The following is a 114539-nucleotide window of genomic DNA, read 5'->3' as shown; positions in this document are numbered from 1 at the left end:
CCGGGAGCCGTGACCGGGCCCTGGAGGACATCGAGTTCGTCGACGTCGACCGGCCCGACTCCCCCGCCGACCCGACCAATCCCGTCACCTGACGGTCTCCGCGACGACGGGCCCCATCGACCGATGAGGTCGGGCGGGGCCCGTCGTGCTGCCACCCATCGCCCTCTCACCAGCCGGAACCTTCGTGCGGTTCCGGTCGGGGCGGGCCGACCTCGTCCGGTCCGGGTGAGGCCGGCTCACCCGGACGGTAACCAGGCTCGGTCGCGGCGGACCTGGCACGCCGGCCCGCGCGCTCCGCGACACCGGGACCGGGGCAGCGTGACGGCGCGCCAATTCCCGCCATCGTGCCGAGAAGTTCACACCAGTCCGGTGGGGAGTTCGCGCCATCTCCGGTACGAAGTCCGCGCCACCCTGGTGGGAAGGGAGCGACCGATGGCCAGCATCTCGACGATCAACCGTACCGACCAGGAGATCCAGTCCGCGGTGCTGGACGAACTCGACTGGGAGCCCCGGGTCCGGCCACACGAGATCGGGGTCGCCGTCACCGAGGGCGTGGTGACGCTGACCGGGCGGGTCGACAGCTACGCGAAGAAGTGGGCGGCCGAGCGCGCCGCGCACCGGGTCATGCAGGTGCGGGCGGTGGCCAACGACCTCGCGGTGCGACTGGTGACCGGGGCCGAACGCACCGACCCGGAGATCGCCGCCGCGGTCCAGCACGCCCTGCAGTGGCAGGCGTTCGTGCCGGTCGACGCGCTCGACGTGACGGTTTCCCAGGGCTGGGTCACCCTGCACGGCGAGGTCGAGTGGGAGTACCAGCGCCGCGCCGCCGAGCAGGCCGTCGGCCAACTGACCGGCGTACGCGGGGTCAGCAACGGCATGAGCGTCCGGCCGCCGGTACGCCCGGACGGTGCCCTCCTGGCCCGGCGCATCGTCGACGCGCTGGCCCGCAACCGCGCCACCGACGCGGAACAGGTGACGGTACGCGTGCACGGCGACACGGTGCTGCTCGGCGGGCTGGTGCACTCGATGCCCGAACGCGCCGAGGTGGAACGGGTCGTCTGGTCCGCTCCCGGCATCCGCGAGGTGCAGAACCACATCGCGGTCGCCCCGGTGCTCCGCTGAGCCGACCGGAACCACCCGGGTCGGGTGAGTCGCGCTCACCCGACCCGGTCCGAGGCTGGGGGGTATGACCGATCAGCTGACCACGCCCCTACAGGTCACTGCGCGACTCCGCACACCCGTCACGGAGCACGACCACGTCCGTGGTCCGCTGAACGCACCGGTGACGATCGTCGAGTACGGCGACTTCCAGTGCCCCTTCTGCGGTCTCGCCCACGCCAACCTGACGGAGGTGCTGCGGCAGCGGGCCGACACCGTCCGGCACGTCTACCGCCACTTCCCGATCACCAACATGCACCCGTACGCCGAACGGGCCGCCGAGGCCGCCGAGGCGGCCGGACGGCGGGGTCGGTTCTGGGAGATGCACGACTGGCTCTACGAGCACCAGGACCAATTGGATCCGGTGCACCTGACGCTCGGTGTCGAGCAGCTCGGCCTGCCCGTCGACGAGGTGGAGGCGGAAATCGGACGGCACGCGCACGGCGACCGGATCCGACACGACTTCGTCGGTGCCATCCGCAGCGGGGTGGACGCCACCCCCACCCTCTTCGTCAACGACGTCCGCCACGACGGCGACTTCACCCCGCCCACCCTCCTCACCACCATCGACGCCGCCACCCCCTGACCCCCGTTGATCATGAAGTTGTTGTCGCGCCACGCCGGGCAGGGGCACAACAACTTCATGATCGACGGGGAGGGGCCTCGGGGTGGGACAGGTCAGATGAGATGGAGTTGGCGGGCGCGGCGGACGGCGTCGCGACGGCGGGTGGCGTCGAGCTTGCGGTAGATGTTGCGGACGTGGGTCTTGACCGTGTTGACGGAGACCGACAGTTCGGCGGCGATCTCCACGTTGGAGAGGATGCTCTGCAGGTAGCGCAGGATCGTCAGCTCGCGTTCGGTGAGCGGCTCGTCAAGCGGTGCCATCGCCGTGTCGGCGGTGGCCGTCCCGCCCCCCTGCCCGGCCGGCGCGTCGACGGCGCGTACCAGGTCGCTCACCAGTGACCAGTGGGCGGTGCCGGAGTCGAGGTGGGCGGCGAGCAGTTCCCGCAGTCCCGGCTCGGCCTGCCGGAACGGGCGACGGTAATCCTCCGGTGCGGCCAGGTCGAGCGCCTGCTCCAGCAGCCGGCCCGCCCGACGGTCGTCGCCCGCCCCAACGGCCAGCACCGTGGCCAGCAGCGCGGCGTCGAGGCGTACCGGCAGCGGCCAGTCGGCCGCCGCTGCGGCGGTCCAGTCCGGCAGCAGACGGTCGGCGGCACGTGGGTCACTGGCCCGCAGTTCGGTCCGGGCCGCCGCGACGGCGAGCGCCGCCGCCGCACCGGTCACCGGCCCGGACGGCCACTCGCCGGCCAGCTCCCGGGCGGTCTGCACGTCGCCCCGCGCGCTGTGCAGGTCCAGCTCGGCGGCGCGCAGCCACGAGCCCAGCTCACCGCCGCGCGTGCCCCACCCGGTGCGGGCCTCCACCAGCAGCCGGTGGCCGACGCTCGGCTCACCCTCGTCGTGGCGCAGGTACGCGCGGCACCAACCGGCCACCGCGCCGGGCACCGGTTCCCCGCCGGCCGGCGCGGCCAGCCCCAGGTGTGCCTCGGCCTCCGCCGGCTGGCTCCGGTGCAGCGCCACGACCGCCAGCGCGAGCTGCGCGTACCCGCAGTCGAGCAAGGCCGCCCAGCCCTGGCAGTGCGGCAGGGCCAACGCCGCCCGGGCCGCCTCCTCGGCGGCGCGTAGCTGTCCACGCAGCGCCGCCACCAGGGACCATCGGCTGGCGCAGACCAGCTCGGTGCGCGGACGTGCCGCCTGCCGGGCGGCCGCCAGCGCATCGGCGAAGCCCGTCGCGGCCCCGGTCAGGTCGCCCTCGTCCAACGCAAGCAGGGCGAGCGCGGTACCGGCCACAGCGCGCACGTCGGCGGCCTCTCCGGCGTGGCCCGGCGTCCCGGCCACACCGCTGCCGGCCGCCGTCGCGACGGCGGGTACGGGCTGCGGGTCGTCGGCCGGGTGGCCAGCGTCCGTGGCGAGCAGGCGGGCGGCGGCGTCGCGTACCGCCTGCGGGTCGCCGGCCAGTCGGGCGAGGGTGAGTTCGACCGCGGTGACCAGCCGACCGAACCGGGACCGGCGCGGTTGCGGCAGCCGCCGGGTGTGCCCGGTGGCCAGCCGCAGGTACGCCACGGCTGCCCCGGTGTCGCCGTCGAGCGCCCGTTCGGCGGCGCAGGCCAGCGCGAGCTCCGGGTCGCGTTCCACCGCTTCCGGCGGCGGTGACGCGGGCACCGGCCCGACGCCGGCCGGCCGCTCGTAGGGCACCAGTTCCGGCCACCGGACCACGAACAGATCGGTGGCGGCGGTCCAGTCACCGGCAGCGAGCGCGTGGCGCAACGCGTCGGCGGGTCGGCCGTTGTGGGCGTACCAACCGGCCGCCCGCAGGTGCAGGTCGTGCAACTCCACCGCGGGCAGCCGGACCAGCTCGCGGTGCAGCAGATCGGCCAGGAGCGGATGGCACCGGTACCACACCGGCCGGCTGCCGTCATGGTGGAGCAGACCGCTGTCGTCGGCGAGGGTGCGCAGGCGTTCCTCGGCGTCCGCGTCGCCGCTGAGGGCGGCGGCGAGGCCGGCGCAGACGGCGTCGACGACCACCGCGCGGCGCAGCAACTCACGGTCCGTCGGCTCCAGTCCGGCCAGCGGCTCCGCCCGCAGGTAGCCGGCGATCTCCGGCTGGTCGGCGCCGAGTTCGCTGATCCAGCGCTCCGGGTCCGGCTGGTCACGCAGGGCGAGCGCGGCGATCCGCAGCACGGCCGCCCATCCCCCGGTCCGCTGCCGCAGCCGGGCCACCGCGGCGGCCGGCACCGCCACCCCGTGCGCGGTGAGCAGATCGGCGATCTCGTCGCCGGTGAATGCCAGGTCGTCCGGGCCGATCTCGGTCAACTCCCCGGCCAGCCGCAGCCGATGCACCGCCAGCGGCGGACCGGTCCGCCCGGCCGCCACCAGCCGCAGCCGCTGCTCGCTGTGGCGAAGCAGGAACTCCAGACCGGCCAGCGCCGCCGGTTCGGTGATCCGGTGCAGGTCGTCGACGATCAGCACCAGGGGCCGTTCCCGGGTGGCCAGGGCGGCGGCAAGGATCTCCAACTCGTCCGGACGCGGTGCCCGGTCGGGCAGCGGCGCTTCCGCCGGGTCCACGACGGAGCGCAGCGCGGCACCGAGATACGACCAGAGGCGGTCCGGGTCGTCACCCGCCTCAACCGACACCCAGGCCGGCACCAGCAACTCCGGCGCAGCCTCCTGCCGCGACCGCCACCAGGTGGCCAGCAGTGTGGTCTTGCCCCAGCCGGCAGGTGCCCGGAGCAGGGTGACCGGGCGGGTCACCGCCTCGTCGAGCAACCGCGCCAGCCGGGGCCGCAGGACCATCGGTTCTCCCGGCACGGCGGGTGCCAGCCGGGAGGCCAGCAGGGGTGGGCCGCCCGGTGCACGGACCGCCGCGTCGACCCGGACGGTGCTGCGGTCATCCGGCATCCGGCCCACCCCCACGGACGCGTGCTTCCTCCCCCGGCCCTGCGGCGGGCGGTTACCCGACCCGCGACGGTTCACCCCTTCCGGGGGAACCGGGTTCACCCGGCCAGCGGCGAAGCTGGCGATGAGCTGGGCGGACGCGTCGCAGATCCCACCGGGTCACCCGGCGACACCGTCCGGTCGGGGGAACGACACGGTCGGGAGCGGGGTCGGAGGTACGAGTGGGACAGGTCGGGACAGTTGTCGCGGTGGCCGGCGCCCTCGGCGTGGCGGCGGCCAGGGCCGCGCGGACCGTCGTCACCCGGCAGCGGGCCCGGCACGCCCGAGACCCGGGACGCTGGCAGGTGGTGACGGTCGACCGGCCACCGGAGCAGGTACTGCCCACCGCGGCCTGGCCCGAGCCGCTCCGCCGCCTCGACGGCGCCGTCGAGGTCGCGGTGGCGCGCGCACCTGGCGGCCGGGGTACCGAACTCGCGGCCCGGCCACGGCCGCACGCGGCCTGGCCCGGGCTCTCCGCGCACCTGCTGGGCGACGACCCTGGCCTGCTGGTGCGACAAGCGTTGTGGCAGGTCAAGCAGCTCGCCGAGACCGGTGAGGTGCTACGCGCCGACCGGACGCCCGGCGAGCGCGGGCCGGTGGTGCCGATCGACATTCCCCGGCCGCGGACGGACGGGCCGCCACGGTGAGAGCGCTGTGCTGGACCACCGGCGGCGAGTTGGCCGTACGCCAGGTGCCCGACCCGGAGCTGCGAAACGACCACGACGTGATCGTCCGGGTGCGGCGCAGCGCCACCTGCGGTGCCGACCTGCCGCTGCTCACCGGGCAGGTGCCGGGCCTGGCCGCCGGTGACGTGCTCGGCCACGAGTTCCTCGGCGACGTGGTCGAGGTGGGCGCCGGAGTACGCCGGCACCGGGTCGGCGACCGGGTGGTGGTCTGCGCGTCGGTGGCCTGCGGTGCCTGCTGGTACTGCCGGCGAGGGTTGCCGTCCAGCTGCGACAACGGCAGCAGCGACCCGAGCGCGAGCGAGGCGGAGTGGGGTCACCCCGTGGCGGGCTGCTTCGGCCAGCCCCGGGCCGCGGGTGGCTTCGCCGGCAGCCACGCCGAGTACGTACGGGTGCCGTACGCCGACGTCGGGGCGTTTCCGGTGCCGGAGTCCGTCGGCGACGACCGGGCCCTGTTCGCCTCGGACGCCGCACCGGCCGGCTGGCTGGGCGCCGAGGGAGGCGAGGTGCGACCCGGTGACGTGGTGGCGGTGTGGGGAGCGGGTGCGGTCGGTCAGCTTGCCGCTCGGGCGGCCTGGCTGCTGGGTGCCGAGCGGGTGGTCGTCGTCGACCGGCACCCCGCGCGGCTGCTGATGGCGCGGCAGCACGTCGGCGCCGAGACCATCGACCGGCGGGGCACCGATGTCGCGGCGCAGCTGCGGGAGTTCAGCGGTGGGCGGGGACCGGACGTGTGTGTCGAGGCGGTCGGCGGTCCGGCGGGGGAACACCGGTCGCTCGCCGACCGGTTCACCGGCCGCGCCCCGGTGCCGGAAGCGGTCCGGGAGGCGGTGTACGCCTGCCGCAAGGGTGGCAGCGTCTTCGTCCTCAACGGCGGCGTCCGCCACGTCGACGCGTTCCCGGCCGGCACCGTCGTGCACAAGGGACTGACCGTGCGCGGGGGACGCCAGCACGGCCAGCGCCACATCCCGATGCTGCTGGACCGGATGGCCCGCGACGAGCTGCGTACCGAGCATCTGGCCACGCACCATTTCCCGCTGGAACAGGCCGCGGAGGGGTACGCCCTGTTCCGCGACCGGCCAGAGGAGTGCCTCCGCGCCGTGTTCACCCCGCAGTGACCGGGACCGGGCGGATCGGCGGCGACGGTGGCATGATCGCGGGATGGCTGCCCAACGTTCGTACGACGTGGTGCTGTTCGGGGCGACCGGGTTCACCGGTGGGCTCACCGCCCGCTACCTGGCCCGGCACGCGCCACCGGGACTGCGCTGGGCGATCGCCGGCCGCAATCCCGACAAGCTGGCCGCGGTCCGGGACCAGTTGACCGCGATCGACCCGGCGCTGGCCGGGTTGCCGCTGCTCACCGCCGACGTCACCGACCCGGCCTCGCTGCGTGCGGTGGCCGCCGACGCCCGGGTGGTGGCCAGCACCGTCGGCCCGTTCGTCCACCACGGTGAGCCGCTGGTGGCCGCCTGCGCCACCGCCGGCACCGACTACCTCGACATCACCGGCGAACCGGAGTTCGTCGACCGGATGTACCTGCGCCACCACGCCGAGGCGGTGCGCACGGGTGCTCGGCTGGTGCACGCCTGCGGCTTCGACTCGGTCCCGCACGACCTCGGTGTCTGGTTCACGGTCAAACAACTGCCCGCCGACACCGCCGTCACCGTGGACGGGTACGTGCGGGCGGGCGGACGGTTCTCCGCCGGCACGTACCACTCGGTACTGACCGCCTTCTCGCGTACCGGTGAGGCGTCGCGGGCGGCCCGCGAACGCCGCGCCGCCGAGCCACGCCCGACCGACCGCCGGGTCCGGGCCGTGTCGGGCCGACTGGCCCGCTCCCGGGACCTGCCGGTCTGGGCGGTACCGCTGCCGACCATCGACCCGCAGGTGGTCCGCCGCTCGGCCGTGGCCCGCCCCGAGTACGGTCCGGATTTCCGCTACCGGCACTTCGCGGCCGTGCGGCGGCTGCCGACGGTGCTGGCCGCCGGTGCGGGACTCGGAGCCGTGGTCGGGCTGGTGAAGCTGCCGCCGACCCGACGCTGGCTGCTCGGCCGGCTCGCCTCCGGGCAGGGACCGAGCGCCGAGCAGCGGGCGAAGTCGTGGTTCACGGTGCGTTTCGTCGGCGTCGGCGGTGGGCGACGCGTGGTGGCGGAGGTGGCCGGCGGCGACCCCGGCTACGACGAGACCGCGAAGATGCTCGCCGAGTCGGCGCTCTGCCTGGCCTGCGACGATCTGCCGGCCACCTCGGGTCAGCTCACGCCGGTCACCGCGATGGGCGACGCGCTGCTGCACCGCCTCACCGCGGCCGGCATCACCTTCCGGGTGCTGAAGGAGGAGCCGGCGGCTTGACCCTCGACCAGGTCGAGGGGGCAGGATCGGGCCGTGGACAGTGACCTGCGCAGCATCGGTGAGCTGGCCCGGGCCAGTGGGCTGACGGTGAGCGCGCTGCGGTTCTACGACGCCGCCGGGGTGCTGGTCCCGGCCCGGGTCGATCCGGTCACCGGGTACCGCTGGTACGCCGACGACCAGGTGGCACCGGCCCGGCTGGTGGCCGGGCTGCGCCGGATCGGCCTGCCGGTGGCCGAGATCGCCCGGGCGGTACGCGCGGAGCCCCCGGTGGTGCGCCGGCTGCTCGACGCGCACCTGGGGCGGCTGGCGGACGGACTGGCCGAGGCGCGGCGCGAGGTCGCCCGGATCCGTCGCCTGCTCGCCGACGACCAGCCCCCGCCGGCCACCCGACTCGTCCTGACCGGGTGTGCGTTGTCCGCCGCCGTGGACGCCGTCCGGTTCGCCGTCGGCACCGACCCGGCGCTGCCGGGGCTGGCCGGCGTGCTGCTCGACGTGACCGACGAGGGGATCCGGCTGGTGGCGACCGACCGGCATCGACTGGCGGTGGCGACGGCCGGCGCGACGGTGCACGGTCCGGCGGTGCGTGCGCTGCTGCCCGTGGCCGCGGTCGACCGGCTGCGCCGGCTCTCCGACGAGGCGGTCACCGGCGAGGTACGGCTGACCCTGGTCGGACGGCAGGTCGTCGCCGACGTCGCCGGGCGTCGGTTGCGGGTGACGACGCTGCCGTACGACTTTCCCGACTATCACGCCCTGCTGCCGGGAGCGACCGGCGGGCCGGCCCGGCGGGTGCCGGTGGACGCGCCGTGGCTGGTCGCCGCGCTGCGCTCGGGTGCCTCGACGGTGACCCGGGAGCACGCGGGCGGCCCGCTGCCGGTGACCGTGCTGGGGCTGGGCGGCCGGGACGCGCTACGCCTGCTCGACCCGGACGAACTGACCGACGATCCGGCCGGTCGGGCCGACGCCGAGCTGCGGGTCGGCGTCAACGGGGGGTACCTGCTCGACGCCCTGCACGCGGCGGGTGGCCCGCGCCTGGTGCTGGAACTGGATGGCCCGGTCACCCCGCTGGCCATCCGGCGGGCCGACGATCCTGCGGCCTTCTCCATCCTGATGCCGATCCGACTCTGACCGCGGCGACCCGTCCGGGTCCGGCTCGGACCGGACGTCGAAACCGCCGGTCCGGGGTGGGTCGGGTGCGGGAGGCGGGGCGATTCGGGCGCGACGGTAGCATCTGGAGGTCCACCCGAGCCCGGACGGAGGCGTACGGAGCAGCATGCTCGACATGGAGTTGATCCGGAAGGATCGCGACGCGGTGGCGGCCGCGCTGGCGAAGCGGCTGGACGCCGCCGAGGTCGACCGGGCGCTGGAGGAGATCCAGCAGCTCGACCGGGAGCGCCGCCGGCTGATCAGTGAGATCGACGGGGAACGCCAGCGCCGCAAGGCCGAGGCCCGGGCGTACGCGCAGGCGAAGCGGGCCGGTGTCGAGCCGCAGGTCACCTCCGACGACGGTCGGAAGCAGGTCGCCGAGCTGGAGGCGGAACTCGACGAGGTGCAGGCGCGGCTGCGTACCACCATGAGCGAGCTGCCCAACCTGCCCGCCGAGGACGTGGTGCCCGGCGGTAAGGAGGCCAATCGGGTGGTGAAGACCTTCGGTGCGCCACCGGCGATCGAGAAGGTCCGCGACCACGTCGAGCTGAGCCGGATGCTGGGTCTGGTCGACCACGAACGCGGCGTCAAGCTCGGCGGCTCCGGCTTCTGGATGTACACCGGCCTGGGTGCCCGGCTGGAGTGGGCGCTGATCAACTGGCTGATCGAGCGGAACATCGAGGCCGGGTACGAGTTCCTCCTGCCGCCGCACCTGCTGCTGGACAGCGCAGGTTTCGCCGCCGGCCAGTTCCCCAAGTTCTACGACGACGTCTACCACCTGGACAAGCAGTCCGCGCCGCGCGGGCAGTTCCTGCTGCCGACGGCGGAGACGGCGATCCTCGGTGCGTACCAGGACGAGATCCTGGAGACCGCGAAGCTGCCGCTGAAGGTGTTCGCGTACACCCCGTGCTACCGGCGCGAGGCGGCCGGCTCGCACTCCGACGAGCGGGGCACCGTGCGGGGCCACCAGTTCAACAAGGTGGAGATCTTCCAGTTCACCCTGCCCGAGCAGGCCGACGCCGCGCTGGAGCAGATGGTCAGCCACGCGGAGAGCCTGGTCGAGGGGTTGGGTCTGCACTACCAGCGCAGCCTGCTCGCGGCCGGCGACTCCAGCGCGTCGATGCGCAAGACCCTGGACATCGAGGTGTGGATGCCCAGCACCGGCAAGTACAAGGAGGTCTCGTCGGTCTCCTGGGGCGGTGACTACCAGGCCCGCCGGGCGGCGATCCGCTACCGCGAGCCGGGCGGCAAGCAGACCCGCTTCGTGCACACTCTCAACGGCTCCGCCCTGGCCACCAGCCGCCTCTACCCGGCCATCCTGGAGCAGTTCCAGCAGCCCGACGGCTCGGTCCTGGTCCCGGAGGCCCTCCGCGACCGCCTAAACACCGACCGCCTAACCCCCCACTGACCCACCCCACCCCCACCCCACGCCCCCTCCCCCCGCCCGCCCGCGGGCCGGCCCGCGGACCGGCCCGCGGACCCGCGTTGATCATGACGTTAGCGGCGATGTTGATCTCTAAGGCTGCCGCTAACCTCATGATCAACGCGGTTGGGAACGCGGTGGGGGTGGGGGTGGGGGCGGCGGTGGGTGGTGAGGAGGGCTAGGGCTAGGAGGGCGGCGAGGGTTGCCGCCAGGAGGGTGGGGCCGGCGGTCGCGATGGTGTCGGCGAGCCAGCGTTGGAGAGCGGTGGCGGTGGTGACCAGGGGATCGGTGAGGGCGTCGCGGTTGCCGGCGGCCAGCCGCGCCTCGTACCAGCCGTACCAGGCGACGTAGCCGCCGGCGAGCAGCAGCACCAGCCCGCTGGCCCGGGGTGCCCAGGCGCCGACGCCGCGCAGCCGGGCCACCACCTCGCCGCGCAGCAGCGCCACGCCGAGCGCGGCCACCGCGACCACCAACCCCATCCCGAGGGCGTACGCGCCGAACAGCGCCAGCCCGCGTGCCGTCGAGCCGGCCTGGAGGCTGGTCACCACGGTCGCCAGGAACGGCGCGATGGCGCAGCCCAGCGAGGCCCCATTCCGAACAGCACCATCGACGGCAACGAGCGGGTCAACCGGGGCGCCCGGGCCAGCGGGCGCAGGGTCGGCAGCCGCCGGCCGGCGAGCAGCCAGCAGCCGAGCAGCACCAGCAGCAGGCCCAGCCCCACGGTGAACCAGGGCAGCCGGGGCCGCAGCCAGTCGGCGACCGGGGCCAGCGCCAGCCCGAAGGCACCGAACACCAGGACGTACCCGAGGGTGAGCGCACCCGCGGCGGTCAGCGCCCGACCGACGGCACCCCGGGTGTCGGTGGTCCCGGCGACCAGCAGCGACAGGTACGCCGGCAGCATCGCGAAGCCGCACGGGTTGACCGCGCCGAGCATGCCCGCGGTCAGCGCGAGCAGCAGCGGCGCTTCCATCAGGTGGCCAGTGCGGTGACCCGGCGGGTGAGATCCTCACCGTCCAGCCAACCCTGGTGAATCACCCGGCCGTCCCGGTCGATGATGACGAAGGTGCTCTGCTCGACGACCTCGAAGCGTCGCCAGATCACTCCCTCCCGGTCCTCGATCTGCGGCATCGGGCCCAGTTCGAACTCGGTGACGAAGTCGGTCATCGCCTTGCGCTCACCTAGCCCCGCGACACCGATGATCGGCACGCTCTGCCGGAAGCCGGGCTCGATCTCGGCGATCGTCCACGCCTGGCTCGCGCAGGTGGCGCACCAGGGCGCCCAGAACCAGAGCACCACCGGCCGGCCGGCCAGGGTGGCGGCGTCGAAGGCCGCACCGTCCAGGGTGGTGCCGGTGAACCGCAGGGTGTCCGGCACCGGCACCTTGCTGGTCGGCCCGGTCGACGGGGACGTGGCGTCGGCCGTGGCGGACGCCGGGCCACCGGCCGGCGGGGCCGCCTCGGCGTTCGGACCGGCGCCGCATCCGGCGGTGGCCAGCACGGCGGCGAGCAGGGCGGCGGTGGCCGCCCCGGTGACCCGTCCGGTTGGTGGAACCGACCCCATCGGCGTCTCCTTCGGTTCGCTCGCCCGTCACCCGGGCAGCCACGCCGCCCGGTCGGCGGACTCAGGCCTCGGTCAGCCGCAGCGCCAACGCCGGGCAGACCTTCACCGCCTTCACCGCGCCCTCCCGCAACCAGGTCGGTACGGGGGTGGGCGGAAAGGCGGGATATCCGTTCTGGTCCAGCCGGATGAAGTCCGGCACCACGTGGGCGCAGAGGCCGTGCCCGTCACAGCGGGACCAGTCCAGGACCAGCTTCTGCGGGTCGGGATCGGGGGCGCCGGGCAGACCCATCATGCCCTTGACCCGCCGTCCGCAGCCCTCCCCGGTGGTGTGCTTCTTCAGGTCCTCGGCGAAGACCTCCATCGCCGAGAGCGCGAAGCGGGACGTGCCGTCGGGGTGGCTGCACGCGCCGCGACCCTTGACGTCGCCGGCGGCGGCCCGGACGACCTCCACCGGCGCGCTGCCGGAAACCGCCAGGTCGACGGCGCGGGCCAGGTCCGGCAGACCTCGTTTGCACGGGCCACACTGCCCGGCGGACTCGCCGGCCAGGTAACGGACCACCTGCGCCGCCTCACCGAGCGGGCAGGTGTCGTTGGCGAGCGGGACGATGATGCCGGCGCCGAGCGTGCCGCCGACCGCGGCGAGCCCCTTGCGGGAGACCTCGGCCTTCTCCGCCGCCTCCCGGGTGATCCACTTACCGTGGTAGCCGCCCATCAGGATGCCGGGACCGTCCGGCACCTCGCACAGTTCGAGGATCTCGGCCAACGGGGTACCGGCCGCGCACTCCACCACCGCGTGCCGCTTCGCCGCGCCGGTGATGCTGAGCAGCACCGTGCCGGGTTCGTCGTCGGTGCCGAGCGCCGCGTACTCGTACGGACCGAGTCGGGCGGCGATCGCCATCTGGGCGTACGTCTCGGCGTTCGACAGCAGGGTCGGCATCCCGCCGACGCCGGAGTCGCTGGAACGCTTCTTGGTGCCGGGCGGGATGTGCGGCAGCCCGTTGATCCCGTTCACAAGCGCGCCGCCCTCACCGCTGATGAACCGGTGCGGCACCGTCACGACGCTTGTCGGCGCCGGCATCCGGCGCTCGTCCAGGGCCTCCATGAGGGAGTCCCGGCCCACCAGGTCGTCGGCGACACAGAGCACGATCTCCTCGGCGTCCAACGCGAACGCGGCCAACGCGGCACCGTCGAGGATCAGGTGCGGTGCCCGGGTGAGCAGGACCTTGTCCTTCCAACTTGCCGGCTCACCCTCGGTGGCGTTGACCACCACCACGGGCGGCAGATCCTGACGTTCACAGGACTCCAGCACCGCCCGCAGCTTCCGGGCGAACGGGAAGCCGGCACCGCCCTTGCCCTTGAGCTGGACGCCCTCGGCCAGCCGCAGCAGGTTGGACGGCTCCATCGGGCTGATCGGGCCGTGCACCAACTCGTGGGCGCGCAGGTCGAGCCGGCCGAACTCGGCGAACCCCGCGGTGAGCCGGGGTTCACCCACGGCAGCGACCGGGGGAACGGTAGTCCGCATCGTCACTTGGCCTCACCCCGCAGCCCGGCCCAGTAGGCGCCGTCCACCGAGTCCGGGTCGGCCCGGCGGCGACGCCGGCTCTCCGCCGACGAGGCCCGGCGGGCGCGTCGGGAGGCCAGGTCGACAAGGGTCGGAGTGTCGTCGTCGTCGGCCACGTCGTCCGGGGCGTACCGGGCCGGCGGGCGCCAGTAGTCGGTCTCCGCCTCCGGCAGGTCGTCCTCAGCGCTGTGCCGCCCACCGCCGCTGCGTGGCGCGGCGGAGATCGGCGAGCCGGAGATGGGTGCACCGGAGATCGGGCCGGCCGAGATCGAGGCGGTCGACTCCCACCGGCGAGGGCTGTCCCAGGGCTCCTCCGGCTCGTCCTCCATCCGCTGCGGCGGTGCCGAGTACCGGCTGTCGGTCCGGGACCGGCGGGAACGGCCGTACTCCTCCTCGTCGTCGGAGTCGCGGCGACGGCGGCGCACCGGCTCCTCGTACTCCACCAGGTCCTCGTCGCGACGGGACGCACGACGGCCTACCGGCTCGCGCTCCTCCTCGCGCCGCGACCGGCGACCGGTCGGCTCCTCGTCGCGCCGCGACCGGCGGACCACCGGCTCCAGGTCCTCCTCGACCCGCGCCGAGCGCCGCCCGGTGGTCTCCAACTCCTCGTCGCGGCGGGAGGAACGCCGACTGGCCGGCTCGGCATCGCGGCGTCGGCGCGCCACCGGCTCCAGCACCTCGGTCTCGCGACGCACGACCCGCTCCAGTTCCTCCTCCTCGCGGCGCGAGGCACGCCGGACGACCGGCTCGAACTCCTCGTCGCGACGGTCCCGACCGGCTCGTACGGGCTCGCGCAGGGTGCCCGGCTCGGGGACCACCGGCACGGTGAACCGTTCCGGGTCGTTGCGTCGGATGGTGGGGCTGGCCCAGGTCCCGGAGGTGCTGTCGGCCCAGCTGGTGTCGCGACGGACCCGCTTCTCGCGACCGTCGTCGGCTTCCTCGCGCCGGCCGGTCAGGGTGCCGAGCAGGGACTTGCCCCGGGTCTCCTCGGTGGACTTGGCCCCGCTCATGACCTCGTTCAGCACAGCAGCCTGCTGTTGCTCGCGGCTGCGCCGTTGCAGGGTGACCGAGAGGCGGACCATCAGGGCGAGCACGACCAGCACCACGCAGGCGAAGTAGCTCAGACCCACCCAGGTGGCGGGCGGACGGCCGGCGAGCAGACCGTGGAAGATGGCGAACGGCCAGGAGACGTACGCCATGGAGTGCAGGGCACGCCACACCCACTTCGGGCCGACGTCGGCGAAGCGGGCCCGGATGATCCCGGTCCAGAGCACACCCACCATCAGCAGCGCGGCGATGGTGCCGAGCCCGACGTAGAGGCCCCGGCCACCGACGAACGGCACGGCGGCGTCGGTCACCCCCGCCCGACCGCTGGCGATCTTCGTGATGACGTGGAAGGCCAGCCCGGCCACGCCGAGGATGCCGGTGGCCCGGTGCGCGGACTGCAACAGCACCCGGTGCCGGATGAGCAGCACCAGCCGATCGGTGGCGAGCAGTCCCATCATCACCGTGAGGCTCAGCGCGACCAGCGCGATCACGCCGGCGAAGAACTCGGTGAAGAAGAAGCCCATCGCGTACATCTTCTGGCCCGCGCCGGTGAGCATCGTCAACGCCCACAGCGCGGCGAGCCCGGACGCGGAGAGCGCCATGATCTGGCCGCGGGACCGGACGCGGATCCCTCGACTGCTGCTGCTGGTACGTACGGCAGCTGCCTTCTCGTTCTGCGTAGCCCGGACCATCTGCTCCTCGATCGTCTCGCGGCGGCGCACCGCCGGCCGACCCTGTTCCCCATTCCAGTACGCAGCGCGGCTCCAGTCGGATCAGTGTCGTAAGAAAAAATCTCGCCGAGTTGTCGAACCGCCCCGCCACCCGGCGCGTGTAACGGCCGCACCGCCGCCCTTCCCAGCCTGCACATTGACAGGCATTGAAATGAGCTTGTAACCTTTCCGAAATTTTCAGCCCTGATTGCAAGATCCGGGCAACCGCACCGCCTTCCCGTCCCCCGGCACCCCTGGAGCACCCGATGCATCGACGTCGACTCCGCCCGGCGATCGTCGCCCTCGCCGTGATCGCCGGCCTCCTCGCCCCTGGCGTGGTGACCGCACCCCCGGCCGCCGCCGCCCCCAGTGGCGGCAAGAAGGTCATCGCCAACCTCTTCGAGTGGAACTGGCCCTCGGTCGCCAGCGAGTGCAGCAGCACCCTCGGCCCGAAGGGCTACGGCTACGTCCAGGTGTCACCACCGCAGGAGCACGTACGCGGCAACCAGTGGTGGGTTGCCTACCAGCCGGTCAGCTACCGGATCGAGTCCCGCAAGGGCACCCGCGCGCAGTTCAAGTCCATGGTCGACACCTGCCACGCGGCCGGCGTCAAGGTGATCGTCGACGCGGTCATCAACCACATGTCCGGCCAGGACAACGGCGGCACCGGCTGGGCCGGCTCGACCTACCAGCACCACGTCTACCCCGGCATCTACCAGTCACAGGACTTCCACTACTGCGGACGCAACGGCAACAACGACATCGCCAACTACAACGACCGCTACGAAGTGCAGAACTGCGAGCTGGTCAACCTCTCCGACCTGAAGACGGAGTCCGACTACGTCCGCTCCCGGCTGGCCGCGTACCTCAACGACCTGCTGTCGCTCGGGGTGGACGGCTTCCGGCTGGACGCCAGCAAGCACATGCCGGCAGCCGACATCGCCAACATCCGCAGCCGGCTCAACCGGTCGGCGTACATCGTTCAGGAGGTCATCTACGGCGCAGGCGAGCCGATCACGCCGAACGAGTACACCGGCAACGGTGACGTGCACGAGTTCCGCTACGGCAAGGACCTGGCCCGGGTGTTCCGCTCCGAGCGGTTGGCGTACCTGCGTAACTTCGGCGAGGGCTGGGGCCATCTGCCCGGCGGCGTGTCCTCCGTCTTCGTGGACAACCACGACACCCAGCGCGACGACGGCGGCGTGCTCACCTACCGCGACCGGGGCATCTACGCCCTCGCCAACGCGTTCATGCTGGCCTGGCCGTACGGCTCCCCGACGGTGATGTCGAGCTACACCTTCAGCAGCCGCGACGCCGGCCCACCCTCGGACGGCAGCAACAAGACGCGCAACACGGTCTGCTACTCCGGCTGGGAGTGCGAGCACCGCTGGCCGGTGATCGCGAACATGGTCGGCTTCCGCAACGCCACCGAGGGTTCCGGGGTCAGCAACTGGTACGACAACGGCAACAACCACATCGCCTTCAGCCGGACCGGCCGGGGCTTCATCACCATCAACGACGAGGGCTCCGCGATCAACGGCCGCTCCTACTACACCGGACTCCCGGCCGGCCGCTACTGCGACGTCATCCACGGCACCTTCACCAACGGCACCTGCTCCGGCCCGGTCATCACGGTCGACGCCAACGGCTGGTTCGCCGCCAACATCCCCGCCCACGACGCCATAGCCCTCCACCTAAACGCCCGCCTCCCCTAACCGCCCTCCCCCTCCCCCTCCCACCCCCTTCACGCGTTGATCATGAGGTTGTTGCCCCAATGCGAGATCAAAAAGGGCAATAACCTCATGGTCAACCCTCAGGGGGCGCCAGGAGGGGGAGGGACTGCGGGGTTTGCGGGTTTTTGGGGGGATTGTGGGATGGGTGGAGGTAGGGTGGACGGGTGGGGTTTTTGAGGGGTTTGGGGGTGCGGGGGCGGCGGGGGGTCGCTCTCGGGGTCGGCGTGGCGGTGCTGATGGGCGGGGCCGCGTACACCGGGTGGGCGCTGACCCCGGCACCCGGGACGACGCCGGTCGCCGGGCCCACCGCCGAAGCGGCGGTGCCGACCGCGGAGGAGCCGCCGTCGGCCGACGCCGAGCGGGTGCTGCCCGCCGCGCCGGCACCGGACGGGCTCCCGGAGATCGACTACGACCCGGCCCCCGCCGGTTTCCCCGACGACCCGGACACCCTGGACACCACACCGCTGACCCAGGGCCTGCATCCGACCCGCAAGCTCGCCGCGTACGACGCACCCGGCGGCCGGCCACTTGCGTTCCTGATGCCGACCATCAGCGAGGTGGAGCTGACCGTGCCGATCGCCCGCCGCGAGTCCGGTTGGACGGCGGTGCTGCTCCCCTCGGCCAACCGCAAACTGGCCTGGCTACCACCCGGTGGCTTCCGCACCGTCGCACTGCGCGACCAGATCGTGGTGGAACGGACCGCCTTCCGGCTCACCTGGTACCGCGACGGCACCGCCAAACAATCCTGGCAGGTCAGCCTCGGCCAACGCGGCCAGGAAACCCCGCTCGGCCGGACCTTCGTGCTGGGCCGCACTCCACCGCCGGAGTCGGTCTACGGCGGGGTGGACATCTACGCCCTCGGCTCGATCCCCGACGACCTGGACTCGGTGCCGGCCGGGCTACGCGGCGCCCACATCGGCATTCACACCTGGTACCACGACGGTGAGCTGGGCGAGCAGACCACAAACGGCTGCATCCGGTTGACCGCCAGCGGCCAGCGCCTGCTGCTGGAGAAGGTGCGCCCCGGCACCCCGGTGGTGGTCGTCGACGAACTACCGGCCCCACCCGCCACCGCCTGAGCCAGTGATCGGGGCGCCAGCATTCCCGATCATCCGCTGACCAGCAGCGGCTCACCGGCTCCACCAACATCGTCGGTGACTATCGCGCCAGCAGTTGACGCGCCACAGTCGGAGCGTGACTCATCCCACCTCGGCGTTCGTCACGAAGCGGCCGTCCGACTCGTCACGCAGGTGTGAGCATCAGAAGCAAGCGTGCGATCGTCGGGCTGCTCGCTGTGACGGCTGCGGTCGTCGGCGTGTGGGCGGCTGCCTATCCCCAGTCGTTCTATACCGATTTTCCCTGGCCGGGGCGCAGCTGGGTCTCCGCACTCGGGCCGTACAACGAGCATTTGACCCGCGACGTCGGCGCCCTCTACCTGGCGTTGCTCGTCCTCAGCGTGATGGCTTGGCGGCGACCGACGCCGTCCGCGCTGCGGATGGCCGGCGGTGCCTGGCTGATCTTCACCGCGGTGCACTTTCTCTGGCATTCCCTTCACCTGCGGGTCTACCCACCAGCAGACCAGGTCGGCAACGTGATCGCGCTGGGCGGCAACCTGGTGCTGGCCATTCTGCTGCTCCTACCGGACCGCCCGGTCGAGGCGCAACAGCATGACACCGTCTCGCCAGACCCAGCTGTCCTGACGCCCCGAGCGGCGGCGTTGACGGTGGGCCTACTGGCCAGCGACCGACGCTCGATCGTCCGATCGGATGCTCTGGCGGGGCGGGACCATCTGCGAGGATCCGAGTTTGCGCCAGAGGAACTCCAGTGACATGGCCTCGATGAAGGCGCGCTGCTCGTTGTTGGCCGCCGCGCCGTGCCCGCCCTCGACGTTCTCGTAGTACGACACGTCGACGCCGTGCTCGCGCAGCCGGGCGGTCATCTTCCGAGCGTGCCCGGGGTGCACCCGATCGTCACGGGTCGAGGTGACGAACAGGACCGGCGGGTACCGCACCTCACTCCGTACGTTGTGGTACGGCGAGTATCCCCGCAGGTATGCCCAGTCCTCCGCCATGTCCGGGTCGCCGTACTCGGCCAGCCAGGAGGCGCCGGCCAACAGTCGGTGGTAACGCCGCATGTCCAGCAGCGGGACGTTCGCGACGACGGCACCAAGGAGCGACGGATAGCGGGTGAGCATCGCCCCCATCAGCAGGCCGCCGTTGCTGCCGCCCTCGATGCCCAACATGGCCGGCGTGGTGATGCCCCTGCTCACCAGGTCGGTCGCCACGGCCGCGAAGTCCTCGAAGGCGCGGGGGCGGTCGGCTCGCAGCGCGGCCCGATGCCACTGCGGGCCGTACTCGCCGCCGCCCCGGATGTTTGCGACCACGTAGGCGCCGCCGCGGGCCAGCCAACCCCGGCCGATGATCCCGTCGTAGCCGGGAGTCAGGGACACCTCGAAGCCGCCGTACCCGTGCAGCAGCGTCGGCCCGGCGGGCGCGGCCGGATCTCCGACCACGAAGTACGGCACCCGGGTGCCGTCGGCGGAGGTGGCGAAGAACTGGCGTACCGCCAGGCCGTCGGGGTCGAAGAACGCCGGTGCCCGCTTGAGCGTCTCGACGCCGCCGCCGACCCGTCCGAGCCGCAGCGTGGCCGGCTCGAGGAACCCCTCCGAGGCGACCAGGTACGCGTCGTCCCGGTCCGGATCCGTCTCCACGACGCAACTTTCCTGGTCGACCGGCACCCCGGGCAGCGGTTCGCGCCGCCAGCCACCCTCGCCGGGGGTGAGCAGTTCCAACCGGCTGCGGACATCGGTGAGGGTGGTCAGGATGAGGTGGTTGCGGGTCCAGGTGTACCCGTTGAGCGAGGTCCGGTCGTCCGGCTCGAAAAGCACGTCGAAATCCCGGTCACCGGCCAGAAAGCCGGCGAACCGGATCGCCAGCAGCGCACCCGCCGGGTGCGCCCGGTCGCCCACCCGCCACGGCGTGCGCGGCCGGACCAGCAACCATTCCCGGTGTACGTCCCAGTCGGCGTCCTCGGGCACCGGGATCCGGGTTCGCTCCCCCGCCCCGGTCAGCAGATAGCTCTCCGACCGGTAGAAATTCACAGTGCGCGTGACGAAGTCACGCTCGAACCCGGGCGTCAGGTCACGCCAGCCGTACGCCCCGATGTCGGTGGTGGACGCCTCGAAGGCGATCTCGGCCTCGGTCAGCGGGGTGCCGCGCCGCCACCGGCGCACCACCCGGGGATACCCGGAGTCGGTAAGCGATCCCGGCCCGACGTCGGTGCCGATCCAGATGTGGTCGGCGTCGATCCAGCCGACGTCGGTCTTGGCCTCGGTGACGGTGAACCCGTCCGCCACGAAGTCCCGGTCGGCCAGGTCGTACTCGCGGACCACCACCGCGTCCGCACCACCCCGGGACAGGCTGACCAGGCAGCGCCGGTGCTGCGGCGGCAGGGTCGCCACACCACCCCAGACCCAGTTCTCGCCCTCCCGTTCGGCCAGCGCGTCCAGGTCCAGCAGGACGTCCCACTCCGGCTCCGGCCGGCGGTACTGGTCGAGCGTGGTACGCCGCCACAGCCCACGTGGATGGGCCGCGTCGCGCCACAGGTCGTAGTAGAGGCCGTCGCCGCGCCACGCCGGGTACGGAATGCGGTCGTCCGCGTCGAGCACCTGCCGGATCTCGGCCTGGCGGGCGGCGAACGCCGGGCCGCCGGTAAGCGCCGCGACGGTCTCGGCGTTGCGGTCGCAGACCCACGTCGCGGCCTCCGAGCCGTCCAGGTCCTCCAGCCAGAGGTACGGGTCATCGCTGTCATCGGTCGAGATCGCCACCCTCGAACTATCGCCGACATCCCGCGCGGCGCCGGACTTGGCTGCTGTCGACATGGCGACTCCCATGGCGACGTCACCGGCTCCCACCACGACGAGGTTTGGGACCGGGCCGTCGAGGTTCGGGACCGGGCCGTCAGGTTCAACTGTCCCGGCGAAGCGGTCGGGTCCGGATAAGGGTGACGTTCGGCCCTGGCATGGGAACGGGCTGCGGGGGTATGACCGAGACATGAGGGCGAGTTTCCGGCTCGGCCGGATCGTGGGCGTACCGGTCGGGGTCAACTGGAGTGTCCTGGTCATCTTCGCGCTGATCTGGTGGGGGCTGTCGGCCAACCTGTTCCCGCAGTCGTACCCGGACCGGTCCGTGGTCGCGTACCTGCTGGCCGGGCTGACCGCCGCGGTGGTCTTCTTCCTCGGCCTGCTCGCCCACGAGGTGTCCCACGCGGTGGTGGCCAAGCGCAACGGCCTGGGCGTGCAGGGGATCACCCTGTGGCTCTTCGGCGGCGTCGCCGAGCTGCGCGGCGAGGCCCGCTCCCCCGGTGCCGAGTTGCGCATTTCCGGGATCGGCCCGCTGGTCAGTCTGATCATCGGCGTCTTCTTCGGAGCCATCGCGACGCTGCTCGCCCTGGCCGGGGTGCAGGGGTTGCTGCTGGGCGTGATGGCCTGGCTCGGCGGCATCAACCTGCTGCTGGCGGTGTTCAACATCCTGCCGGCGGCACCGCTGGACGGCGGGCGGCTGCTGCGGGCGGCGGTGTGGAAGGCCACCGGCGACCGGACCCGCGCCACGGTGGTGGCGGCCCGGGCCGGCTGGATTCTCGGCCTGGCGCTGATCGGGTTCGGGCTGTGGCGGTTCCTCACCGGTGCCGGCGTCGGCGGGTTGTGGCTGGCGCTTATCGGCTGGTTCCTGATCGGGGCGGCGACCATGGAGGAGCGGCAGGCCAGGGTGGGCGACGCGCTGCGCGGCATCCGGGTCGCCGACGTGATGACCCCGCAGCCGCAGACCGCCTCGGGTGAGTTGACGGTGGCCGACTTCGTGGACAACTACCTCTTCGCGTACCGGCACACGGCGCTGCCGCTGACCGAGGACGACCGGCCCGTCGGGCTGGTCACCCTCGACCGGGTCCGCGGCGTGCCGTCCGACGAGCGGGGCAGCACCACGCTGGCGGCGGTGGCCTGCCGCGCCGACGACCTGGTGCTGGCCTCCCCCGACGAGCCGCTGACCGACCTGCTGCCCCGGCTCAGCGACTGCGCCGACGGCCGGGCGCTTGTGGTCACCGAGGGCCGCCTGGTCGGCATCGTCTCGCCGAGCGACATCAGCCGCGCCGTGCAGCGCAGCAGCATGCGCGACCAGCTCACCACCGGCCGCTGACCGCCGACTGCGCTGCCTCAGTCGAGGTGGTCGGCCGGGGCGGTCTGCAACAGCCAGGCCAACGGCATGCGGGCCTGCTCGACGTACCGCCCTTCGCCGCCGAGTTCGTGCAACGTGACAGTCTGCGCGCTGTCCCGGTCCACGACCCAGTACCGGGGGATGCCCGCCGAGGCGTACTCACGCACCTTCGTGACCGAGTCCATCGCCTCGGAGCCGGGTGACACGATTTCGATTACGAGCGCGACGTCCGCCACCGCCGACCACACGCCACGCCGGGGAGGCTTGCGCCAGACGCTCAGGTCCGGAATCCGGCCACCGTTTCCGTCCGGCCCGGGGATGCGTACGCCGACCGCCTGGAGCACCTGTTCCGCAGGCCAGCCCGCCATGATCAGCCAGGCGAACAGTCGGCTCGCGATCGTCGCGTGCTCCGAGTCGGGCGGCGGCATGACCGACAGGACCCCCTCGGGGCTGGTCTCGTAACGATGACCGTTCGCGTCGGCGGCGTTCATCGCCGCCACGTCGTCGAGCGTCACGACGGCGGGCATGTGCATGCCGACAGCCTCAGCGCTCATGGGCTCATCCTAGTTCGATGTCCGGGCACATCCACCGGGCCGCGCCGCGCCCCGTCGGTCTGCCGGATCCTCGTCAACGGGGAAACAGGTGGTCGAGTTCCCAAGTGCGGAACGTCCCCTCGGGGTCGAGGCGATTGACCAGCGCGGCGAAGTCGGACCAGCGGGGATAGGTCTCGGCGATCGTCCCGGTCGGCATCGTGAAGACCTTGCCCCAGTGCGGCCGAGGAGCGAACGGAGCCAGCGCCCGCTCGACCTCGGCGACCACCGGCAGTACCGCCGTCGGGTCGGCGATCCAGGTGAAGTGGACTGCGAGGCTGTCGCGCTCGTACTGCGGGCTGAGCCACAGCTCGTCGGCGGCGATGGTGCGCAGCTCGCTGGTCTGCGCGACCGGGGCGATCAGGTGCGCCACCTCGTCCAGCGCGGCGAGCGCCTCGCCGGCCACCGCGCGGGGCAGGTGGTACTCGGACTGCAACTCGTCGCCGTTGCTGGGGGTGAAGCCGAGCCGGAAATGCGGCAGCCGCTCGTGCCAGGGGCCGGGCACGCCGAGCTGCTCGGTGCAGTTGATCACCGGCATGCCGGGCACCGGGTGCCAGGGCCGGTCGGCCGCCGTGGTGCCGAGCCAGTCCGCCGGGGGCGCGGGCTGGTCCGCGAGCTGCTTGCGCCAGACCTGGGTGCCGCGGGTGGAGCGCCAGTCGGTGAAGACACTGACGCTGTACGCCGAGGCGAGCGCCTCGTCCAGCGCCTCGCGGGGCAGGTCGAGGCGGACGTACTGGCGTACCTCGAAGGTCGGCACCACGTCGAGGGTGAGCCGGGTGACGATGCCCAGCGCGCCGAGGGAGACCACCATCCCGGTGAACTCAGGGTCGGTACGGTCCACGGTGAGCAGGTCACCGGCGGCGGTGACCAGTTCCAGGCCGGCGACGGCGGTGGCCAGGTTGCCGACGGTCTCGCCGGAGCCGTGGGTGCCGGTGGCGACCGCGCCGGCCACCGAGATGTGCGGCAGCGAGGCGAGGTTGGACAGCGCGTACCCCCGCTCGTGCAGCCAGGTGGCCAGGTCGCCGTAGCGCAGCGCGGCCGGTACGTGCACCACCCGCCGCTGCTCGTCCAGGTGCGGGGTGGCCGGCAGTCCGGCCAGCGTGACCAGGTCTCCGGTGGTGTCGCCGAGTCGGTTGAACGAGTGTCCGCTGCCCACCGCCCGGATCCGGTCGCTGCCGGCGACCAGCTCCCGCAGCTCGTCGATCGAGGACGGCCGGTGGTACGCCCGGGCCGCGTACTCGACGTTGCCGGCCCAGTTGCGGTGCGTCGACACTCCCGACCCCCTCTCCACGCCGGCGGTTACCGTCGGCTCCGTCGGGGAACCCTACGCCGATGAGCAGCTACCGTGATCCCGCCCCTCGCGGCGACGTGTATCCCTCCGAGGAGGAGATCGACCCGGCCGGCAGTGGCGTGTACCCCGCCAGCGGTCCCACCGGCACCGTCGACGGCTCCTCGGTCACCTGGTCCGATGTCGGGCCGTCGGCGAGCCAGCCGGACCCGCAGCCCAGCCCCGCCCCGGAGCCGGTGCCGGCACCACCGCCAACCCCCGGCCCGCCACCCCGGGTCGAGGCCGGCGCCCGGTCGATCGTGACCCGGCACATGGACGGTTCGGTCCAGGTGGTCACCGACTTCGACGGCGACGGCGTGGCGGACCAGGTGCAGTTCGACCTCGACGGCGACGGGCTCCCTGACGTCACCTACCTCGACCGCGACCGGGACGGCCAGCTCGACACCGTGCTGCGCGACGAACACCGGGTCTGACGCGCCCGCCGCCCGGCTTGCCCGGCCCGACGCCCGGCTTGCCCGCCCCGCCGGTCCGGCCCGGCCTGCCCGGTCGCGGGCGGCATCTGGGCGAGATCGACTCCGATTGCGGCATGCCGGTGTCTCCGGGGCCGCTGACACCCCGGCTTGCCGCAATCGGAGCCGCCCGCGCCGGACGGAGCCGCCCGCGCCGGACGGAGCCGCCCGCGCCGCGCCGCGCGGGAGTCGCACCACGTCGGCCGGTCAGAGCTGGCGCATCACCTCGGCCGCGACCAGGTCGAGGTGGTCCAGGTCGGTCAGGTCGAGCACCTGGAGGTAGAGGCGCTGGCTGCCGATCTCCGCGTACCGGCCGATGGTGTCGATGACCTCGGCGGGCGTGCCGGCGAGACCGTTGACGCGCAGCTCGTCCGGGTCGCGGCCGATCGCCGCGGCCCGCCGCGCCACCTCGGCGTCGTCCTTGCCGCAGCAGAGCACCAGCGCGTTGGACCAGGTCAGCTGCGCCGGGTCGCGGCCGATGTCGGCGCAGGCGGCGCGGACCCGCTCGAACTGGGCCACCGTCTCGTCGATCGAGACGAACGGCAGGTTGAACTCGTCGGCGTAACGGGCGGCGAGCCGCGGCGTACGCTTCGCGCCCTTGCCACCGAGCAGGATCGGCGGATGCGGGCGCTGGACCGGCTTGGGCAGCGCGGGCGAGTCGCTTACCTGGTAGTGCCGGCCGGTGAAGTCGAACGTCTCGCCCGACGGGGTGCGCCACAGGCCGGTGATCACCGCGAGTTGCTCGTCCAGCCGGTCGAACCGCTCCCCCAGCGGCGGAAACGGAATCCCGTACGCCTGGTGCTCGGCGTCGTACCAGCCGGTGCCGATGCCCAGCTCGACCCGTCCGCCGCTCATCTGGTCGACCTGGGCGACGGTGATCGCGAGCGGGCCGGGGAGCCGGAACGTCGCGGCGCTCATCAGCGTGCCGAGCCGAATGGACCGGGTGTCCCGGGCCAGCCCGGCCAGCGTCGTCCAGGCGTCGGTGGGGCCGGGCTCGCCGCTGACCGATCCCATCTTCAGGTAGTGGTCCGAGCGGAAGAAGGCGCCGAAGCCGGTCTCCTCGGCACGTCGGGCCACGGCGAGCAGGTCGTCGTAGCTGGCACCCTGCTGGGGTTCGGTGAAGATCCGCAGTTCCATGGGTCGAGCATAGAAAGCCGCCGGCTGTGGCGCTCGGGGACGCTCACCGGTCACTTTCGGAATCAGGGTCGGAAATCTTTGCAGGTATTGCAGACAGCGGCAAGGACCTGAATCCCGTTGCACCATGTTGTGAAAGATAGGTTCCCAACTATCGATGCTCCTGTTACGGTCACGCAACCACCGCAACTTCTTGCATTACTTGCAGGAACCTTCGCTGTCACCGACGTCTGCCTGACCGTCCCCCGAGGAGGGCACCGTGCGTATCCCCCGTCCCCGCGCCGCGATCCCCGCGGCCCTGACCGCGTTGCTGGTCGCGGTCGGTCTCGCCACCGTCACCGCCGGCACCGGGCCCGCCAGCGCGGCCGACGTACGCGCCAACGGCGACGCGATCGTCCACCTGTTCCAATGGCGGTGGAACTCCGTCGCCGACGAGTGCGAATCCACCCTCGGCCCCGACGGTTGGGGTGGCGTGCAGGTCTCCCCGCCGCAGGAGCACGTGGTGCTGCCCAGCGCCGAGGGCGCCACCTACCCGTGGTGGCAGGACTACCAGCCGGTGTCGTACCGGCTCGATCAGACCCGGCGAGGCACGAAGGCCGAGTTCGTCGACATGGTCCAGCGCTGCCGCGCCCAGGGCGTGAAAATCTATGTGGACATGGTGCTCAACCACATGAGCGGCACCGGTTCGGCCGGCAGCGGCCCGGGCAGCGCGGGCACCGTCTACAGCAAGTACAGCTATCCGAACCTGTTCGACGACGGCTCGGGCGACAGCTACGGCTACGCCGATTTCGGGCCCTGCTACCGGCGGATCAGCAACTGGGGCAACAAGCAGGAGGTACAGGACTGCGAACTGCTCGACCTGGCCGACCTCAACACCGCCGACCCCGAGGTACGACGGAAGGTCGCCAAGTACATGAACGCGGTGATCGACCTCGGAGTGGCCGGGTTCCGGGTGGACGCCGCCAAGCACGTACAGGAGGCGCACCTGGCCGACATCATCAGTCGGCTACGGGACGTGCCCGGCTTCGGCGGCCGGCCGGACCTCTTCCACGAGGTGTACGGCGACGGAACCATCCCCTACACGGCGTACGCCCCGTACGGCGGAGTGACCAACTTCGACTACCAGCGGGCCGTCTCCTCGGCGTTCCGCGACGGCAACATCGCCCAGCTGGGCAACCTGCCCAACTACGGCGGGCTGACCGCGCAGCAGGCGGTCGTGTTCATCGACAACCACGACACGCAGCGGGAGAACCCGACGCTGACGTACAAGAGCGGTGCCCGCTACTACCTGGCGGACACGTTCATGATGGCCCATCCCTACGGCCGACCCCAGCTGATGTCGAGCTACGCGTACGGATCGGTGCACGGGCAGGGCCCGCCCAGCAGTTCCGACGGCACCACCCTGGCCACCGACTGCGCCAGCAGTGCGTGGATCTGTGAGCACCGCGACCCGGGGGTGGCCGGCATGCCGGGCTTCCGTAACGCGGTTGCCGGCACCGGCATCGGGTCGGTCACCACCGACGGCAACGGCCGGCTGGCGTTCGGTCGGGGCAACCGGGGGTACGCCGCCTTCAACGCCACCGGCAACACCTGGAACCGCAGTTTCGTCACCTCGCTGCCGGACGGCCGCTACTGCAACGTCGGCCGGGGCGCCTACGACCGGTCGACCGGGGCGTGCCCGGGTGGCGCGGTCACCGTCACCGGCGGCAGCTTCACCGCCGCCATCCCCGCCGACCAGGCGGTGGCCCTGCACGTCGAGGCCCGCCTCGACAGCGTCACCCCGACCCCGACCCCGACCCCTACCGCGACGCCGACCACCACGCCGACGCCGACCGCGAGCCCGTCCCAGCCAACCGGGTCGACCCGGTTCACCGCGACCGTCTCCACCGACCCGGGTCAGGAGGTGTACGTCGTCGGTTCGATACCGCAGCTCGGCTCCTGGAACCCGAGCAACGGGGTGAAGCTGTCCACCACGTCGGGCAGCTACCCGACCTGGACCGGGTCGGTGGACATTCCGACCGGCAGCGCGTTCGAGTGGAAGCTGGTCAAGGTCGGCAACGGCACGACGCAGTGGGAGAACGACCCCAACCGCACCGGCACCGGCGGCACCGCCGTCACCGCCACCTGGAACCAGCCGGCGAGCGATCCCCCCGGCGACGCCACGGTCTCCGTACGGGTCACCGCCGGCACCACGTACGGCCAACAGGTTTACCTGGTCGGCGACCTGACCGCACTCGGTGGCTGGGATCCGGCCCGAGGGATCCGGCTGTCACCGACGGAGTACCCGGTCTGGACCGGTACGGTGCGCCTGCCCGCCGGCACCACGTTCTCCTACAAGTACGTCAAGCGCACCGATTCCGGCCAGGTGGTGTGGGAGTCGGGCGCGAACCGTACCGCCACCGCCTCCGGTTCGCCGACGCTCACCGACACCTGGCGCTGACCCACCGGGCGCTGACCGTACACACCGTGCGGCCCCTCCCGATCCCCCGATCGGGTGGGGCCGCCCCCGTCCCACGGTGCGTCGACATGCCGGCCTCCACCCGTCTCGGACGCCGGCATGTCGACGGTCAGGGCGTCGCGCGTCGGATGGTCAGATAGCTGAGGCCGGCGAGCACCAGGGTGAGCAGCGCCGGCCAGCCGACCAGCAGGGCCCAGCCCGGCTGGTCGGCGAACCAGCCACCGATCGCCGACCACCAGCCCTGCCAGGTGGCGAGCACGACGAGCCCACCGATCCCGGCCAACGCGACGGTGCTCAGCATCAGCAGGCCGTTGACGCCCCAGCGCTTGAAGACCAGGGCGATCGCGATGCCGATGAAGCCGAGCAGCAGGAACGGGATCGCGAAGCCGAGGAACCGCAGCACCGGATGATCGACCAGGGGGAAGGGCACGCCGAAGAAGCGCATGTTGACGCCCCAGCCATCGGTGGCCTCCTCGATCACGGCCAGCAGGTAGAGCACCGCGCCGTAGCTGACCGCCTGTCCGGCGAAGTGGAGCACGTTGCCGAGGTAGAAGCTGCGTCGTGAGACGCCCAACCCGAGCGCGAACGGGAACTCCTGGGTGATCGCGTTGATGCTGGCGACGATCATCACGACGTAGATGCTCATCAGCCCACCGGTGGTCGGCTCGAAGTCGTCGGCCTCGTTCATCGCGCTGAACAGCGCCAGGTTGATGGAAAAACTGAGCGCGAGGATCCCCCAGGGCCAGCCGACCACACTGCGCCAGCCGACGAACTGCAGGCGGGCCACGGTCAGGGCGCGGTTCATCGGACGGCCTCCTTGTCTGCCGCGGCGGCGCTGCCGGCACCGGCCGCGTGCCCGTTGTTCGAGGTGGTCAGGCGAACGACGATGTCCTGCAGCGAGGACGCTTCGAGGCCGAGGCCCAGGGACCGGGCACGGTCGTACGCGGCCGGGCCGAAGTCGCCGCGTACGGTGGCCCGGGCCGTGCCGCCGAGCGACGCCCGGTGCAGTTCGGTGCCGGTACGGGAGAACTCGTCCACCGCCGCGACCGGGCCGGAGACGGTGACCACCTGACCCCGCAGCGCCTCTGCCTCGACGTCGAGCAGGAGCCGGCCCTGGTCGATCAGCAGGACGTGCTCGATCAGGTCGCTGACCTCGTCGATGAGGTGGGTCGACAGCACGATGGTGCGGGGATGTTCGGTGTAGTCGGCCAGCAGGTGGTCGTAGAAGAGCTGCCGGGATACTGCGTCCAGGCCCAGGTAGGGCTCGTCGAAGAAGGTAAGCGGGGCACGCGAGGCGAGCCCGACGACGATGCCGAGCGCGGAGAGCATGCCGCGGGAGAGTTTGCGGACGTTGCGTCCGCGCGGCAACTGGAACACGTCGGCCAGCCGCTGCGCGAACTCCTCGTCCCAGCCCGGATACACCAGGCGGGCCGCCCGCAGGACGTGCGTGACCCGCAGGTGCGACGGGTAGGTCTGGCTCTCCTTGATGAAGGAGATCCGGGAGAGCACCTGTTCGTTCTCGTACGGGTGCTGCCCGAAGACGCTTATCTCACCGCTGGTGGCGAAGTTCTGCGCGGTGAGGATCTGCATCAGGGTGGTCTTGCCGGCCCCGTTGCGCCCCAGCAGGCCGTGGATCCGATGCTCGGCTAGCGAGAAGCTGACCCCGTCCAGGGCGGTGACTCCCCGGTACCGCTTGGTCAGATCCCTGACGGTGACGACCGCGCTCATCGGCCCGCCTCCCAGGTGTCGATCATGTTCTTGAGTTCGGCCGGTTCGATGCCGAGCTTGCGCGCCTCGGTGAGCAACGGCCGGACGTACTGTCGGGCGAACTCGTCGCGGCGCCGGCCGCGGAGCTTCGCTCGGGCGCCGGGAGAGACGAACATGCCGATTCCTCGCTTCTTGTAGAGAGTTCCGTCGTCGACCAGCTTGTTGACCCCCTTGGCGGCGGTTGCGGGGTTGATCCGGTGGAAGGCGGCCAGCTCGTTCGTCGAGGGCACCTGGCCCTCCTCCGCGAGGGTCCCGTCCAGGATCGAGTTCTCCAGCAGTTCCGCGATCTGGAGGAAGATCGGCCGTCCGTCCTCCATCACGTGCACCATCCCCAGTCGGCACGCTGGTTGACTGGTTCATTACTCATGTAACTAACCATGCAACCAGGGTGGCGCCGTTGTCAAGGGGATGGCGGGCGACGGCCCGGTCCGGGAGTCACGCCGGACCGGGCCGTCGTACCGGGGTTCAGCCGTACGGCGGGCGGGCATACGCGGCCCGCAGCGCGGCCAGCCCGGTCACCTTCGGGCTGAGGGTGCCCCAGCCGGAGTTGAAGTAGTTCGTCCGGGCGATCAGCGGGCCACGCTCGGCGTTGAGCCGGGCGATGGCCGGCGGCACGGTGGCGATCCAGGCCGCCTGGTCGGGGATCTCGATGACCCGTACGCCCCACTCGGCGATGAGCACCGGACGGGACAACGCCACCGGGCCGAGATCGGCCACCGCCCAGTCCTTGGTACGCCGGAACCGCTCCAGCGCGGTGTGGCTGGGACTTGTCGCGTAGACGTTCCACTGGAGGTAGTCGAGCCGGGTCATCAGCGCCTCGGGGTGGGTACGCCGGAAGCAGTCCCGGTTGAAGCCACCGAGCCCGACCGAGAAGGTGCTGCCCCGGGGCAGCCCCTTGGCCCTGAACCAGTTGACGATGTACGTCACGGCCTGCACCGCCCGGGCGTCGGACTCGGCCCAGGTGTACGCCTTGCCGGCCTCCGTGGTGCCGAACTCGTGATCGGTGTCCAGCTCGGAGGCGAGCTGGATGTTCACCCCGAAACCCATCGTCCGGTACTGCGACAGCGCCCGGGCGAACAACCCGTCGCACTGCCCGGCGAGGACCTGGCCGTAGCCGTACGCCTTCGGCCAGACCGCGCCGGGTCGCTGCTGGATGGTCATCGCCGGCGCCGGCACCGTGTACCTCACCCCATCCACGGTGAAGGTCTGCGGCCCGGTGTCGGGCGCGCCGTAGTGCTTCAGTTCGAGCACCATGTTGAGCTGCACTCCGGCCCGACCCAGCGTGATCAGCCAGGGGCGCTGATAGCCGGGAAGGACGTAGGCGTCGGCGAAGCTGCGGTACTGGGTCAGCGACCGGAAGTTGCCGCCGGTCATGTCGGCCGTCGGGTCGGCGCCGCCGGAGAGGTAGTAACCACCAAGCACGGGCGGCAGCACGGTGTAGGCGACGCTGGCGCTGGCGGTCCGGCTGGCGGAGTCCCGCACGGTGACGGTGACCCTCGGCATCACGCCACCGCCCGGAAGACAGCAACCGCGCCGTTGTCGGAGACCCGGGACCAGGTGCGCCCCGAGTCGTCGGCGACGGTGACGGTGAGCGGATCGATCACCGCGGTCACCGAGACGGGGGCGCTACGGTTGCCCTGCGCGTCGGCGACCGTGACCGTCACGGTCAGCCGCTGGTGGTCCGCGTCGCCGTAGTTGACGGTCAGCAGCATCTGCTCGCCGGGTGAGTAGGTGGTGGGGTTCATCGAGGCGTTGGCGGTGGGAGCGGCCATGGCGGCTCCTTCCTGGCTTGGTCGCCGTGACCAGCGGTGCAGCACCGTCGGTGCGGCTGGTCTACGGCGGCGGGCCGGAGCCGGGTGGCGCGGCGGCGCACCCGGCGGGATCCGTACTGGCGGCCGGGCGGGACGTCACGGTTCCCGCCGGGGCCTGAGGATCGGATGTGGCCCGCCATCCGCAGCCTCTCTACCTGCTACAACAGTGCGTCGGGGCAGGTCCCACCGTCCTGTCCGTTTCCGGACAAATAGACCATTATGGAGGCGACACGTGAAGTATCTGATGTTGATCTACGGCAACGAGGAGATCTGGGGCAGCCTGCCGGACGGCGATCTGACCACCCTGATCGAGAAGGTCAACGCCTTCAACGAGTCGTTGCGGGCCTCCGGCGAGCTGGTCGACGTGCAGGGGCTGGTGTCGCGGCCCCGGTCGGTGCGGATCACCACCGACACTCCGGTTGTCACGGACGGGCCGTACCTGGAGGCCAAGGAGTACGTCGGCTCGTACTTCGTGGTCGACGTCGACGACGAGCAGCGGGCGCTGGAGATCGCCCGTGACTATCCGGGTCTGCGGTTCGGCACCGCTGGCGGCGGCATCGAGATCTGGCCGCTGATGACCGGCGACGGAGCGGACCACTGAGCCTCGATGCGGCCACCGTCGACCTGCTGCGCCGGCTCGCGCCACAGTTGCTGGCCGCGCTCGTCCGTCGGTACGGCGACTTCGGTCGGGCCGAGGACGCCGTGCAGGAGGCACTGGTCGCCGCCGTCGAGAAGTGGCCGCTCGACGGCGTTCCCGAGCAGCCGTCGGGCTGGCTGCACACCGTCGCCGCCCGCCGCTACGTCGACCTGGTACGCACCGAGGCCGCCCGCACCCGCCGCGAGCGTACGGCGCTGGAGCGCACCCCACGCGACGCGCTGGTCGCCCCACCGCCCGACGCCGAGACACCCCGGGACGACCTGCTGGAATTGTTCCTGCTCTGCTGCCACCCGGCGCTGCCCGCGCCCGCGCAGCTGGCACTGACCCTGCGTGCGGTGGGTGGGCTCACCACCGCCGAGGTAGCCGCCGCCTTCCTGGTGTCGGAGCGGACCATGGGGCAACGGATCTCCCGGGCCAAACTGCGGCTACGGGAGGCGGGCGCCCGGTTCGCACCGCCGCCGACGGCGGCACCGGAGGCACGGCTGGCCGTCGTACGCCAGGTGCTGTACCTGATGTTCAACGAGGGATACAGCGCCAGCAGCGGCCCCCAGCTGCGTCGCGCCGACCTGACCGGGCAGGCCCTGCGGCTGACTCGCCGACTGCACGAGCAACTGCCCGGCGACGGGGAGACGGCCGGCCTGCTCGCGCTGATGTTGCTCACCGAGGCCCGAGCGGCGGCCCGGGTCGGCCCGGACGGCGAACTGGTGCCACTGGCGGAGCAGGACCGTGGGCGGTGGGACCGGACGGCGATCGACGAGGGTCGCGCACTTGTCGAACGCAGCCTGGCCGCCTCACCAGCCGGGCCGTACCGGATCCAGGCCGCCATCGCGGCGGTGCACGCCGAGGCGCCGAGCACCGAGGCCACCGACTGGCCCCAGGTGCTCGCCCTGTACGAGTTGCTGGAGCAGATCGCGCCCAACCCGGTGGTCACCCTGAACCGGGCAGTGGCGGTGGGCATGGTTCACGGGCCGGGTGCCGCGCTGGCCCTGTTGTCCGAGGTGGAGTCGGGGCCGCTGGCCGGGCACCACCGACTGCACGCCGTCCGCGCCCACCTGCTGGAACGCGCCGACGATCGGGCCGCCGCCGCCGCGCAGTGGCGGGCAGCGGCGCAGCATGCCGGCAGCGATCCCGAACGGCGGTACCTGCTGCGCCGCGCCGCCGCCGCGAGCGACCCAAGCCAGCGCCTGTGTGAGCCAGGTCACTTTCGGATCCGGTAGAAACGAGCCGTCCGGCTCCGATCCACCGGCGGATCGGCACCCACGGTGGGTGCCGACAAATCCGGGAGGAACGGACATGACGAAGGTGACCGCCCAACTGTCGGTGTCGCTGGACGGCTACTACGCCGGCCCACAGCACGACGGCGACGGCGACTGGCTGCGGTCGGCGGAGAGCCACGGGTTCTTCCGGGTGACCCGGTGGGCCACCGAAGCGATGGCGTGGCGCGAGCGGCAGGGCTTCGCCGGCGGCCGGCACGACGCCGACTCCGAGATCATCGCCGAGTCGTTCGCCGCGGCCGGGGCGTACGTGATGGGACGCCGGATGGCCGACGGCGGCGAGGTGCCGTGGGGCGACGAACCACCGTTCCGCGCTCCGGTCTTCGTGGTGACCCACCGGCCCCGCCCGACGCTGCACCGTCGGGGCGGCACCAGCTTCACCTACGTCACCGACGGGCTGGCCAGCGCGGTGGCACAGGCCCGAGCCGCAGCCGGTGGCAAGAACGTCGCGGTGGCCGGCGGCGGCAGCCTGGTCCGGCAGGTGCTGCGGGCCGGGCTGCTCGACGAGTTGGAGTTGCACGTGGTTCCGGTCGTCCTCGGTGCCGGGCTACGGCTCTTCGACGATCTGGGGCTCGACGATTTCGAGGCGATCGAGCTCATCCCCGACCGGGTGGTCCCCGGCCCGCAGGTCACGCACGTCCGGTACACGGTGCGCGGCCGCGCACCGCTGGTCCTCGACGACCGTGGCAGGGGCACCGACACCCCTGGCGGGACCACCGGAGAGCGCGCCCGGCCCTAGAGTGACGGCACACATGTCGATCTAGGAGGGCGCGGTGTCCAAGCCGCCACCCGTCGTCGGCTCCCCTGTACCCGGGGAACCGGACGAGCTACCCGTCGCAGCCGGTCCCGAGGCTGCCGCGCCACCGGCTGCGACGGCCCCCCGTCTGCTGGTCATGCCACCGGCAGACGGGCTGACACCCATCGTCTGGCCCGGACCGGCCGACCAGCCCGCCTGGGCGATTCCGGTCAGCGTCCCGCCCGGCACCCAGGGCTACGCCATCTTCCTGCCCCTGGTGCCGGAGGACGTTCGCCCGGCCGGTCCGACGCCACCGACGCAACGCACGGCCGCGCAGCCGGTGGGGCTCGTTGCCACCGGACCTACCGACACCCGGGCCGGCGCGGCCACGGAACAGCCCACGACACCAGCCACCACCACGACGGCCGACGGCCCGGCCAGCAGCCCACCAACCGGCGACGCGGCCAGCAGTTCCCCAGCCGGCGGCCCGCCGGCGAGCGGCCCACCAGCCGCCGCGACGCCAGCGGTCACGCCCACGGCGGGCAGCCCGACGGCGGGTGGGCCGGTGGCGGGTGGGCCGGTGGCGGGTGGGCCGGTGGCCCCGGCGGGTCCGCCGGTTCCGCAGTCGGTGCCACCCGGCTATTCGCGGCCGGGTCCGCCGTACCCGTTCCGGCCGGCGCCGCCACAGCCGTCGTTCTTCGACCGGGTGTGGCCGGGACCGGCGCCGACCCGCAACCGGGCAACGCCCCTGGCCATCCTGGCCGGGGCGCTCGGTGTGGCCACGCTCGTACCGTTGGGTCGCACCGGCATCGGCTGGCTCCTCGGCTACCTGGTGCTCAGCACCGGCGTCGCCGTCGCGGTGCGGCACCACATCGCCGGACTCCCCCGGCCCGAGCGTTGGGTGCGGGCCGGCTGGGCCGCGGCTGCCCTGGCGCTGCTCGCGGTCCTCGGCTTCCGCAACGCCTGGTGGCTTGTCACGTTCTGCGTGTTGGGCGCGCTGGCCTGCACGGCACTCGCGATCGTCGGTGGACGACGTATCCGGTCGATCCTGTTCAGCCTGGTGGCCACCCCGATCGCGGCGCTACGCGGACTGCCGTGGGTGCGTGCCCACGTCCGGGCACCCGACGACTCCGGGACCGCCCGTCGGGTCGTCGGTTCGGTCGCCGCCACCGTGGCGGTGCTGGTCGTGTTCGGGGCGCTGCTCTCCTCCGCCGACGCCGCCTTCTCCCAGGTACTCGGCGCCCTCATTCCGGAGATCAGCGTGGGCGGCGTGTTCCGGTGGCTGTTCCTGGCCGCCGTCGGCGCCCTGATCACCGTGGCCGCCGTCTACACGATCGCCGCTCCGCCTCAGCTGTCCTCGGTGGACCGGCCGACCTCGCGCAGCATCGGGCTCGTCGAGTGGGCTCCGCCGATCGCCACTTTGACCACGCTGTTCGGCGGCTTCGTCGCCGTGCAGTTCACAGTCCTCTTCGGAGGGCAACGGCACGTGCTCGAAACCACCGGACTCAGCTACGCCGAGTACGCCCGCAGCGGCTTCTGGCAACTGGTCGCGGTGACCCTGCTGGCCCTGGCGGTGCTCGGCGGGGTGACCAGGTGGGCACGTCGGGACCGACCGCTGGACCGGGTCCTGCTGAGAATCCTGCTCGGCCTGCTCAGTGCGCTGAGCGTGGTCATCGTGGTGTCGGCGTTGTCCCGGATGTACACCTACCAGAAGGTCTACAGCTTCACCGGCGAGCGGATCTTCGTGATGGCGTTCGAACTGCTGCTCGGTGCCGTGTTCCTGATGATCCTGGTGGCCGGCGTACGCTGGCGCGGCGGCTGGATTCCGCGACTGACCGCAGCTCTCGCGGTGGTGATGCTGCTGAGCCTGGCCGCGCTGAACCCGGAGGACTACGCGGCCCGCCGCAATGTCGCGCGGTACGAGCAGACCGGCCGGATCGACGCCTGGTATCTGCGGGCGCTCTCCGCGGACGCCACTCCCGCCCTGTCCACCCTGCCCGATCCGGTCCGCCGGTGCACGCTCAGCTGGATCGCCGACGACCTGGCCGAGCCGGACCCGTGGCACGCCTGGAACCTCGGTCGGCAACGGGCCCGGGAGGTGCTCGACCGGCTGGGGCCCGACGCCATCGGCAATCAGCGCGACTGCCGCCGCGCCGACCAGTTCGACCTGCCGAAGAACCGGACACCGCGCTGACCGCCCGGAAGCCGACCCGCTCGGGTCGGCTTCCGGCCGTCAGAGGGCGGCGAGGAAGGCGAGCACCTCGGACCATCCGTCCCGGCGGGCGGCGGCGTCACCCGCCCGGGTGCCGCCGTGGGTCTGCACGCCGGTGCGCCCGTGGTGCACCGTCTTCGACGGCAGGTACGGGAACGTACCCACGCCGTGACCGGCGTCCGGGTAGAGCAGCACACGGTGGGGTGGGCCACCGAGGGCCAGCAGCAGCTCGGCGGCGTAGGTCGGCGCGTCCCAGAGCTGGTCGTCCTCACCGGCGACGGCCAGTACCGGTCCGTCGATCCGGTCGACAGGCATCCGGCCGGTCGGCACGGGTCGGCCACGGTAGGTCCAGCCGGGCGCTCCCGAGTACGGGTAACCGGGATGGACGACGCTGCTCGGTGCGTAGACGACGACGGCGCGGACCAGGTCGGGGCGCTGCTGTGCCAGCAGCAACGCGGCTTCGGTGCCGCGTGAGTAGCCCGTCACCACCACCTCGCCACCGGAGTACGGGGCGAGCAGTTCGGCGGCGGTGACGAAGTACTCCAGCGGGATGTCGTGCAGGCTGTCCGGAAGTCCGGAAGCTCCGAAGTAGCCCAGGCACAGCACCGGATGCCCCCGGGAGGCTAGCAACGGCGCGTCGTACAGCCCGCCGACGCCGCCCTCCGAGCCGCCGAACCACAGCACCCCGCGTCGTCGCGGCACCTCCGGTGGCGGGAGGACGAGCAACCCGCGAACGCCGTCCGCCTCCGTGGTCAGCTCGGTGAACGAGACCTCGCCCGCCGTCCAGTCCCGCCGCACGGTGACGGCGGCCGGCTCGCGCCCGCCGCTCACGGCCGACAGCCGGACCGCGAAGTCACGGCGCAGGTGTGGCCACACCGGCGCGAAGGAGGAGGCGTCGCCGTCCAGCGGATCCATCGACCAGAACAGGCCCATCGGGTCGACACCCGAGTAGGAGCCGGCCACGGGTGCATCCTGTGACACGTCCACGACACCGTTGGCGTCGGCGACGAACGTCGCCTCCGCCCGCCACCTGTGCCCCGAGTGGTCCTGGGCCTCGGCGGCGACCACCACCCGCTCCCGCGCGGCCAGGCCGTGCACGCGCACCCGGACCGGCTGGTCGACGAGGGCGACGGCCGGCGCCACGTCCAGGCGCAGGCGCGGCGCCCCGCCCCTGCCCCGGTCACCGACGAGAAGGGTCGCGACCAGCAGCCCCACCATGGCGGCGGGCAGGATCCTGGACGTCCTCGAACGCGGCATCGATGACACCGTATCCCCGGCGGTCCACCCACCCGACCCGCCGAGGTACGCCGGTCGGGGCCGACCGGCGTACCGTCCCGGTGCCTCAGAGGTCGTAGCCGCCGGAGACCTCGATGTTCTGCGCGGTGATCCAGCCACCCGTGTCGTCGAGCAGGGCGGCGATGACTTTGCCGATGTCGTCGGGCTCGCCGATGCGGCCGAGGGCGGTCTTGGCGGCGAGCGCCGGGATCACCTCCGGGTACGCCTCGAAGGCCACCACCCCGGCCGCGTCGGAGATCCGGGTACGCGTCGGACCCGGCGAGACGGCGTTGACCCGGATGTCGCGGGAGGCCAGTTCCTTGGCCAGGTAGCGGGTCAGCACGTTCAGGCCGCCCTTCATCGTGGCGTACGCGGAGTAGCCGGCGTCGACCAGACCGGTGGGGGACGCCGAGTTGCTGCTGACGTTGACGATGGCGCCACCGTCGGCGAGCAGCGGCAGCAGCGCCTGGGTGAGGAAGTACGGCCCCTTGAGCAGTACCCGCATGAACCTGTCGAAGAGTTCCTCGCTGGTGTCCTCGAACATCGCCATCCCACCGAAGCCGGCGTTGTTGACCAGATGGTCGAAGGTGTCCCGCTGCCAGGTGTCGCGCAGCACGGTGACGACCCGCTCGCGGAAGGCCGGGAAGGTCTCGCTGCGACCGACGTCCAGCCGGAGCGCGACAGCGGTGCCGCCCTCCTTCTCGATGGCCGTCACCGTGTCCTGCGCACCGACCTGGTTGCCGCTGTAGGTCAGGATCACGCCCTACCGCAACTTCCAGGCCGTCACCGCGATGAGCCCCATCCAGTTCCAGAAGCAGATCCGGCTCCAGCAGGCCCGGCTGCTGCTGGCGGCCCACCCCGACGACGTCACAGGTGTCGGATACCGGGTGGGGTACGAGAGCCCGTCACAGTTCAGCCGCGAGTACCGCCGCCTGTTCGGCGCGCCACCGAGCCAGGACGCCGCCCGCCTGCGGCACCCCGCGCCCACCGTGCCGTAGCCGCTCGTCCGCTCGGCACCGGCCGGTCACGACGTGCCCTCGTCGGTGAGGATCGCCTGGAGGCGGGCTCGGCACTCGGCGACGAACGCCGGGTAGCTGTGCTGGTAGTACGGGATACCGCTGGCGGCCACGGCGATCGCCCAGGCGCGGGCACGTAGCCAGGTCGAGTCGTCGACGTCGACGGTGTTTCGGTACGCGTGGCGCGCCTCGGGCGGCAGGTCCCACACCGGGGCGTGCTCGGCATCGGGCAGGCCGACCGACAGGCCACCGAAGTCGATTACCGCGTGCAGCCTGCCGTGTCGTACCAGGAGGTTCGTGGGCCGGAGATCGCCGTGCAGCCACACCTGCGGTCCGGACGGCTCGGGCAGGGCCAGCGCCGTCTGCCACAGCCGTTCCAGCGTCTCGACGTCGACCTCGGTGCCGAGGATGCCACGGCAGTCGGCGAGGGCGCCGCCGACCCACTCCGCGCAGGCCCGCAGTTCTCCCCCGCGGTACCAGCTCAGGTCGCCCGTTCGGGTCGCACCCATGAGGTCCACCCCGTGCAGCTCCCGTACCACGGCCGCCAGGTCGGTGCCGAACGCCGCCCAGTCCGAGACGGTCTCCGGCCCGGCCTCGTCGCCGTCGATCCACCGGTAGACCGACCAGGGCAGCGGGAATGAGCTGCCGGGTACGCCGGTGTGCAGCGGCTCCGGGATCCGGCAGGCGAGCAGGGGCGCCAGCCGGGGCAGCCATCGCTGTTCCTTGCGCAGCGACGGTGCCTTGTCGGCGGTACGCGGAAGTCGGACGAGCAGGTCCTCGCCGAGCCGGTACATGGTGTTGTCGGTGCCCGCGCCAGCCCGGGACAGCGGCAGGTGTGCCCACTGTGGGCACTGCTCCGCCACCAACGATCTGACGACGCTCTCGTCGACCGGAATCTCACCCTGGTGCAGTGTCACGCCGAGATCCTTGCGCCGGGCACGCGGGTGAGCCACCCAATTCTTCGCCTACCGAGGCGGTGAAGGGGATCACGCGGTGGAGCTGTCACAGCGGCCGGGCTGGCGGCATCTGATGTGCGGTAGCGACCGCGCCGGAGCCGGCACCCGTCCCGCCGGTGTAGGCAAGCCGATTGTGACCTTGACCGGCACCCGGAACAGTGGCAGCAAGCATCGACTACCACCGATTGGAGTGGCCCATGTCTCTCCGCCTCCGTCTCCGTCACCTTGCCGCCGGCTTAGCCGTGGTGCTGGCCGCGGCGCTGTCGATCCCCGGCGCACCAGCCACGGCCGCCACCGCCGACCGCTTCGGATTCGCGTACGTCGACGACCCGACGGTGCCGGTCTGGACGCCGCTGCCCGCGGCCTACCAGTTCGGCAGCTGGGCGCCGGGTCCAACGGCCACCGGTGGCAAGGTCGCCCCCGGCCGGTTCCTGGTGAGGTTTCCGGCCATCGGCCTGGGTTCGCGCGGCAACGCACACGTCACCGCCGTGGCGAAGGACGGCCGCTTCTGCCAGCTCGTGCGGTGGGGCAGTTCGGGCGCCGACGAGATCGTCGACGTGCAGTGCTTCCGGCCCGGCGGCACCCCGACCGACACCCCGTTCACGGTGTTGTGGACGGTGAGCTCCGGCATCCTGCCGGCGGGCGTCGGCACGTACTCCTCGGCGCAGGTGTTGTCCAACTTCCTCGCCCAGTCGTACAACTCGACAGGTGCGCCCGTCACCGTCGCCCACGTCGCGGTGGGCATCTACGACGTGCGCTTTCGGGCGGTCGGCGCGCCGCCCGGCGTGCTGTCCGGGAACGTCCAGGTGACCGCCCAGCAGCCGAACGCACAACCACGCCGGTGCAAGATCCTCCGCTGGGGTGCGGCCGGCCCGGACGCGGTGGTCTACGTCGCCTGCCACAATCCGGTCACCGGCACGCTGATGGACAGCGACTTCACCGTGTCGTTCCATCGGGAGCGCTCGGTCTACGCGTCGTTCGGCCCGCCGAAGCACTTCGGATACCTCGCGTCGCCGTTCGCCGGCCCGACGAACTACTCGTACCCGCTCGGTGTCGGCGCCAACGGCTTCGGTCCGACCGGCCCCGGCACCTTCGTCGTCAAGTTCCCGGCCCTGCACGAGAAGAGCACCACCGCGCAGGTGACCGCGATCGGCGACGACCCCTCGTACTGCACCATCCAGGAGCTGTGGGCGCAGTTCGGCAGCGATGCGGTGCTGCCGGTCGCCTGCTTCAGCAACGCCGGCCGTCCGCAGGACGTCGCGTTCAGCTCGACCTTCTCGTCGAGCGCCTGAGATCGGCGGTCCCCGCCCAGGCGCCACCTGGGCGGGGACCGACGCAGGTGCACGGCGCGGCGTCTCAGGACCCGGCCGGCTGCTCGGCGGGCAGGTCACCGGCGGCCGCGCGCAGCGCGGCGATGCTCGCGGCCACCGCGGGATGGCCACCCGCACCCTGCCGGTAGGCGATCCGGGTACGCCGTCGGATGCTGAGGGGGACGAGGACCACCCCGGCGGGCGGCCGTTCGACCGCCAGTTGGGGCACCAGTCCGACGCCCTGACCGGCGGCCACCAGGGCGAGCACGGCGGTGAAGTCGTCCGCGTGATGCCGCACGGTCGGGCGGAAGCCGGCCAGCTCACCGGCGTGCAGGGTCACCGAGTGGCAGAGCGTGCCCGGGCTGCCCACGATCCAGTCCGCGTCGCGTACCGAGCGCATCGGGTCACCGGTGAGATTCCGGCTCGCCCCGACGGCCAGGAACACCGTCTCGTCCAGCAGTGGCACCGAGTCCAGGGCCGGATCCGGCTCGACGGGCACGATGTCGTAGTCGTGCACGAGGGCCACGTCGAGGCGGCGGTCGCGCAGCGCGTCGGGCACGGCGACCGGGTCCAACTCGGTGACCATCAGGTCGAGCGCGGGATGGTCGCGGCCGAGCGCGACCAGGGCGGGCAGCAGCAGCGTACGCACGGCACTGGGGTACGCGCCGATGCGTACCGTGCCGGTGAGCCCGCCCCGCGCGGCGGCGAGGGTCGCGTCGGCCGCCTCCAGCGCGGCGAGGACGACCTCAGCGTGCCTGACCAGCGCCTCCCCGGTGGGGGTCAGGGTGACCCGTCGGCCGGCCCGTTCCAGGAGCGCGACGCCGGCCTCGCGTTGCAGCGCGGCGAGTTGCTGGGAGACGGCGGACGGCGTGTAGGTGTGCGCCTCGGCCACGGCGGCGATGGTGCCGAGGTGGGACAGATCCCGCAGCAGCCGCAGACGGCGGACATCAAGCATCAGTTCAGCTTACGTATCTGGCGAGTAATCGGAACTGGTGCTTCACCTTCTGCTGTCGGAGGCTGGCAGCATGACACCTGCCGGGCTCTACGTACCCATGGTCACGCCGTTCGACGAGAGCGGTGCCGTCGCCCTCGACGCGCTGAGCACCCTCGCCCACGAGGTGCTGGTAGCCGGCGCGGTCGGGCTGGTCGCCCTCGGCACCACCGCCGAGCCGCACGCCCTCAGCGCCGTCGAGCAGCGGACCGTCGTCGACGCGATCGCCGCGGTGTGCCGGGAACACCGGGCCGCTCTGCTGGTCGGTGCGCACACCGCGGCGGAGTTGCGCGCCCTCGCCGAACGACCCGAGGTCACGGCGGCACTCTGCCTGGTCCCGCCGTTTCTCCGCCCCGGCGAGGAGGCGGTACTCGCGCACTACGCCCGGTTGGCCGAGGACTCTCCCGTGCCGCTGGTCGCGTACCACGTTCCGTACCGCACCGGGCAGCAGCTTGGCGTCGGCACGCTGCGCCGCCTCGCCGGGCTGCCCGGCCTGGTGGGCGTCAAGCACGCGGTCGGCGGCATCGACGCCGACACCATCGCCCTCCTGGCCGACCCACCGTCCGACTTCGCGGTGCTGTGCGGCGAGGACGCGTACGTCTCGCCGCTGCTCGCCCTCGGCGCGGCCGGCGGCATCCTCGCCTCCGCGCACCTCGCCACCGCCGACTACGCCGACCTGGTCGCGGCCTGGCGGTCCGGCGACGTCGCCCGGGCCCGGCCGCTCGGCCACCGGCTCGCCGCCCTCTCGGCCGCGCTGTTCGCCGAACCCAACCCCGCCGTTGTCAAGGCGGTGCTGCACGCTCAGGGACGGATCCCGACGCCGCTCGTCCGACCTCCGCTGCTGCCCGCCACGTCGACGGCCACCGCCCGGGCGCTGTCCTGTCTGACCGAGGTGCCGGCGGTGCTGGCATGACCGGCACGGAAACGGCGGCCCGACATCCGCCGGAAAATCTTCCCGGCGGCATGTCGAAAAGCCGGGTCGGGCTCCGTCCTTGCTCCGAACGCGGCCACAATGGCCCGTACCTGACAAGGAGTATTCGATGGCCAAGTACCTGCTGCTCAAGCACTACCGTGGCGGCCCGAAGCCGCTGACCGACGTGCCGATGGACCAGTGGACGCCCGAGGAGATCTCGGCCCACGTGCAGTACATGCGGGACTTCGCCGCCCGGCTCGAAGGCACCGGCGAGTTCGTCGACGCCCAGGCGCTCTCCCCGGAGGGAACGTTCGTCCGCTACGACGGCGAGGGGCGACCGCCGGTCACCGACGGCCCGTTCGCGGAGACCAAGGATCTGATCGCCGGCTGGATGGTGATCGACGTCGAGACCTACGAGCGGGCGCTGGAGCTGGCCGGCGAGTTGTCCGCGGCGCCGGGTACCGGCGGGAAGCCGCTGCACGAGTGGCTCGAGGTACGGCCGTTCCTGGCCGAGCCGCCGACCATCTCGGAGTGACACACGGTGGAGGAGGCCGTAGTACGGACCCTTACTCCCGCCGTGATCGGCATCCTCGTCCGTCGCGGAGCTGACTTCGCGGCGGCCGAGGATGCCGTGCAGGACGCGCTGGTCGAGGCCGTACGGGTGTGGCCGACCGACCCGCCGCGCGACCCCAAGGGGTGGCTGGTCGCCGTGTCCTGGCGGAAGTTCCTCGACGCGGCTCGCGCGGACGGCTCCCGGCGGCGGCGCGAGGCGCTGGTGGAGGTCGAGCCCGCGCCCGGCCCGGGCGAACCGGTGGACGACACGCTCGCGCTGTACTTCCTGTGCGCGCATCCGTCGTTGACCCCGACCTCGGCGGTGGCGCTGACGCTGCGGGCGGTGGGTGGCCTGACCACCCGGCAGATCGCCCAGGCCTACCTGGTGCCGGAGACGACCATGGCGCAGCGGATCAGCCGGGCCAAGCGGACCGTCACCGGAGTCCGGTTCAACCAGCCCGGTGACGTCACCACCGTGCTGCGCGTGCTCTACCTGGTCTTCAACGAGGGCTATTCCGGCGATGTCGACCTCGCCGCGGAGGCGATCCGGCTCACCCGCCAACTGGCGGCCAGGATCCGGCACGAGGAGGTGGCGGGCCTGCTCGCGCTCATGCTGCTCCATCACGCCCGTCGTGCGGCTCGGACCACCGCCGGCGGCCGGCTGGTGCCGCTGGCCGAACAGGACCGCAGCCGCTGGGACACCCGCCTCATCGCCGAGGGCGTGCAGGTGCTCCAGAACGCTCTGGCCCGCGACCGCCTGGGCGAATTCCAGGCGCAGGCCGCCATCGCCGCGCTGCACGCCGACGCCCGCACCGCCGAGGAGACGGATTGGGTGCAGATCGTCGAGTGGTACGACGAACTGGTGCGCCTCACCGACAGCCCGGTGGCCCGTCTCAACCGGGCCGTCGCGGTCGGCGAGGCCGACGGGCCACGGGCCGGCCTGGCCGCCCTGGCGGGTCTCGACCCCGCCCTGCCCCGGCACCGCGCTGTCGCCGCCTACCTGCGAGAGCGGGACGGTGACCTGGCGACCGCGGCGCGACTCTACGCCGAAGCCGCCCGATCGGCGCCCAGCCTGCCGGAATGTGAACATCTCACGCGACAGGCCGCCCGGCTCAACGCGGAACTGCGTCGTTGACCGCTCGGCCGCCGGAGACGGCCGTTGCGGCCGCATCATCTTGGAGGAGACCCAGCATGACGATCCAGCGGTTGGACAACGTCCTCATCGTTGTCGACGATCTTGACAGTGTCGTCTCGTTCTTCGTCGAACTCGGTATGGAGTTGGAGGGCAGGGCACCGATCGAGGGACGTTGGGTGGAGCGCGTCATCGGAGTCGACGACGTCCGGCAGGACGTCGCAATGCTCCGAACGCCCGACGGCCACGGCCGCATCGAACTGGCGAAGTTCCACACGCCGAAGGCGATCAGCCCCGAGCCACCGAACGCACCGGCGAACACCTTGGGCATCCGGCGCATCATGTTCGCGGTCGACGACATCGAGGACGTCGTTGCCCGCCTGCGCGCCCACGGGGCCGAGCTGGTCGGCGAGCTGGCGCAGTACGAGGACAGCTACCGGCTCTGCTACGTGCGCGGCCCCGAGGGCATCGTCGTCGGCCTGGCTCAACAGCTCGGCTGAAGGCCGTCGACCGTTCGCCGGTGTTTCCCCTGCTCGGGCCAGCCGGCGGCGGCCCGTCGGAGGCCCGCCGGCGAGGCGACCGCCTCAGGGCAGCGGTACGACGTAGGAGTCGACGCGGGCGATCAGCCCGTCGCGGAAGGTGAACAGGTCGTTGAAGGCGAACCGGAACGGCCCGTGCTCGACGCTGACCCCGCGCCCCTCGCCGGTGGTGATGACCACCGGACCGTCCTCGTGCACACGCTGGATGTCGAGTTCCGGGCTGCCGGTGAACGCCGGATTCTCGATCTCACTGTCGAACTCGGCCTTGCCTCGGGTGGTCCGGTGGCCGTGGATGATCCATTCGACGTCGTCGGTGAGGGTGGCGAGTATGCGCCGGTGGTCGCTCGTCCGGAAACCTTCGAGGTAGTCCGCCACGAGGTCGCGCTGGGTCTGCTGCGTCATGATGTGCTCCGTTCTTGCCTGGATGATGTGCTCTGTCCTTGGGCTGCATCGGGATGTTGCAGGTGTGCCGCCAGCGCCTCGAGGATCGAGGCGAGCCCTTCCGCCGCCTGGGTCGTGCGAAGCTCAGCGGGAAGCCGGCGTTGGTGCACGGTCAGATCGGTGCCGCCGGCAGCGAGGCGGAGACTGACGGTTGTCCGCAGCCCGGTCAGCGGCTCGTCGAACACGAGCTCGTGCGGTGCGGTGACGCTCACGTAGACGAAGCGGAGCCGACGGGTGGCGCCGTCCGGCGCGCGGGTGTCGAGCGCGAACTCCCCGCCGGGACGCAGGTCCACGATCACGGACTCGGGCGGCACGACGGCATGCGAACCGCCCCAGAATGCTGCGATGCCGGTCGGTGAGGTGAAGGCGACCCAGATGCGATCGGGCTCGGCCGGAAGGCGGCGGCTGGCGATCAGTTCGTCGCCGCGAAGCTGCGATCTGGCGGTCATCGGACCGCCTCCTCGTCGACGAGGTGCCGCTCCAGGGCGTCGAGCCGGTCGTCCCAGACCCGGCGTTGGTCGGCGATCCAGGTGCCGAGCAACGACAGCTGATCGGCCCTCAACCGGCAGGGACGTCTCGTGCCCTCTCTCCGCTGCTCGATGAGGCCGCACCGCCGCAGCACCCCGACGTGGTGCGAGATCGCCTGTGGGGTCAGGTCGAAGGGCGCAGCCAGCTCCCCCACCGTGGCGTCACCGCGCGCAAGTCGGGTCACCAGGGCACGCCGGACAGGGTCACCGAGCGCGGCGAAGGCGGAATCGAGCTCTGGCGTTGGTGCCAGCGAGGTGGGCATGGCCTCACACTAACACAAACAGTCATTTGCAAAAGCGTAGGTTTGCCTTTACTGCCGGCCGAGCCACTCCCCTGCCGGTCAGGACCGGGCGGCGACTGCGGGTGCACCCTCCAGGCCGACGTTCGGAACGGGCTTCGTATCGTCGTACGGTCAGGTTCGGCCGGTCGGTGCGTGGCCGGCTGGTCGGTGCGTGGCCGGCTGGTCGGTGCGTGGCCGGTCGGACGGACATCGTCCCGGCGGAGTGAGATGGATGGTCGAGCGGGAGATCCTGACGGGCGGCGGCGTCAACCAGGTCGTTCGGATCGGCGACACGGTGCGTCGCCCTACCGGACCCTGGTCCGCCCGGGTCCACGAACTACTGCGGCAGCTCGCCGCCCAGCGCTTCACAGCGGCACCCCGGGTACGTGACACGAGCGAGGCCGGCTTCGAGATCCTCGATTTCCTACCGGGCGAGGTGTCGAACTATCCGCCCACCGCCGCGGCGGCCTCGGCCGAGGCGTTGGAGAGTGCGGCCGTGCTGCTGCGGGCGTACCACGACGCGACGGCCGAGTACGCGCAGCGCGCGCCCCGCGACGGCTGGCAGGTGACGGCGACCGAACCGGTCGAGGTCATCTGTCACGGTGACTACGCGCCACACAACTGCGTGCTCGACGGCAACCGCGTCGTGGGCATCATCGACTTCGACCACGCCCAGCCCGGGCCCCGGATCTGGGATGTCGCCTACGCGGCCTACCGATGGGTGCCGATGACCGCGCCGGAGAACACGGACGGCTTCGGAACCACCGAGGAACAGGCCGCCCGGCTCCGGACGTTCTGCGACCGCTACGGGCTGGCCGACAGCGCCCGAGCCGGCCTGGTCGACGTCACCGTCGCCCGGCTGCACGCACTTGTCGGCTTCATGCACGCCCAGGCGGCCGCCGGCAACACCGCCTTCGCCGGCCATCTCGCGCACGGACACCACATCCAGTACCTCAACGACGCGGAGTACGTACGCGCGAACCGGGCGGTCTTCGAACGCGCTCTGCACCACTGAACCGGCCGGGACTGGCGTTACCGCCATCCTGACGGCCGGTGCCGGCGGTGCTGTCGACCGCTGACAGCGCTCCGCCGCAGGGACACATAGAGTGGGTACGAATCGTCCGCCTTGGGAGGCCGTTGTGGATCTGCTGTTGTCGGCTCGGCCGGGGCTGGGGTGCACCGTGGTCGAGGTGAGTGGTGATCTCGACATGGCGACCTCCCCGCAGCTGCGCGACAGCCTGCAGCAGCTGATCGACGCCGGCGACCGGCAGGTGGTGGTGGACCTGGGCGGAGTGGGGTTCATGGACTCCAGCGCACTGGGCACGCTGGTGGTGATGTTCAAGGCGTTGCGCGATGTCGGCGGCCGGCTCTGCCTGGCGTCGGTGCAGCCCGGGGTACGCCGCGTCCTGAGTATCACGTCGGTGGACCGGGTGGTCGACATCTACGACGACGTACCGGGCGCGGAAGCGACATGCCGTCCTCGGACGGCGTGACCCGGCGGGCAGTGGTCAGTCGGTGAGCGCCGCGCTGGCGCGCTCCACGTCCGCGCCCGCGCTGGCACGGCGGCCTCGTTGATGCCCGCCGTACCAGTCGAGGATCAGCAGGGTCGCGTCATCGGCCAGGCTGGGCCCGGCCACCTCAAGCACGGCGTCGGCCAACGCCCGGACAGCCTCGCGCGGGTGCAGATCACCGATCGACCGCAACACAGCCGGCAGGTCCAAGCCGGCAGCGTTGCGCTCCAGCATGCCGTCGGTGACCACGACCAGGCGATCGCCTGGTTGCAGCGTGATCTCCTCGTGGCGGTACTCGGCCTCGGCGAACATGCCCAGCGGGAAGTTCCCCGGCAGCGACACGGGCTGCGCGTCACCGGCACGGACGAGCAGCGGCGGGACATGCCCGGCGTTGAGCAGCGCGCACACTCCGGTGCGTAGGTACAGGCGGCCAAGAACCGCGGTGACATAGCTGCCACGTGCCCCTGCGTGTTCGGCTACGGCGGCGTTCGCGGCGTCGGCCTGCTCGACCAATCCCGCGCTACGGCGGCGGGTGTTGCGCAGGCTGCCCACGCCCAGGGTGGCGGTCAGCGCGCTGGCCACCCCGTGGCCCATCGCGTCGGTGACGCTGAAGTGCAGCACGTCGCGGCCCAGGCTGTAGTCGAAGGTGTCCCCGCCGATGCTGGCAGCCGGTTCCAACCACCCGGACAGGGTGAACGCACTCGCCTCACACGTGAACGAACCCGGCAGCAGGCGGCGTTGGATCTCGGCGGACAGCGTGAACGGGGTCGTGCGTTGCCCCCACTCGAACAGGTCGGTGTGTCGCCGGTTCGCGATCACCACGAATGCCAACGCGTGCGCCGTGCGGACGATCTCCCTGAGCGCCTGCGCGGCCGGCTCCGCGGGTAACGCCATCTCCAGCAGGCCAATCGCCTCACCGCGGTCGGTCACCGGCGCGAGCACCGTCCAGCCATCGGACCGCTTGGTCACCTGCACCTTCTGCGTACGCAACGCCTGCTCCGCGGGGCCTCCATCGAACGGCAGCACGGTGGCGGCCTCGTCGCCGTGGCGGCGGGTCCCGCCCGTGCCGTGAAGCGGCACGTAAGCCAGCCGAACCAACGCCCGACCGCTGAGATCGGCAATCAGGAACGAGACCGCCGAAGCGCCGAGCGCCTCGCCGACCTCACGGGTGACCGCCTCGACGGCTTCCACCGGCGAGGCGTCCTCGGCCGCGTCCAACAAGCCGGCCAGAACTCGCCCCTGACTGCTCTCCACCCCTGAAGTCTACGAACAGCCCCGACGTACCCAGTTCGTCCTACACCGGCTGCGCCACAGGGAACAGCGCCGCGTCCGTGCGGACGCGGCGCTGTCTTCTTGCGATCAGCTAGCTGATCTTCTTGCGGTAGATCGCCGTCGCGGCGACGTAGGCGACCACGAGTAGGCCGACACACCAGGCGAGGGCGATCCAGATGTCGTTGCCGACGGGTTGCTGCGCGAAGAGCGCGCGGAGAGTGTTCACGATGGACGTCACCGGCTGGTTCTCGGCGAACCAGGCAACCGGGCCGGGCATCGAGTCGGTGGGGACGAACGCCGAGCTGATGAAGGGCAGGAAGATCAGCGGGTAGCTGAAGCCGCTGGCGCCGTCGATGGTCTTGGCGGACAGGCCCGCCATCACGGCGAGCCAGCTGAGGGCGAGGGTGAACAGGATCAGGATGCCGACGGCGGCGAGCCAGTCGGCCACCGACGCGCCGGTACGGAACCCCATGATCAGCGCGACGCCGATGACGAGCACGATCGAGGCCAGGTTGGCGACGAGTGAGGTCAGGACATGCGCCCAGAGCACGGAGGGCCGCGAGATCGGCATCGACTGGAAGCGCTCGAAGATGCCGCCCTGCATATCCAGGAACAGGCGGTACGCCGTGTAGGCGATGCCGGATGCGATCGTGATGAGCAGGATGCCCGGGAGCATGTAGTTGATGTACGACTCGTCGGATCCGGTGTTGATGGCTCCGCCCAGCACGTACACGAAGAGCAGCAGCAGCGCGATCGGGGTGATCGCTGTGGTGATGATGGTGTCCGGGCTGCGGAGGATGTGGCGCAGGGAGCGGCCGGTGAGGGTTCCGGTGTCGCTGAGGACGTGGGCAGTCATCGGGATTCCTCTCCCGCGGGCACGGCCGTCTCGTCGGTGGTGTCACTGGTGTCACCGACGAGGGCGAGGAAGACGTCTTCAAGGGTCGGCTGCTTCTCGACGTACTCGACCTTGGCGGACGGGAGGAGCTGCCTCAGCTCGGCGAGGGTGCCGTGCTGGATGATCGTGCCTTTGTGCAGGATCGCGATTCGGTCGGCGAGCTGCTCGGCCTCGTCGAGGTACTGAGTGGTCAGCAGGATGGTGGTGCCATCCTTGGCGAGTTGCTTCACCGTCTGCCAGACCTCGATGCGGGCCTGCGGGTCGAGGCCGGTGGTCGGCTCGTCGAGGAATACGACCGGCGGGTTGCCGACCAGACTCATCGCGATGTCCAGCCGCCGACGCATGCCGCCCGAGTACGTCGCCGCCCGGCGGTTCGCGGCATCGGTGAGCGAGAAGCGGGCGAGCAGGTCGTCGGCGATCGCCCCCGGGTTCTTCAGGTGGCGGAGCTTCGCGATCAGGACCAGATTCTCCCGACCGGTGAGCACTCCGTCGACCGCGGCGAACTGGCCGGTCAGGCTGATCGACCTGCGTACGTCGGCCGGAGCCGAGGAGACGTCGAAGCCGTGGACGGTCGCGCTGCCGCCGTTCGCCTTCAGCAACGTCGACAGAATCCGCACCAGCGTGGTCTTTCCGGCGCCGTTCGAGCCGAGCAGCGCAAAGATGGTCCCGGCCGCCACGTCGAAGTCGACGCCCCGCAGTACGTGCAGGTCCTGGTAGGACTTCGTCATGGCCCGCACCCTGATCGCGGGTTCGCGCATCCTGGTGGTCATGCGCTCTCCTCCTTTCTGTTGTTGTCCTCGGCGGCGTCGATCGTTTTCCGGAGCCGCTCGCGCTCCTTGTCGATCCACTGCCTACCGCCGTACGCCTGCAGGAAGGTCTCGGCGAACTCGACCGGATCGTCGCCGGCGATTGCGCGGACCGGCGTTCCGTCAGCGACCGCCCGCTCCCAGAGGTCGACGAGGTCGCCGAGCATCGTGGTGAGCGTGTCGCCGTCGAGGATTCCGCCGCGGTACATGACGTACCGGTGCAGAGCCTTGGCCGCGCCGCGGTAGGGCTCCGGCAGGGCCTCGACCCGGGCCATGAGCTGCTTGTACTGCTTCTTCTGCTCCAGCGATCCGACGATCGTCTCGATCCACTTCGCGGCCATGCTCATACTCCCTGGTCGTGTTGGTTGCCGTTGTGCCGGAGTTGCTCGATGCGATCGGCGAGGACGCTCCACGTCCTCCAGAACTCGGCCAGTTGGTCCCGCCCCTTCGCGTTGAGCGAATACACCTTCCGCGGGGGCCCTTTCTCGGAGGGCACCTTCGCCACGTCCACGAACCCCCGTTGCTCCACGCGGACGAGCAGCGCGTAGATGGTGCCTTCCGCGATGTCCGAGAATCCGCGGTCACGCAGCCACGCGGTGATCTCGTAGCCGTACGCGGACTCGCGGGCCAGGATCGCCAGGACGATGCCTTCGAGGGTGCCCTTCAGCATCTCCGTCATCTGGTTGCCCATGCCATCATCTCCTCAGTACCCAGCGACGCTGACTACTGGTAGACAGTAGCGCTAAGTACCGGTAGATAGCAACACTGAATACCGAAAGGTGCGGCACCGCGCCCAGTGATCACGGGGGTCAGCGGAGACGGGAGACCTTCTCGGTCTGCGCCGACCTAATGATCAACGCGGACGGGCGGGCGCGGACGGCAGCAGCGTCCGGATGGCCGGTCTCCTCCAGCAGCACCAGCGCCTCCGCCCAGCATTCCCGGGCAGCCTCGACCTGGTCACAGGCGTACCGGGCGTCACCGAGCCCGACCAGAGTCTCCGCCTCGCCACCCCGGTCCCCGATCTCCCGGAACAGCCGCAGGGCCCGCTCGTGGCAGACGATCGCCTCGTGGTGCGCGCCGGCCGCCGCCTCGGCGCAGCCGGCCGTACGCCAGTTGGTGGCCGCCCCATGCCGGTTGCCGATCTCCTGGTTGATCTCCAGCGTCTGCCGGCACAGCTCACGGGCCCGGTCGTGTTCGCCGAGCCGGATCCGGACCCAGGCGATGTTGTTCATGGCACGGGCCTGACCGGCCAGATGCCCGGCCAGCCGATACAGCTCCAGCGAGCGCAGGTCGTATCCGAGGGCTTCCCGGTCCCGGCCCTGCTGCTCCAGCACCCGGGCAATGTTCACATGGGTCTGCGCCTGGTTTGCCCGGTCCCCGACGGCCACGAACAGCTCCAGGGCGTGCGCCAGGTGTCGCTGAGCCTCGTCCGGACGGTCCAGTTGGGTAAGTGCCCGCCCCAGGTTGCGGTGCAGGTGCGCCTGGGCAACCCGGTCGGCCAGCCGGACCGCCGACGGCAACGCGGCACCCTGTACGGCCACCTGGTCGTGCCAGAGCGCTCGCAGGTTGACGTAGCTGGTCAGGCTCCAGGCGAGTTCCCAGGCGTGCCGGTCCCAGCCGTCCCGCGCCGCCAGGTTGACCGCGGCCAGCAGTACCCGGTGTTCGGCCACCAGCCAGCGCATCGCCGCCGCGCCGTCGGTCAGCGCTGTCGGGATCACCCCGGGCTCCGGGTCGGCCAGGAGAATCGGATCCCGGTGCGGATACAGCAGCCGGTCCGCGGCGTACGCGGTGTGCAGGCAGTAGTCGAGCAGGCGCTGGGTTGCGGCCCGCCGGCTCACCACCGGCTCCTCGGCCTCGGCCTGCTCGGCGGCGTACGCCCGGAGCAAGTCATGCAGCACGTATCTCCCGGGAGCGTGCTCGGTGACCAAGTTGGCGCGGGCCAGGACGGCCAGCAGGCGCCGGACGGCGGGCATCGGGCTGCCGGCCAGGCTCGCCACAGCCGCCACCTCCAACTCCGGGCCAGGATGCAGCCCGATGAGCCGGAACAGCTCGGCGGCGGCCGGGGCGAGCGCCCGGTACGACCAGGAGAAGACGGCCCGGACGTCCGCCGCCGGGTCACCACCATCGAAGGGATCGAGGCGGGCGCCGGCCCCGGCCAACTCGTTGGCCAGGTGGGTGAGGGTGATCGACCGGTTCACCACCACTCGTGCCGAGGCTATGGCGAGCGCGAGGGGCAGTCGGGCACAGCGCGCGATGATCTCCTCTGCGGCCACCGGCTCCGCCCGAACCCGCGCCTGCCCCAGCCGCTGAACCAGGAACCACAGTGATTCCGCGTCAGTGAAAAGATCGACGGTGAGCGGCCGGGCGCCCTCGATGGCAATCAGACCGCCGAGCTGTCCACGACTGGTCACCACGGTGACGCAGCCCGGCGCCCCGGGCAGGAGCGGACGTACCTGCTCGGGGTCGCGGGCGTTGTCAAGCAACACCAGCATCCGTCGGCCGGCGACCAGGCTGCGGTAGAGGGCGGTCTGCGCCGCCAGGCCGATCGGGATGCGCTGGGGTGCGACTCCCAGGGCCGTCAAAAATCCGCGGACCACCTCGGCGGGTTCCACAACCGAACCGACCGGATCGAAGCCGCGCAGGTTCACGTACAGCTGCCCATCGGGGAACCGGTCGACGGCCCGGTGTGCCCAGTGCAGCACGAGGGTGCTCTTGCCGACGCCAGGAGTGCCGGCCACCACCACCAAGAGGGCCGCCGCCGACCCACCCGGCCCCGCGACCGTCCCGGGCGCTCCCGTCCCCGTCGCCTCCCGGCTGACATCCTGCCCAGCGAGCATGGCGTCCAGCTCGGCGAGCTGCGCGACCCGACCGGTGAAGCCGAGCGGCGGAGCCGGCAGCTGGCGGGGCGGCGAGTGCCCTGCCACGGCGACGAACTCCGGGGGTGAGGCTTTCGGCGCTGCAGCCGTAACCGCCGCCGCAGCCGGGATGACATGCGACACGGTTGCGGTCCCGAGAGCCGGATCCGCGGTCAGGATCTGATGGTAGGTCCGCCGCAGCGGCACCGACGGATCGGTGCCCAACTCCTCGGCGAGCCGGGTACGGATCAGCTGGTAGTGCCGCAGTGCCTCGGCCTGCCGTCCCGCGCCGTACAGGGCGCGCATCAACTGGCCAGCGATCCGCTCGTCGAGGGGATGCGCCGTGGCTCTGGCGGTCAGCTCTCCGAGCAGATCGGCGTGCCGGCCGACAGCCAACTGCAGATCGACCAGGTTCAACTCGGCGGCGTGGCGGTCAGCGATCAGGGCCGTCCGGACCGTGTCGAGCCAGGCGTTCTCCAGGGCGTCGAAGGGTTCCCCTCGCCACAGCGACAGCGCCCGGGTCAGCAGGGCCGCCGGGTCGTCTCCGGGCCGGGTCGGCCCGGCCTCGGGCGGACCAGCCTGCTCGGACCGGTGCCCAGCCACGGTGGCCGCACGGGCCTGCCCGATCAGATGACGAAACAGGTGCAGGTCGACCAGGGTGGAATCGACCCGGAGCAGGTAGCCGCCGGCCCGGCGGACGATCTCCACCTGCTCGGCCGGCGCCAACACCTGACGCAGGCGGGAGAGGTACGCGGCGAGGGCGTTGCGGGCCCGCTGTGGCTGCCGCTCTCCCCAGACCCGGTCGAGCAGCCGCTCGGCAGGGACCACCCGGTTCACGTCGACCAGCAGGGCCGCCAGAACGCACCGCTGCCGGGCGTGCCCCAGGTCGAGGTTTCGGCCGCCGACCCGCACCGCCATCTCACCGAGGACCAGCAGCTCGACCTGATTCTCCGGAGGAGACGGACCGGCCGGATCCGCGCCGGGTGGAATCCGCGCCGTGTCCATCTCTGCAGCATCCCCCGCGCCATCCGGCTGAGCAGCCCATTTAACGACTGTCGAATCTTCTCCGAAGGTCCACCCGGCACAGTCCGGAGCGACGGCACAAGCCAGTCACCTCGATCCATACGAAATGAGGAGCCATGAACACGAAGCAAGCTCGAGCCGGTCTCCGCGTGGCGGCACTGATCGCCGCCCTGACGTTCGGTGCGGCCGCCCAGCTCGTCGCGACCGCCCCGGCCGTCGCGGTCAGTGGCCTGATCCGGACCACCCACGTGAGCACCGCGACGAATTCGCAGTCGCCGAAGTTCCGGGCCGCCGAGTGTCCGAACGGGATGCGGGTGATCGGCGGCGGCGCCCGGGTTAGCGGCCCGGCGGCGGGGTCGATCCGGCTGAGCCACCTACAGCCGATCAGCGGCCCCGGCCAGACCGACCGGTACGAGGTTTGGGCGGACGAACCGCCGGGCGGGATCAGCGGCAACTGGGCACTGGAGGGGTACGCCATCTGCGCCCCCGCGGCCTCGGTGCCCGGATACAACATCGTCCCGCAGGCCTCCGACTACTCCTCGGTCTCGCCTCGGAGCACCGCCGCAGGCTGCTCGGGCAGCCAGCGGGTGATCGGCAGCGGGGCGAGCATCGCCGGTGGCGGATTCGGCAGCGTCGGCCTGCAGATGTCCCGAGCCTCCGGTCCCCTCGACATCGCCCGGGCCGCTGCCGCCGAGGACGGCTCCTACTCGGGCAACTGGCAGGTCACCGCGTACGCCATCTGCGCCAACCCGGTGGGGGCGGCGGCCGAGGGATCGGTGCAGACCGGGGTCAGCTCGGCCAGTCACACCTGCCCCGGAACCGAGCAGGTGCACTCGGTGGGCGGCGCCACGGGAGCCGGCTCAGCTGGTCAGACCTTCCTGAACTCCCTCTACCCGGACGTTGACCTCAGGGCGGTCCGCCTCTCGCTGACCGGCGTGCCCAGCGACGGTCTGGCCATCCAGGCGATCTGCGCCTGAGCCGACGGCCACGCTGTTACCTCGGCCGGTGCAGACGACCGGCCGCACAGTAAGAGGCCAAGGGCCGCAGGTGGCATCCGCCACCTGCGGCCTGTCGCCGTCCGGCTGGCGTCTTGCCGGACGTACCACCATGCGAACCGACAAGCGACTATCGCCGGTGGCCGTTCCCGCTGGGAACGGGCCGGCCAGCCCAATGAAGCGGGACTCCAGACGTGGCCCTAGAAGCGGTAGGAGTCGCGCCGATGGCGGATCGAGTGGATCTCCACGACGCGTTGGCCTCGTTGATCCGGTAGATGATCCGGTACGTGCCGCGACGGGCGGAGCGGAAGCCGTCGAAGGGCTCGTCGGTGAGCTGCTTCCACTCAGGTTGGCCGGGCCAAGGGCGTCAGGCCGATGGTCCTCGAGCGACCACCGTCAGGACGCCGCGAGCAGTCGAATCTCGCAGCGGACGCCGCTGGCCTTGGCGAGCCGACCATCACCGGTCACGAGTGGGCAGGCCATCAACTCCGCCGCCGCGACGTAAGCCGCGTCGTACGCCGTGGCATTGCCCCGCAACTGCCACATCCGGTCAAGCAGCACAGCGACGCCAACCTCATCGATAACCAGCGAGGGCAGGGTGTCGATCGCCTCCTGCGCCCGCGCAAGGCCGAGCTTCCCCCCGATGACCTTGCCTCTGATCACGGACATGACCTCGACCAAAAGATGACTCGGCGCGGCCCAGTGCGGATCGCCGGTCAGCTCCGCCCGCGCCGCACCGCCAACCGGCCCGTCGTCAACCAGGGCATCGGCCAGAACCGACGCATCCACCACGATCACGCGGCGCTTCCCCACGGTCCGCGCTGCTCCCGCTGGTCATTCAACTCGGCCGCACTCTCCCCCGGCAGAGAACGCGCACCGTCCGATCGGCCAGCGAAGCGATCAAGGGCCGCCGTGTTCCGCAGCCGTCGAGCCTGCGTCTCCACCAACTCCAGCAGGTACGCCTGGAGCGACTGCCCGCGCGCCTTGGCCTGGGCCGCCAGGGCGTCTCGCACTTCTTCCGGCACGTCCCGAATCTGGAGAGCAACCATGCATTCATTATGCATGCAGTCTTGCTTGCTGGCCAGGAAGACTCGAACCCTCGATCAACCGATTCGCATGACGACTGTCGTACGGCCACGAACTGCAGGTCAGAGAAAGTAACGGGCCGGACGTACCACCATGCGAACCGCAGCGCGACGATCGTCGGTGAGCCGCTTCCACTCAGGTTGGCCGCTCCAAGGGCGTCAGGCCGATGATCCTCGGGTGGCCAACGTCAGGAGGCCACGAGCAGTCGGATCTCGCAGCGGACGCCGCTGGCTTCGGCGAGCCGACCATCACCGGTAACGAGTGGGCATGCCATCAACTCCGCCGCCGCGCCCCTAACCGCTTGCAGGTCTGTCCCGAGATCAGCCGGTGAACCCGGCGACGTACGCCGCGAGCGACATGCCGCCCGACCCGCCGCCGCCGACAGTCACACAGCCGTCGGCCGGAGCACGTTCCCCAGCGGGATACGCAACGACCCGTAACGGATGCTGAAAGTGCACGGTCAGGAAGCGCCAGGCCGCCGCGTTCAGCTCCGGTTGCCGAGAATTGGCCACCTCACCCGGGTCGCCAGCATGAAACAGCAACAGGGCACCCGCACGATCCCGCAGCGCCCGGCCGAGGGCCAGCCGCTCAGGGCAGCGTTCGCAGGTCAGAAACCCTTCGTCGGTGGCGTCGAAGCCAGCGGACAACAAATCTGCGAACCCATCCTCCGGCCAGCCGGCAAGGTAGGCCGGAAGGGGTATGTCCAGGTCGCCGTCCGCGTCCAGCATGGCCGGCAGCACACCGCTCTCCATCTGACGATGCAGTTCGGGATCCCAGTCGTGAGCCACCCGAAGCTGGTGACCGACGTGGTCGGCAAGCAGCTTCCACAACGCGCTGGACGGCAGTCGGGACTGCGAGAAGACCGGCTGACCAGGATTGCCGGCATACCTGATGACAGTGCCGCCGGGCTGCTCGCTCAATGGCTTACCGAGACCCCAGCAGATTCGGTTACACGAGCAGTAGAGAAACGCCGATGCCCCCACGTGTCACCCCTAACCGGGTACGCCCATTCCACGAGCCCCCAGCATCCACAACCCTGCCGGCCGACCATCCGGCGTGTGGAAGGCAACGTACACGTCCGCGTATCTCGCCAAGCGGCGATCGTCGCGATTCTTGGCCCAGAACGCCTCCATCAGCCGTTGTATGTCTGTACCTCTGGGTACCTGCACATACAGCTCACCCCGGTAGTCCAACTTCTTCGCATAGTCCTCGAACTGCCGAGCGAACGTGGTCGGCGCCCCACCAAAGGTCTTGACCTCTCTCCGGTACACCTCCCGCCCGCTGGCATCTCGGAAGGAGACGTCCGGTGGGGGCTTATTGGCACCGGCCAGTGTCGGCGTCGAGCCGGCTGGCCCGTACAGTGCCCGCTCCGCGTTCGCCTCAGACAGAATCTCGTACGGCGGCCGGGGAGGTTCCGCCACCTGAGATGCGGTCTCCGACGGCAACAAGCCCGGAGGCGCCCTCGTTGTGGGCGCGGCGGTACCGTCGGACGATGCCTGCGGCACTGTGGTACCGCAGGCCGCCACCGCGAACAGGGCCAAGCCGGCCACAACTCGAGCGAGACCGCGAGGAATTCGGCCGAGGGCATCCATATAGGGAACACACGGTGATGACACGTTCCGCCGCCGTCCCGTCACGCTGCGGTTTCAGCCGACCCGCTCGATCGACGCGTGATGCCAGCCGTAAGTGGGGCGGGCGGGACTCGAACCCGCGACCGAGGGATTATGAGTCCCCTGCTCTAACCGGCTGAGCTACCGCCCCGGCACCGGGCCGGATCTTATCCCGCCCAGTCGATCACCGGTCAACGAGCCTTACCGACCTCCTTGCGGTCCGACGGACCGCAAGGTCGGACGCTGGGTGCGAGCGCCGTGCGGTGCATGTCGGGAGGGATTCGGCGTCGACGGCGTCTCCTCACCGGCGTCGCCCCCGTGTCAGCAGCACGATGGGCAACGCGAGGATAACAGTGAGCAGCCAGCCGATCACGACCGCACCCCACAGTACGGCGACGTCCTCCTCGGCGGTGGGGCTGATCAACATTCCGATGGTGAGCAGCAGGGTGAACCCGCCCACCACCAGCGTGGCGAGGCCGCTGAGCACCATCAGCAGGATCTCCCACCCGGCCCGCTTCGGCCGGGCCAGGTGCTCGCGGGCCGCGCGGAGGGCACGCGGTTGCGGGATGCTCTCCGGGTCGCGGGGCGGCATGGTGATCTGCCGGTCGATGGGCACTCCGCTGTCGATGACGTGCATCGCCGCCGGGTGCGTGTCGAACAGGGTCGGCTCGATGTGCAACACGATCGCGTCGTGGCCGATGAGCTGTCGGGCGCCGTCGGGCCAGGCGAGCAGCGCGGCGCAGTCGGCGTACGTGACGGTGAGGGTGCCGCCGGCACTGAGGTGGCTGGCCCCCTCGGTGCCGACGAGCAGTCGACTGTCGTCGTCGCGGGCGTGGTAGGTGGTGCCCGACACGGTCGCCTCCGACGAGGTGGGCGCGGCGGTGAAGCCGGCCCAGTCGGCGCTGGTCCCGTCCGGCACCATCAGCAGCGCCGAGGCGTACGCCTCCTGGGCGACCTCGTGCAGGTCGGCGACGGTGACCGCCTTCAGCTGCGCGAGATGCTCGTCGATGGTGTGGTTCGGCTCGCCGGTGAGCAGGTTGAAGGCGTACGCGGGCAGCCGGGTGGCGTCGGCCTCGGCGGTGGCGTACATGTCCATCCGCTTGGCGACCGCGGCGTCGAGGTCGCTCTGCTCGATCCGGCCCACCCGCAGCTTGGCCAGCACGTCGATGAATCCACCGAGCACGGCGTCCTGCTTCTCGGCCAGCGCGTCGGCAAGGGCCCGCAGGTGGGCCTGACCGTCGCCGCGCGGCTCGTAGCCGCTGCCTATGGTGTAGGAGAGCCCGGCGTCCTGGCGCAGCGCCCGGAACAGCTCGCGCTCCAGCACCTCGGCGAAGACGTTCGCGGCGGTCCGACGCCGCACGACCGCGTCGAGCACCACCGCCCGCGAGCCGTGCACGAAGTACGCCGGGGTGGTCGGCAGCGCCGACGAGGCAGCCGGTACCGGCTGGCGGGTGCCGGCGGGCAGGTTCAGCCGCAGCCCTTCGGGCACCCGGTCACCGGCGATCCAGAGCACCGCGTTCTCCCGGGTGAACCAGCGTGCGGCCCACTGGCGCAGCTCCTCGGCGGTGAGCCGGCCCAGTCCCCATTCCGGGTAGCTGCTGAGCCCGTGGTCGCGGGCACCGTGGCGCCACAACGGGATGTCGTCGATGGCCGCGCTTCCCCGGCTGCTCCACTCGGTACGCAGGATGTCCTTCTCCACCTCCAACCGGCCAATCGGCACGTCGGTGAGGTTGGCGCAGACGGAGGTGAGGAAGGTGGCGATGTCCTGGGCTGAGCCCTGCATGTGGAAGGTGGTGAAGGTCGGCCCGGTGGCACCGTTGAAGTGGTAGTCGGCGGTGCCCAACGGGGCGAGGACGAGGTGTTCGACCAGGTGGGTGATGCCGTGACGGGCCAGCGTCTCGTCGGCGGTGCCGACCCGGAAGGTCAGCCCGGCGCGCATCGGCCCGCCGGTCGGGGCGAGCAGGGTCGGCACCCCGTCGGTTTCGAGGTGCTGGATCACGGCTGGCCGCCCTTCGCGTACGCCTTCTCGCGGAACCGCTGGAACTGCGCCACCGCGTCGCCGAAGTAGCCGAACATCGACTCGTCACCGAGGTCGCCGAGGGCGGCGAACTGCTGTGCCGCCGGCGTCCACTCCTGCATGAGGCAGAAGGCGAGGGCGAAGGTGCTGCGTACCCCGACCCAGCCCCAGCCGTGGCGGAACTCGCGGTGCCAGATGGAGCGCTGTGCCGCATCGTGGATCGCGGCGCGCACCTGCTGACCGCGCAGGAATGCCCGCGCAGCGGACAGGGTGCCGTGGTCGAAGGCCTGCTCCAGGTGCACCTCGACGACGAGGACGGCATTTGGTGCGCCGGCCGGTGCGGCGTCGGCGCATTCCCGGGCGAAGGTGTGCGCCTTCTCCCAGCTTCCACTCCACTTCGGACAGAGCTGCTGCAACAGGGAACTCTGTGCCGGCAGGTGGTGCGGGTGCCCGGCGGCGAGGCGGTCGTACCGGCGGCGGGCCTCGGCCTGGCCGAGTTGCAGGCCACGAGCGCTGGTGACCCGCTGGGTCCAGGCTGCCGCGTCCTCCGGGTGGCGGGCGGTTGCCTCGATGAGGACCTGCTCGGCCCGGCGCAGATGATCGAAGAACTGGACGAACTGTTCCCGGCTGACATCCTGCGCCCGTTTGGCCGTCCGGATCCGCCACCCGGCGTGGATCAGGTGCGCCCCCAGCATGGCAGCGGCCACCGGGTCGTCCGGTTGTTCGGCGAGCGCCTTCCGGAGGAACGTCTCGACGTCCGCCGTGCCGCCGACCTCGCCGACGAGGACCGTCCTACCGTGGGCGCCCTGGGCGTCGACGAGGGTGCGCAGCGCCGGCCAGTCACCGGCGGCCAGCGCGTCACGGGCGGCGGCCACCTGGGGGTACGCCGCCGCGGTGTCGAGCACCGGCGGCGCGAGGGGTCGGGGCATGGCGAGGATCATAAGTGATCATCTTTGGGCCTGGTGGCCCCGAATTCTCAGTGCTGACGCAGGTGCCGCAGGGTGGCCCCGGCGGTGCGCCATCCGCTGGCGAGTGCCCCCTGGATCGATGGGCTGTCGCGGTGGTCACCGGCGACGAACAGCCCGTTTCCCAGCGCCACCGGCTTCCGTAGCCGGCCCTGTGGCGGCGGCGCGGCGGGCAGCGCGGCAGGGATCGTGACCGTGGTCAGGTGCGTCCAGTCTGCGGTGGGCCGCCCGTACAGCCGGGTCAGTTCCAGCCGCACGGCCGACTCGGACGGTACCGACGGCCCGACCACGGAGGTGGCGATCAGGTGCCGGTCGGGCGGCGCGTAGCCGGGCGCGGCCCGGCTGACCACTACCGTGTTGGCGATCATCTCGCGGCGGTCGCCGTCGAGGAGCAGGATCGCTTCGTCCAACGGCGGCTCGGTGGTGGCGTGGTAGTAGGTGGTGTAGCTGTTCATGCGTACCGGCGGCAGGTCCAGCAGCCGGGTGGCGGCGGGCGGGTCGACGGCGACGACTACGGCCCGGCAGCGCAGCTCACCGACGGTGGTCCGGACCCGGCCCGGGGCCACCTCGGAGACTGTGGTGTTCAGGTCGAGCAGCCCGGCGGGCAGCGGCGCGGCGACGGCCCGGGGCAACGCCGCCATGCCCTCGGCGGGCAGGCCGACCCGGCCCCGGGCGAACGAGCGCAGCACCATCGCCAGGACGTGGCTGGAGGTGGTCAGTTCCCGGTCGAGCAGCACACCGGTCAGGAACGGGCGCAGCAGGTCCTCGATGATCGCGTGGGAGAGGCCCGCGCGGCGTAGCGCCGTCTCGGCGGTGGTTTCGGCAGAGGCGAGCAGGCGTCGGGCGGGCAGCGTGGCGTACCTCGCGGCGAGGGCGGCGAAGCGTAGCCGGTCGGGCAGCGACCCGACGCGGGCCAGGGCGGTGCCCGGACCACCGGTGGGATCGCGTAGCGGGTTGACCAGTCGCAGCAGCCGGTCGCCCTTGCGTACCAGCACCCCCGGAACGAAGAAGCCGAGGTCGAGACTGTCCACGTCGAGCAGCGCGCCGAGCCGGGGGTACGCCGTGTTGAGCACCTGGAATCCACGATCGAGCAGGTAGCCGTCGACGGCGTCGGTGGCGACCCGGCCGCCGAGCCGGTCGGCGGCCTCCACCAACCGCCAGGACACGCCCGCGCGGTGCAGGCGGCGAGCCACGGCGAGGCCGGCGAGGCCGCCGCCCACGATCACGACGTCGGTGTCAGCGGACATCGGGCAGGCCCCACCCTGGTCGTGCGGGCCGGCGGCGGGCGTGCCGCGTGACCACGGCGGAGTGAACGGCCGCCGTGGACGCCTCGGACGGCCGCAGCTCGGCCGGGTCGGTCTTCCAGATTCCGGACATCCCACCCACCGGCTGTTGTCGCAGGATCGACGGGCACCAGCGTAGACCGGTTGGCCGGGTGCCGCCGCCGAAGCGCGGCGTCGCGACGGTCGACGCCGTCCGGTGGGGGAACGAGTGACGCCCACCGGATCCGGCCGGTGGGCGTCGTGGTGAGGAAGGAAGCTCCCCCGTTTGGACTCGAACCAAAAACCTGCCGGTTAACAGCCGGCTGCTCTGCCAATTGAGCTACGGGGGACCGCAACAACGCCCGGAACGGATCGCTCCGCACCGCGCGCCGGGCACAAGAGTACAGGACGGCGGGGGGTGTTGGTCCAGGGGGTTCATCGGCCACCACCGAGCGATCCGGGGGCCGTTTACCAGACAAATCGTCATCCCGGCACAAGGAGGTATGAGCGGAGAGCAGGATGGGTAGTTAGCTGCCGACGACAGGACGCAGGCGCGAATCGGTCGGTCCCGCCACCCGGGCTTCCGGGAGCGGGACGACGGCGCGTCAGGTACGAAAGGAGCCGCCATGCGCGGAAAGATCATGTTCCTTGGCGGGCTGGCTGCAGGGTTCGTCCTGGGCGCCCGTGCCGGCCGGGAGAAGTACGAGGAGTTGGTGGTCCGGGGCCGCAAGGTGCTCGACCACCCGACCGTCCAGGAGGCGGCCGGGGTCGCGCAGGCCCAGGCGAACCGTCTCTACCACGAGGGCAAGGACAAGCTCGGCAACTCCAAGCTGGGCGAGAAGCTGAACGCCAACGGCAAGGCGGGGCTCACGCCCGCCGACGACACGTTCGCCGGCACGCCGGCCACGGCCGGTAGCAAGTCGGGTTCCGGCTCGTCGAGCTCCGGTTCGACGTCCGCCACCCCCCGCAGCAAGCCGTCCGGCTCCGGAGCCAACGGCAGCACCCTCTGAGCACCCCCGGACGGGCCCGGCCACCGATCTCGGTGGCCGGGCCCGTCCGTACACCCGTCCGGCAGCGGGCCACGGCGGGCCGGTAGCGGGGTCACGGCGGGCCGGTAGCGGGGCCACAGCGGGCCGCCGCGGCGACATCGGACAGGCGTTGACGGATCCGGCTCCGGCCGGCCACTGGTCTGAAACACCGCCGTGGAACACTCCGAACGGAGGTGGTCGAGATGGCCCTGGTCCGGCCGGAAAATCCGCAGCAGGCACGGTTGGTCCGGTTACTGCGGGACGAAGGTCCCCGCTCGCGGGTGGAGCTGGGTGACCTGCTGGGCCTGTCCCGGACGGCGCTCACCACCGAACTCGACCGGCTCACCGCCCGTGGGCTGGTCGAGACCGCCGGGCCGGCGGCCTCCCGGGGCGGACGCCGATCGTCGCTGCTGCGCCTCTCCGGCGGCGTACGCTTCGCCAGCGTGGTGGTCGCCACCGACCGGGTCACCGTCGCGATCACCGACGGTGAGCTGAACGTGCTGGCCGAGACCGGCGAGGTGGCGGACGTACGCGACGGGCCGGAGCCGGTGACCGGCCGCGCCGTCGAGCTGGTCGACAAGCTCCGCGCTGAGCTGGGCGTCACCGAGCTCACCGGGGTCGGCGTCGCCCTTCCCGGGCCGGTCGACGGCGGCACCTCCACCGCGCCGGCCGTCCTGCCCCGTTGGCAGCGCTTTCCGGTGCGCGACGCGTTCGCCGCCGAACTGGGCTGCCCGGTGTTGGTCGACAACGACGCGAACGTGCTCGCCCTGGGCGAACGGCACGCCGGCATCGGCCGCACCGTCGAGGATTTCCTCTACCTGAAGCTCGGCACGGCGATCGGCTGCGGGCTGGTGCTCGGCGGATCGCTCTACCGGGGGGCGACCAGCAGCGCCGGCGACATCGCCCACCTACCGCTCGGCGAGGAGGGGCCACCCTGCGCCTGCGGAGAGGCCGGTTGCCTCGAGGCGTACTGCGGGGATGTCGGGTTGGTCCGGGCGGCGCTGGCGGTTGCCCGGACGGATCGCTCCCCGGTGCTGGCCGCGCGCCTGGCCGCGGCGGGCACGCTCACCGTCGCGGACGTGGTCGCGGCCGCCACCGCCGGGGACCCAGCCACCCAGTTGCTGGTCCGCGACGCCGCCCGTCGGCTCGGTCGGGTGCTGGTGGGCCTGGTCAGCTTCTTCAACCCCGGCATGGTCGTGATCGGTGGGGCACCCGACGGGCTCGGGCACCTGCTGCTCTCCGAGATCCGTGGCGTGGTCTACCGACGCTCGGCGCCGCTGGCCACCGGCACCATGCCGATCGTCCTGTCCGACCTGGCGGGCCGGGCCGCCGTGGTGGGCGCGGCCCACCTGGCCAGCGAGCACGTCTTCAGCGCCGGCTGACCGGCGCTGCCGAGAGGCTCCACGATGCCGGCTGTGGAACCGGGCGGCGGTCGCGACCGGGGCGCACGCTGGCGGGACGGACGGGCGTCCGGGGGCCGGCCGGCCCCCGGACGTCGTTGTGGTCAGTCCTTGCTGCTGAACGCCGCGTCGAAGGCGGCGGACGGTGCGTCGAAGGCGAGCCGGCGGACGAACTGGAGCGCTTCCGGGGCGCCGACCAGCCGGTCCATCCCGGCGTCCTCCCATTCAATGGAGATCGGCCCGGAGTAGCCGATCGCGTTCAGCGCCCGGAAGCAGTCCTCCCAGGGCACGTCGCCGTGGCCGGTGGAGACGAAGTCCCAGCCGCGGCGCAGATCCGCCCAGGGCAGGTGCGAGGCCAGCCGACCGCGACGGCCGTCGCCGGTACGCACCTTCGCGTCCTTGCAGTCGACGTGGTAGATCCGGTCGGCGAAGTCGAAGATGAAGTTCACCGGGTCCAGTTCCTGCCAGACGAAGTGCGACGGGTCCCAGTTCAGCCCGAACGCGGGCCGGTTCCCGATCGCCTCAAGGGTCCGCTTCGTCGTCCAGTAGTCGTACGCGATCTCACTGGGGTGCACCTCGTGGGCGAAGCGCACCCCGACCTCGTCGAAGACGTCGAGGATCGGGTTCCACCGGTCGGCGAAGTCCTGGTAGCCGCGCTCGATCATGGCTGGCGGCACCGGCGGGAACATCGCCAGGGTGTGCCAGATCGACGAGCCGGTGAAGCCGACGACGGTGTCCACGCCGAGCTTCGCCGCCGCACGGGCGGTGTCCTTGATCTCCTCTGCGGCCCGCTGGCGTACCCCTTCGGGCTCGCCGTCGCCCCAGATCCGGGCGGGCAGGATGCCCTGGTGCCGTTCGTCGATCGGGTGGTCGCAGACGGCCTGACCGACCAGGTGGTTGGAGATCGTGAAGACCTGGAGGTTGTGCTTGGCGAGCGTCTCCCGCTTGCGTTCGATGTACGACTCGTCGGCCAGGGCCTTGTCGACCTCGAAGTGGTCGCCCCAGCAGGCGATCTCCAGGCCGTCGTAGCCCCACTCGGCGGCGAGCCGGCACACCTCCTCGAACGGAAGGTCGGCCCACTGGCCGGTGAACAGCGTGATCGGTCGCGCCATGTGTCCTTTTCCCCTGTCGTGTTGGGGATTCCGTTACCTGCGGGACCGGGGCGAGGGATGACCGGATGCGGCGGCCCCGACGATGCACCGGTGGACGCGGTCGCGCCTGGGGCCGACGGGTTGCGCCTCCCGTCGACTCACCGGCCACCTCGCGGTCGCCGTCCCTCACTCTAGGCGGGCGGCCCGCGGTAGGAAAGAGCCCCGGTACGACGGGGTGACCGTCGCACCGGGGCGGTAGAGCGTGTCCGGTTACGGCAGCACCCAGCGCTGGTTGGCGTTGTTGTGGCAGGTCCACAGGTGCACGGCCTGCCCGTCGGCGGAGCTGTTGTTCGACACGTCCAGACACTTGCCCGAGTTCGGGTTACGCAACGTGCCGTTCGACTGCGCCGACCAGACCTGGGCGCCGCCACCGTTACACGTCCACAACTGGATCTTCGTGCCGTCGGCCGAGCCGGCACCGTTGACGTCCAGGCACTTGCCCAACGCCCGGATCGTCGAATTCGGCGTCACCGTCCAGGTCTGCGCCGCGCCGCCGTGGCAGGACCAGATCTGGATCTGCGTGCCATCCGCCGATGAGCCGTTACGCACGTCGAGGCACTTGCCGGCCAGCCCGGTGATCCGACCGGTGCGGACGTCGTCCGGCGGCGGGTTCGAGCCGCCGAGTTCCTTGATCCGGATGTTGCGGAAGGACACGTCGTCGCCGGTGCCGTGGTTCTGGATGCCGATGTGGCCGGCGAGCGACCGGACCGGGTCGGTGTTGGTGAAGTCGTTGATCTTCGAGCCGTTCAGGAAGACCTGGAGACGCTCCCCCTCCACCAGCAGCTCGTAGGTGTTCCACTCCCCCGCCGGGTTCAGCGCGGCGTCCCGGGCGGCCAGGTCGGCGGCCTTGAAGCCGTAGACCGCGCCGGTGGTCCGGTCGGCGGCGTCGGTGGGGTCGATCTGCACCTCGTAGCCGTTGTTGATGGCGGAGTTCGGGTCGCTCGACGGTGGGAAGCCGATGAAGACACCGGAGTTGTCGTCGCCGGCCACCCGCCAGTCCAGCTTCAGCGAGTAGTTGGTGAACTGCTTGGCGCTGTGCCAGAACAGCCCCATCCCGCCGACCGAGGTCAGCGTGGCGTCGGAGTTGCTGAAGCTGCCCGGCCCGGCCTGGGACCAGCCGCTGGTCGAGCCGTTGTAGAGGGTGGTGTAGCCGGTCTCCGGCCGACAGTCGGCCTTGGTGCGGCCAGCCGCGTACCGGATGCCGCCGAGCAGGTGCGCCCGGAAGGCCGGCTCGGCGTACGACGCCTGGGTGTGGCCGCCGCCGGTGTAGAAGGACCGACCGCCGTTGTACGTCTTGCACCAGGCGATCGGGTGGTCGGCACCCATCACACCGCCCGAGTACGTCGACTCGTTGAGGTTGGCCAGCACTCGCGCGCCGGAGCGGGGGTTGCTCTGGAAGTCGTACCACTCGTCGGTGCGGACCCAGTTCTGCGGCAGGTGGGCGGTGGCCGCGTGGGCACGGTTCTCCACCCGGACGGTGGCCTGCTGGATGGCCGGGTGGGAGCGGAAGTACGCCCCGACCAGGTTGCCGTAGAAGGACCAGCCGTACTCGGTGTCGGCGGCGGAGTGCACGCCGACGTAGCCGCCACCGGAGCCGATGTACGACTCGAACGCGCTCTGCTGGCTGCCGTTGAGCACGTCGCCGGTGGTGTTGAGGAAGATCACTGCCTCGTACTGGGCGAGGTTGCCGGTGGTGAAGACGGCGGCGTCCTCGGTGGCGGTGACGGTGAAGCTGTTCGCCGCGCCCAGGTCCCGGATGGTCTGGGTGCCCACGGCGATGGAGTCGTGCCGGAATCCGGCCGTCTTGGAGAAGACCAGCACGTCGTACGGGGCGTCGGCGGCGCTGGCGGGGGTGGCCGGGGTGGTGCAGGCGAGTACGGCGAGGGCGGCGGTGGCCAGGCCGACGGTGGTTCGGAGGAGTCTGCGCATGTCGCTCTCCCAACGATTGGTGGTGTTAGGAGGGGCCCTGTTCTCAACACTAGGCGTTGACGAGGGGCCCCTCCTCGGATCAGGGCAGGACCCAGCGCTGGTTCGCGTCGGTGTGGCAGGTCCACAGGTGCACGGCCTGCCCGTCGGCGGAGCTGTTGTTCGACACGTCCAGACACTTGCCCGAGTTCGGGTTACGCAACGTGCCGTTCGACTGCGCCGACCAGACCTGGGCGCCGCCACCGTTACACGTCCACAACTGGATCTTCGTGCCGTCGGCCGAGCCGGCACCGTTGACGTCCAGGCACTTGCCCAACGCCCGGATCGTCGAGTTCGGCGTCACCGTCCAGGTCTGCGCCGCGGAGCCGTTACAGGTGTAGATCTGGATCTGCGTACCGTCGGCCGTGGCCGCGTCGCGCACGTCCAGGCACTTACCGGCCAACCCGGTGATCGGACCGGTTCCGCCGGTGCCACCGTTGCCGGTGGTGAAGGAGAACGAGTCCAGGTCGTAAAGGTGGCCCGTTCCCGAGCCGGCGAAGGTCAGGTACAGCGTCGTGGTGCCCGTGGGCGGGTTGGCGATGCTGCCGGTGACCGTGGTGAAGGTGTCCCAGCCGCCGGTCACCGCGACGGTCGCCGAGCCGAGCACCGTGCCGGTGGCCGAGCCGGCGCGCACCTGGAGGGTGCCGCCGGAGCCGGCCGAGGAGACCCGGGCGCTGAACGACGTCACGTTGTTGATCCGGTACGGCTCGAACGCGATCCAGTCGCCGTTGTTGATGTTGCCGACGGTCCTGCCGCCCTCGGCGGTCGCCTTGTCGAAGAGGTCGACGCCCGAGGCGCTCTTGTAGTGCTCCGCCTGCCGCTTGCGCGGCTGGAGGGTGTGCTGAGTGTGGGTGGTCAGACCGCCGGCATCGGTGTACTCGGCGTCGAAGATGCCGAAGATGTTGGCGGCGTCGTCGTGCTCACCGTCGACCGGCACGGCGATCGAGCCGGAACAGCCGTTCTGCGAGGTGATCTGGTGGCCATGGTTGTCGTGGCCCAGCACATAGGTCATCTTGACCTTGGTGCAGTCGATGGTGCCGTCCTCCGGGTCGGTCACCGTGATGCTGAACGGCACGGTGTCGCCGAAGGAGAACAGCGACCCGTTGACCGGGCCGTTGATGGTGACCGTCGGGGCGGTGTTGCCGACCCCGATCCGTACGCTCGCCGTGCCGGTGGCGCCCTGCGGGTCGCGTACGGTCAGGGTGGCGGTGTAGTTGCCGTTGGCGGTGTATGTCTTGGTCGGGTTCGCCGACGTCGAGGTGGTGCCGTCGCCGAACGCCCACGAGTAGGTGAGCGCCCCACCCTCCGGGTCCGACGACCCGGCCGAGGAGAAGTTCACCGTCAACGGGGCGACGCCCGAGGTCCGGTTCGCCGAGGCCACCGCCGTCGGTGCCCGGTTGCCGCCGCCGACGTAGTCGTAGCGGTACAGGGCGGAGTTGGCGTCGCCGTTGTAGAAGCCGGTGCCGTAGTCCAGCACGTAGAGCGCGCCGTCCGGGCCGAACGCCATGTCCATGACCTGCTTGCCGTTCCACGGGAAGGACCCGTCGATGCTGGCTATCGAGCCGTTGGCGTTCATGTGGATCGGCTTGATCCAGCCCCGGCCGAACTCGCCGGCGAAGAACAGCCCGTCGAAGCTCTGCGGCCATTTGGTGGCCGAGTTGAGCGCGGCGTCGTACCGGTAGACCGGGCCGGCCATCGGCGACTCGGAGCCACCGCCGAACTCCGGCGGGCTGCCGGCGTCACCGGCGTAGCGGATCCACGCCGGCTTGGCGGCTGGCAGGGTGGTCAGGCCGGTGTTACGGAAGGAGTTGTTTGTCGCGCCGCCGGTGCAGTTGTACTTCGCTCCGGCGGTGTTGTTGGCGAAGTTCCACTCGGCGTACGTCTCGTTGCTGGTGTTGGTGCCGGTGCAGTACGGCCAGCCGTAGAAGCCAGGCCCGGTGATCCGGTTGAACTCCACCTGTCCGCTGGGGCCGCGGGAGGAGGTGGAGCCCGAGTCCGGGCCGTAGTCGCCGACGTAGACGACACCGGTGGCCTTGTCGACGCTCATCCGGAACGGGTTACGCAGACCCATCGCGTAGATCTCGGGTCGGGTGCGGGCGGTGCCCGGGGCGAACATGTTGCCGGCCGGGATCGAGTACGACCCGTTGGCGTTGACCTTGATCCGCAGGATCTTGCCGCGCAGGTCGTTGGTGTTGGCCGCGCTGCGCTGCGCGTCGTACGCGGGGTTGCGGTTGGTGCGCTCGTCGATCGGGGAGTACCCGCCGGAGTCGAAGGGGTTCGTGTCGTCGCCGGTGGACAGGTACAGGTTGCCGGCGGCGTCGAAGTCGATGTCGCCGCCGGCGTGGCAACACATGCCCCGGTCGGCGGCGACGTCGAGGATGTCGACCTTGCTGGACTGGTTGACGGTGAAGTCGGCGTTGAGGGTGAACCGGGACAGCCGGTTGACGCCCTGCCAGGCGGACCAGTTGGTGCCGGTGGCCGGGGCGTCGCCGCCGGGGGTGGACAGCGGCGGGGCGTAGTAGAGGAAGATGTGCCGGTTGGTGGCGAAGTTCGGATCGACCCCGACGCCCTGCAACCCGTCCTCGTCGTGGGTGTAGACCGGGATGTTGGCGATCACCGAGGTGTTGCCCGCGGCGTCGGTGCGGCGCAGCGTGCCGTTGCGGGCGGTGTGCAGGACCGAACGGTCCGGCAGCACCGCGATGCTCATCGGTTCACCGACCTCGGCCACTCCCTTGGCGAGGGTGACCTGCTGGAAGTCGCTGGCGACGATGGGGTGGGCACGGGCCGGAGTCGGGCCGGCGATGGCCACGGTGCCGGCTGTCACGACCAGGAGCAGCGCCGAGGCGCTTGTGGACCACCGTGCGGGGTGGTGGGTGGTGCGCATGGTGGACATCGCAGTGCTGTCCCTTCCTGACGAGTGCTCTGCCAGGGCGGGGCGCGCGCCGTCGCGCCGGATGCCGTAGCGGGGGTGCCGAGGGGGGTGCCGCGCCGCCGGTTCACCTCGACGAAACATGTGGGTCCTAGCGACGACATTAAACGTCATACGTTGATGTGTCTATATCTTCTGACTGCCGGATGCAGACTTTCGTCTGTTCGGTCAAAAGCCGCTCGGGAGCGGCCTGCCGCGGTGCGCTCAGCGCTGACGGTCAATGGCCTGGGCGGCCAGCTCCATCAGGGCGGTTTGGCTCTCCGCAGTCACCTCGGTGTGTTCCAGCGCCGCCAGCCCGGCTTCGGCGCGGACCTGGATCATCTGCTCGATCTTCCGGCGGGCGCCGGTGCTCTCGATGATCTCCCGCAGCTCGGCGGCGCCCTCGGCGTCCAGGTCGGGATTGCCGAACAGCTCGCGCAGCCGGGCGCCCTGCGCCCGGTCGGCGGCGTCGCGGGCCAGCGCCATCATCACCGTCGGTTTGCCCTCGCGCAGATCGTCAAGCACGGACTTGCCGGTGACCGCCGGGTCACCGAAGACCCCCAGCACGTCGTCGCGGAGCTGGAAGGCGTCCCCGAGCGGGTCGCCGAACTCGGCCAGCGCGTCCAGCAGCTCGACGGGTGCACCCGCCAGCGCGGCACCGATCTGCAACGGCCGGGTGACCGTGTAGCGGGCTGCCTTCATCCGGATCACCGTGAGCGCGCTGGCCACCGAGCCGTCGCCCACCCCGGAAACCAGGTCGAGATACTCCCCCGCGATCACCTCGGTACGCATCAGCGCGAACACGGCGTACCCCTGGTGCACCTGGTCGGGGCTCAGCCCGCACTCGTGGAACATCTGATCCGACCAGGCGGCGCAGAGGTCACCACAGAGCAGGGCGGTGTTACGTCCGTACGCCTCGGGGTCGCCCCGCCACGACGAGCGGGCGTGCAGGTCGGCGAAGATCCGGTGCACCGAGGGCTCCCCACGGCGACGGTCGCTGCCGTCCAGGATGTCGTCGTGGATCAGCGCGAAGGCGTGGAACAGCTCCAGCGCGGCGGCGGCGACCACGATCGGCGTGCCGTCCGGGCCGCCCGCGCCCCGCCAGCCCCAGTAGCAGAACAGTGGACGCAGGCGCTTACCGCCGGCCAGCACGAACCGGTGCAACGTGGTGAAGACGCCCCGTGGTGCGCCGTCCGGCCAGTCCGGATCCTGCCGGTCGAGGAAGGCGGTCAGCTCGGCGTCGAAGCGGGCCCGCAGCCCGGCCGAATCGACAGGTGCCTCGGCAACCGTCACCGTCCCTCCAACCCGGCCAGTTCCAGCAGCAGCCCCTTCACCTCCGTGGCCGCTATCCGGTCCCGGGCCACCGACGCGTCGGAGCAGAGCAGCACCGGTCCGTCGGCCGGATCGGCGGGCAGCCGTCCGTGTGAGCCCCGGACCGCGCGTGCGCCGGCATCCAACCCGACCACGTTCATCAGGTACCGCATCCCGAGCTTCTTGCGGGCCAGCGCGACCGCGGCCCGGCGCTTCGCCGCGCCCGGCCCGGCCGGATCGAAGAGCAGCTCCGCCGGGTCGTACCCGGGCTTGCGGTGGATCTCCACCAGCCGGGCGAAGTCGGGCGCACGCGCGTCGTCCAGCCAGTAGTAGTACGTGAACCAGGCGTCCGGCTCGGCCACCAGCACCAGCTCACCGGCGCGCGGATGGTCCAACCCGTGGGCCGCCTTGCCGTCGACACCGAGCACCTCGGCCACCCCGGGCAGCCCGGCGCAGAGCTTCGCCACCGCCGACACGTCGGCCGGGTCGCGCACGTACACGTGGGCGACCTGGTGGTCGGCGACCGCGAAGGCGCGGGACGTCCACGGGTCGAGGTACTCCATGCCCGCCTGGGTGTGCACCCGCAGCAGCCCCTCGGCGCGCAGCAGCCGGTTGACGTCCACCGGCCGGGACACCTCGGTGATGCCGTACTCCGACAGCACCACCACCGTCGCGTCGCGGGCCTGCGCGGCGTCGAGCAGCGGTGCGAGCACACCGTCCAGCTCGGCCGCCGCGGCGGCGGCGCGGGGCGAGGACGGGCCGAAGCGTTGCAGGTCGTAGTCCAGGTGCGGAACGTAGACCAGGGTCAGGTCGGGCGAGGAGTCGGCGAGGATCTGCTCGGCCGCCCGGCAGATCCAGCGCGACGACGGCAGGCCCGCACCCGGCCCCCAGTAGGTGAACAGCGGAAAGGTGCCGAGCCGGTCGGTGAGCGCATCGTGCAGCTGCGGCGGGTCGGTGTAGCAGTCCGGCTCCTTGCGACCGTCGGCGTAATAGACCGGTCGCGGGGTGACCGTCCAGTCCACGTCCGCGCCCATCGCGTACCACCAGCAGACGTTCGCCACCGTGTAACCGGGCCGGGCGCGGCGCGCGGCCTGCCACAGTTTCTCCCCGCCGACGAGCGCGTTGTGCTGCCGCCAGAGCAGCACCTCGCCGAGGTCCCGGAAGTACCACCCGTTGCCGACGATGCCGTGCTCGGCGGGGAGGGCTCCGGTGAGGAAGGTGGACTGCACCGAGCAGGTCACCGCCGGCAGCACGGTGCCCAACTCGGCACGGAACCCAGTGTCGGCGACCGCGCGCAGCCGGGGCATGTGCGCCAGCAACCGGGGGGTCAGCCCCACCACGTCGAGCACCACCAGCTGTCGACTCGCGCTCACGGAATCACCGCCTTTGTTCGCGACTGCGGGGCTCGCAACACCGGCTCACTCCTCGCGCTCACGGGATCACCGCCTTTGTTCGCGACTGCGGGGCTCGCAACACCGGCTCACTCCTCGCGCTCACGGGATCACCGCCTTGTCGGTCGGGGTCAGCCCGAGGGCGACCAGCTCGTCCCGGGTGAAGGCCAGTTCGGCCGCGATCCCGGCGGCCAGCTCCGCGTCGGTGCGCGGGCGTCGCGCCGCCGGCAACACCCCCCAGGTGTACGTCTCGACGTCGAGGTGGTCGCAGCCGGCGTCGGCACCGGCGAAGAGCGCGGCCAGCGCGGCGCGCAGCACCGGCAGGGTCGAGCCCAGCGGTGGTTCGGGTGGGGCGTGCAGTGGCACGTGGTAGTGCACCCGCCACGGCCCGGGCAGCGCGGCGTCCAGGGCGACGTCGAGGTCGTCGGCCGCCCAGCTCGGATCCGCCGGATCGGCGCCCTGCGGCCCGCCTCCCGATACGACGCCGGTGGCCGCGGTCGGTGCGGCGCCGGTGGCGGCGGCGCAGCCGGCGGTGCGGGTCTGGTGCAGGAAACGCGGCTCGACCCAGCGGCGCAGGGCGGCGGCGTCAGCGGTCGGGGCGGCCGCCTCCAGCGCGGCGGACACCTGCACCTTGACCACCGGCAGGCCGGCGACGGCCAGCCGCTCCAGGGCGGCGGCGGGCTCCTCCCAGGCGCAGGCGAGGTGGGCCAGATCCAGGCAGATCCCGAGGCGATCGGTGTCCATTCCGGACAGGGCGGCGACGGCCTGCGGGGTGCTCTCCACCACGCAGCCGGGCTCCGGCTCGAAGCCGACCCGCACCGGCCGACCGGTGTCCCGCTCGACGGCGGCGAGTCCGGTGGCGAGCCGGTCGAGCCGTCGACGGGCGGCGTCCGCCCGGGTGCGGTCCCACGGCGCCCGCCAGGCCAGCGGCAGGGTGGAGACCGAGCCACGGGCGGCGTCGTCAGGTAGCAGATCGGCAAGTACCCGGGCCAGGTCGAGGGTGTACCCGAGCCGGTCGTCCGTGGTCCAGTCCGGTCGGTACACCGCCCCCTTGACCACGGGCGCCTGAAAGGCGGCGTACGGGAAACCGTTGAGGGTGACCACCTCCAGCCCGCGTACGGTCAACTCGGTGCGCAACCGGCGGCGGGCGGCCGGGTCGGCGGCCAGTTCGGCGGCGACCGGGGCGGCCAGCCACAGGCCCAGCCCGAGTGGATCGGCGCCGAGCGTCTCGCGGACCGGCACCGCGTACGTGTCCAGTTGGGCGACGATGCCGGCGAGGTCCTCGGCGGAGTGCACGTTTGTGCAGTATCCGAGGTGGACGGTGCGCCCGCCGGTGTGCCGCAGCCGCATCAGCTGCCGCCGCGCAGGATCGAGTTGCCGGCGAAGGTCGGCTCCGCGAGGTCGTCGTCGGTCAGGTCGAGCCGCCCGGACTGCCCGTAGAACTCGACCGGGTTGCGCCAGAGCACCCGGTCGACGTCGTCGTCGGTGAACCCGGCGCGCAGCATCGCCTCGCCGGTGGCCCGGGTGAGCAGCGGGTCGGAGCGTCCCCAGTCGGCGGCCGAGTTGACCAGCATCCGTTCGGTCCCGTACGCCTTGAGCAGCTCGACCATTCGCGGCGGCGACATCTTGGTGTCCGGGTAGATGGAGAAGCCGAGCCAGCAGCCGGTGTCCCGGACCAGTTTCACGGTCATCTCGTTGAGATGGTCGAGCACCACCCGCTCCGGCGCGATCCCGGACTCGGCGACCACGGCCAGGCTACGCTCGACACCCCGGGCCTTGTCCCGGTGCGGGGTGTGCACCATCGCCGGCAGGTCGTGCGCCACGGCCAGGGCGAGCTGGGCGGCGAAGGCGTCGTCCTCCTCGGGGGTCATCGAGTCGTACCCGATCTCGCCGACCGCCACCACGCCGTCCTTCTCCAGGTAGCGGGGCAGTTCGTCGAGCACGGGCCGGCAACGCCTGTCGTTGGCCTCCTTCGGGTTCAGCGCGATCGTGGCGTGATGGCGGATCCCGAACTGCCCGGCCCGGAACGGCTCCCAACCGACCAGGGAGTCGAAGTAGTCGGTGAACGAGCCGACGTTGGTGCGCGGCTGGCCCAGCCAGAACGCCGGTTCCACCACTGCCCGGACGCCGGCTGCGGCCATCCGCTCGTAGTCGTCGGTGGTACGGGACGTCATGTGGATGTGCGGGTCGAAGATCCGCATCACACCTCCCTGGGCTGGGGCTGGCTGGCGGCGGTGAGCCGATCCAGCAGTTCGGCGGCGTCGGCGGGCATGCTCCGGCCGGCGGCCCGGCGCTCGGCGGCCAGCGCGGCGAGCATCGCCGCCAGTTCCTGGTCCGCGCGGGCGTCGAGGTCGGTCACCACCGCCAGCGGCACGCCGGTGAAGACGCACTTGAGCACCGCCTGCCGCCAGGCCGGCGGGTCGAGGTGGCGGGCGTACGGGCCGAGGGCCGCGGCGACCAGCCGGGTGTCGTTGGTGCGGATCGCGTCGTGCAGCAGTGGCAGCCCGGCCGCGCCGATCGGCAACAACGGCAGCGCCTTGAGCACGGCCCGCTTCTCGGCGGCGTCCCCGGTGCGGTAGAGCACCTCGGCCTGCTGGGCGTGACCGGTGGGCAGGCTGGCCAGCAGCAGTGCCCGGGCCGCCTCGTCGGCGGTCCAGCCGGGCAGCTCGGGCAGGTCGTGTCGGCCGCAGCGGCGGCCGGCCGCCGGGAAGAACCGCGCGACGGTGGTGGGTTCGGCCGCGACGCGGTCCAGGGCCGTGGCCAACCAGTCCGGATCGGGTACGCCCCGCAGGGCCGCCCGCAGCTCGTCCACTGTCATCGCGTCTCCTCCCTCGTCCGCCGCCGTCGACGGCCGTGGCGGTGGCACCGCGTGCGTCCTTTGCTCTGCTTCACTCCACGCGTCGGTCGTTGTCCGGATAGCGGACGCCTGCTGGTGCGCCGGTTGAAGCAGAGCAAAGGACGTGCCCCGAGGCGGCGGTGCGCAGGAAATCCAGCGAGCGGGCGGCGACGGTGGGCGCGGCGTGCGAGTGCCGGGGCAGTTCCACCGCCACCAGGCCCCGGTAGCCGATCTCGCGCAGCGCGGCCAGCACCGGCGGAAAGTCGATCTCGCCGACACCGAACTCCAGGTGTTCGTGCACACCCCGCCGCATGTCGTCGATCTGCACGTTGACCAGGTGCGCGGCGACGTCACGGACACAGTCGGGCACCGACTGCGGCTCCAGACATCGGCAGTGTCCGATGTCGAGGGTGATGCCGAGGTGGGCCGGCGAGCCGAGGGCGGCGTGCAGGCGGCGCCAGTCGGCGATGTCCTCGACCAGCATGCCCGGCTCCGGTTCGAACCCCAGCGTGACCCCGACGGCCTCGGCCGCCTCGATCACGGTGGCACAGCCGGCGACCAGGCGGTCCCAGGCCACCGCCGGCGTGACCGTATCCGGCCGGACGCCGGCCCAGAACGAGACCGCCTCGGCGCCGAGGTCCGCGCCGATCGCCACCGCGCGGCGCAGGAACTCGATCCGGAGCGTGGGGTCGTCGTGCAGCAGCGTCGGGGCGTGCTTGTGCCAGGGGTCCAGCAGGAATCGCGCGCCGGTCTCGATCACCAGGCCGAGCCCGAGTTCGGCCAGTCGGCGAGCGACGGCGTCGACGCGCCCCGCCAGGGCGGGCGCGAACGGGTCGAGGTGGTCGTGGTCCAGAGTGAGCGCGACACCGGCGTAGCCGAGGTCGGCGATGACCGCGAGCGCGTCGTCGAGGCGGTGGTTGGCGAAGCCGTTGGTCCCGTACCCGAACCGCAGTCCGTCGGAGGGCCTGGCGATGCCGGCGGACGTCATGTCGGTGAGACCTTTCGGGCCAGCCGCCGGCCCAGCGGTGCGGCCGCCGCCACCGCCAGTCCGAGCAGGCCCGACCCGGCGCGGGCGGTCAGCGCCCCCTGCAACGCGGGCAGGCCGGTGATGCCGGCGCCGACCGCCGCGCGGACCCGCGCCGCGGTGGGCTCGGCCGCCACCCGCGCCTGAGCGGTGCCGTAACGGGCGGCGTACCAGGCGGCGAGGACGGCGGGCAGCGCCACCGCCACGGTGCCGAGGGCACGCCGACCGTTCCCGACGTCGACGGTTCGCCGACCGTCGGTGCGGACGGCAGGGGCACGCCAGGCGGGCTCCGCCGGACCACCGGTCCGGGTGACGCTCGCGGTGAGTCGCCAACCGGGCGGGACGGCGGCGCTCGCCGCGACCAGGGCGGTGCCGGCGAGGGTACGCAGCGGCAGGGCGCGGTCGGTGCCGCTGACCTCCCGACGGGACAGCGCGGTGACGGTCCAGGTGTGCGCGGCGACGGTGACCGCCGCCGGCAACGCCCGCGCCGTCCGACCTCCGGCGGCACCGAGCAGCACGTCCAGCCCCCGACAGGTGGCCATCATGGCGGGCCCGGCGGCGGTGTTCTTGGCCGCGAGGTCGTACCCCCAGACGGCGGCGGCGAGCGGCAACGCGACAGCGGTGGCCCGCCGGCCACCGGCCGCGGCGGCGAGCCCGACACCGGCGGCGGTGAGACCGGCGGCAAGCCCGACCGCGAGGCCGGGACTGACCCGGCCGCTCGGTATCGGCCGCTCGGGGCGTTCCACCGCGTCCAGTTCGCGGTCAGCCCAGTCGTTGGCGGCCATGCCGGCCCAGTACAGCAGCACCGACGCGGCGGCGAGGGCGGGGGTACGCGGACCGAGCGCGCCCGCCGCGGCGGCACCGGCGACCACGTCCCCGGGTACCGAGAGCGCGGCCGGGGCGCGGACCAGCTCGGCCAGGTCAGCCACGCGAGGCATCGGTGTCTCCGGCGTCCAGGCTGCCAGCGAACGCGCACAGCCGGGTCCACTGGTCGGCCAGCGAGTGGGTCGCGGTGCCCAGCGGATCCTTGAAGAAGAAGGCCAGGTCGGTCAGCGGCCCGGTGCGGCCGGCGGCGTGCGCGGCGGCGGTGAGCCGGGCCAGGTCGAGCACGAGCGGGGCGGCCAGCGCCGAGTCGCAGCCGTGCCAGGTGAACTCCAGCCGCATCCCGGTGCCCAGGAACCCGGCGAAGGTGATCAGATCCCAGGCGGTCTTGAAGTCACCGAGTTCCTCGACGTACCCGATCCGGGTGTCGCCCTGCGGCAGGTAGCCGAGCGTCTCCCCGAGCACCCGTTGCTTGCTGCGCACCTTTGCGGCGTTCGCGTCGGGATCGGCCAGGGTGGCGCCGTCGCCGCCGCCGAGCAGGTTGAGCCCGGACCAGGACCGCACGGTGAGGTGACGCATCGCGAACATCGGGGCGAGCACCGACTTGAGCAGGGTCTCCCCGGTCTTGCCGTCGTGGCCGGCGTACGGCACGCCGTGGCGGTCGGCCAGCGCGGTCAGCGCCGGCAGCCGCAGGCCGGTCGACGGGGTGAAGTCGACGTACGGACAGTCCGCCGCGACGGCCGCGTACGCGTAGAGCGAGCTGGGTGGCAGCACCTCGTCGGGACCGGCGAGGGCGGCCCGCAGCGCGTCCGGGTCGGCGTGCCCGGGATGCGGTCGGGGAGCCGGTTCGGTCGCGGCGACGTTGACCATCACCACCCGGGCCAGCTCGTGTCGCTGCCGGAAGGCGGTGACGTCGCGGACGAGCGCGGCGGCCCGGTCGGCCTGGGTCCCGACGGTGGGTGCCGGGCGTAGTTCCCGCTCCACGGCGGCCAGTTCCTCGGGCAGTGCGGCGACCAGGCGGGCCGGCAGTACACCGGCGTCAGCGAGCGCCTCGGCGCGCTTGGCGATCGGGGTGGCGACCACGTCGTGGCCGCCGAAGACCAGGTCGGCGAAGGCCGGCAGGGCGGGGCTGTTGACTCCGGGCAGTTCGGTGACGCAGCCGGTCGGCCCGGTCAGCCCGGCGCGCAGCGCGAGCGCCCCGACGATGCTGGTGGTCGCGACCGAGCCACGCGCCCCCACCAGCCAGACACCTGTACGCATAGCGCTCCTTCCGGTGCCCGAGAAACCGACATACATCGATTGAATCTTGATATCAGGAAAAAGCTGAAAAAGATACAGGTTAGGCCGATGCGCCCCGTCCGCCGCCCGCTCCGGTGGGTACTCGCCGGCCGACGCCGAGGTCGGCGGCGACGACGTCGGGCCGGCGTACCGGGTGGGTCGGTCGGACGGGGCTGGCAGGCAGGGACAGTCGGCGTCTCGCCCCTGCCTCCCCCGCATCCGGCCCGGTCAGGACGACGATGTCCCGATCGGACGACTCGTCGGACGCGGTCCGCCTGGCGGCGGGAGTCTCCAGGTGGACGGTCGGTGGACTGGTCGGTGGGCGGCGGCCCTCCGGTGCTGCCGGGGAATCCCGGTCCGGCCGCACCGGAGGAACCGCATTGCTCGTGCCGCCGGTCGCCCGGTGGCACGACCTCCGGACCCGACCCGTACCGGCCACGGGGCGCAACCGTGGCCGGCCCTCGCCGGTCGGCTCCGGAGGTGGTTCAGGCGGCGACCGGTGCCAGCGACGGCTCCACCGCGGCCCAGGAGGAGCCCAGTTCGGCCGAGCGGGTCACCGCGTCCAGCACCAGTTGCACCTGCAACGCCTCGGCGAACGAGGGCGACGGGTCGACCCCGGTCGCCACCGCCTCGATGAAGTCGCGCATCTGGTGGGTGAAGGAGTGCTCGTACCCGATGATGTGTCCCGGCGGCCACCAGGCCGACAGGTACGGGTGCTCGGCCTCGGTCACCAGAATCCGGTTGAAGCCCTGCTCGGCCGCGGGCCGGGTGGCGTCGAGGAACTCCAACTCGTTGAGCCGCTCCAGGTCGAAGGCGACGCTGCCCAGCGAACCGTTGATCTCAACCCGGAGGGCGTTCTTGCGTCCGGTGGCGAACCGGGTCGCCTCGTACGTGGCCAGTGCCCCACCGTCCAGACGGGCCACGAAGATCGCCGCGTCGTCGACGGTGACCGGGCCGGTGGCGGCGTCGGCCCCGTCGGCCTGCGCCGCCAACCCGCTCGACTCGGCCGGCAACGGCCGCTCCTTGACGAAGGTCTCGGTCACCGCGCTGACCCCGCTGATCCGCTGTCCGGTGACGTACTGGGTCAGGTCGATGATGTGCGAACCGATGTCGCCCAGCGCACCGGATCCCGACACCTCCTTACGGAGCCGCCAGACCAGGGGGAACTGCGGGTCCACGATCCAGTCCTGCAGGTAGGTGGCCCGGACGTGCCGGATCTCGCCGAGCCGCCCGTCGGCGATGAGCTGACGCATCAGCGCCACCGCGGGCACCCGCCGGTAGTTGAAGCCGCACATCGACCGCGCCCCACCGGCCTGGGCGGTGGCCGCCGCGGCGGCCATCTCCCGGGCCTCGGCGACCGTGTTGGCCAACGGCTTCTCGCACAGCACGTGCTTGCCCGCGGCGAGCGCGGCCAGCGCGATCTCGGCGTGGCTGTCACCCGGTGTGCAGATGTCGACCACGTCGATGTCCGGCCGGTTCACCAGCTCCCGCCAGTCCGTGGTGTGCTCCTCCCAGCCGAGCCGGTCGGCGGCGTCGGCCACCTTCCCGGCGTCCCGGCCGCAGAGGAGCGCCATCCGGGCCCGCGCCGGCAGGTCGTACACCCGGTTCACGGTCCGCCATGCCTGCGAGTGCGCGGCGCCCATGAACGCGTAGCCGACCATGCCGACCCGCAGTTCGTTGTTTGTCGTGGACAAGGTGGGTCTCCCCCCGTTGTGTCAGAACCCGAGCTTGAGGTAGTCGCTCGCGTTCTCCTTGGTGATCGTTTCGGAGGCGAGGACAATCTCCTTGGGAACCTGGAGTTCCACCAGGTCGGACATGCCCCTGCCCTGGCCGATGAGGCGGGCCAGCGAGATCGCCGAGGACGCCATCGACGGGCTGTAGGTCACCGTGGCCTTCAGCACCGTGTTGTCGGCCTGGATGTCCTCCATCGCCTTCTTCGAGCCGGCGCCACCGACCATGAAGAACTCGTTGCGGTTGGCCTGGCTGAACGCGGCCAGCACCCCGATGCCCTGGTCGTCGTCGTGGTTCCAGATCGCGTCGATCTTCGGCTCGGCCTGCAACAGCTGGCTCGCCTCCTGCTGGCCGGAGTCCGCGGTGAACCGTGCCGCCCGGCGGTTCTTCACCTTCAGGCCGTGCTGGGCCAGGGTGTCGTTGAAGCCCTTCGTACGCTCCTGGGTCAGCTCCAACTCGTCCATCCCGGCGATCTCGGCGATCACCGGATTGCTGACGCCCTTGGCCTTGAGCTGCTCGACGATGAAGGTGGCGGCGGAGACACCCATGCCGTAGTTGTCGCCCTTGATCTGCAACCGGTACGCCTTGGCGTCCGGGAAGGCCCGGTCCAGGTTGACCACCGGGATGCCGGCCGCCATCGCCTCCAGCCCGAACGAGTTCAGCTCCTTGCCGTCGTGCGGCAGCAGCACGATCACGTCGGGCTTCTGCGAGATCAGGGTGGACAGCGCGGCCCGCTGGGCCGCCGCGTCCGCGCCCGCCTCGACCGTCTTGAACTCCACGTCGGAGTACGCGGCGGCCTGCGACTTGGCGTTGTTGGTGATCGCGGCGATCCAGCCGTGGTCGGCGGCCGGCGCGGAGAAGCCGATGGTCACCTGCTTGCCGGGCTCGGCGTTGGCGTTGCCGTCGGCCGCCTTGGTCTGCGCCTCGGTCGGTGTCTGCTCGTTGCTTGTGCAACCGGCGAGCAGTACGCCGGCGCCGACGGCCGCCCCGCCGAAGAGCAGCCGGCGCCGCGACATGTCGCGACTGTGCTGGGTCATGACGACCTCCTGGTTATTAAGTGGTGGGGATTTTGGGTGTACGAAGCCCGGCCACCGTCGGTTGCTCGGTGGCCCGGGTGCAGCGGTGGTCAGCTCGTGGTGAGCCGGTTGCGACGGAAGAACTGGGAGAGAGTGCCGAACTGGACCTGCTGGATCAGGACGGCGGCGACGATGATGCCGCCCTTGACCATGTTCTGGGCCTCCGTGGAGAGGCCGTTGATGGCGAAGAGGTTGGTGATGGTGGCGAAGATGATCACACCGAGCAGGGAGCCGACGATGGTGCCCCGCCCACCGCTGAGCAGCGTGCCCCCGATGATCACGGCGGCGATCGCGTCCAGCTCGTAGAGGTTCGCCATCGCCGCCTGGGCCGAGGTCGCCTGCGCGGTGAGCATGATGGCGGCGATGCCGCAGCACAGGCCGGACAACGCGTACAGCAGGAGGGTGTGCAGTCGGACGTTGATGCCGGCCAGCCGGGCGGCCTCCGGGTTGCCGCCGACGGCGACGGTGCGCCGCCCGAAGGTGGTGCGGTTGAGCAGCACCCACCCCGCGGCGACCACGGCGGCCAGGATGTAGACCAGCAGCGGGATGCCGAGCAGGTCGGTGCTGGCGATGCCGTTGATGGTGCTGTTCTGCGAGATCTGGGTCTGCTTCTGCGAGATCTCGGCGGCCAGCCCTCGCGCGGCCACCAACATGGCCAGCGTCGCGATGAACGGCACCAGCCGCCCGTACGCGATGAGTGTCCCGTTGACCAGGCCGACCGCCATCCCGACGATGATCGCGGTGAAGATCATCCCGCCGGCACCGAAGCTCTGCGTCGCCACCGTGGTGCACCAGACCCCGGCCAGCGCCACGATCGCGCCGACCGAGAGGTCGATGCCGCCCCCGATGATCACGAAGGTCATCCCGACGGTGACCACGCCGACCACCGAGGCGAGCTTGAGGATGCTGAGCATGTTCGCCCAGACCCAGTCCGGGTTGGAGTACAGATCCGAGCGGGTCGCCGCACCGATCACGAACAGTGCCAGCAGCACCCCGATCAGGGCGAGATTCCGCTTGGCGCCCTCACCGCCGTCGCCGTGCCACCAGGAGAGCCGACCGGTGGTGGCCGCCGTGGCGGTCGGCGTCGAGTGACCGGCCGCCTCGGTCTCCGCCGGGTCCACCGGGGGTGACTGCGCCGGCAGCTTAGTCGTGGGCGGACTATCGGTCATGCCGCTGCGCCTTCCATCAGGGACCCCGCCATCACGAGGTCGAGCACGGTGGGTTCGTCGATTTCGTCGGCAGGGGCGGTCCGGACGACCCGCCCTTCGCGCATGACCAGCACCCGGTCGGCCAGGCCGAGCACCTCGGGCACCTCGCTGGAGACCAGCAGCACCCCGACCCCCTTGGCCGCGAGCTGCCGAATCACCTGGTACAGCTCGGCCCGGGCACCGACGTCCACCCCGCGGGTGGGCTCGTCGAGCAGCAGCAGCTTCGTGTCGCCGAGCAGCCAGCGACCGACCACCACCTTCTGCTGGTTGCCGCCGGAGAGCGTGCGCACCGCCCGGCGGACGTCGCGCGGACGCATCTCCAGGCTCTCGGCGATCCGGTCGGCCGCCGCCCGTTCCCGGCCCACGTCGGTGAAACCGAAGCGGGCGTAGCGATCGAAGGTGGCGAGGGTGACGTTGCGGTAGATCGGCTCGCCGAGCAGCAACGCCTGGCTCTTGCGCTCCTCGGGGGCCATGCCCATGCCGGCCCGCACCGCCGCGCCGACGCTGCCCGGCCGCAGCGCCCGACCGGCCATCCGCACCGAACCAGCCTCGGCCGCCCGCGCACCGTAGATCGTCTCCAGCAGTTCCGAGCGGCCGGAGCCGACCAGGCCCGCGATGCCGACGATCTCTCCAGCCCGGACGGTCAGTGACACGTCGGCGAACTCGCCGGTACGGGTCAGCCCGTCGACCTGGAGCAGTTCGTCGCCGACCACGGTCTCGGCGGGGCGGTCCGGGAAGACGTACTCGATGGTCCGGCCGGTCATCTGGGAGACCAGGTCGCTTGTCGGGGTCTCGCGGGCCGGCAGGTTCGCCGCGGTGGTCCGGCCGTCCTTGAGTACGGTCACCCGGTCGCCGATCTCGCGGATCTCCTCCAACCGGTGCGAGATGTAGATGACCGCGATGCCCTGGGCGGTCAGTTCGCGGATGATCCGGAAGAGGTTCTCCACCTCGTCGTGGGCGAGCACGGCGCTCGGCTCGTCCATGATGATCAGCCGGGCCTCGTGGGACAACGCCCGGGCCATGCTGACCACCTGCTTGCCGGCCGCCGGCAGGGCCCGCACCATCCGACCCGGTGGGATCTCGGCGTGGCCGAGCCGGCCGAGGATCTGGCGGGTCCGGCCGGCCATGTGGCCCCGACGGATGAACCCGAACCGACGCGGCTCGTGCCCCAGGAAGGCGTTCTCCGCCACGGACAGGTCCTCGACCAGGTCGAGTTCCTGGTAGATGGTGGCGATCCCGGCGCGCATCGCGGCCTGCGGGTTGGCGAAGCTGATCCGCTCACCCAGCCACTCGACCTGCCCCGAGTCCGGCCGGTGCACCCCGGCGAGCACCTTGATCAGGGTGGACTTGCCGGCACCGTTCTGCCCGAGCAGGCAGTGCACCTCGCCCGCGCGGACCTCCAGTTGCACGCCGTCCAGGGCGCGTACGCCCGGGAAGGTCTTGACCACGTCGGTCAGGCGCAGCACCACCTCGCCCTCGCCGGCGGTCGTCTCCACCGGCGGCGCGCCGGTCCCGCTCGCGGCGTCCTGCCCGTTCATGCCGCCTCCCCGAAGGCCAGGTCGCTGGCGAGCACCGCGGCGCCGGCCACGCCGGCCCGCGGGCCGAGCTCGGAGAGCACCACCGGCAGGTTGCCGGTGGCCAGCGGCAGCGAGCGGCGGTACACGACACTGCGAATCTCGGCGAGCAGGATGTGCCCGAGTTGGGCGAGTCCACCGCCGATCACGATCATCGAGGGGTTGGTGAAGCTGACCAGCCCGGCGAGCACGCCGCCGACCCGCCGTCCTCCCTCACGGATGAGTTGGATGCAGGTCACGTCCCCTTCGAGCGCCCCGGCGGCGACGTCGAGCGCGGTGACCGCGCCGTTGGCCTCCAGTCGTTCGGCCAGGGCGGGTGAGGTGCCAGCCCGCGCGGCGGCGGTGGCGTCCTTGGCCAGGGCGGCCCCGCTGAAGAGTGCCTCCAGGCAGCCGGCGTTGCCGCAGGAGCAGATCGACCCGTGCGGATCGACCTGGATGTGGCCGATGTCGCCGGCGCACCCGTCGGTGCCCCGGTAGACGTCGCCACTGAGGTAGATACCGCAGCCGATACCGGTGCCGATCTTGACGAAGAGGAAGTCGTCGACCGAGTGGGCCACCCCGCCGTGCCGCTCGCCGATCGCCATGATGTTCACGTCGTTGTCGACCACCGCTGGGCAGCCGTGCTCGCGGGTGAGCAGTTCACGGACGGGGAAGCGGTCCCAGCCGGGCATGATCGGCGGCGAGACCGGCACTCCGTCGCGGAAGCTGACCGGGCCGGGCACACCGATGCCGACCGCGTCGAGTCGCTCGTAGACACCGTCGACCCGGGCCTTGTGCAGCAGCTCGTTGACGCGCTGGAGGGTCGCCTTCGGGCCGGACCGGATGTCGGCCGCCTCCGCGTACGCCGCCACCGGCTCCAGCCGGCCGTTGACGACCTCGACGTCGATCGAACTGGCACCCAGATCGACGGCCGCGAAGCGCAGCTCCGGGCTCAGTTCGACAAGCGTGGAACGCCGCCCGCCCCGGGAGGCCGCCTTGCCCGCCTCCGCCACGTAGCCGAGGGCGACCAGCCGCTCCAGCTCGGCGAGCAACCGCGGCCGGGGCATCTCCAGGCGGTCGGCGAGTTCGGCCCGCGACAGCGCTCCCTCGTCACGTAACAACCGCAACAATCGGACGTGCAGGGGGTCGGCGTTGGGCACGGCTCACCTCTCCCACCGGGGGTGTTCACATCGACGAAATGCCAACGTGTGGTGCCCGACACAGTAGGAGGCTTCAACCTGCGCTGTCCAGACCTTAGAGCATTTTGACGTCAACTTTTGCCTGATCTAGCAAAAGTTTCGGCGTGAAGCGGGAGCTAGTAGGTGTAGATCCGTCCGGAAGGTCACTGAGAAGGCGATTCTCCACCCTTCGAGCGCAGCTTGCGGTCGTCGCGCAACTCAACGTAGGGCTCCCGATCGACCGGCCGGAGGCCACCGCTGATCGCCCGCGCCCGCGCCAACTCGGCATCGAGCTCCGCACCGAACAGGATCGCGATGTTGCTCAGCCAGAGCCAGACCAGGAAGATGATCACCCCGGCCAGTGCCCCGTAGGTCTTGTTGTACGAGCCGAAGTTGCTCACGTAGAAGGCGAACAGGCCGGAGACCAGCAGCCAGATCAGCACCGCCAGCACTCCACCCGGGCTCACCCAACGGAAGCCGCCCTGGCGCGCGTTCGGCGACGCCCAGTAGAGGATGGCGAACATCAGGCTGACCAGGACCAGCAGCACCGGCCACTTGGCGATGTCCCACACCGTCACGGCCGTGCTCCCCACCCCCAGCGCGGCACCGACCTCCTCGGCGAAACGGCCGGTGAAGACCACGATCACCGCGCTGGCCAGCAGCATCACGCCGATCACCGCGGTGACCCCGACCCGGATCGGCAGGGTCTTCCAGATCGGCCGCCCCTCCGGCACGTCGTAGATCGAGTTGGCGGCGCGCATGAAGGCGGCGACGTAGCCGGAGGCCGACCAGAAGGCGGCGAGCAGACCGATGATCGCGGCGATACCGGCCAACCCACCGTTCTGGTGGGCCTGCCCGATCGCGGCGTCGAGGATCTGGCGGATGTTCTGCTCGGGCACCGACTCGGCGACGGTGTCGCGTACCGTCCGGGTGGCCTCCGTGCCCATCAGGCCGAGCAGCGAGACCAGCACCAGCAGGCCCGGAAAGATGGAGAGCACGCCGTAGTAGGTGAGCGCCGCGGCCCAGTCGGTCAGTCTGTCGTCACCGAACTCACGCCCCGTGCGGCGCACCGCCGCCATCCACTCGCCACGCGACAACCGGCCCGGATGCGCAGGCGGGTCACTCGCCTCACGATCCACCTGGCTGCGGTCGGCACCCGACTCGCCCCGCCCCTCAGCGGCACGGTCGTCTCGCCGCTCCTCGGGAGCACGGTCGGCACCCGCCGCGCCCCGCCGCCCGTCAGGGGCGGTGTCGGGCCCCGGGCCACGCCGGTCTGGACGGGAAGACTCCTCGGAGGCCATCGCCTCTCCCCTCGGCTCCGCTCGCGGTGATCGTTGAGGACACATGCCCAGCGACCGACGTGAAGTAACCCAGCCGCACCGGACGGTGCGCCGGCTCGGACCGCCTCGGCCGACCCCGAAGCAGCCCCGCCGGGGCGTGAAAGAGTCGATGCAGGCCCGGTTCCCTGCGCGCGGGAAATGCGCCGACCCTGCTTCCCGTCGACGGGAAAGGGGCGAATTCGACCCGGCGCCAATGGGTTCGCATCGCCCGCCGGGACCGGCCAACGGACCGGCGATGCGCTCCGGGCGCACCGCATCGATCTTCCGGGCGGCATCGACCACCCGGCGACCGAGGCGGCTCGAGGCGATACCGACCGTAGTTGTATGCACGGAGAGTAATCGTCTGAGCTGATTTTCTTGCCGACCCACACGGCCGCAAGATGTCCGCTAACTCGATAAAACGGACAGCTCTCGCCGCCCTCCTCGCCACCCGCCCCCACCCTCATCGGCACGTCCGGGCCAATCGTGAACGCTATTCTTAATTATTGCCGCGACACGTGACATGAAAGAATTTAAAGTCACTCAGCGAAGCGATGTTCGACTATGTCCCCCAACGCGGAGTCAATTCGCGTATCGTCCCCCCTCGTGTCGGCTATCCGATTCACCGAAGATTCCGGACCTGAGCGTCACGGCGGACACAGCCGAGTCGCGGAGGCGGAGGCGCCCGCCGTCAGGACCGATCCGGTCCGGATCGATCCGGCCGAACTCGCCGGGCGGTTCGAGGACGAGAAGCCGGGTCGGGTGCTGACCGGACCGGTCGCCCTCGCCCTGACCGCGGCCACGCTGGCGATCGGCCTGCTCGCACTCTGGCAGGTGTTCCGGCCGCTGGCCCAGGGCAGCAAGTACTACCTGATCTTCTTCCTGGCCGGCGTACTCCCGTTGGTCTTCCTCGCCTACCCGGCCGACCTGAGGCTGCCGCGCCGCCTGCGGGCGCTCGCAGGGCGGGAACCGTCGGCGGCGACATCCCACGCGACCGTACCGGGCCGGTCCGGGCCCAGCCGCGTCGACTGGCTGCTGGCCGCCGCGGCGCTGGCCGGCTGCCTGTACCCGGTGCTACCGATCGCCCTGGCCGGCGGTGGTGGCGGCTACGACGCCTTCCTCGACCGGCAGGGGCTGCTGGTCGGGATGGACGTGGCGATGGGCACCGTCCTGCTGCTCCTGCTGCTGGAGGGTTGCCGGCGCACCACCGGCTGGATCCTGCCCGCCGTCTGCCTGGTCTTCCTCGGCTACGGCTACTACGGCGGGCTGCTGCCGCAGACCTGGGCGGTGGCGCACGCCGGGCTGGACTTCGGGCAGTTGGTCGACGCCTTCTACAACTCCGACAGCGGCTTCTACGGCACCCCGCTGGACGTGGCCGCCACGTACATCGTGCTGTTCACCATCTACGGGGCGGTGCTCGACCTCTCCGGCGCCGGCCGGTTCTTCGTGAACCTCTCCGCCGCGGCCTTCCGGCGCTCCCGTACCGCGGCCGGTCGTACCGCAGTGGCCTCCGGCTTCCTGCTCGGCACCGTCTCCGGCTCCGGGGCGGCCACCACCGTCAGCATCGGGGCGGTCACCTGGCCGATCCTGCGTCGCGCCGGATACCCGGCGGAACGGGCCGGCGGGATGCTCGCCGCCGCCGGCGTGGGTGCCATCCTGTCCCCACCGACGCTCGGCGCGGCGGCATTCATCATCGCCGAGTACCTCGGCGTGTCCTACCTCCAGGTACTCGGCTGGGCGGTGGTGCCGACCATCCTCTACTACCTCGGCATCGTGCTCTCGGTGGAGATCGACGCGCGTCGCTCCGGAGTGCGGCCGGCAGCCCTTGCGGCCGGTTCCGCCTGGCGGCTGCTGGCCCGGTCCGGCTATCACTTCGCCTCCCTGTTCGCCATCGTCGGGTTGCTCGCCGTCGGGCTGTCGGCGACCCGTGCCGTGGTGCTGGCCACCGTCCTCGCGATCGCCCTGTCCTTCCTGGACCGGACCCACCGGCTCACCCCGGCCCGGCTGGCCGCCGCGCTCTCCAACGGCGTACGCGGGGTCCTCGCGGTCACCGTCGTCTGCGCGGCGGCCGGCGTCATCACCGCCACCACCACCAAGACCGGTCTCGGTCCGCAGGCCGCCGCGCTCCTGGTCGGTGCCGCGAGCGCGGTCAGCTCCGAGCCGGCCGTGGTGCTCGCGCTGACCGCGCTGCTCGCCGCCGTCGCGCTCAGCCTGCTCGGCCTGGCGGTCCCGGTGACCGCGTCGTTCGTGATCGGCTGGGTGATCATCGGACCGGCCCTGCTCGACCTCGGTGTCAGCGCACCCGCCGCCGCCATGTTCGTCTTCTACTTCGCGGTGCTGTCCGAGGTGTCGCCACCGACCGCACTCGCCGCCGTCGCCGCCGCCGCGGTCACCGGCGGGCGGCTGGTGCCGACCATGTGGCACACCCTGCGGTACGCGCTTCCGGCGTACCTGATTCCGCTGGCGTTCGTGATCACCCCGACCGGGCTCGGCCTGCTCGGCATCGGCGGTCCCCGGCGCATCCTCGTCGCGGCCGTCGTCACGGCCCTCGGTGTCGCGGTGCTGGCCGTCGCGGCCGGCGGCTGGCTGCCCGGCGTCGGTGCGGCGGGCGTGCCGGAACGCGTGATCGGCGGGGCCGCCGGCCTGACGCTGCTCTGGCTGCAACCCGCGCCCGTCGCGATCGGTGCCGTGCTGGCCGGCGTCATGACGGTGGGCGTGTTCGTACGACGCGGATCCGCCGGCCCCTCCGGCGGAACGCGAGCCGGATCACCGGCATGACTCAGGAAGGAGACAGTGTGGGACGGATCAACGCGCGGCTCGTGGCCGGGGTGGGAGCCCTCACCCTCGTCGCCGCCGGCGCCGCCGGTTGCGGAGGCCGCCAGGGCGCCGCGGCCACGGACGACACCGGGAGCGCCGTCACCTGTGAGGTGGCCGAGAACACCCGGGTGGGCATCGCCACCGGTAACGCCACGGGCGTCTACTACGTGGTCGGCAACGCCCTGGCCGGGCAGCTCTCGGAGAGCACCGGCGGCCGGTTGACCGGCACCGCAGCCGAGACCGGAGCGTCGGTCCAGAACATCGAACAGCTCGTCGGTGGCCAGTACGACGTGGCTTTCTCGCTGTTCGACACGGCCGTCAACGCGGTGGAGGGCAAGGACAGCTTCAGCGCACCGCAGCCGGTCGAGGCGCTGGCCCGGATCTACGACAACTACACCCAGGTGGTCGTCCGGGCCGACTCGGGAATCAACACGGTGGCCGACATGCGCGGCAAGAAGATCTCGACGGGCTCCCCCAAGTCCGGCACCGAGGTCATCGCGAACCGGCTGCTGGAGGCCGCCGGTCTGAACCCGGCCACGGACGTCCAGGCCCAGCGGCTCGATCTCACCAAGACCGTGGAGGGCGTCAAGGACGGCACCGTCGACGGCTTCTTCTGGTCCGGCGGCCTGCCCACCGGCGGCCTCACCGACCTGTTCACCACCGCCGGCGACAAGGTGAAATTCATCGACATCACGCCGTTGCTGCCCAAGATGAGCGAACTGAACCCCGCGTACCAGGCCGGCACGATCGGCAAGGACGTGTACTCCACAGTGGCGGACACCCCGACCATCGTGGTCCCGAACGTGCTGCTCGTCCGCAAGGACCTCGACGCCAACGTGGCCTGCGCCATCACTCGGACCGTCTTCGAGAAGAAGGACGCGCTGGCCCAGGCCAATCCCGCTGCCAAGGGCATCGCCCTGGACACCGCCCGCAGGACCGACCCGGTCGGTCTGCACCGGGGCGCGGCCAAGGCGTTGCAGGACCTCGGCGCGAGCTGACCGACGGCGGCCGGGCCGGACGCCTGACACCCCGGCCCGGCCGCCCCAGACCTCGGGAGACCCCCGTGCCGCTGTCCTCGCTGGCCCGCGTACGCCGGCACAACCGTCCGTCCGGCCACACCGGCCGACTGTGGTCGGTGCGTACCCAACTGCTCGCCCCGATCCTGATCGCCACCGCCGGCCTGCTCGTGCTGGGGGCGATCCAGACCGGTGACGCTCTGGCCGCCTCCACCGACGCCGAACGGGCCCGGGTGCTGGCCGGCACCGCCACCGCCACCGTCTCACTGGTACACGAGCTGGAACGGGAACTCGGCGAGACGGCGGCGCTCCGCCAGCGCGGCGGTACCTCCGGCCGCCAACTGGTCGACGCCCAGCGGCGCCGGGTCGACGAGACCAGCGAGCGCTACCAGACCGCCAGCGCCGACGCCCGCCGCACCGCGCCGGACCTCGGCCGCGACCTCGACGGCGTGACCGAGCACCTCGACCAGCTCGACGAGGCCCGGATCGCCGCGCTCACCACCGACAACGCCGATGCGATCTACGTGGCGCTGGTGGAGTCGCTGCTCGCCGTCGCCGACGCGCTTCCCGCCCAGCTACGCGACCCCGAGCTGGCCAACCGCGCCCGTGAGGTGGCCGCGGTCGCGGCCCAGGAACACCTGGCATCGCTGGAACGTGACCTGCTCCGGGCCATCTTCGTCCGAGGTGAGCTGGTCGAGGGCGAACTCGCCCGGCTGGGCCGACTGCGCGGAGCGCAGGAGCAGCGGCAGGCCGAGTTCTCCCGGATCGCCGGGGAACGCGCCACCGACGCGTACACCCGGCTGATCGCCGGCGGCGACGTCTCCACCGCCCGGCGGATGCGCGACAGCGCGTTGAACGCCGACGCCGAGCCGGCCGCGCTGGCCGCCGACGGCGACGCCTGGTACGTCGCCCAGAGCGGTGCCATCCGCCGGTTCAACCTGCTCGGCCGGGAACTCTCCGACGAACTGGACCGGCGCGCCGCCGAGCTGGCCACCGCCGCCCGACAACGGGCGCTGGTGACCGGCGGATCCACCGCCGGCCTGGCGCTGGTCTCACTGACCACCGCCGCGCTGCTGGCGGTACGCACCAGCCGCCGGCTGCGCCGGCTACGGGTGGCGGCGCTGACCATGGCACACCGGGAACTGCCCGAACGGATCACCGCCATCGCGGCCGGTGACAGTGGCCCGACCGAGGGCACCGCCTCGCAGCTCACCGCCGGAATCAGCCGTGGACGCGACGAGATCGCCCAGGTGGCCGAGGCGTTCGACACCGTCAACCGGGCCGCGCTGCGGCTCGCCGGCGCGCAGGCCGAGCTGCGGATGGACGTGACCCGGATGGTCGAGGCGCTGGCCCGCCGGATCCGTACGCTGATCACCCGACAGCTACGGCTGCTCGACGAGTTCGAACAGGACGAGACGGATCCGGACGCGCTGGCCCGACTTTTCGCCCTCGACCACCTTGCCGCCCGGATGCGGCGCAACGGGGAGAACCTGCTGGTCCTGGCCGGCGGCGAGCCCGGACGCTCGCAGGACGGCCCACATCTGGTGGCCGACGTCGTACGCGGTGCCGCCTCCGAGATCGAGGAGTACGCCCGGGTCGAGATCGACGTGCCCACCGCCGGTGTGCAGGGTTCGGCGGTCGGCAACCTGGTGCACCTGCTGGCCGAGTTGCTGGAGAACGCCACCTCGTACTCTCCGCCGCACACGCCGGTGCATGTGGACGGTCGACGTACCGTCGACGGGCTGACCCTGCGCGTACACGACCAGGGCATCGGCATCGGCGAGAACCGGCTGGCCGAGATCAACGAAAGGCTGCGCGCCCCCGCCGCGTTGTCCAGCGCGGCGGCCGGCAGTATGGGCCTGCACGTGGTGGCCCACCTGGCCGCCCGGCACGGCATCCAGGTGCGGCTGCACAGTGCCGGTGCCGGGACGGTGGCCCAGGTGGACGTGCCGGAGTCGCTGCTGACCCGGATGGAGCAGCTCACCGGCCGCCCGAACACCGTCGGCCGACCGGCTCCCCCGGCCGTCGGCGCCTGGTTCCGGCACCGGGGCGCTCCGGCGGTGGTCGGCGCCGCAGCCGACTCCTACGACGTGCACCGGGCCCCGACGATGACGTTGCCGGTGGTGGGCAACGGCGCGGCGGCCTGGTCACCCGAGCAGCCCGGTCAACCGCACTACCGGCCGCCCGCACAGCCCGTCGGCGTCACGCCGAACGGGCCGCCCGCGTCGGCCAACGGTGCGTCAACCTGGCGGCCCGGCGCCGCCCGTCCCGAGGAAGCCACCTCGGCCGGCCTGCCCCGGCGGGTACGCGGCGGCGGCCTTCAGTCCGAACTGCACGACGTGCCGCCGCCGCAGGCCACGCCGGACCTGCTCGACCCCGAGGTGGTACGGGCCCGGCTGTCCGCCCTCTCCGCCGGGGTGGCCCACGCGATGCGACGCAACCAGCAGACGAACGGGAGACCCTAGATGATGCCCAACGGCAGCCCCGGCCTCGACTGGCTCCTGGCGAACTTCGCCGAGAAGGTACCGGACGTGTCGCACGCCCTCGCCGTCTCCGGGGACGGGCTGCGGCTCGCGGCCTCGCCGCACCTCTCGACCGACCAGGCGGACCAGCTCGCCGCCGTGATCAGCGGCCTGGCCAGCCTGACCGTCGGCGCTGCCCGGTTGATGTCCGCCGGCCGGGTCCGACAGCAGATCGTGGACATGGACGGCGGCGTACTGCTGGTGATGGCGGTCGGCGACCGCGCCCTGCTCGGCGTGCTGGCCGCCGCCGGATGTGACCTGGGTCAGATCGGCTACGAGACGGCGACGCTGGTCCAGCGGGTCGCCGAGGCACTCGAACCGGCGGCCCGGACCTGGGCGGGCCAGCAACCCGGCGGAGTGCCGGCATGACCGGCCCGCAGGTGACGCCTGACCGCGCCGAAGGTGCGGACACGCCCCGACCCGCCGCGCACGCCGGCACGCCCCGACCCGCCGCGCACGCCGGCACGCCCCGACCCATCGCGCACGCCGACGCGACCGAGGGTCGGCGGCGCGACAAGGTCGGCGGAGGTAGGGGGCGGCGGTTGGTGGCGACGCTGTTGGCGGTCGCGCTGGTCACCGGCTGCGGTGCCGAGCGCACCCCGGAGGCTCGACCGTGGCACGACGGGCGCATCTTCCTGGCCACCGGCAACACCACCGGGGTCTACTACCAACTCGGCGGCGGCTATGCCGACGTCATCAGCCGACACCTCCCGGGCTACGAGGCTCGGGCCGAACCGACCGGGGCCTCCGGTGAGAACATCACCCGGTTGGCCGACGGCGACATGGAGATCGCTTTCAGCCTCGCCGACACGGCGGCGGACGCCACCGCCGGCCGTGGCGCCTTCGACGGTCGCCCGCAACCGGTCCGGGCACTGGCCCGGGTCTACAGCAACTACACCCACGTGATCGTCCGGGCCGACGCGCAGATCGCCGACCTCGCGGGACTGCGTGGCAGACGGGTCTCCACCGGCTCACCGAAGTCCGGCACCGACGTCATCGCCGGTCGCCTGCTCACCGCCGCCGGACTCGACCCGGAGCGGGACGTACGCCGAGCCCGGTTGTCGCTGCCGGAGACGGTCGCCCGAATGCGCAGCGGCACGCTCGACGCGATGTTCTTCTCCGGCGGTCTGCCCACGCCGGGCATCGCCGACCTGCTCACCAACGCGCCGGACCGGTTCCGGCTGCTACCGGTCGCCGACCTGATCGAACCGTTGAGCGCCACGCACGGCTCGGTCTACACCACCGCCGAGCTGCCCCGCGACGCCTACGACACCCCGTCGGGCACCCCCACCGTGACGGTCGCCAACGTGATCCTGGTCAGCGCGGAGATGCCCGACGACCTGGCGTACGACCTGACCCGCCTGCTCTTCACCTACCAGGCCGACCTGGCCGTGGCGCACCCCGAGGCGCGCAACTTCGACCGTGAATCCGCCGCCACCACCGACCCCATCCCCCTGCACCCCGGCGCCGCCCGCTACTACCAGGGCGGCTGACCCACTCGCTACGGAGCCCTCACCGCACTCCCGCACTCCCGCTCCCCGCTCCCCGCTCCCCGCTCCCCGCTCCCCGCTCCCCGCTCCCCGCTCCCCGCTCCCCGCTCCCCGCTCCTGAGATCTTGGACAATTTCCGTTAGGTCGTCCGAACGGGAACCTTCCAAGATCTCAGCGGTTTGTGGCGTCGGGTTGCCAGCCGGCGGCCAGGAGGGCACGGCGAACGGTGTCGGCGACCTGCTCCGGGTGTGCCCGGACCAGCCACGCGGGAAGCGGAGAATCCGCTCCCCCGCCGTCCAGACGTCGTTCCGTCGTCGCATGTCCGCCGTCCACTGGCGTACGTCCATGTGATGCGAGCCGTCGATCTCCGCGTGCACGCCCCACTCCCGCCAGTACGCGTCCAACCAGCGCGTCCGGCCGGCCGCGTCGGTCCGCCGCTGTTGCAGGTCGGGCCGGGGCAGACCGGCACGACGGCAGAGCCGGACGAAATCGATCTCACTCAACGCCTGAGCGCCGCCGGCGATGTCGTCGATGGTCTGCCGGATCAACAGCCGCCGAGGCGCGCGAGGCAGCACTTCCAGCACGGCGGCCAGTTCCTCCGGCAATACCCGCCGCTGCTGGCAGCCGGCGGCGAGCGCCTCCTGCGCCAGGCGCGGCGAGGGTGCCCATCCGGCGGCGTCGACAAGTGCCCGCGCGGTGGTCGTCCGGGGCGGACGGCCGACCTGGAGATGCGCATCGGGCAGGACCGATGTCCGGTGCACCACCACGGCGGCCATGTCGATCGGCAACTGGCGTAGGGTGGTCCGCCCGGCCCGACGGGACGCCGGCACGAGCACGTGCAGGGGCTCGGATCGCAGGCCACGTACCCCCGCCTCGATGGCTGCCGTGGTACCCGCGAGCGCCGCGCCCGGTCCTGCGGCGAGAACCGCGACCCACAGCTGCTGATCCCGGGTCAACCGGCCGTTGCCCGCCAGCAGCAAACCACGACTGATCGAGCGCCACCGTCGGGAACGCACCAGCCCGCGTACGGTGCCATCGGTGAGCACGGTGCGGGCCTGCGCGCTGGTGAGCACACCAGCCTGCTCGAAGGCCAACCACTCCAGCGCCCCAGCCGCCTCATCGGGAACCATCCACCGACAGTGGTCGCCCCATCGGCGGCACACCACCAGATCTTGGACAGAATCCGTTAGCACGTAACTGTTAGCACGTAACGGAAACTGTCAATGATTGGCCGGCTCAGCCACCGGGACGGTGGCGGAACGCCGGGATGGTGGACGCGGTGGGACTACGGACGTACGGGAAGGTGGGCGACGAAGGCGCGCCTCACCTGGGCCCGACCCCGCTGAGGCGCGGCGCGCTGCCCTGCTGCGGCGCTGAACTGTGGCACTCCTGATGCTCGACACGCCGGCCGGAAGACACCTGGATTGCCACGAATCGCCGCGGCCCGCGACGCCCCGGGGGCCGGGCGCGAGCTACTTGTAGAGCAGGCGGCCCATCCGGCGGGAGGCGATGAGCAGGCCGGCTGCCAGTACGACGAGCAGGTAGAGGACGTCGAGCGTCCAGCTCCAGCCGCCGGTGTCGACGGTCAGCGCGCGGATCAGGTGCACCGCCCGGTAGAGCGGAGTCACCTCGACCAGCCACCGCAGCACCGCCGGGTACGCCTCGGCGGGCACGAAGGTGCCGGAGAAGAGGAAGAGCGTGAACTGCGCCGAGTTCATCAGGTCGAAATCCTGCCAGCTGCGCATGAAGGTGGAGAACGCCATGCCGAGCGCGCCGAACGCGAAGCCGACCAGCACCGCCGCCGGGAACGCGGCGAGCGCGCGGGCGGGCGTGGTCAGGTCCATCGCCACCATCACCACGAGGAACGCGGCCGAGTACGCGCTGCCCCGCAGCATCGCCCAGGCCAACTCGCCGAGGGCGATCTCGAACGGCTGCACCGGGGTGGCGATCACCCCGTCGTACAGCTTCATGTACTTCATCTTCCCGAAGAAGTTGAAGGTGGTCTCCGCCAGCGCGCCGGTCATCGCCGACGAGGCGAGCATGGCCGGGGCGACGAAGGCGGCGTACGTGACGACCGTGCCGCCGGGCAGCGTCAGGTCGCCGATCAGCGCACCCACCCCGACGCCGATGGACAGCAGGTAGAGCAGCGGCTCGACGAAGCCGGAGACCAGTAGTAGCCAGTAGACGGACTTCAGGGCCGCGACGTTCCGTTCGGTGACCGACGCGGATCGCCGCGACGCGGCCGAGACGTCGACCAGCCGGGGCAGCACCAGACTGACCATGACCCCCTCCTAGACGACGAGCCGGCGGGCGAAGACGCGGCGGGCGAGCAACCATCCTCCGGCCGCCCAGGCGGCCAGGTAGCACAGGTGACCGGCGACCGACCACTGCGGGGCGACGCCGAGCACCGCCGCCCGGCACAGGTCCACGGCGTGCCAGAGCGGCGTGACGTACGCGAGCCAGCGCAGCACCAGCGGCAGCGACTCGACCGGGAAGAACACCCCGGCGAACAGGGTCATCGGGATCACCGCGAAGCGGTACAGCATGGCGAGCCAACTGTCCGAGTCGACAGATGCCGCGTACGCGAAGGTGGGTGCGGCGACAGCCAGCGCGAGCAGCGCCACCACCGGCACCGCCAGCACCGCCCACGGCGACCGCAGCGCCCCCAGCGCGCCGGTCACCAGGAGGAACGCGATGACCGAGGTCAGCACCCGGAACAGCACGAACGACAGGTGGCCGGCGAGGATGTCGCCGACCCGCAGCGGCGACGAGCGTTGCCCGAAGTAGATCTTCTGCCACTGGAGGTTGCCGAAGACCGGCCACGTCGACTCGGCGATCGCCACCTGCAACGCCGTCGACGCCAGCAGCCCACCGACGATCCACTCCAGGTACGAGACGCCACCGACACCCCGGTCGATGTACGCGCCGACACCCACCCCGAACCCGAGCACGGTAAGTGTGGGCAGCAGGAAGGACGAGAAGGCACCGGCCCGCCAGGTGCGCCGGTAACCCACCAGGTGGTATTCGAGCACCCTCAGCGCCGGCACCCGCGGCAGGGCGGGTCGGTCCCGGGTCAGTTGTGCCATGGCAGCCCCTTCGGTGTGCTGGCTCAGTCGACGAGGGTGCGGCCGGTGAGGTGCAGAAAGACGTCCTCCAGGCTGCTGCGCCGGACCAGCACGTTCGTCGGGTGCAGCCCGAGCGCGGCGACCTCGGCCACCGTCGCGTCGCCGTCGGGCACGTAGACCAGGATCCGGTCGGGCAGCACCTCGACCCGCTCCCCCAGGGCGTCCAGCTTGCCGGCGAACGCCTCCTGTGATTCGGCGACGAACCGTAGCTCGACCACCTCGCGGGTGGCATGTTGCTCGATGAGCGCGCGCGGCGACCCCTCGGCGACGATCCGACCGCCGTCCATCACGACCAACCGGTCGCAGAGCTGCTCGGCCTCGTCCATGTAGTGCGTGGTGAGCACAAGCGTGACGCCCTGCTGCTTGAGCCGGAACAGCCGTTCCCAGACCAGGTGCCGGGCCTGCGGGTCGAGACCTGTGGTCGGCTCGTCGAGCAGCACGATGTCGGGCTCGTTGACGAGTGCGCGGGCGATGGTGAGCCGGCGCTTCATGCCGCCGGAGAGCGGCTCGACCTTGCTGTCCGCCCGGTCGCTGAGCTGCACGAAGTCGAGCAACTCGGCGGCCCGGGCCCGGGCCACCCGGCGTGGAATGCCGAAGTAGCGCGCGTACGTCGTCAGGTTTTCCCGGACGGTCAGCTCGGGGTCGAGGTTGTCCAGCTGTGGACACACCCCGAGCCGAGCCCGGATGGCTGGCCCGTCCCGCACCGGATCCATGCCCAGGATGCGCAGCTCCCCGCCGCTGGGCGGCGAGGTGCAGCCGACCATCCGCATGGTGGACGACTTGCCGGCACCGTTGGGCCCCAGGAAGCCGAACGCCTCACCGGCGCGGACCTCCACGTCGATGCCGTCGACGGCGGTGAAGTCGCCGAACCGCTTCACCAGCCCCCGTGCCTGGATGAGTGGTTGTGCCATGGTCACCCCCGGACCCTAGACACCCGGTCCGACACTTCCCACCCGATTACGGCGGCGTGGCGGGGTCAGAGGTCCTGGGGGGTGGTGGCGGCGCGGGCGGCGGCGACGAGGCGGTCGGTCTCGGCGAGGACGTCCGGGTCGTCGGTGGGGGTGCCGGGGTCGTAGTGGACCATCCAGGTCAGACCGTCACTACCGGAAACCCGCCGACCGACGATGCGGCCGGATCCGCCGGGCACGGCGTGGTGCTGGGTGTACGCGACGGAGCGGGTGACCCGGGTGCGTACCTGGTGCGGCAGGTCACCCGGATCGAGCAGCAGATACCGCTCGGCCGGCAGCTCGGCGACCACCAGGTAGCCGTCCCGCTCGGCGACCCGCTCGCCCGGGATCACGGTCAGCTCCCGGCCCGACCAGACGGCCTTCACCACGTCGTGCCAACCGATCCGGTGACCCCGGCCGGGCAGCCAGAGCCCGAGATTGCTGGCGACCACCACCCCGTCGCCCTCCCCGTTGCCGGCGGCAGCCCAGGCCAGCACCCGTTCGTCGCGCTCCAGCGGTGGCCGGTCGGCCGGTGGCAGCTTCGGCCGGCGGCGGAACAGTGGCATTCCTACAACCCTCCCGCCGCCTGCTCGCGCAGGGCACGGGCGTGCTGCTCCAGCGAGAGCAGCTCACCGAAGGCGGCGAAGTACTCGTCCTTGTTGTTTACCGGATTGATCCGCTGGATCCGGGACTTCAGCTCCCGGATCCGTGCGGTGACCGACCCCCACTGCAACCGGGCCATGGTGATCGAGACGTAGCGCGGATCCGGTTCACCGTCGATCCGCAATGGTTCCACGGCCAGCTCACCGACCAGGGCCTGGGCGGCGAGATCCGCGCAGGCGTCGCGTACCGCTTCGATCCACACCGCGCCGCCGGCCGCCGACGCGACCCCGCCGGCTGCGGCGACCGCCGCCCGGACGGCCACGTGCACCGGGTGCCGATAGTCGGTCGCCTCGACCGCGTCGAACATCGGACCGGCCAGCACCGGCTCCTGGAGGGCCAGCTTCAGCGCCTCCCGCTCGACCATCGACTGCGGGCTGTCCACGCTCGGCTCGGCCCGGGCGGCCCGGGCGGGCGGGCCGTTCTCCGGTCGTCCCGAGACGGCGGTCAGCACCGCCCGCTGCACCGGTTCGATCTCCATGCCGAGGTCGCCGGCGAGCTTGCGAACGTACTCCGGACGCTTCTCCCGGTCCTTGAGCTTCGCCACCAGGGGCGCGGCACGCCGCATCGCCTCGACCCGGCCGTCAACGGTGTCCAGGTCGTACCGGCTGATCACGTGGCGCAGCGCGAAGTCGACAAGCGGCTCGCGGCGGGCGACCAGGTCCCGCACGGCCAGGTCGCCCTTTGCCAGCCGCAGCTCGCACGGGTCCATGTTGTCGGGGCTGACCGCGATGAAGGTACGCCCGACGAAGCGCTGGTCGTCGTCGAAGGCGCGCAGCGCGGCCTTCTGCCCGGCCGCGTCCCCGTCGAAGGTGAAGATGATCTCGCCAGCGACGGCGTCGGTGTCCAGCAGCAGCCGGCGCAGCACGCCGATGTGGTCGGCGCCGAAGGCGGTGCCGCAGGTCGCCACGGCGGTCGGCACACCGGCCAGGTGGCAGGCCATCACGTCGGTGTAGCCCTCGACCACCACCACCCGGCCCTGCTTGGCGATCTCCCGTTTGGCCTGGTCGATGCCGTAGAGCACGTGGGACTTCTTGTAGATCGGCGTCTCGGGGGTGTTCAGGTACTTCGGGCCGTCGTCGTCGGCGAAGAGCTTGCGGGCGCCGAAGCCGATCACGTCGCCGGTCAGGTCCCGGATCGGCCAGAGCAGCCGGCGGCGGAACCGGTCGATCAGGCTGCCCGAGCGGGCCGGGCGGGACAGCCCGGCGGTGACCAGTTCGTCGTGGCTGAAGCCACGCTGACGCAGGTGCTTGGTGAGCAGGTCCCAGCCGTCGGGGGCGAAGCCACAGCCGTACCGCTGCGCGGCGGCCCGGTCGAAGCCCCGCTCGGCCAGGAACTCCCGGGCGGGACGCGCGCCGGCCGTGGCCAACTGCGCGGTGTAGAACTCGACGGCGGCGGCGTGCGCGGCCACCAGCCGCTGCTTCTGCCCCTGCTGCGGGCGGTTCGGTCGAGGCGCGGACCGGTCGTCCTCCACGTACCGCAGTTGCAGACCGGCACGGGCGGCGAGCCGCTCCACCGCCTCGACAAAGCTGAGGTGCTCGGCGTCCATCAGGAACTTGATGGCGTCGCCGCCGGCACCGCAGCCGAAGCAGTACCAGACGTTGCGGGCGGGCGAGACGTTGAACGACGGGCTCTTCTCGTCGTGGAAGGGGCAGAGCCCCTTGAGGTTGCCGCCGCCGGCCGACTTGAGCGTCACCGTGTCGGAGATGATCTCGGCGATGGACGTCCGCTCGCGGACCAGCGCGATGTCCTCGTCCCGGATCCGCCCCGCCATTGCGCCACCTCCTCGACCTACATCCTGCCCTGCCCGCTCGGGGAGTGAGGAAGGGCCCCTTGTTGACGTCTCCGGTAGCGGAAGGGCCCTGCCCAACGGCGCGGGCGGCGGCCGACGCGGGGCACCGACGCCGACGCCGCGCCGTTCCGGCACAGCGGCGGGACGGCGCGGCGTGGGCGGTCAGAACGGTCAGCGGGGGCGTCGCCGCAGGTAGCGGCGTACCGGCGGCGGATCCTCCTCCTCGTACGATCGGGCGGCGCGCACCGCTTCGGCCAGGCCGTGCGGGCGGTTACGCGTCGGCGCGGCCAGCAGTGGATCGCCGGCCATGTCCTTGACCAGTGCCACGGCCAGCCCGAGCATCACCACCACGAACGGCAACGCCACCATGATGGTGGCCTGTTGCAGCGCATCCAGCCCACCGACGAGCAGCAGCACGGCGGCGACCGCGCCGATCAGGATTCCCCAGCTGACCACGACCAGCCGGTGCGGACGCAGCGCGCCCCGGGAGGTCAGCGAGCCGAGCACCAGCGAGGCGGAGTCGGCGCTGGTGACGAAGTACAGCGCGATGAGCACCATGGCCAGCACGCCGGTCAGCGCCGCCAACGGCAGCGCGTCGAGCAGACCGAACAGCGCCTGCTCACTGCTGGCGGAGGCGTCCGCCACGAGGTCGCGTACTCCGGTGGCCTGCACGCGGAGCGCGCTGCCGCCCATGATCGCGAACCAGACGGCGCTGGCGCCACTGGGCACCAGGAGCACGCCGATCAGGAACTGCCGCACGCTTCGCCCACGGGAGATGCGGGCGATGAAGGTGCCGACGAACGGTGCCCAGGAGATCCACCACGCCCAGTAGAAGATCGTCCAGCCGCCCAGCCAGGCCGGGTCGGAGAACGCCCCGGTCCGGGTGGACATGAAGACGAGGTTGCTGAGGTAGTCGCCGATCGAGGCGGGCAGCACCTCAAGGGTGTAGATGGTCGGCCCGACCACGAACACGAACAGCATCAGTGCGACGGCCAGCACCACGTTGGTGGTGGAGAGCCACTTGATGCCCCGGTGCAGACCGGTGAAGGCGGAGATGACGAAGGCCAGCGTCAGCGCCCCGATGACCACCAGTTCCACCGCGGTGCTGTCCGGCACCCCGGCGACCAGGTCCAGGCCGGCGGCGACCTGAAGGGCGCCGAGCCCGAGGCTGGTGGCGGAGCCGAAGACGGTGGCGAAGACGGCCAGCAGGTCGATGACCTGACCTACGGGGCCGTCGGCGCGGTCGCCGATGAGTGGCCGGAACGCCGCCGAGATCCGGTTCTGCCGGCCCCGACGGAACGTCGAGTACGCCAGGGCCAGCGCCACCACCGCGTAGATCGCCCACGGGTGCAGGGTCCAGTGGAAGAGGGTGAACTGCATGGCCGCCGATGCCGCCTGCCCGGTCTGCGGCTCGACGCCGGCCGCCGGTGGCGGTGCCGCGTAGTGCTGGATGGGCTCGGCCACGGCGAAGAAAACCAGGCCGATGCCCATGCCGGCGCTGAACATCATGGCGATCCAGGCCAGCGTGCTGAACTCCGGTTCGTCGTCGTCCTTGCCGAGCCGGATCCGGCCGAACCGGGACAGCGCCAGCACCACCGCAAGCACCAGGAAGGCGTTGGCCGCCACCACGAAGAACCAGCCGAACGTGCCGATCACCCAGGCCAGACCCGATTCGCCGACGCTCGCCAGCGAATCACGGGCCAGCACCCCCCAGAGCACCACGGCGAGCACTCCGCCGACGCCCAGGCCGAGCACGATCGGGTCGATCGTGCCACCCTTACCGCCGTGTTCGGCGGCCTTCTCGTCTACCTGCTCGCTCATGGTCACCCCTGACCATCCTCCCGCTCCCCCGCCGTCGTGCTCCGAAATTCCGGCTAATCGCACCCTGAGAGTCGACTTCAGCCGTTCAGGGGCGAGTTGGGGTGCCACCTTGCCGGTTATCGGCCCGATGGTCAACCGAGCGGCGCGGGAACGCGCCCCTGCTCGTCGGCCTCGACCTGGCGGTTCCAGTCGGGCTTGGTGGCCCGCCAGCCCTCGTCGTCCAGGCCCTTTCGCCAGTAGCCGGAAATGGACAGCCACTCGCGGGGAACCGACCGCTCCACCCGCAGCAACCGGCGCAACTGGCGGACGAAGGCCGCCTCACCGTGCACGAAGGCGTGCACCGTGCCGGGCGGGAAATCCAACTCACGCACCGCGGCCACCAGCGCCTCACCCACCGGGCGTACGCCTCGGTGCAGCCAGGTCAGCCGTACCGCGCCGGGGCTGGGCAACGGCTGTTCGTCGGCCGGGCCGTCGACCTCGACGAAGACGTGCGCGGGCGCGCCGACGGGCAGCCGGGCCAGGGAAGCGGCGATCGCCGGCAGGGCGCTCTCGTCGCCGACCAGCAGGTGCCAGTCGGCCGCCGGGCTCGGCGCGTACGCCCCACCCGGGCCGACGAACAGCACCTCGTCGCCGGGGCGCAGCGCCGCCGCCCACGGGCCGGCCAGCCCTTCGTCACCGTGGTGCACCACGTCGACGGTCAGCTCCCCGGCCACCGCGTCCCAGGCGCGGACCGTGTACGCGCGCAGCCGGGGCCACTGCTCGCGAGGCAGGTCGCGGCGAATGGCGGCGAGATCGATCGGGCGCGGGTGGTCGACTCCGGCGACCGGAAAGACGATCTTGATGTAGTGGTCGGTGAACTCGCCGACCGGCAGGCCGGCCAGTTCCTCCCCGCCGAGGACCAGCCGGACCACGTGTGGGGTGGGCCGCTCGGTACGCAGTACGCGGGCGGAGGTGACCTTCTTCGGGCGATCCGTCATTCGGTTAGGCTAACCTCACTCACGGCGTGCCGTTCAACCCCCAACCCCGGTGTCAGCTTCTGATCAGGCGATCGTGCCAGGCCAGGGCGGCGGGATCGGTAAGCGAAGCCACCTGGTCGATCACCACCCGCAGTCGGGCATCGTCGTCGGCTGCGTCCCGCCACAGCGGTGCGAAGACCGGATCCAGCGCTTCCGGTGCCCGCGCGGCCAGCGTTCCCACGAGCCCCGCGACGATCTCCCGCTGCCGCTGGTAGCGGCCCTGCGCGCCGGGCCGACGCATCACGTAGCGCAGGGCGATCCCCTTGAGCAGCGCGCACCGGGCACGCAACGCCCGGGGTACGACCAGCTCGGCCGCGTACCGTCGGTGCGCTCCCGGGCCGAACCGTTCGGTGGTGGCGGCGACGGCGGTCGCCACGAACCGGCCGGTCAGCACGCTGGTGGTGGCCTTGAGTGCGGCCTGGGCCCGATGGCTGCCGTCGTAGCCGGCCAGCGGGGCGAGCACCGGGTCGGCGAGCAGGCCGGCCAGCGTCTCGGCAAGGTAGTCGGACGACTCGGTCGAGTAGACGGCGGCGACGTCGGCGCAGAGCGCCGCCCGCTCGTCGGAATCGATGAGCAGCGGCTCCAGCGTGAGATATCCGCCGTGGATGCCGTCCTCGACGTCGTGCACCGAGTACGCCACGTCGTCGGCCCAGTCCATCACCTGTGCCTCCAGGCACTGCCGCTCGCGGGCCGGGGAGCCCTGCCGCAGCCAGGCGAAGGCGGGCAGGTCGTCGGCGTACACCCCGAACTTGCGCCGGCCAGGCTGGCGGGTCCACGGGTATTTGCCGACCGCGTCCAGCGAGGCACGGGTCAGGTTCAGCCCGGCGGACGTCCCGTCCGGGCCGTACACCTTGGCCTCCAGCCGGGTCAGTACCCGCAGCGTCTGGGCGTTGCCCTCGAACCCACCGCAGTCGGCGGCCAGTTCGTCGAGCGCGGCCTCGCCGTTGTGACCGAACGGCGGGTGCCCGAGGTCGTGCGCCAGCCCGGCGGTGTCCACCACGTCCGGGTCACAGCCCAGCCGGGCGCCCATCTCACGGGCGATCTGGGCCACCTCCAGCGAGTGGGTCAGCCGGGTACGCAGGAAGTCGTCGGTGCCGGCCGTGTGCACCTGGGTCTTCGCGGCCAGCCGGCGGAACGCCGCCGAGTGCAGCACCCGGGCCCGGTCCCGCTCGTACGGGGACCGGCCGTGCTCCGGGTCCTTGACCGGCTCCGCGACCCGACGCGCCGCGTCCGGCCCACCGGACGCAGCACTCAATCCCCACGCTGCCGCAGCACGCAGAACTCGTTGCCCTCCGGGTCGGCCAGCACCGTCCAGTCGTCGCCGTCCTGGCCGATGTCGACGTGCCGGGCACCCATGTCGACAAGCCGTTCCACCTCGGCTTCCCGGTCGATCGGGCGCAGGTCGAGGTGCAGCCGGTTCTTGCCCTCCTTGACGCCGGTCACCGGCACGAAGACGATGCCGGGCAGCTGGTCCGCGCTCTGCCGGATCTCCACCTCGTCCGGCCGCTCCTCGACCACCTGGTACCCGAGCGCCTCGGCCCACCAGCGGGCCAGCCGACCCGGGTCACGGGCGTCGACGGTCAGGCTCTCCCACACGGCGGTCATGCCGGCACCGCCACCGCGACACCGACAGCCTCTGACAACTCGGTACGCGATCCCATCCGGCCACCCCTTCGCGAAACGACGGTCCACGGGCGAAGTCAGGTTACGCCCGGGGGCCCGGTTCGGCTCGCCGGCGACGTGCCCACGGCGGGTCCACATCCTCCGATCAGACGAGAGTTGTCGCCCGATTGCCGACGGTAACGGGATCGCACTCATCGACATCCACGGGTAGCGTCGCCATCGCGGAACGTCACCTGTTGCGGCGAGACACGACCGGTGGGAGAGACACGCTCGTGAACGCGGAAACGATGATGGGTACCGAGCTCCGAGGGCTGCGCCGACGCCGTCCAGAGGTCGCCGGCACGGTCCTCGCCGGCACGGACGGCCTGCTCATCTCCAGCGATCTGCCTACGACCGACGCCACCCACCTGGCGGCGCTGGCCGCGGCCAGCTTCGGCCTCGGGCATCGGATGGCGGCCACCGTGCGGCAGGGCGAGTTCCACGAGTCCGTGGTGCACACGGCCGCCGGTTGCGTGGTCACCTACCCGGCCGGTCGGGACGCCCTGCTGACCCTGGTCGCCGCACCGGGAGCGGATCTGGCGGCACTCCGCGAGGAGGCCCGTGGGGTGGTCCGCCGCGCCGGCCCCGCCCTCGCCGCCTGCCGCCGCCCGACGCTGCTGCCCCACCAACCGGATCCGCACGCCCCGCTGGCGGTGCGCACGCCCATGGCCACAATGCCGAACCAGCGCCCCCGCCGCGACCCGTCGATCACCTGGCGCCGCCCCCCGATCTGACCGCAGGACACCGGGCATCGCGAGGACACCGAGCATCGCGCGACAACATCGGGGATGGTGCTGCCTCGCCGGTGGCTCGACAGAGCGCCATCCCCGATGTCGCTGCTTCGGGCGTGCGGTCAGCGGCTGTCCGAGCCGGTGGTGATCACTGCGGCCCGGCCTGCCTCCAGCCGCGCCACCGGCACCCGGAACGGCGAGCAGGAGACGTAGTCCAGCCCGACGGAGTGGAAGAAGTGCACCGAGTCGGGATCGCCGCCGTGTTCGCCGCAGACCCCGATCTTCAGCCCCGGACGGGCCGCCCGTCCCTCCTCGGCGGCGATGCGGACCAGGCGGCCGATGCCGTCCGCGTCGATGGACTCGAACGGTGAGATGCCGAAGATGCCCAGCTCCAGGTAGCGCCAGAAGAACGCCCCCTCCACGTCGTCGCGGGAGAAGCCCCAACCCATCTGGGTCAGGTCGTTGGTGCCGAAGGAGAAGAACTCGGCCGCCTCGGCGATCTGCCCGGCGGTCAACGCTGCCCGGGGCACCTCGATCATCGTGCCGATCAGGACGTCGACGTCGCTGCCGCCGACCACCTCGGCGATGATCCGCTCGGCTTCGGTGCGTACCGTCTCCAGTTCCTGGACCGCACCGACCAGCGGGACCATGATTTCTGGGCAGGACCGGATCCCCTGGCGGGTGCACTCCACGGCCGCCTCGGTGATCGCCCGGACCTGCATCGCGAACAGTCCGGGGATGACCAGACCCAGGCGTACGCCGCGCAGCCCGAGCATCGGGTTCTCCTCGTGCATCCGGCGCACCGCCGCCAGCAGCGCCTCCTCCTTGGCGACGTCCTCACCGCGTTCCTGGGCGACCGCCACGTTCACGGCGAGCTGCTCCAGCGGCGGCAGGAACTCGTGCAGCGGCGGGTCGATCAACCGGACGGTGACCGGCAACCCGTCCATCTCCCGGAAGATCTCCACGAAATCGGCCCGCTGCAACGGCAGCAGCGCGGCGAGCGCGTCCTCCCGCTCGGCCGGATCGCGGGCCAGGATCAGCCGTTCCACCAGCTCGCGACGGTCACCGAGAAACATGTGCTCGGTGCGGCACAGCCCGATGCCCTCGGCGCCGAAGCGCCGGGCCCGGGCCGCGTCGGCAGCGGTGTCGGCGTTGGTACGTACCGCCAGACGCCGGCTGGCATCGGCGTGCGACATGATCCGGTGTACGGCCTTGACCAGGGCATCGTCCATGGTCGCCGGGTCGAGTTCGCCCTCGAAGTACCGCACCACCTCCGACGGGCTGACCGGCACCTCGCCCAGGTACACCTTGCCGGTGGTGCCGTCGATGGAGACGACGTCGCCCTCGGTGACCGTGTGTCCGGCGACGGCGAACCGCCGCTTCGGCACGTCGATGTCGAGTTCGTCGGCGCCCGAGACGCAGGTCTTGCCCATTCCCCGGGCCACCACCGCGGCGTGACTGGTCTTGCCGCCCCGCGAGGTGAGGATGCCCCGGGCGGCGATCATGCCGTTCAGGTCGTCCGGGTTGGTCTCCCGACGGACCAGGATCACGGCCTCGCCCTGGGCGGCCAACTCGACCGCGCGGGCCGAGGTGAAGACCACCTTGCCGACCGCCGCGCCCGGCGAGGCGCCAATGCCGGTGGCGACCGGCTGGACATCGTGGTCGAGCTGGAAGCGCGGGAACATCAACTGGGCCAGTTGCGCGCCGTTGACCCGGTGCAGGGCCTCGTCGAGGTCGATCAGGCCTTCGTCGACGAGTTGGCCGGCGATGACGAACGCGGCGGCGGCGGTGCGCTTGCCGACCCGGGTCTGGAGCATCCACAGCTTGCCGCGCTCAATGGTGAACTCGATGTCACACAGGTCCCGGTAGTGCCGCTCCAGCCGGGCCATGTAGTCGAGCAGCTCGTCGTAGGAGTCCTTGTCGATCCGCTCCAGCTCCTGCAACGGCACGGTGTTGCGGATGCCGGCGACCACGTCCTCGCCCTGCGCGTTGGCCAGGTAGTCGCCGTAGATGCCCTGGGCGCCGCTGGCCGGGTCGCGAGTGAAGGCGACGCCGGTGCCGGAGTCGGGCCCGAGGTTGCCGAAGACCATCGCCACCACGTTCACGGCGGTGCCCAGGTCGGCCGGGATCCGCTCCTGCCTGCGGTAGACCACCGCCCGCTCGGCGTTCCACGACTCGAAGACCGCCCGCACGGCGAGGTCGAGCTGTTCGCGTGGCTCCTGCGGAAACTCCCGCCCGGTGTGTTTGGTGAAGATCTTTTTGTACGCGTCGACCAGCCTGCGCAGGTCGTCCGCGTCCAGGTCCAGGTCGAGGTCGGTGCCCTTGGCGCGCTTGGCCTCGTCGAGCGCGTGCTCGAACTCCTCGCCGGGCACGTCGCAGACGGTCTTGCCGAACATCTGGATCAGCCGGCGGTAGGAGTCCCAGGCGAACCGGTCCGCGCCGCCGGAGGCGGCCGGTTCGGCCGAGCCACCGGCCTGCCGGGCCAGTCCTTCGACGCTGCGGTCGTTGAGACCGACGTTGAGCACGGTCTCCATCATTCCGGGCATCGAGAACTTCGCCCCGGAGCGTACGGAGACCAGCAGGGGGTCATCCGGGTCGCCGAGTCGCCGGCCCATCTCGCGCTCCAGCGCCGTCAGGTGCGCGGTGGTCTGGTCGGCCAGCCCGGCCGGTTCCGCACCCGTGTCGAGGTACGCCTTGCACGCCTCGGTGGTGATGGTGAAGCCGGGCGGCACCGGCAGGCCGAGATTGGTCATCTCGGCCAGGTTCGCTCCCTTGCCGCCGAGGAGGTCCTTAAGGTCCTTGTTGCCCTCGGCGAAGTCGTAGACGTACTTGTGCTCAACCGTCTCTTGCGCTGCCACCAGAGCCTCCCACGCGCCCGGATTGACACTTAACGAAGGTTCAGTTTTTTGATACCCCGAATCCATCGGCTGGTAATCCGGGGAGTCGTGCCGATCGGTGGGCGAAGGCTAAGCGACCAACGCGCGGCCTGGGAGCATTCGGTGACAATAGGCACAGCAATCACGACTGTTCGCGTTCAGCACAGTTTTTGGGAACGGTTCCACGCGCAGATTCACGCAATTGCCGGCCTCCCCGTACGCTAGACGGCACGCTCTGTGACCACCCCGCACCATTGCCACAACCGCCGCGAATACACCCCCTCGGGAGTCCTCGTGTCCGCCGCACCCAGCACCGCACCGGAGCCACTCGACCCGCCCCACCCCGCCGACGTCACCGCGCCGTCCGAGGCGACGCCCGCCCCGGAGGTGGAGGCCGTCGCCGCAGGCCAGGCCGCCGCAGTTGGCAGGGCCGCCGCGGAGGCGAACGCCGCTGCCGGAGCCGGAACGACCGCGCGGGCGAACACGGCTGCCGGGGCCGAGACGGCCGCGCACGCGGACGATGCCGCTCAGGCTGCCGGGCGTACCGCCGGGGAGTTGGCCCGGACGGCGGAGCGGCACGCGGCGGCGCTGCTCGCACCGCCGGCACCGACCCGGCTGGGCGACGTGGTGCCCGCGCCGGAACGGGTCGAACCGGACGCGACGGCCGACTACCTGCTCGCCGCCGACGCGGTGATCCGAGTCAGCGCCGATCCGGCCGCCGTGGCCGTCGCCGGGCATCTCGCCGCGCTGCTGCGCCCGGCCACCGGATACCCGCTGCCGGTGACCGACGCCGCCACGCCCGTACCGTCCGGTGGCATCGCCCTCGACCTGACCGGCGAGGCCGCAATGGGCGAGGGGGGCTACCGGCTGGACATCACCACCGACGGCGTACGCATCGCCGGCGGCACCGCCGCCGGGCTCTTCCACGGGGTGCAGACGCTGCGGCAGCTGCTGCCGGCCGCCGTCGAGAGCGCCACCCCGGTCACCGAACGCTGGGTGCTGCCGGGTGGCTCGATCCTCGACCGCCCCCGCTACCCGCACCGGGGAGCGATGCTCGACGTGGCCCGGCACTTCTTCGGCGTCACCGACGTGCTGCGGGTGATCGACCACCTGGCCCGGTACAAGCTCAACCGGCTGCACCTGCACCTCACCGACGACCAGGGCTGGCGGATCGCGATCGACTCCTGGCCCCGGCTGGCCACCGTCGGCGGGGCCGGCGCGGTCGGCGACGCCCCCGGCGGGTACTACACCCGGGCGGACTACCAACGGATCGTGGCGTACGCCGCCGAGCGGCACATCACCGTGATCCCCGAGATCGACCTGCCCGGTCACACCCACGCGGCGTTGACCGCGTACGGCGAGCTGGCACCCGACCGAATCGCACCGCCGCCGTACACCGGCACCGAGGTCGGCTTCAGCTACGTCGACCCGGCCAGCGAGCGCACGTACGACTTCGTCGCCGACGTGCTGGGCGAGATCGCCGCGCTCACCCCCGGACGGTGGCTGCACATCGGTGGCGACGAGGCGTTCAAGGTGCCCGCCGAGGTGTACGCCGGTTTCGTCGAACGGGTGCAGCGCATCGTCGCCGGGCTGGGCCGGGACGTGATCGGCTGGCACCAGATCGCCCCCGCCGCCCACGCCGACCGGCGGATCCTCCAGTGGTGGGGCACGACCGGCGAGGACGCGGTGACCGCCGAGGCGGTACGTCGGGGGGCCCGGTTGATCCTCTCCCCCGGCAACCACGCGTACCTCGACATGAAGTACGCCCCGGACACCCCGATCGGGCACGACTGGGCTGGCCTGATCGACGTACACCGGGCGTACGACTGGGACCCGGCCAACCATCTGGCCGACGTACCGGCCGAGGCGGTGCTCGGCGTCGAGGCGCCGCTGTGGACCGAGTCGGTGACCACGCTCGCAGAGATCGAGTTCATGCTGTTCCCCCGGCTGCCCGCCATCGCCGAGCTGGGCTGGTCACCCCGGTCGACGCACGACTGGAGCGCGTTCCGCGAGCGGCTGGCGACACACGGCCCGCGGTGGGCCACTGCGGGCATCACGTACCACCGTTCTCCTGAGCTGCCCTGGCCGACGACGCCGGTGCCCGCACCGCGCAGGCCGTCGGCCGACGATGTCGGACAGGCGCCGGTCAGCCGCCTCGACGAGACGCCAGTCCGTCCAGGAACAGCTCCAGACCGAGGGTGAAGCGGTCCACCGGGCCGGCGACGAACAGTGCGTCGCGCAGCGCGACGGTGTGCGGGAAGCGGTCCGCAGGCAGGTGGCGGTAGTACTGCGCGACGGCCGCCCAGCGCCGTTGGACCGCCTCCGGGCCATCGTGGGGCGCCCGCTGCCGCGCGGTGTCGAGGGCGTCGGCGGTGACGTAGAGGGAAAGCCGGTCGACCGCCCACGCGCAGACCTCGTCCGGAAAACCAGCCGTACGCAGAATCGCCAGTAACGCCTCAGCGATGTGGGCTGGACTGTCGCCGACCGGTGGACCCGACATGGCCACCGCGGCGATGTCGTTGTGCGCCAGCAGGACCCGTCGCACCTCGCGGGCCAGCGCGATGAGCGGCCCGCGCCAGTCCTCCGGGTCGGGCGGCGGCACGGCGACCTCGGCCAGCACCCGGTCGAGCACGAGTTCGAGAAGTTCGTCCTTGCCGGTGACGTGCCGGTAGATCGAGGCCGGCCCGGTGCCGAGCGCGTCGGCGACGCTGCGCATGGTGACCGCGTCCACGCCGGCCCGGTCGACCAGGTCGAGTGCGACAGCGACGATCGCCTGCTGGGTCAGCGCCGGCTTCGGCCGGGTGGAACGACGCCGCCGAGCCGGGGGCTCCGCACCACTGTTGATCATCCGGCTTCCTCCGCAATTCCGGTGGCCGCCCCGATCCCGGCGGGACGGCCACAGGGTAGTCGAGGCCCCGACAAACCACCTTGCGAACGGTGTTCGCATCATGCGAACATCGTTCGCATGATGCCGATGAACGCCCTGACCCGTACCGCCCGCGCTGCCGCCGTCCTCGCGCCGACCGCGTTGATCGGCGTGGATCTGGCCGACGGCGCAAGCCGCCCCGGCTATCAGCTCACCCGGCACTGGATCAGCCATTTGTCCCTGGGCGACCGGGGTTGGCTCGGCACCGTCAAGCTGGTCGCCGTCGGGCTACTGGTCGTCGCCATCGCGATCGGGCTGCGGGGCCAGGCGAGGGCGGCCGGCGCGACGCCCCGCCGGGCAACCTGGAGGTCGGTGACGCTCGCCGGGCTGGCCCTGATGGCCGCAGCCGTGTTTCCCATCGATCCCGGCCTCAACTACCCACCGGATGCGGCTGCGGTGCAAACCTGGCACGGCGGACTCCACGACATCGCGGGGCTGGTCGTCGTCGCCGCGCTCGCCGTGACCGCCTGGCGGCTGGGCCGGGATCTCGACCTGATCCGCGCCCACCGAGGTCAGCAGGCAGACATCACCGACAAGCGCAGCACCGGTGAGCGTGCGGACACCCCTGACAGGCTCGCCGGCGAGCAGGCAGGCCCCGCTCGGGACCCCGCCGTCTGGCGGCACCTCGGACGCGGCGTAGCGACGCTTGTGGTGACCGCCTTCCTGACCTGCGCCACGCTCGTCACCCTCGACCATGCCGGGCTGACGCCCGGTGCACCGGGTGGGCTTTTCGAGCGGATCGCGGTGTATGCCGGGATAGCCTGGCTCGGCGTGGCCGCCGCTCGACTCCTGGCCCACCGCCGACGCCCTCAGCCGGCCTCCCGGCACACCGCCGCCTCCGTCGACCGGCAGCCCCGCGCCAATGGCACGGCCGACACCGCTGCGCGGAACGCCGGTGGGGACAATCGTGCACGGCGTGGCCAGATGTCCGATTCGCCGGTGACCGGGGCCACGCCCCCGGCGGAATCGCGGGCCCGGCCCGGTGGTTGTACATGGCGTAACCGCGAGCGCCTCCCAGCGCCGCCCCCGGCCCGGCCGGAATGACCCCCGGCCCCCGGGCGTTACACCCCCGGACAACGCCGAAGCCATCCGCCCTCCCCCGCGAGGACCCCCCGGAATGGCCCCGGCCCACCCGGCGTTACACCACCTCCCGGGCATCACCTGCCGGGCACCGAACGCCGCACAGCGCGTAGCACATCTCCCCTTTCACGCGAGGCCCACCCGCA

The 114539-nt window shown here is 71.6% G+C and carries 101 protein-coding genes, 2 tRNA genes and 2 pseudogenes (1 of these 105 running past the window's edge); 38 read left to right on the top strand and 67 right to left on the bottom strand.

From position 1 onward, the window contains the following. From AB0J93_RS18080 to AB0J93_RS18070, 3 genes are all read left to right on the top strand, one after another. Nucleotides 1-92 carry the end of a hypothetical protein gene (locus tag AB0J93_RS18080; RefSeq protein WP_363923186.1) on the top strand. It extends 322 nt beyond the left edge of the window, so 92 of the gene's 414 nt are visible here — the last part of the coding sequence; its start codon lies off the left edge, out of view; it ends in the stop codon at nt 90-92. A gap of 340 nt (nt 93-432) precedes the next feature. Continuing rightward, the gene (locus AB0J93_RS18075; protein WP_363923184.1) at nt 433-1122 is read left to right on the top strand and encodes a BON domain-containing protein; all 690 of its coding nucleotides are present in this window, start codon (nt 433-435) and stop codon (nt 1120-1122) included. A 76-nt stretch (nt 1123-1198) separates the two neighbouring features. Further along, the gene (locus tag AB0J93_RS18070) at nt 1199-1744 is read left to right on the top strand and encodes a DsbA family protein (RefSeq protein WP_363923419.1); all 546 of its coding nucleotides are present in this window, start codon (nt 1199-1201) and stop codon (nt 1742-1744) included. Nucleotides 1745-1836: 92 nt separating this feature from the next. On the opposite strand, the gene AB0J93_RS18065 is transcribed toward AB0J93_RS18070, so the two are convergent. Next, nucleotides 1837-4614 carry a LuxR C-terminal-related transcriptional regulator gene (locus tag AB0J93_RS18065; RefSeq protein ID WP_363923182.1) on the bottom strand — a complete coding sequence of 926 codons (2778 nt, stop codon included), beginning with the start codon at nt 4612-4614 and terminating at the stop codon, nt 1837-1839. A 263-nt stretch (nt 4615-4877) separates the two neighbouring features. On the opposite strand from AB0J93_RS18065, the gene AB0J93_RS18060 reads away from it, so the two are divergent. The 5 genes from AB0J93_RS18060 (at nt 4878) to serS (ending at nt 10230) form a co-directional block, all read left to right on the top strand. Next, on the top strand, nt 4878-5297 hold the full coding sequence (locus AB0J93_RS18060) for a hypothetical protein (RefSeq protein ID WP_363923417.1): 420 nt from the start codon (nt 4878-4880) through the stop codon (nt 5295-5297). After that, nucleotides 5294-6448 carry an alcohol dehydrogenase catalytic domain-containing protein gene (locus AB0J93_RS18055; protein ID WP_363923180.1) on the top strand — a complete coding sequence of 385 codons (1155 nt, stop codon included), beginning with the start codon at nt 5294-5296 and terminating at the stop codon, nt 6446-6448. Before AB0J93_RS18060 ends, AB0J93_RS18055 begins: the two co-directional genes overlap by 4 nt. 43 nt (nt 6449-6491) lie before the next feature. Next, nucleotides 6492-7679, top strand: a complete 1188-nt coding sequence (locus tag AB0J93_RS18050) for a saccharopine dehydrogenase NADP-binding domain-containing protein (protein ID WP_363923178.1) — start codon at nt 6492-6494, stop codon at nt 7677-7679. Between the two features lie 45 nt (nt 7680-7724). After that, on the top strand, nt 7725-8804 hold the full coding sequence (locus tag AB0J93_RS18045) for a MerR family transcriptional regulator (protein ID WP_363923415.1): 1080 nt from the start codon (nt 7725-7727) through the stop codon (nt 8802-8804). Between the two features lie 145 nt (nt 8805-8949). Beyond that, a complete protein-coding gene (serS, locus tag AB0J93_RS18040) occupies nt 8950-10230 on the top strand; it encodes a serine--tRNA ligase (protein WP_363923176.1) in 1281 nt (426 codons plus the stop codon). 89 nt (nt 10231-10319) lie between these two features. Here the strand turns inward: serS and AB0J93_RS18035 are convergent, their stop codons facing one another. The 5 genes from AB0J93_RS18035 to AB0J93_RS18015 all read right to left on the bottom strand — a co-directional run bounded on the left by AB0J93_RS18035 (nt 10320) and on the right by AB0J93_RS18015 (nt 15135). Beyond that, complete coding sequence (locus AB0J93_RS18035) at nt 10320-10790, bottom strand: hypothetical protein (RefSeq protein ID WP_363923174.1); 471 nt, start codon at nt 10788-10790, stop codon at nt 10320-10322. Beyond that, the gene (locus AB0J93_RS18030) at nt 10787-11215 is read right to left on the bottom strand and encodes a cytochrome c biogenesis protein CcdA (protein ID WP_363923172.1); all 429 of its coding nucleotides are present in this window, start codon (nt 11213-11215) and stop codon (nt 10787-10789) included. The genes AB0J93_RS18035 and AB0J93_RS18030 overlap by 4 nt, the downstream gene beginning before the upstream one ends. Then, on the bottom strand, nt 11215-11805 hold the full coding sequence (locus AB0J93_RS18025) for a redoxin domain-containing protein (RefSeq protein ID WP_363923170.1): 591 nt from the start codon (nt 11803-11805) through the stop codon (nt 11215-11217). The genes AB0J93_RS18030 and AB0J93_RS18025 overlap by 1 nt, the downstream gene beginning before the upstream one ends. A gap of 61 nt (nt 11806-11866) precedes the next feature. Further along, nucleotides 11867-13327, bottom strand: coding sequence for an NADH-ubiquinone oxidoreductase-F iron-sulfur binding region domain-containing protein (locus AB0J93_RS18020; protein WP_363923413.1), 1461 nt, complete (start codon nt 13325-13327; stop codon nt 11867-11869). 2 nt (nt 13328-13329) lie between these two features. Then, nucleotides 13330-15135: a ferric reductase-like transmembrane domain-containing protein gene (locus AB0J93_RS18015; RefSeq protein WP_363923167.1), complete on the bottom strand. Its 1806-nt coding sequence runs from the start codon at nt 15133-15135 to the stop codon at nt 13330-13332. 254 nt (nt 15136-15389) lie between these two features. On the opposite strand from AB0J93_RS18015, the gene AB0J93_RS18010 reads away from it, so the two are divergent. From AB0J93_RS18010 to AB0J93_RS18000, 3 genes are all read left to right on the top strand, one after another. Then, complete coding sequence (locus tag AB0J93_RS18010) at nt 15390-16838, top strand: alpha-amylase family protein (protein ID WP_363923165.1); 1449 nt, start codon at nt 15390-15392, stop codon at nt 16836-16838. Between the two features lie 206 nt (nt 16839-17044). Next, complete coding sequence (locus tag AB0J93_RS18005) at nt 17045-17935, top strand: L,D-transpeptidase family protein (RefSeq protein ID WP_363923163.1); 891 nt, start codon at nt 17045-17047, stop codon at nt 17933-17935. A 173-nt stretch (nt 17936-18108) separates the two neighbouring features. Next, nucleotides 18109-18684 carry a hypothetical protein gene (locus AB0J93_RS18000; RefSeq protein WP_363923161.1) on the top strand — a complete coding sequence of 192 codons (576 nt, stop codon included), beginning with the start codon at nt 18109-18111 and terminating at the stop codon, nt 18682-18684. Here AB0J93_RS18000 and AB0J93_RS17995 read toward each other — a convergent pair. Continuing rightward, on the bottom strand, nt 18586-20682 hold the full coding sequence (locus AB0J93_RS17995) for a prolyl oligopeptidase family serine peptidase (RefSeq protein WP_363923159.1): 2097 nt from the start codon (nt 20680-20682) through the stop codon (nt 18586-18588). The genes AB0J93_RS18000 and AB0J93_RS17995 overlap by 99 nt on opposite strands. A gap of 226 nt (nt 20683-20908) precedes the next feature. Here AB0J93_RS17995 and AB0J93_RS17990 point away from each other — a divergent pair, with 226 nt between their 5' ends. Next, nucleotides 20909-22048, top strand: a complete 1140-nt coding sequence (locus AB0J93_RS17990; protein ID WP_363923157.1) for a site-2 protease family protein — start codon at nt 20909-20911, stop codon at nt 22046-22048. A gap of 17 nt (nt 22049-22065) precedes the next feature. Here the strand turns inward: AB0J93_RS17990 and AB0J93_RS17985 are convergent, their stop codons facing one another. Further along, nucleotides 22066-22620 carry a Uma2 family endonuclease gene (locus tag AB0J93_RS17985; protein ID WP_363923155.1) on the bottom strand — a complete coding sequence of 185 codons (555 nt, stop codon included), beginning with the start codon at nt 22618-22620 and terminating at the stop codon, nt 22066-22068. Nucleotides 22621-22693: 73 nt separating this feature from the next. Beyond that, a complete protein-coding gene (locus AB0J93_RS17980) occupies nt 22694-23929 on the bottom strand; it encodes a D-arabinono-1,4-lactone oxidase (RefSeq protein WP_363923153.1) in 1236 nt (411 codons plus the stop codon). A gap of 59 nt (nt 23930-23988) precedes the next feature. On the opposite strand from AB0J93_RS17980, the gene AB0J93_RS17975 reads away from it, so the two are divergent. Then, nucleotides 23989-24417, top strand: coding sequence for a hypothetical protein (locus tag AB0J93_RS17975; RefSeq protein ID WP_363923151.1), 429 nt, complete (start codon nt 23989-23991; stop codon nt 24415-24417). Between the two features lie 243 nt (nt 24418-24660). Here the strand turns inward: AB0J93_RS17975 and AB0J93_RS17970 are convergent, their stop codons facing one another. Next, nucleotides 24661-25590, bottom strand: coding sequence for an LLM class F420-dependent oxidoreductase (locus tag AB0J93_RS17970; RefSeq protein WP_363923149.1), 930 nt, complete (start codon nt 25588-25590; stop codon nt 24661-24663). Between the two features lie 256 nt (nt 25591-25846). Here AB0J93_RS17970 and AB0J93_RS17965 point away from each other — a divergent pair, with 256 nt between their 5' ends. Continuing rightward, entirely contained in the window at nt 25847-28027 is a 2181-nt protein-coding gene (locus tag AB0J93_RS17965; protein WP_363923147.1) for a carbohydrate-binding module family 20 domain-containing protein, read from the top strand. Nucleotides 28028-28154: 127 nt separating this feature from the next. Here the strand turns inward: AB0J93_RS17965 and AB0J93_RS17960 are convergent, their stop codons facing one another. The 5 genes from AB0J93_RS17960 to AB0J93_RS17940 all read right to left on the bottom strand — a co-directional run bounded on the left by AB0J93_RS17960 (nt 28155) and on the right by AB0J93_RS17940 (nt 31584). Beyond that, nucleotides 28155-28850, bottom strand: a complete 696-nt coding sequence (locus AB0J93_RS17960; RefSeq protein ID WP_363923145.1) for an ABC transporter permease — start codon at nt 28848-28850, stop codon at nt 28155-28157. Next, a complete protein-coding gene (locus AB0J93_RS17955; RefSeq protein ID WP_363923143.1) occupies nt 28847-29773 on the bottom strand; it encodes an ABC transporter ATP-binding protein in 927 nt (308 codons plus the stop codon). Before AB0J93_RS17955 ends, AB0J93_RS17960 begins: the two co-directional genes overlap by 4 nt. After that, on the bottom strand, nt 29770-30129 hold the full coding sequence (locus tag AB0J93_RS17950) for a GntR family transcriptional regulator (RefSeq protein ID WP_363923141.1): 360 nt from the start codon (nt 30127-30129) through the stop codon (nt 29770-29772). The genes AB0J93_RS17955 and AB0J93_RS17950 overlap by 4 nt, the downstream gene beginning before the upstream one ends. 148 nt (nt 30130-30277) lie before the next feature. Beyond that, complete coding sequence (locus AB0J93_RS17945; protein ID WP_363923139.1) at nt 30278-31315, bottom strand: hypothetical protein; 1038 nt, start codon at nt 31313-31315, stop codon at nt 30278-30280. Continuing rightward, the gene (locus AB0J93_RS17940) at nt 31315-31584 is read right to left on the bottom strand and encodes a hypothetical protein (RefSeq protein ID WP_363923137.1); all 270 of its coding nucleotides are present in this window, start codon (nt 31582-31584) and stop codon (nt 31315-31317) included. Before AB0J93_RS17940 ends, AB0J93_RS17945 begins: the two co-directional genes overlap by 1 nt. Nucleotides 31585-31610: 26 nt before the next feature. Between AB0J93_RS17940 and AB0J93_RS17935 the strand changes: the two genes are divergently transcribed. The 5 genes from AB0J93_RS17935 to AB0J93_RS17915 all read left to right on the top strand — a co-directional run bounded on the left by AB0J93_RS17935 (nt 31611) and on the right by AB0J93_RS17915 (nt 36485). After that, a complete protein-coding gene (locus AB0J93_RS17935; RefSeq protein ID WP_363923135.1) occupies nt 31611-31742 on the top strand; it encodes a hypothetical protein in 132 nt (43 codons plus the stop codon). A 113-nt stretch (nt 31743-31855) separates the two neighbouring features. Beyond that, nucleotides 31856-32224, top strand: a complete 369-nt coding sequence (locus tag AB0J93_RS17930; protein ID WP_363923133.1) for a YciI family protein — start codon at nt 31856-31858, stop codon at nt 32222-32224. Beyond that, nucleotides 32221-33498 carry a sigma-70 family RNA polymerase sigma factor gene (locus tag AB0J93_RS17925; RefSeq protein WP_363923411.1) on the top strand — a complete coding sequence of 426 codons (1278 nt, stop codon included), beginning with the start codon at nt 32221-32223 and terminating at the stop codon, nt 33496-33498. Before AB0J93_RS17930 ends, AB0J93_RS17925 begins: the two co-directional genes overlap by 4 nt. A gap of 76 nt (nt 33499-33574) precedes the next feature. After that, on the top strand, nt 33575-34294 hold the full coding sequence (locus AB0J93_RS17920) for a dihydrofolate reductase family protein (protein ID WP_363923131.1): 720 nt from the start codon (nt 33575-33577) through the stop codon (nt 34292-34294). A gap of 154 nt (nt 34295-34448) precedes the next feature. After that, entirely contained in the window at nt 34449-36485 is a 2037-nt protein-coding gene (locus tag AB0J93_RS17915) for a DUF4173 domain-containing protein (RefSeq protein ID WP_363923129.1), read from the top strand. A gap of 39 nt (nt 36486-36524) precedes the next feature. Here AB0J93_RS17915 and AB0J93_RS17910 read toward each other — a convergent pair whose 3' ends face one another. Next, nucleotides 36525-37760 carry an acyl-CoA thioesterase/bile acid-CoA:amino acid N-acyltransferase family protein gene (locus tag AB0J93_RS17910; protein WP_363923127.1) on the bottom strand — a complete coding sequence of 412 codons (1236 nt, stop codon included), beginning with the start codon at nt 37758-37760 and terminating at the stop codon, nt 36525-36527. Between the two features lie 85 nt (nt 37761-37845). Next, nucleotides 37846-38538, bottom strand: a complete 693-nt coding sequence (locus AB0J93_RS17905) for an SDR family oxidoreductase (RefSeq protein ID WP_363923125.1) — start codon at nt 38536-38538, stop codon at nt 37846-37848. Between AB0J93_RS17905 and AB0J93_RS17900 the strand changes: the two genes are divergently transcribed. After that, a complete protein-coding gene (locus AB0J93_RS17900) occupies nt 38534-38776 on the top strand; it encodes an AraC family transcriptional regulator (protein ID WP_363923409.1) in 243 nt (80 codons plus the stop codon). The two genes, AB0J93_RS17905 and AB0J93_RS17900, sit on opposite strands and share 5 nt — an antisense overlap. A 26-nt stretch (nt 38777-38802) precedes the next feature. On the opposite strand, the gene AB0J93_RS17895 is transcribed toward AB0J93_RS17900, so the two are convergent. Continuing rightward, entirely contained in the window at nt 38803-39711 is a 909-nt protein-coding gene (locus AB0J93_RS17895) for an aminoglycoside phosphotransferase family protein (RefSeq protein WP_363923123.1), read from the bottom strand. Nucleotides 39712-39947: 236 nt separating this feature from the next. Between AB0J93_RS17895 and AB0J93_RS17890 the strand changes: the two genes are divergently transcribed. Beyond that, nucleotides 39948-41042, top strand: a complete 1095-nt coding sequence (locus AB0J93_RS17890) for a hypothetical protein (RefSeq protein WP_363923121.1) — start codon at nt 39948-39950, stop codon at nt 41040-41042. Nucleotides 41043-41106: 64 nt separating this feature from the next. Here the strand turns inward: AB0J93_RS17890 and AB0J93_RS17885 are convergent, their stop codons facing one another. Next, nucleotides 41107-42015, bottom strand: a complete 909-nt coding sequence (locus tag AB0J93_RS17885) for a LysR family transcriptional regulator (RefSeq protein ID WP_363923119.1) — start codon at nt 42013-42015, stop codon at nt 41107-41109. A gap of 70 nt (nt 42016-42085) precedes the next feature. Here AB0J93_RS17885 and AB0J93_RS17880 point away from each other — a divergent pair, with 70 nt between their 5' ends. From AB0J93_RS17880 to AB0J93_RS17865, 4 genes are all read left to right on the top strand, one after another. Further along, complete coding sequence (locus AB0J93_RS17880) at nt 42086-42964, top strand: dihydrodipicolinate synthase family protein (RefSeq protein ID WP_363923117.1); 879 nt, start codon at nt 42086-42088, stop codon at nt 42962-42964. A gap of 127 nt (nt 42965-43091) precedes the next feature. Next, a complete protein-coding gene (locus tag AB0J93_RS17875; RefSeq protein ID WP_363923115.1) occupies nt 43092-43499 on the top strand; it encodes a YciI family protein in 408 nt (135 codons plus the stop codon). A gap of 6 nt (nt 43500-43505) precedes the next feature. Continuing rightward, on the top strand, nt 43506-44651 hold the full coding sequence (locus AB0J93_RS17870; protein WP_363923113.1) for a DUF6596 domain-containing protein: 1146 nt from the start codon (nt 43506-43508) through the stop codon (nt 44649-44651). Between the two features lie 56 nt (nt 44652-44707). Next, nucleotides 44708-45148, top strand: coding sequence for a VOC family protein (locus tag AB0J93_RS17865; RefSeq protein WP_363923111.1), 441 nt, complete (start codon nt 44708-44710; stop codon nt 45146-45148). A gap of 84 nt (nt 45149-45232) precedes the next feature. Here the strand turns inward: AB0J93_RS17865 and AB0J93_RS17860 are convergent, their stop codons facing one another. From AB0J93_RS17860 to AB0J93_RS17850, 3 genes are read right to left on the bottom strand one after another with little or no spacing between them, the layout of a single operon-like run. Then, nucleotides 45233-45589, bottom strand: a complete 357-nt coding sequence (locus AB0J93_RS17860) for a nuclear transport factor 2 family protein (RefSeq protein ID WP_363923109.1) — start codon at nt 45587-45589, stop codon at nt 45233-45235. Beyond that, entirely contained in the window at nt 45586-46077 is a 492-nt protein-coding gene (locus AB0J93_RS17855) for an SRPBCC domain-containing protein (protein ID WP_363923107.1), read from the bottom strand. Before AB0J93_RS17855 ends, AB0J93_RS17860 begins: the two co-directional genes overlap by 4 nt. Continuing rightward, nucleotides 46074-46418, bottom strand: a complete 345-nt coding sequence (locus tag AB0J93_RS17850; RefSeq protein WP_363923105.1) for a metalloregulator ArsR/SmtB family transcription factor — start codon at nt 46416-46418, stop codon at nt 46074-46076. Before AB0J93_RS17850 ends, AB0J93_RS17855 begins: the two co-directional genes overlap by 4 nt. A gap of 250 nt (nt 46419-46668) precedes the next feature. Between AB0J93_RS17850 and AB0J93_RS17845 the strand changes: the two genes are divergently transcribed. Both AB0J93_RS17845 and AB0J93_RS17840 read left to right on the top strand, forming a co-directional pair. Continuing rightward, nucleotides 46669-47451 carry a phosphotransferase gene (locus AB0J93_RS17845; protein WP_363923103.1) on the top strand — a complete coding sequence of 261 codons (783 nt, stop codon included), beginning with the start codon at nt 46669-46671 and terminating at the stop codon, nt 47449-47451. A gap of 124 nt (nt 47452-47575) precedes the next feature. Then, nucleotides 47576-47929, top strand: a complete 354-nt coding sequence (locus tag AB0J93_RS17840; protein ID WP_363923101.1) for an STAS domain-containing protein — start codon at nt 47576-47578, stop codon at nt 47927-47929. Between the two features lie 15 nt (nt 47930-47944). On the opposite strand, the gene AB0J93_RS17835 is transcribed toward AB0J93_RS17840, so the two are convergent. The 6 genes from AB0J93_RS17835 to AB0J93_RS17810 all read right to left on the bottom strand — a co-directional run bounded on the left by AB0J93_RS17835 (nt 47945) and on the right by AB0J93_RS17810 (nt 54780). Further along, nucleotides 47945-49201, bottom strand: coding sequence for a PP2C family protein-serine/threonine phosphatase (locus AB0J93_RS17835; RefSeq protein ID WP_363923099.1), 1257 nt, complete (start codon nt 49199-49201; stop codon nt 47945-47947). 109 nt (nt 49202-49310) lie between these two features. Next, nucleotides 49311-50075, bottom strand: a complete 765-nt coding sequence (locus AB0J93_RS17830) for an ABC transporter permease (protein ID WP_363923097.1) — start codon at nt 50073-50075, stop codon at nt 49311-49313. Further along, on the bottom strand, nt 50072-50884 hold the full coding sequence (locus AB0J93_RS17825; RefSeq protein ID WP_363923095.1) for an ATP-binding cassette domain-containing protein: 813 nt from the start codon (nt 50882-50884) through the stop codon (nt 50072-50074). The genes AB0J93_RS17830 and AB0J93_RS17825 overlap by 4 nt, the downstream gene beginning before the upstream one ends. After that, nucleotides 50881-51261 carry a DUF1048 domain-containing protein gene (locus AB0J93_RS17820; protein WP_363923093.1) on the bottom strand — a complete coding sequence of 127 codons (381 nt, stop codon included), beginning with the start codon at nt 51259-51261 and terminating at the stop codon, nt 50881-50883. Before AB0J93_RS17820 ends, AB0J93_RS17825 begins: the two co-directional genes overlap by 4 nt. Before the next feature lie 2 nt (nt 51262-51263). After that, the gene (locus AB0J93_RS17815; protein ID WP_363923091.1) at nt 51264-51611 is read right to left on the bottom strand and encodes a PadR family transcriptional regulator; all 348 of its coding nucleotides are present in this window, start codon (nt 51609-51611) and stop codon (nt 51264-51266) included. Nucleotides 51612-51729: 118 nt separating this feature from the next. Continuing rightward, the gene (locus AB0J93_RS17810; RefSeq protein ID WP_363923089.1) at nt 51730-54780 is read right to left on the bottom strand and encodes a BTAD domain-containing putative transcriptional regulator; all 3051 of its coding nucleotides are present in this window, start codon (nt 54778-54780) and stop codon (nt 51730-51732) included. 134 nt (nt 54781-54914) lie between these two features. On the opposite strand from AB0J93_RS17810, the gene AB0J93_RS17805 reads away from it, so the two are divergent. Continuing rightward, nucleotides 54915-55775 carry a hypothetical protein gene (locus AB0J93_RS17805; protein WP_363923087.1) on the top strand — a complete coding sequence of 287 codons (861 nt, stop codon included), beginning with the start codon at nt 54915-54917 and terminating at the stop codon, nt 55773-55775. Between the two features lie 218 nt (nt 55776-55993). Here AB0J93_RS17805 and AB0J93_RS17800 read toward each other — a convergent pair. The 10 genes and pseudogenes from AB0J93_RS17800 to AB0J93_RS17755 form a co-directional block, all read right to left on the bottom strand. Continuing rightward, nucleotides 55994-56121: pseudogene (locus tag AB0J93_RS17800) on the bottom strand (type II toxin-antitoxin system RelE/ParE family toxin); the annotation flags it as partial. 68 nt (nt 56122-56189) lie between these two features. Further along, nucleotides 56190-56606 (bottom strand): type II toxin-antitoxin system VapC family toxin, encoded by a 417-nt coding sequence (locus tag AB0J93_RS17795; protein ID WP_363923085.1) that lies wholly within the window; start codon nt 56604-56606, stop codon nt 56190-56192. Continuing rightward, complete coding sequence (locus AB0J93_RS17790) at nt 56588-56842, bottom strand: hypothetical protein (protein ID WP_027656217.1); 255 nt, start codon at nt 56840-56842, stop codon at nt 56588-56590. Before AB0J93_RS17790 ends, AB0J93_RS17795 begins: the two co-directional genes overlap by 19 nt. A 224-nt stretch (nt 56843-57066) precedes the next feature. Continuing rightward, nucleotides 57067-57168, bottom strand: a pseudogene (locus AB0J93_RS17785) (VapC toxin family PIN domain ribonuclease); the annotation flags it as partial. A 31-nt stretch (nt 57169-57199) separates the two neighbouring features. Continuing rightward, entirely contained in the window at nt 57200-57799 is a 600-nt protein-coding gene (locus AB0J93_RS17780) for a hypothetical protein (RefSeq protein WP_363923083.1), read from the bottom strand. A 767-nt stretch (nt 57800-58566) separates the two neighbouring features. Next, nucleotides 58567-58640, bottom strand: a tRNA-Ile gene (locus tag AB0J93_RS17775). Nucleotides 58641-58790: 150 nt separating this feature from the next. Then, complete coding sequence (locus AB0J93_RS17770) at nt 58791-60488, bottom strand: insulinase family protein (protein WP_363923081.1); 1698 nt, start codon at nt 60486-60488, stop codon at nt 58791-58793. Beyond that, nucleotides 60485-61435 (bottom strand): hypothetical protein, encoded by a 951-nt coding sequence (locus tag AB0J93_RS17765; protein ID WP_363923079.1) that lies wholly within the window; start codon nt 61433-61435, stop codon nt 60485-60487. Before AB0J93_RS17765 ends, AB0J93_RS17770 begins: the two co-directional genes overlap by 4 nt. 47 nt (nt 61436-61482) lie before the next feature. Beyond that, nucleotides 61483-62718, bottom strand: a complete 1236-nt coding sequence (locus AB0J93_RS17760) for an NAD(P)/FAD-dependent oxidoreductase (protein WP_363923077.1) — start codon at nt 62716-62718, stop codon at nt 61483-61485. Between the two features lie 292 nt (nt 62719-63010). After that, nucleotides 63011-63083: transfer RNA gene (locus tag AB0J93_RS17755), tRNA-Asn, on the bottom strand. Between the two features lie 276 nt (nt 63084-63359). Here AB0J93_RS17755 and AB0J93_RS17750 point away from each other — a divergent pair. Next, nucleotides 63360-63743: a hypothetical protein gene (locus AB0J93_RS17750; RefSeq protein WP_363923075.1), complete on the top strand. Its 384-nt coding sequence runs from the start codon at nt 63360-63362 to the stop codon at nt 63741-63743. Between the two features lie 221 nt (nt 63744-63964). Next, entirely contained in the window at nt 63965-65143 is a 1179-nt protein-coding gene (locus AB0J93_RS17745; protein ID WP_363923073.1) for an ROK family transcriptional regulator, read from the top strand. A gap of 122 nt (nt 65144-65265) precedes the next feature. Here the strand turns inward: AB0J93_RS17745 and AB0J93_RS17740 are convergent, their stop codons facing one another. From AB0J93_RS17740 to AB0J93_RS17660, 17 genes are all read right to left on the bottom strand, one after another. Continuing rightward, the gene (locus AB0J93_RS17740; protein WP_204027664.1) at nt 65266-66273 is read right to left on the bottom strand and encodes a sugar phosphate isomerase/epimerase family protein; all 1008 of its coding nucleotides are present in this window, start codon (nt 66271-66273) and stop codon (nt 65266-65268) included. A gap of 249 nt (nt 66274-66522) precedes the next feature. Further along, a complete protein-coding gene (locus AB0J93_RS17735; RefSeq protein ID WP_363923071.1) occupies nt 66523-68241 on the bottom strand; it encodes a ThuA domain-containing protein in 1719 nt (572 codons plus the stop codon). A 79-nt stretch (nt 68242-68320) separates the two neighbouring features. After that, nucleotides 68321-71161 carry a PQQ-dependent sugar dehydrogenase gene (locus AB0J93_RS17730; RefSeq protein ID WP_363923407.1) on the bottom strand — a complete coding sequence of 947 codons (2841 nt, stop codon included), beginning with the start codon at nt 71159-71161 and terminating at the stop codon, nt 68321-68323. Between the two features lie 249 nt (nt 71162-71410). Continuing rightward, nucleotides 71411-72478, bottom strand: a complete 1068-nt coding sequence (locus AB0J93_RS17725) for a polyprenyl synthetase family protein (protein ID WP_363923069.1) — start codon at nt 72476-72478, stop codon at nt 71411-71413. Beyond that, nucleotides 72475-73869: a nucleotide pyrophosphatase/phosphodiesterase family protein gene (locus tag AB0J93_RS17720; protein ID WP_363923067.1), complete on the bottom strand. Its 1395-nt coding sequence runs from the start codon at nt 73867-73869 to the stop codon at nt 72475-72477. Before AB0J93_RS17720 ends, AB0J93_RS17725 begins: the two co-directional genes overlap by 4 nt. A 120-nt stretch (nt 73870-73989) precedes the next feature. Beyond that, the gene (gene eboE / locus AB0J93_RS17715; protein ID WP_363923065.1) at nt 73990-75237 is read right to left on the bottom strand and encodes a metabolite traffic protein EboE; all 1248 of its coding nucleotides are present in this window, start codon (nt 75235-75237) and stop codon (nt 73990-73992) included. Then, complete coding sequence (locus tag AB0J93_RS17710; protein ID WP_363923063.1) at nt 75237-76088, bottom strand: TatD family hydrolase; 852 nt, start codon at nt 76086-76088, stop codon at nt 75237-75239. Before AB0J93_RS17710 ends, eboE begins: the two co-directional genes overlap by 1 nt. Next, nucleotides 76088-76705 carry an EboA domain-containing protein gene (locus tag AB0J93_RS17705; RefSeq protein WP_363923061.1) on the bottom strand — a complete coding sequence of 206 codons (618 nt, stop codon included), beginning with the start codon at nt 76703-76705 and terminating at the stop codon, nt 76088-76090. Before AB0J93_RS17705 ends, AB0J93_RS17710 begins: the two co-directional genes overlap by 1 nt. 70 nt (nt 76706-76775) lie before the next feature. Next, the gene (locus AB0J93_RS17700) at nt 76776-77711 is read right to left on the bottom strand and encodes a sugar phosphate isomerase/epimerase family protein (protein WP_363923059.1); all 936 of its coding nucleotides are present in this window, start codon (nt 77709-77711) and stop codon (nt 76776-76778) included. Then, nucleotides 77708-78685: an SCO3242 family prenyltransferase gene (locus AB0J93_RS17695; protein ID WP_363923057.1), complete on the bottom strand. Its 978-nt coding sequence runs from the start codon at nt 78683-78685 to the stop codon at nt 77708-77710. Before AB0J93_RS17695 ends, AB0J93_RS17700 begins: the two co-directional genes overlap by 4 nt. Beyond that, a complete protein-coding gene (locus AB0J93_RS17690) occupies nt 78669-79829 on the bottom strand; it encodes an inositol-3-phosphate synthase (protein ID WP_363923055.1) in 1161 nt (386 codons plus the stop codon). The genes AB0J93_RS17695 and AB0J93_RS17690 overlap by 17 nt, the downstream gene beginning before the upstream one ends. A gap of 503 nt (nt 79830-80332) precedes the next feature. Then, nucleotides 80333-81541, bottom strand: coding sequence for a Gfo/Idh/MocA family oxidoreductase (locus AB0J93_RS17685; protein WP_363923053.1), 1209 nt, complete (start codon nt 81539-81541; stop codon nt 80333-80335). A 21-nt stretch (nt 81542-81562) separates the two neighbouring features. Continuing rightward, on the bottom strand, nt 81563-82615 hold the full coding sequence (locus tag AB0J93_RS17680; protein ID WP_363923051.1) for a substrate-binding domain-containing protein: 1053 nt from the start codon (nt 82613-82615) through the stop codon (nt 81563-81565). A gap of 89 nt (nt 82616-82704) precedes the next feature. Then, nucleotides 82705-83823, bottom strand: a complete 1119-nt coding sequence (locus AB0J93_RS17675; RefSeq protein ID WP_363923049.1) for an ABC transporter permease — start codon at nt 83821-83823, stop codon at nt 82705-82707. Further along, on the bottom strand, nt 83820-85400 hold the full coding sequence (locus AB0J93_RS17670) for a sugar ABC transporter ATP-binding protein (protein WP_363923047.1): 1581 nt from the start codon (nt 85398-85400) through the stop codon (nt 83820-83822). Before AB0J93_RS17670 ends, AB0J93_RS17675 begins: the two co-directional genes overlap by 4 nt. Then, nucleotides 85397-86575, bottom strand: coding sequence for an ROK family transcriptional regulator (locus AB0J93_RS17665; protein ID WP_363923045.1), 1179 nt, complete (start codon nt 86573-86575; stop codon nt 85397-85399). The genes AB0J93_RS17670 and AB0J93_RS17665 overlap by 4 nt, the downstream gene beginning before the upstream one ends. A gap of 182 nt (nt 86576-86757) precedes the next feature. Then, the gene (locus tag AB0J93_RS17660; protein ID WP_363923043.1) at nt 86758-87894 is read right to left on the bottom strand and encodes a YihY/virulence factor BrkB family protein; all 1137 of its coding nucleotides are present in this window, start codon (nt 87892-87894) and stop codon (nt 86758-86760) included. A gap of 729 nt (nt 87895-88623) precedes the next feature. On the opposite strand from AB0J93_RS17660, the gene AB0J93_RS17655 reads away from it, so the two are divergent. The 5 genes from AB0J93_RS17655 (at nt 88624) to AB0J93_RS17635 (ending at nt 95760) form a co-directional block, all read left to right on the top strand. Further along, a complete protein-coding gene (locus tag AB0J93_RS17655) occupies nt 88624-90690 on the top strand; it encodes a TRAP transporter fused permease subunit (RefSeq protein ID WP_363923405.1) in 2067 nt (688 codons plus the stop codon). A gap of 17 nt (nt 90691-90707) precedes the next feature. Next, entirely contained in the window at nt 90708-91727 is a 1020-nt protein-coding gene (locus AB0J93_RS17650; RefSeq protein WP_363923041.1) for a TAXI family TRAP transporter solute-binding subunit, read from the top strand. Between the two features lie 65 nt (nt 91728-91792). Continuing rightward, nucleotides 91793-94210 carry a nitrate- and nitrite sensing domain-containing protein gene (locus AB0J93_RS17645; RefSeq protein ID WP_363923039.1) on the top strand — a complete coding sequence of 806 codons (2418 nt, stop codon included), beginning with the start codon at nt 91793-91795 and terminating at the stop codon, nt 94208-94210. Then, the gene (locus tag AB0J93_RS17640; RefSeq protein ID WP_363923037.1) at nt 94211-94636 is read left to right on the top strand and encodes a roadblock/LC7 domain-containing protein; all 426 of its coding nucleotides are present in this window, start codon (nt 94211-94213) and stop codon (nt 94634-94636) included. It abuts the gene before it with no gap. Continuing rightward, on the top strand, nt 94633-95760 hold the full coding sequence (locus tag AB0J93_RS17635) for a TAXI family TRAP transporter solute-binding subunit (RefSeq protein ID WP_363923035.1): 1128 nt from the start codon (nt 94633-94635) through the stop codon (nt 95758-95760). The genes AB0J93_RS17640 and AB0J93_RS17635 overlap by 4 nt, the downstream gene beginning before the upstream one ends. Nucleotides 95761-95768: 8 nt before the next feature. Here the strand turns inward: AB0J93_RS17635 and AB0J93_RS17630 are convergent, their stop codons facing one another. The 10 genes from AB0J93_RS17630 to AB0J93_RS17585 form a co-directional block, all read right to left on the bottom strand. Continuing rightward, nucleotides 95769-96887 carry a hypothetical protein gene (locus AB0J93_RS17630; RefSeq protein WP_363923033.1) on the bottom strand — a complete coding sequence of 373 codons (1119 nt, stop codon included), beginning with the start codon at nt 96885-96887 and terminating at the stop codon, nt 95769-95771. A gap of 342 nt (nt 96888-97229) precedes the next feature. Further along, entirely contained in the window at nt 97230-98039 is an 810-nt protein-coding gene (locus AB0J93_RS17625; protein WP_363923031.1) for an ABC transporter permease, read from the bottom strand. Between the two features lie 9 nt (nt 98040-98048). Then, a complete protein-coding gene (locus tag AB0J93_RS17620; RefSeq protein WP_363923029.1) occupies nt 98049-98843 on the bottom strand; it encodes an ABC transporter permease in 795 nt (264 codons plus the stop codon). 23 nt (nt 98844-98866) lie between these two features. Further along, complete coding sequence (locus tag AB0J93_RS17615) at nt 98867-99799, bottom strand: ABC transporter ATP-binding protein (protein WP_363923027.1); 933 nt, start codon at nt 99797-99799, stop codon at nt 98867-98869. Between the two features lie 59 nt (nt 99800-99858). Continuing rightward, entirely contained in the window at nt 99859-100395 is a 537-nt protein-coding gene (locus tag AB0J93_RS17610) for a hypothetical protein (RefSeq protein WP_363923025.1), read from the bottom strand. A 2-nt stretch (nt 100396-100397) separates the two neighbouring features. Next, on the bottom strand, nt 100398-102263 hold the full coding sequence (gene dnaG / locus AB0J93_RS17605) for a DNA primase (RefSeq protein ID WP_363923023.1): 1866 nt from the start codon (nt 102261-102263) through the stop codon (nt 100398-100400). Nucleotides 102264-102452: 189 nt separating this feature from the next. Beyond that, the gene (locus tag AB0J93_RS17600; protein WP_363923021.1) at nt 102453-104102 is read right to left on the bottom strand and encodes a BCCT family transporter; all 1650 of its coding nucleotides are present in this window, start codon (nt 104100-104102) and stop codon (nt 102453-102455) included. A gap of 131 nt (nt 104103-104233) precedes the next feature. Beyond that, nucleotides 104234-105079, bottom strand: a complete 846-nt coding sequence (locus AB0J93_RS17595; protein ID WP_363923019.1) for a siderophore-interacting protein — start codon at nt 105077-105079, stop codon at nt 104234-104236. A gap of 52 nt (nt 105080-105131) precedes the next feature. Further along, the gene (locus tag AB0J93_RS17590) at nt 105132-106373 is read right to left on the bottom strand and encodes a deoxyguanosinetriphosphate triphosphohydrolase (RefSeq protein ID WP_363923017.1); all 1242 of its coding nucleotides are present in this window, start codon (nt 106371-106373) and stop codon (nt 105132-105134) included. After that, nucleotides 106370-106723 (bottom strand): VOC family protein, encoded by a 354-nt coding sequence (locus AB0J93_RS17585; protein ID WP_363923015.1) that lies wholly within the window; start codon nt 106721-106723, stop codon nt 106370-106372. Before AB0J93_RS17585 ends, AB0J93_RS17590 begins: the two co-directional genes overlap by 4 nt. 308 nt (nt 106724-107031) lie before the next feature. On the opposite strand from AB0J93_RS17585, the gene AB0J93_RS17580 reads away from it, so the two are divergent. Continuing rightward, complete coding sequence (locus AB0J93_RS17580; protein WP_363923013.1) at nt 107032-107514, top strand: roadblock/LC7 domain-containing protein; 483 nt, start codon at nt 107032-107034, stop codon at nt 107512-107514. A gap of 119 nt (nt 107515-107633) precedes the next feature. On the opposite strand, the gene ppdK is transcribed toward AB0J93_RS17580, so the two are convergent. After that, nucleotides 107634-110369 carry a pyruvate, phosphate dikinase gene (gene ppdK, locus AB0J93_RS17575; protein ID WP_363923011.1) on the bottom strand — a complete coding sequence of 912 codons (2736 nt, stop codon included), beginning with the start codon at nt 110367-110369 and terminating at the stop codon, nt 107634-107636. A gap of 312 nt (nt 110370-110681) precedes the next feature. Here ppdK and AB0J93_RS17570 point away from each other — a divergent pair, with 312 nt between their 5' ends. Next, a complete protein-coding gene (locus AB0J93_RS17570) occupies nt 110682-112589 on the top strand; it encodes a beta-N-acetylhexosaminidase (RefSeq protein ID WP_363923009.1) in 1908 nt (635 codons plus the stop codon). Here the strand turns inward: AB0J93_RS17570 and AB0J93_RS17565 are convergent. Further along, nucleotides 112534-113235: a TetR/AcrR family transcriptional regulator gene (locus AB0J93_RS17565; RefSeq protein WP_363923007.1), complete on the bottom strand. Its 702-nt coding sequence runs from the start codon at nt 113233-113235 to the stop codon at nt 112534-112536. The two genes, AB0J93_RS17570 and AB0J93_RS17565, sit on opposite strands and share 56 nt — an antisense overlap. Nucleotides 113236-113361: 126 nt before the next feature. On the opposite strand from AB0J93_RS17565, the gene AB0J93_RS17560 reads away from it, so the two are divergent. Then, complete coding sequence (locus AB0J93_RS17560; protein ID WP_363923005.1) at nt 113362-114357, top strand: DUF998 domain-containing protein; 996 nt, start codon at nt 113362-113364, stop codon at nt 114355-114357. Nucleotides 114358-114539: the final 182 nt, after the last annotated feature.

The sequence above is a fragment of the Micromonospora sp. NPDC049374 genome, assembly GCF_040677165.1.
GTDB lineage: Bacteria > Actinomycetota > Actinomycetes > Mycobacteriales > Micromonosporaceae > Micromonospora.
The sequence above is the reverse complement of the archived record's forward strand: the minus strand, read 5'-3'. Positions and strand labels throughout refer to the sequence as shown.

Bases quoted from the DNA above. Each gene is read 5' to 3' on its own strand.
- AB0J93_RS18075 (WP_363923184.1), top strand. From the start codon at position 433: ATGGCCAGCATCTCGACGATCAACCGTACCGACCAGGAGATCCAGTCC.
- AB0J93_RS18065 (WP_363923182.1), bottom strand. From the start codon at position 4,614: ATGCCGGATGACCGCAGCACCGTCCGGGTCGACGCGGCGGTCCGTGCA.
- AB0J93_RS18050 (WP_363923178.1), top strand. From the start codon at position 6,492: ATGGCTGCCCAACGTTCGTACGACGTGGTGCTGTTCGGGGCGACCGGG.
- serS (WP_363923176.1), top strand. From the start codon at position 8,950: ATGCTCGACATGGAGTTGATCCGGAAGGATCGCGACGCGGTGGCGGCC.
- AB0J93_RS18030 (WP_363923172.1), bottom strand. From the start codon at position 11,215: ATGGAAGCGCCGCTGCTGCTCGCGCTGACCGCGGGCATGCTCGGCGCG.
- AB0J93_RS18025 (WP_363923170.1), bottom strand. From the start codon at position 11,805: ATGGGGTCGGTTCCACCAACCGGACGGGTCACCGGGGCGGCCACCGCC.
- AB0J93_RS18020 (WP_363923413.1), bottom strand. From the start codon at position 13,327: ATGCGGACTACCGTTCCCCCGGTCGCTGCCGTGGGTGAACCCCGGCTC.
- AB0J93_RS18010 (WP_363923165.1), top strand. From the start codon at position 15,390: ATGCATCGACGTCGACTCCGCCCGGCGATCGTCGCCCTCGCCGTGATC.
- AB0J93_RS17990 (WP_363923157.1), top strand. From the start codon at position 20,909: ATGAGGGCGAGTTTCCGGCTCGGCCGGATCGTGGGCGTACCGGTCGGG.
- AB0J93_RS17985 (WP_363923155.1), bottom strand. From the start codon at position 22,620: ATGAGCGCTGAGGCTGTCGGCATGCACATGCCCGCCGTCGTGACGCTC.
- AB0J93_RS17975 (WP_363923151.1), top strand. From the start codon at position 23,989: ATGAGCAGCTACCGTGATCCCGCCCCTCGCGGCGACGTGTATCCCTCC.
- AB0J93_RS17970 (WP_363923149.1), bottom strand. From the start codon at position 25,590: ATGGAACTGCGGATCTTCACCGAACCCCAGCAGGGTGCCAGCTACGAC.
- AB0J93_RS17960 (WP_363923145.1), bottom strand. From the start codon at position 28,850: ATGAACCGCGCCCTGACCGTGGCCCGCCTGCAGTTCGTCGGCTGGCGC.
- AB0J93_RS17955 (WP_363923143.1), bottom strand. From the start codon at position 29,773: ATGAGCGCGGTCGTCACCGTCAGGGATCTGACCAAGCGGTACCGGGGA.
- AB0J93_RS17950 (WP_363923141.1), bottom strand. From the start codon at position 30,129: ATGGAGGACGGACGGCCGATCTTCCTCCAGATCGCGGAACTGCTGGAG.
- AB0J93_RS17945 (WP_363923139.1), bottom strand. From the start codon at position 31,315: ATGCCGAGGGTCACCGTCACCGTGCGGGACTCCGCCAGCCGGACCGCC.
- AB0J93_RS17940 (WP_363923137.1), bottom strand. From the start codon at position 31,584: ATGGCCGCTCCCACCGCCAACGCCTCGATGAACCCCACCACCTACTCA.
- AB0J93_RS17920 (WP_363923131.1), top strand. From the start codon at position 33,575: ATGACGAAGGTGACCGCCCAACTGTCGGTGTCGCTGGACGGCTACTAC.
- AB0J93_RS17915 (WP_363923129.1), top strand. From the start codon at position 34,449: ATGCCACCGGCAGACGGGCTGACACCCATCGTCTGGCCCGGACCGGCC.
- AB0J93_RS17910 (WP_363923127.1), bottom strand. From the start codon at position 37,760: ATGCCGCGTTCGAGGACGTCCAGGATCCTGCCCGCCGCCATGGTGGGG.
- AB0J93_RS17890 (WP_363923121.1), top strand. From the start codon at position 39,948: ATGTCTCTCCGCCTCCGTCTCCGTCACCTTGCCGCCGGCTTAGCCGTG.
- AB0J93_RS17885 (WP_363923119.1), bottom strand. From the start codon at position 42,015: ATGCTTGATGTCCGCCGTCTGCGGCTGCTGCGGGATCTGTCCCACCTC.
- AB0J93_RS17880 (WP_363923117.1), top strand. From the start codon at position 42,086: ATGACACCTGCCGGGCTCTACGTACCCATGGTCACGCCGTTCGACGAG.
- AB0J93_RS17875 (WP_363923115.1), top strand. From the start codon at position 43,092: ATGGCCAAGTACCTGCTGCTCAAGCACTACCGTGGCGGCCCGAAGCCG.
- AB0J93_RS17865 (WP_363923111.1), top strand. From the start codon at position 44,708: ATGACGATCCAGCGGTTGGACAACGTCCTCATCGTTGTCGACGATCTT.
- AB0J93_RS17860 (WP_363923109.1), bottom strand. From the start codon at position 45,589: ATGACGCAGCAGACCCAGCGCGACCTCGTGGCGGACTACCTCGAAGGT.
- AB0J93_RS17855 (WP_363923107.1), bottom strand. From the start codon at position 46,077: ATGACCGCCAGATCGCAGCTTCGCGGCGACGAACTGATCGCCAGCCGC.
- AB0J93_RS17850 (WP_363923105.1), bottom strand. From the start codon at position 46,418: ATGCCCACCTCGCTGGCACCAACGCCAGAGCTCGATTCCGCCTTCGCC.
- AB0J93_RS17845 (WP_363923103.1), top strand. From the start codon at position 46,669: ATGGTCGAGCGGGAGATCCTGACGGGCGGCGGCGTCAACCAGGTCGTT.
- AB0J93_RS17830 (WP_363923097.1), bottom strand. From the start codon at position 50,075: ATGACTGCCCACGTCCTCAGCGACACCGGAACCCTCACCGGCCGCTCC.
- AB0J93_RS17825 (WP_363923095.1), bottom strand. From the start codon at position 50,884: ATGACCACCAGGATGCGCGAACCCGCGATCAGGGTGCGGGCCATGACG.
- AB0J93_RS17820 (WP_363923093.1), bottom strand. From the start codon at position 51,261: ATGGCCGCGAAGTGGATCGAGACGATCGTCGGATCGCTGGAGCAGAAG.
- AB0J93_RS17815 (WP_363923091.1), bottom strand. From the start codon at position 51,611: ATGGGCAACCAGATGACGGAGATGCTGAAGGGCACCCTCGAAGGCATC.
- AB0J93_RS17810 (WP_363923089.1), bottom strand. From the start codon at position 54,780: ATGGACACGGCGCGGATTCCACCCGGCGCGGATCCGGCCGGTCCGTCT.
- AB0J93_RS17805 (WP_363923087.1), top strand. From the start codon at position 54,915: ATGAACACGAAGCAAGCTCGAGCCGGTCTCCGCGTGGCGGCACTGATC.
- AB0J93_RS17790 (WP_027656217.1), bottom strand. From the start codon at position 56,842: ATGGTTGCTCTCCAGATTCGGGACGTGCCGGAAGAAGTGCGAGACGCC.
- AB0J93_RS17765 (WP_363923079.1), bottom strand. From the start codon at position 61,435: ATGCCCCGACCCCTCGCGCCGCCGGTGCTCGACACCGCGGCGGCGTAC.
- AB0J93_RS17760 (WP_363923077.1), bottom strand. From the start codon at position 62,718: ATGTCCGCTGACACCGACGTCGTGATCGTGGGCGGCGGCCTCGCCGGC.
- AB0J93_RS17750 (WP_363923075.1), top strand. From the start codon at position 63,360: ATGCGCGGAAAGATCATGTTCCTTGGCGGGCTGGCTGCAGGGTTCGTC.
- AB0J93_RS17745 (WP_363923073.1), top strand. From the start codon at position 63,965: ATGGCCCTGGTCCGGCCGGAAAATCCGCAGCAGGCACGGTTGGTCCGG.
- AB0J93_RS17740 (WP_204027664.1), bottom strand. From the start codon at position 66,273: ATGGCGCGACCGATCACGCTGTTCACCGGCCAGTGGGCCGACCTTCCG.
- AB0J93_RS17735 (WP_363923071.1), bottom strand. From the start codon at position 68,241: ATGCGCAGACTCCTCCGAACCACCGTCGGCCTGGCCACCGCCGCCCTC.
- AB0J93_RS17730 (WP_363923407.1), bottom strand. From the start codon at position 71,161: ATGCGCACCACCCACCACCCCGCACGGTGGTCCACAAGCGCCTCGGCG.
- eboE (WP_363923065.1), bottom strand. From the start codon at position 75,237: ATGCGGCTGCGGCACACCGGCGGGCGCACCGTCCACCTCGGATACTGC.
- AB0J93_RS17710 (WP_363923063.1), bottom strand. From the start codon at position 76,088: ATGCGGATCTTCGACCCGCACATCCACATGACGTCCCGTACCACCGAC.
- AB0J93_RS17705 (WP_363923061.1), bottom strand. From the start codon at position 76,705: ATGACAGTGGACGAGCTGCGGGCGGCCCTGCGGGGCGTACCCGATCCG.
- AB0J93_RS17700 (WP_363923059.1), bottom strand. From the start codon at position 77,711: ATGACGTCCGCCGGCATCGCCAGGCCCTCCGACGGACTGCGGTTCGGG.
- AB0J93_RS17695 (WP_363923057.1), bottom strand. From the start codon at position 78,685: ATGCCTCGCGTGGCTGACCTGGCCGAGCTGGTCCGCGCCCCGGCCGCG.
- AB0J93_RS17690 (WP_363923055.1), bottom strand. From the start codon at position 79,829: ATGCGTACAGGTGTCTGGCTGGTGGGGGCGCGTGGCTCGGTCGCGACC.
- AB0J93_RS17680 (WP_363923051.1), bottom strand. From the start codon at position 82,615: ATGACCCAGCACAGTCGCGACATGTCGCGGCGCCGGCTGCTCTTCGGC.
- AB0J93_RS17675 (WP_363923049.1), bottom strand. From the start codon at position 83,823: ATGACCGATAGTCCGCCCACGACTAAGCTGCCGGCGCAGTCACCCCCG.
- AB0J93_RS17670 (WP_363923047.1), bottom strand. From the start codon at position 85,400: ATGAACGGGCAGGACGCCGCGAGCGGGACCGGCGCGCCGCCGGTGGAG.
- AB0J93_RS17660 (WP_363923043.1), bottom strand. From the start codon at position 87,894: ATGGCCTCCGAGGAGTCTTCCCGTCCAGACCGGCGTGGCCCGGGGCCC.
- AB0J93_RS17640 (WP_363923037.1), top strand. From the start codon at position 94,211: ATGATGCCCAACGGCAGCCCCGGCCTCGACTGGCTCCTGGCGAACTTC.
- AB0J93_RS17635 (WP_363923035.1), top strand. From the start codon at position 94,633: ATGACCGGCCCGCAGGTGACGCCTGACCGCGCCGAAGGTGCGGACACG.
- AB0J93_RS17630 (WP_363923033.1), bottom strand. From the start codon at position 96,887: ATGGTTCCCGATGAGGCGGCTGGGGCGCTGGAGTGGTTGGCCTTCGAG.
- AB0J93_RS17625 (WP_363923031.1), bottom strand. From the start codon at position 98,039: ATGGTCAGTCTGGTGCTGCCCCGGCTGGTCGACGTCTCGGCCGCGTCG.
- AB0J93_RS17620 (WP_363923029.1), bottom strand. From the start codon at position 98,843: ATGGCACAACTGACCCGGGACCGACCCGCCCTGCCGCGGGTGCCGGCG.
- AB0J93_RS17610 (WP_363923025.1), bottom strand. From the start codon at position 100,395: ATGCCACTGTTCCGCCGCCGGCCGAAGCTGCCACCGGCCGACCGGCCA.
- dnaG (WP_363923023.1), bottom strand. From the start codon at position 102,263: ATGGCGGGGCGGATCCGGGACGAGGACATCGCGCTGGTCCGCGAGCGG.
- AB0J93_RS17600 (WP_363923021.1), bottom strand. From the start codon at position 104,102: ATGAGCGAGCAGGTAGACGAGAAGGCCGCCGAACACGGCGGTAAGGGT.
- AB0J93_RS17595 (WP_363923019.1), bottom strand. From the start codon at position 105,079: ATGACGGATCGCCCGAAGAAGGTCACCTCCGCCCGCGTACTGCGTACC.
- AB0J93_RS17585 (WP_363923015.1), bottom strand. From the start codon at position 106,723: ATGACCGCCGTGTGGGAGAGCCTGACCGTCGACGCCCGTGACCCGGGT.
- AB0J93_RS17580 (WP_363923013.1), top strand. From the start codon at position 107,032: ATGGGTACCGAGCTCCGAGGGCTGCGCCGACGCCGTCCAGAGGTCGCC.
- AB0J93_RS17565 (WP_363923007.1), bottom strand. From the start codon at position 113,235: ATGATCAACAGTGGTGCGGAGCCCCCGGCTCGGCGGCGTCGTTCCACC.
- AB0J93_RS17560 (WP_363923005.1), top strand. From the start codon at position 113,362: ATGAACGCCCTGACCCGTACCGCCCGCGCTGCCGCCGTCCTCGCGCCG.